This is a genomic window from Bacillus sp. z60-11, assembly GCF_046464135.1.
In the GTDB taxonomy this organism is placed as follows: Bacteria; Bacillota; Bacilli; order Bacillales; family Bacillaceae; genus Bacillus; species Bacillus sonorensis_A.
This window is the reverse complement of the sequence record NZ_JBIYSN010000001.1, coordinates 339,733-455,075: the sequence shown is the minus strand read 5'-3', so window position 1 is coordinate 455,075 and position 115,343 is coordinate 339,733. Positions and strand designations below refer to the sequence as shown.

General features: G+C 46.4%; 117 protein-coding genes, 1 tRNA gene, 1 pseudogene and 1 riboswitch (1 of these 120 running past the window's edge). Of the genes and pseudogenes, 28 read left to right on the top strand and 91 right to left on the bottom strand.

Features of this window, described 5'->3' with window-relative positions; all coding sequences use genetic code 11:
* From ACINLD_RS02415 to ggt, 20 genes are all read right to left on the bottom strand, one after another.
* Positions 1–1,021, bottom strand: the 5' portion of a protein-coding gene (locus tag ACINLD_RS02415) for an extracellular solute-binding protein (RefSeq protein ID WP_035428021.1). It extends 503 nt beyond the left edge of the window; only the first 1,021 of its 1,524 coding nucleotides appear in the window; it begins with the start codon at positions 1,019–1,021; its stop codon lies off the left edge, out of view.
* A 61-nt stretch (positions 1,022–1,082) separates the two neighbouring features.
* On the bottom strand, positions 1,083–3,686 hold the full coding sequence (locus ACINLD_RS02410) for a hypothetical protein (protein WP_077736973.1): 2,604 nt from the start codon (positions 3,684–3,686) through the stop codon (positions 1,083–1,085).
* A gap of 196 nt (positions 3,687–3,882) precedes the next feature.
* On the bottom strand, positions 3,883–5,871 hold the full coding sequence (locus ACINLD_RS02405; protein ID WP_179115741.1) for a beta-galactosidase: 1,989 nt from the start codon (positions 5,869–5,871) through the stop codon (positions 3,883–3,885).
* Positions 5,872–5,873: 2 nt separating this feature from the next.
* A complete protein-coding gene (locus tag ACINLD_RS02400; protein WP_026586636.1) occupies positions 5,874–6,518 on the bottom strand; it encodes a rhamnogalacturonan acetylesterase in 645 nt (214 codons plus the stop codon).
* Between the two features lie 179 nt (positions 6,519–6,697).
* Positions 6,698–7,432, bottom strand: coding sequence for an MBL fold metallo-hydrolase (locus tag ACINLD_RS02395; protein WP_026586635.1), 735 nt, complete (start codon positions 7,430–7,432; stop codon positions 6,698–6,700).
* 125 nt (positions 7,433–7,557) lie between these two features.
* Positions 7,558–9,387, bottom strand: a complete 1,830-nt coding sequence (locus tag ACINLD_RS02390) for a rhamnogalacturonan lyase (RefSeq protein ID WP_410206958.1) — start codon at positions 9,385–9,387, stop codon at positions 7,558–7,560.
* A gap of 72 nt (positions 9,388–9,459) precedes the next feature.
* Positions 9,460–11,094, bottom strand: coding sequence for a rhamnogalacturonan acetylesterase (locus tag ACINLD_RS02385; RefSeq protein WP_256860442.1), 1,635 nt, complete (start codon positions 11,092–11,094; stop codon positions 9,460–9,462).
* 19 nt (positions 11,095–11,113) lie between these two features.
* The gene (locus tag ACINLD_RS02380; protein WP_179115767.1) at positions 11,114–12,922 is read right to left on the bottom strand and encodes a rhamnogalacturonan lyase; all 1,809 of its coding nucleotides are present in this window, start codon (positions 12,920–12,922) and stop codon (positions 11,114–11,116) included.
* Positions 12,923–13,146: 224 nt separating this feature from the next.
* Positions 13,147–13,758 (bottom strand): YesL family protein, encoded by a 612-nt coding sequence (locus tag ACINLD_RS02375; RefSeq protein ID WP_077736976.1) that lies wholly within the window; start codon positions 13,756–13,758, stop codon positions 13,147–13,149.
* A 14-nt stretch (positions 13,759–13,772) separates the two neighbouring features.
* A complete protein-coding gene (locus tag ACINLD_RS02370) occupies positions 13,773–14,465 on the bottom strand; it encodes a YesU family protein (RefSeq protein WP_077736977.1) in 693 nt (230 codons plus the stop codon).
* Positions 14,452–15,159, bottom strand: a complete 708-nt coding sequence (locus ACINLD_RS02365) for a rhamnogalacturonan acetylesterase (protein WP_077736978.1) — start codon at positions 15,157–15,159, stop codon at positions 14,452–14,454. The genes ACINLD_RS02370 and ACINLD_RS02365 overlap by 14 nt, the downstream gene beginning before the upstream one ends.
* 15 nt (positions 15,160–15,174) lie before the next feature.
* A complete protein-coding gene (locus ACINLD_RS02360; protein WP_077736979.1) occupies positions 15,175–17,460 on the bottom strand; it encodes a helix-turn-helix transcriptional regulator in 2,286 nt (761 codons plus the stop codon).
* A 46-nt stretch (positions 17,461–17,506) separates the two neighbouring features.
* Positions 17,507–18,541 carry a glycoside hydrolase family 88 protein gene (locus ACINLD_RS02355; protein WP_026586627.1) on the bottom strand — a complete coding sequence of 345 codons (1,035 nt, stop codon included), beginning with the start codon at positions 18,539–18,541 and terminating at the stop codon, positions 17,507–17,509.
* A 17-nt stretch (positions 18,542–18,558) separates the two neighbouring features.
* A complete protein-coding gene (locus ACINLD_RS02350) occupies positions 18,559–19,440 on the bottom strand; it encodes a carbohydrate ABC transporter permease (RefSeq protein ID WP_026586626.1) in 882 nt (293 codons plus the stop codon).
* The gene (locus ACINLD_RS02345) at positions 19,440–20,342 is read right to left on the bottom strand and encodes a carbohydrate ABC transporter permease (protein ID WP_026586625.1); all 903 of its coding nucleotides are present in this window, start codon (positions 20,340–20,342) and stop codon (positions 19,440–19,442) included. The genes ACINLD_RS02350 and ACINLD_RS02345 overlap by 1 nt, the downstream gene beginning before the upstream one ends.
* A gap of 22 nt (positions 20,343–20,364) precedes the next feature.
* Entirely contained in the window at positions 20,365–21,663 is a 1,299-nt protein-coding gene (locus ACINLD_RS02340; RefSeq protein ID WP_026586624.1) for an ABC transporter substrate-binding protein, read from the bottom strand.
* A 141-nt stretch (positions 21,664–21,804) separates the two neighbouring features.
* Positions 21,805–22,977, bottom strand: coding sequence for a response regulator (locus ACINLD_RS02335; protein ID WP_179115742.1), 1,173 nt, complete (start codon positions 22,975–22,977; stop codon positions 21,805–21,807).
* Positions 22,978–22,979: 2 nt separating this feature from the next.
* Positions 22,980–24,716, bottom strand: coding sequence for a sensor histidine kinase (locus ACINLD_RS02330; RefSeq protein ID WP_077736982.1), 1,737 nt, complete (start codon positions 24,714–24,716; stop codon positions 22,980–22,982).
* Positions 24,717–24,730: 14 nt separating this feature from the next.
* Positions 24,731–25,375, bottom strand: coding sequence for a YesL family protein (locus tag ACINLD_RS02325; RefSeq protein WP_026586621.1), 645 nt, complete (start codon positions 25,373–25,375; stop codon positions 24,731–24,733).
* A 135-nt stretch (positions 25,376–25,510) separates the two neighbouring features.
* Positions 25,511–27,262: a gamma-glutamyltransferase gene (gene ggt, locus ACINLD_RS02320; protein WP_077736983.1), complete on the bottom strand. Its 1,752-nt coding sequence runs from the start codon at positions 27,260–27,262 to the stop codon at positions 25,511–25,513.
* A 332-nt stretch (positions 27,263–27,594) separates the two neighbouring features.
* Between ggt and ACINLD_RS02315 the strand changes: the two genes are divergently transcribed.
* From ACINLD_RS02315 to ACINLD_RS02295, 5 genes are all read left to right on the top strand, one after another.
* Positions 27,595–28,212: a DUF47 domain-containing protein gene (locus ACINLD_RS02315; RefSeq protein ID WP_026586619.1), complete on the top strand. Its 618-nt coding sequence runs from the start codon at positions 27,595–27,597 to the stop codon at positions 28,210–28,212.
* A 12-nt stretch (positions 28,213–28,224) separates the two neighbouring features.
* A complete protein-coding gene (locus ACINLD_RS02310) occupies positions 28,225–29,223 on the top strand; it encodes an inorganic phosphate transporter (protein ID WP_026586618.1) in 999 nt (332 codons plus the stop codon).
* 109 nt (positions 29,224–29,332) lie between these two features.
* Positions 29,333–30,079: a type II toxin-antitoxin system SpoIISA family toxin gene (locus ACINLD_RS02305; RefSeq protein WP_026586617.1), complete on the top strand. Its 747-nt coding sequence runs from the start codon at positions 29,333–29,335 to the stop codon at positions 30,077–30,079.
* A 1-nt stretch (position 30,080) separates the two neighbouring features.
* Entirely contained in the window at positions 30,081–30,245 is a 165-nt protein-coding gene (locus tag ACINLD_RS02300; RefSeq protein WP_026586616.1) for a type II toxin-antitoxin system SpoIISB family antitoxin, read from the top strand.
* A gap of 88 nt (positions 30,246–30,333) precedes the next feature.
* Entirely contained in the window at positions 30,334–30,462 is a 129-nt protein-coding gene (locus ACINLD_RS02295) for a hypothetical protein (RefSeq protein ID WP_256860446.1), read from the top strand.
* A gap of 60 nt (positions 30,463–30,522) precedes the next feature.
* On the opposite strand, the gene ACINLD_RS02290 is transcribed toward ACINLD_RS02295, so the two are convergent.
* The 44 genes from ACINLD_RS02290 to ACINLD_RS02075 all read right to left on the bottom strand — a co-directional run bounded on the left by ACINLD_RS02290 (position 30,523) and on the right by ACINLD_RS02075 (position 65,699).
* Positions 30,523–31,794 carry an MFS transporter gene (locus ACINLD_RS02290; RefSeq protein WP_077736984.1) on the bottom strand — a complete coding sequence of 424 codons (1,272 nt, stop codon included), beginning with the start codon at positions 31,792–31,794 and terminating at the stop codon, positions 30,523–30,525.
* A gap of 53 nt (positions 31,795–31,847) precedes the next feature.
* Positions 31,848–32,861, bottom strand: a complete 1,014-nt coding sequence (locus tag ACINLD_RS02285; RefSeq protein WP_026586614.1) for a zinc-binding alcohol dehydrogenase family protein — start codon at positions 32,859–32,861, stop codon at positions 31,848–31,850.
* Positions 32,862–32,882: 21 nt separating this feature from the next.
* Positions 32,883–33,731, bottom strand: a complete 849-nt coding sequence (locus ACINLD_RS02280) for an SDR family oxidoreductase (RefSeq protein WP_077736985.1) — start codon at positions 33,729–33,731, stop codon at positions 32,883–32,885.
* Positions 33,707–34,804 (bottom strand): mannonate dehydratase, encoded by a 1,098-nt coding sequence (uxuA, locus tag ACINLD_RS02275; protein ID WP_077736986.1) that lies wholly within the window; start codon positions 34,802–34,804, stop codon positions 33,707–33,709. The genes ACINLD_RS02280 and uxuA overlap by 25 nt, the downstream gene beginning before the upstream one ends.
* Positions 34,805–34,825: 21 nt before the next feature.
* The gene (locus ACINLD_RS02270; RefSeq protein WP_410206908.1) at positions 34,826–35,842 is read right to left on the bottom strand and encodes a zinc-binding alcohol dehydrogenase family protein; all 1,017 of its coding nucleotides are present in this window, start codon (positions 35,840–35,842) and stop codon (positions 34,826–34,828) included.
* 11 nt (positions 35,843–35,853) lie between these two features.
* The gene (locus ACINLD_RS02265) at positions 35,854–36,531 is read right to left on the bottom strand and encodes a GntR family transcriptional regulator (protein ID WP_077736988.1); all 678 of its coding nucleotides are present in this window, start codon (positions 36,529–36,531) and stop codon (positions 35,854–35,856) included.
* A gap of 499 nt (positions 36,532–37,030) precedes the next feature.
* Positions 37,031–38,110 (bottom strand): N-acetylmuramoyl-L-alanine amidase, encoded by a 1,080-nt coding sequence (locus ACINLD_RS02260; RefSeq protein ID WP_077736989.1) that lies wholly within the window; start codon positions 38,108–38,110, stop codon positions 37,031–37,033.
* 46 nt (positions 38,111–38,156) lie between these two features.
* Positions 38,157–38,420 carry a phage holin gene (locus ACINLD_RS02255; protein WP_077736990.1) on the bottom strand — a complete coding sequence of 88 codons (264 nt, stop codon included), beginning with the start codon at positions 38,418–38,420 and terminating at the stop codon, positions 38,157–38,159.
* Between the two features lie 14 nt (positions 38,421–38,434).
* Positions 38,435–38,704, bottom strand: coding sequence for a hemolysin XhlA family protein (locus tag ACINLD_RS02250; RefSeq protein WP_026586608.1), 270 nt, complete (start codon positions 38,702–38,704; stop codon positions 38,435–38,437).
* A gap of 34 nt (positions 38,705–38,738) precedes the next feature.
* The gene (locus ACINLD_RS02245) at positions 38,739–39,917 is read right to left on the bottom strand and encodes a hypothetical protein (protein ID WP_026586607.1); all 1,179 of its coding nucleotides are present in this window, start codon (positions 39,915–39,917) and stop codon (positions 38,739–38,741) included.
* A gap of 210 nt (positions 39,918–40,127) precedes the next feature.
* The gene (locus ACINLD_RS02240; protein ID WP_077737239.1) at positions 40,128–40,958 is read right to left on the bottom strand and encodes a glycerophosphodiester phosphodiesterase family protein; all 831 of its coding nucleotides are present in this window, start codon (positions 40,956–40,958) and stop codon (positions 40,128–40,130) included.
* A gap of 61 nt (positions 40,959–41,019) precedes the next feature.
* Positions 41,020–42,030 carry a hypothetical protein gene (locus tag ACINLD_RS02235; RefSeq protein ID WP_077736991.1) on the bottom strand — a complete coding sequence of 337 codons (1,011 nt, stop codon included), beginning with the start codon at positions 42,028–42,030 and terminating at the stop codon, positions 41,020–41,022.
* 25 nt (positions 42,031–42,055) lie between these two features.
* Complete coding sequence (locus tag ACINLD_RS02230) at positions 42,056–43,342, bottom strand: hypothetical protein (RefSeq protein WP_077736992.1); 1,287 nt, start codon at positions 43,340–43,342, stop codon at positions 42,056–42,058.
* Positions 43,343–43,356: 14 nt separating this feature from the next.
* Positions 43,357–43,743, bottom strand: a complete 387-nt coding sequence (locus ACINLD_RS02225; RefSeq protein WP_026586604.1) for a phage tail protein — start codon at positions 43,741–43,743, stop codon at positions 43,357–43,359.
* A gap of 13 nt (positions 43,744–43,756) precedes the next feature.
* Positions 43,757–44,659: a YmfQ family protein gene (locus ACINLD_RS02220; RefSeq protein WP_410206957.1), complete on the bottom strand. Its 903-nt coding sequence runs from the start codon at positions 44,657–44,659 to the stop codon at positions 43,757–43,759.
* 4 nt (positions 44,660–44,663) lie between these two features.
* The gene (locus tag ACINLD_RS02215; RefSeq protein WP_410206907.1) at positions 44,664–45,707 is read right to left on the bottom strand and encodes a baseplate J/gp47 family protein; all 1,044 of its coding nucleotides are present in this window, start codon (positions 45,705–45,707) and stop codon (positions 44,664–44,666) included.
* Positions 45,700–46,125 carry a DUF2634 domain-containing protein gene (locus ACINLD_RS02210; RefSeq protein ID WP_277692668.1) on the bottom strand — a complete coding sequence of 142 codons (426 nt, stop codon included), beginning with the start codon at positions 46,123–46,125 and terminating at the stop codon, positions 45,700–45,702. The genes ACINLD_RS02215 and ACINLD_RS02210 overlap by 8 nt, the downstream gene beginning before the upstream one ends.
* Before the next feature lie 13 nt (positions 46,126–46,138).
* Entirely contained in the window at positions 46,139–46,447 is a 309-nt protein-coding gene (locus ACINLD_RS02205; protein ID WP_026586600.1) for a DUF2577 domain-containing protein, read from the bottom strand.
* Positions 46,444–47,424, bottom strand: a complete 981-nt coding sequence (locus ACINLD_RS02200) for a phage portal protein (protein ID WP_077736993.1) — start codon at positions 47,422–47,424, stop codon at positions 46,444–46,446. The genes ACINLD_RS02205 and ACINLD_RS02200 overlap by 4 nt, the downstream gene beginning before the upstream one ends.
* Positions 47,425–47,479: 55 nt before the next feature.
* Positions 47,480–48,136: a LysM peptidoglycan-binding domain-containing protein gene (locus tag ACINLD_RS02195; RefSeq protein WP_077736994.1), complete on the bottom strand. Its 657-nt coding sequence runs from the start codon at positions 48,134–48,136 to the stop codon at positions 47,480–47,482.
* Entirely contained in the window at positions 48,129–52,052 is a 3,924-nt protein-coding gene (locus ACINLD_RS02190) for a transglycosylase SLT domain-containing protein (RefSeq protein ID WP_410206906.1), read from the bottom strand. Before ACINLD_RS02190 ends, ACINLD_RS02195 begins: the two co-directional genes overlap by 8 nt.
* Positions 52,053–52,055: 3 nt before the next feature.
* The gene (locus ACINLD_RS02185; protein ID WP_142246159.1) at positions 52,056–52,193 is read right to left on the bottom strand and encodes a hypothetical protein; all 138 of its coding nucleotides are present in this window, start codon (positions 52,191–52,193) and stop codon (positions 52,056–52,058) included.
* Positions 52,194–52,234: 41 nt separating this feature from the next.
* A complete protein-coding gene (locus tag ACINLD_RS02180) occupies positions 52,235–52,684 on the bottom strand; it encodes a phage tail assembly chaperone (protein WP_026586596.1) in 450 nt (149 codons plus the stop codon).
* Positions 52,685–52,842: 158 nt separating this feature from the next.
* Positions 52,843–53,286, bottom strand: a complete 444-nt coding sequence (locus ACINLD_RS02175; protein ID WP_026586595.1) for a phage tail tube protein — start codon at positions 53,284–53,286, stop codon at positions 52,843–52,845.
* 1 nt (position 53,287) lies between these two features.
* Entirely contained in the window at positions 53,288–54,634 is a 1,347-nt protein-coding gene (locus ACINLD_RS02170) for a phage tail sheath family protein (RefSeq protein WP_077736996.1), read from the bottom strand.
* Entirely contained in the window at positions 54,634–54,849 is a 216-nt protein-coding gene (locus ACINLD_RS02165; RefSeq protein ID WP_026586593.1) for a hypothetical protein, read from the bottom strand. The genes ACINLD_RS02170 and ACINLD_RS02165 overlap by 1 nt, the downstream gene beginning before the upstream one ends.
* Positions 54,850–55,290, bottom strand: coding sequence for a hypothetical protein (locus tag ACINLD_RS02160; RefSeq protein WP_026586592.1), 441 nt, complete (start codon positions 55,288–55,290; stop codon positions 54,850–54,852). It abuts the gene before it with no gap.
* A gap of 12 nt (positions 55,291–55,302) precedes the next feature.
* Positions 55,303–55,791 carry an HK97 gp10 family phage protein gene (locus ACINLD_RS02155; RefSeq protein ID WP_077736997.1) on the bottom strand — a complete coding sequence of 163 codons (489 nt, stop codon included), beginning with the start codon at positions 55,789–55,791 and terminating at the stop codon, positions 55,303–55,305.
* Complete coding sequence (locus tag ACINLD_RS02150; protein WP_026586590.1) at positions 55,788–56,144, bottom strand: DUF3599 family protein; 357 nt, start codon at positions 56,142–56,144, stop codon at positions 55,788–55,790. The genes ACINLD_RS02155 and ACINLD_RS02150 overlap by 4 nt, the downstream gene beginning before the upstream one ends.
* Positions 56,141–56,515 carry a DUF3199 family protein gene (locus ACINLD_RS02145; protein ID WP_077736998.1) on the bottom strand — a complete coding sequence of 125 codons (375 nt, stop codon included), beginning with the start codon at positions 56,513–56,515 and terminating at the stop codon, positions 56,141–56,143. The genes ACINLD_RS02150 and ACINLD_RS02145 overlap by 4 nt, the downstream gene beginning before the upstream one ends.
* Positions 56,509–56,685 carry a YqbF domain-containing protein gene (locus ACINLD_RS02140; RefSeq protein ID WP_142246132.1) on the bottom strand — a complete coding sequence of 59 codons (177 nt, stop codon included), beginning with the start codon at positions 56,683–56,685 and terminating at the stop codon, positions 56,509–56,511. The genes ACINLD_RS02145 and ACINLD_RS02140 overlap by 7 nt, the downstream gene beginning before the upstream one ends.
* 5 nt (positions 56,686–56,690) lie before the next feature.
* Positions 56,691–57,626, bottom strand: coding sequence for a phage major capsid protein (locus ACINLD_RS02135; protein ID WP_077736999.1), 936 nt, complete (start codon positions 57,624–57,626; stop codon positions 56,691–56,693).
* Positions 57,627–57,643: 17 nt separating this feature from the next.
* Positions 57,644–58,492 (bottom strand): XkdF-like putative serine protease domain-containing protein, encoded by an 849-nt coding sequence (locus tag ACINLD_RS02130; RefSeq protein WP_077737000.1) that lies wholly within the window; start codon positions 58,490–58,492, stop codon positions 57,644–57,646.
* A 7-nt stretch (positions 58,493–58,499) separates the two neighbouring features.
* Positions 58,500–60,011 carry a phage portal protein gene (locus tag ACINLD_RS02125; RefSeq protein WP_077737001.1) on the bottom strand — a complete coding sequence of 504 codons (1,512 nt, stop codon included), beginning with the start codon at positions 60,009–60,011 and terminating at the stop codon, positions 58,500–58,502.
* Between the two features lie 3 nt (positions 60,012–60,014).
* The gene (locus ACINLD_RS02120) at positions 60,015–61,310 is read right to left on the bottom strand and encodes a PBSX family phage terminase large subunit (RefSeq protein WP_077737002.1); all 1,296 of its coding nucleotides are present in this window, start codon (positions 61,308–61,310) and stop codon (positions 60,015–60,017) included.
* Entirely contained in the window at positions 61,307–62,113 is an 807-nt protein-coding gene (locus tag ACINLD_RS02115; protein ID WP_077737003.1) for a terminase small subunit, read from the bottom strand. The genes ACINLD_RS02120 and ACINLD_RS02115 overlap by 4 nt, the downstream gene beginning before the upstream one ends.
* Before the next feature lie 116 nt (positions 62,114–62,229).
* Positions 62,230–62,733 (bottom strand): sigma-70 family RNA polymerase sigma factor, encoded by a 504-nt coding sequence (locus ACINLD_RS02110; protein WP_077737240.1) that lies wholly within the window; start codon positions 62,731–62,733, stop codon positions 62,230–62,232.
* 114 nt (positions 62,734–62,847) lie between these two features.
* Complete coding sequence (locus ACINLD_RS02105; protein ID WP_026586582.1) at positions 62,848–63,051, bottom strand: XtrA/YqaO family protein; 204 nt, start codon at positions 63,049–63,051, stop codon at positions 62,848–62,850.
* Positions 63,048–63,392 (bottom strand): hypothetical protein, encoded by a 345-nt coding sequence (locus tag ACINLD_RS02100; RefSeq protein ID WP_026586581.1) that lies wholly within the window; start codon positions 63,390–63,392, stop codon positions 63,048–63,050. Before ACINLD_RS02100 ends, ACINLD_RS02105 begins: the two co-directional genes overlap by 4 nt.
* A 93-nt stretch (positions 63,393–63,485) precedes the next feature.
* A complete protein-coding gene (locus ACINLD_RS02095) occupies positions 63,486–63,656 on the bottom strand; it encodes a hypothetical protein (RefSeq protein ID WP_201278492.1) in 171 nt (56 codons plus the stop codon).
* Positions 63,656–64,456 (bottom strand): ATP-binding protein, encoded by an 801-nt coding sequence (locus tag ACINLD_RS02090; RefSeq protein ID WP_035428014.1) that lies wholly within the window; start codon positions 64,454–64,456, stop codon positions 63,656–63,658. The genes ACINLD_RS02095 and ACINLD_RS02090 overlap by 1 nt, the downstream gene beginning before the upstream one ends.
* The gene (locus ACINLD_RS02085) at positions 64,356–65,162 is read right to left on the bottom strand and encodes an ArsR family transcriptional regulator (protein ID WP_077737005.1); all 807 of its coding nucleotides are present in this window, start codon (positions 65,160–65,162) and stop codon (positions 64,356–64,358) included. The genes ACINLD_RS02090 and ACINLD_RS02085 overlap by 101 nt, the downstream gene beginning before the upstream one ends.
* Positions 65,159–65,464, bottom strand: coding sequence for a hypothetical protein (locus ACINLD_RS02080; protein ID WP_410206905.1), 306 nt, complete (start codon positions 65,462–65,464; stop codon positions 65,159–65,161). The genes ACINLD_RS02085 and ACINLD_RS02080 overlap by 4 nt, the downstream gene beginning before the upstream one ends.
* Positions 65,465–65,492: 28 nt before the next feature.
* Positions 65,493–65,699 carry a helix-turn-helix domain-containing protein gene (locus ACINLD_RS02075; RefSeq protein ID WP_410206956.1) on the bottom strand — a complete coding sequence of 69 codons (207 nt, stop codon included), beginning with the start codon at positions 65,697–65,699 and terminating at the stop codon, positions 65,493–65,495.
* Between the two features lie 190 nt (positions 65,700–65,889).
* Between ACINLD_RS02075 and xre the strand changes: the two genes are divergently transcribed.
* Positions 65,890–66,246: an HTH-type transcriptional regulator Xre gene (xre, locus tag ACINLD_RS02070; protein ID WP_026586577.1), complete on the top strand. Its 357-nt coding sequence runs from the start codon at positions 65,890–65,892 to the stop codon at positions 66,244–66,246.
* A 227-nt stretch (positions 66,247–66,473) separates the two neighbouring features.
* Positions 66,474–67,082 (top strand): ImmA/IrrE family metallo-endopeptidase, encoded by a 609-nt coding sequence (locus ACINLD_RS02065; protein WP_410206955.1) that lies wholly within the window; start codon positions 66,474–66,476, stop codon positions 67,080–67,082.
* A 33-nt stretch (positions 67,083–67,115) separates the two neighbouring features.
* Here the strand turns inward: ACINLD_RS02065 and ACINLD_RS02060 are convergent, their stop codons facing one another.
* Positions 67,116–67,745: a poly-gamma-glutamate hydrolase family protein gene (locus ACINLD_RS02060; protein WP_410206904.1), complete on the bottom strand. Its 630-nt coding sequence runs from the start codon at positions 67,743–67,745 to the stop codon at positions 67,116–67,118.
* A gap of 122 nt (positions 67,746–67,867) precedes the next feature.
* Here ACINLD_RS02060 and ACINLD_RS02055 point away from each other — a divergent pair, with 122 nt between their 5' ends.
* From ACINLD_RS02055 to ACINLD_RS02045, 3 genes are all read left to right on the top strand, one after another.
* Positions 67,868–68,275, top strand: coding sequence for a regulatory YrvL family protein (locus ACINLD_RS02055; RefSeq protein WP_410206903.1), 408 nt, complete (start codon positions 67,868–67,870; stop codon positions 68,273–68,275).
* 240 nt (positions 68,276–68,515) lie between these two features.
* The gene (locus ACINLD_RS02050; RefSeq protein ID WP_026586573.1) at positions 68,516–69,091 is read left to right on the top strand and encodes a TetR/AcrR family transcriptional regulator; all 576 of its coding nucleotides are present in this window, start codon (positions 68,516–68,518) and stop codon (positions 69,089–69,091) included.
* Between the two features lie 18 nt (positions 69,092–69,109).
* The gene (locus ACINLD_RS02045; RefSeq protein ID WP_077737011.1) at positions 69,110–70,537 is read left to right on the top strand and encodes an MDR family MFS transporter; all 1,428 of its coding nucleotides are present in this window, start codon (positions 69,110–69,112) and stop codon (positions 70,535–70,537) included.
* Positions 70,538–70,579: 42 nt separating this feature from the next.
* On the opposite strand, the gene ACINLD_RS02040 is transcribed toward ACINLD_RS02045, so the two are convergent.
* Positions 70,580–71,305 carry a LysM peptidoglycan-binding and 3D domain-containing protein gene (locus ACINLD_RS02040; RefSeq protein WP_026586571.1) on the bottom strand — a complete coding sequence of 242 codons (726 nt, stop codon included), beginning with the start codon at positions 71,303–71,305 and terminating at the stop codon, positions 70,580–70,582.
* Positions 71,306–71,683: 378 nt separating this feature from the next.
* On the opposite strand from ACINLD_RS02040, the gene ACINLD_RS02035 reads away from it, so the two are divergent.
* The gene (locus tag ACINLD_RS02035; protein ID WP_026586570.1) at positions 71,684–72,232 is read left to right on the top strand and encodes an IseA DL-endopeptidase inhibitor family protein; all 549 of its coding nucleotides are present in this window, start codon (positions 71,684–71,686) and stop codon (positions 72,230–72,232) included.
* Positions 72,233–72,279: 47 nt separating this feature from the next.
* Here ACINLD_RS02035 and ACINLD_RS02030 read toward each other — a convergent pair whose 3' ends face one another.
* Both ACINLD_RS02030 and ACINLD_RS02025 read right to left on the bottom strand, forming a co-directional pair.
* The gene (locus ACINLD_RS02030; protein ID WP_026586569.1) at positions 72,280–72,657 is read right to left on the bottom strand and encodes a VOC family protein; all 378 of its coding nucleotides are present in this window, start codon (positions 72,655–72,657) and stop codon (positions 72,280–72,282) included.
* Positions 72,658–72,700: 43 nt separating this feature from the next.
* Positions 72,701–73,573 (bottom strand): DMT family transporter, encoded by an 873-nt coding sequence (locus ACINLD_RS02025; protein ID WP_410206902.1) that lies wholly within the window; start codon positions 73,571–73,573, stop codon positions 72,701–72,703.
* Positions 73,574–73,675: 102 nt separating this feature from the next.
* Here ACINLD_RS02025 and ACINLD_RS02020 point away from each other — a divergent pair, with 102 nt between their 5' ends.
* Positions 73,676–74,569 carry a LysR family transcriptional regulator gene (locus ACINLD_RS02020; protein WP_077737015.1) on the top strand — a complete coding sequence of 298 codons (894 nt, stop codon included), beginning with the start codon at positions 73,676–73,678 and terminating at the stop codon, positions 74,567–74,569.
* A 25-nt stretch (positions 74,570–74,594) separates the two neighbouring features.
* Here ACINLD_RS02020 and cysI read toward each other — a convergent pair whose 3' ends face one another.
* Both cysI and ACINLD_RS02010 read right to left on the bottom strand, forming a co-directional pair.
* The gene (cysI, locus tag ACINLD_RS02015) at positions 74,595–76,310 is read right to left on the bottom strand and encodes an assimilatory sulfite reductase (NADPH) hemoprotein subunit (RefSeq protein ID WP_026586566.1); all 1,716 of its coding nucleotides are present in this window, start codon (positions 76,308–76,310) and stop codon (positions 74,595–74,597) included.
* 26 nt (positions 76,311–76,336) lie between these two features.
* A complete protein-coding gene (locus tag ACINLD_RS02010; protein ID WP_077737016.1) occupies positions 76,337–78,166 on the bottom strand; it encodes an assimilatory sulfite reductase (NADPH) flavoprotein subunit in 1,830 nt (609 codons plus the stop codon).
* A gap of 322 nt (positions 78,167–78,488) precedes the next feature.
* Between ACINLD_RS02010 and ACINLD_RS02005 the strand changes: the two genes are divergently transcribed.
* Complete coding sequence (locus ACINLD_RS02005) at positions 78,489–79,379, top strand: LysR family transcriptional regulator (RefSeq protein ID WP_026586564.1); 891 nt, start codon at positions 78,489–78,491, stop codon at positions 79,377–79,379.
* 165 nt (positions 79,380–79,544) lie between these two features.
* Positions 79,545–80,453 (top strand): heme o synthase, encoded by a 909-nt coding sequence (gene cyoE / locus ACINLD_RS02000; protein ID WP_077737017.1) that lies wholly within the window; start codon positions 79,545–79,547, stop codon positions 80,451–80,453.
* Positions 80,454–80,543: 90 nt separating this feature from the next.
* Here the strand turns inward: cyoE and ACINLD_RS01995 are convergent, their stop codons facing one another.
* The 6 genes from ACINLD_RS01995 to ACINLD_RS01970 form a co-directional block, all read right to left on the bottom strand.
* Positions 80,544–81,710 carry a Gfo/Idh/MocA family protein gene (locus ACINLD_RS01995; protein ID WP_410206901.1) on the bottom strand — a complete coding sequence of 389 codons (1,167 nt, stop codon included), beginning with the start codon at positions 81,708–81,710 and terminating at the stop codon, positions 80,544–80,546.
* Between the two features lie 29 nt (positions 81,711–81,739).
* Positions 81,740–82,663, bottom strand: coding sequence for a sugar phosphate isomerase/epimerase family protein (locus tag ACINLD_RS01990; RefSeq protein ID WP_410206900.1), 924 nt, complete (start codon positions 82,661–82,663; stop codon positions 81,740–81,742).
* A gap of 133 nt (positions 82,664–82,796) precedes the next feature.
* The gene (locus tag ACINLD_RS01985; RefSeq protein ID WP_410206899.1) at positions 82,797–83,120 is read right to left on the bottom strand and encodes a helix-turn-helix transcriptional regulator; all 324 of its coding nucleotides are present in this window, start codon (positions 83,118–83,120) and stop codon (positions 82,797–82,799) included.
* Positions 83,121–83,156: 36 nt separating this feature from the next.
* Positions 83,157–83,657: an AraC family ligand binding domain-containing protein gene (locus ACINLD_RS01980; protein ID WP_410206898.1), complete on the bottom strand. Its 501-nt coding sequence runs from the start codon at positions 83,655–83,657 to the stop codon at positions 83,157–83,159.
* A gap of 114 nt (positions 83,658–83,771) precedes the next feature.
* Positions 83,772–84,335: a maltose acetyltransferase domain-containing protein gene (locus ACINLD_RS01975; protein ID WP_410206897.1), complete on the bottom strand. Its 564-nt coding sequence runs from the start codon at positions 84,333–84,335 to the stop codon at positions 83,772–83,774.
* A gap of 56 nt (positions 84,336–84,391) precedes the next feature.
* Positions 84,392–84,673 (bottom strand): hypothetical protein, encoded by a 282-nt coding sequence (locus tag ACINLD_RS01970; protein ID WP_410206896.1) that lies wholly within the window; start codon positions 84,671–84,673, stop codon positions 84,392–84,394.
* Between the two features lie 601 nt (positions 84,674–85,274).
* Here ACINLD_RS01970 and ACINLD_RS01965 point away from each other — a divergent pair.
* Positions 85,275–85,347 (top strand) — tRNA-Val (locus ACINLD_RS01965).
* Positions 85,348–85,556: 209 nt separating this feature from the next.
* Entirely contained in the window at positions 85,557–85,640 is an 84-nt protein-coding gene (locus tag ACINLD_RS01960; protein WP_016886607.1) for a putative holin-like toxin, read from the top strand.
* 440 nt (positions 85,641–86,080) lie between these two features.
* On the opposite strand, the gene ACINLD_RS01955 is transcribed toward ACINLD_RS01960, so the two are convergent.
* From ACINLD_RS01955 to ACINLD_RS01915, 9 genes are all read right to left on the bottom strand, one after another.
* Positions 86,081–87,067, bottom strand: coding sequence for an ROK family glucokinase (locus tag ACINLD_RS01955; RefSeq protein WP_410206895.1), 987 nt, complete (start codon positions 87,065–87,067; stop codon positions 86,081–86,083).
* Positions 87,068–87,224: 157 nt separating this feature from the next.
* Positions 87,225–88,331 carry a UDP-galactopyranose mutase gene (gene glf / locus ACINLD_RS01950; RefSeq protein ID WP_077737022.1) on the bottom strand — a complete coding sequence of 369 codons (1,107 nt, stop codon included), beginning with the start codon at positions 88,329–88,331 and terminating at the stop codon, positions 87,225–87,227.
* A gap of 96 nt (positions 88,332–88,427) precedes the next feature.
* Positions 88,428–89,099 (bottom strand): glycosyl transferase, encoded by a 672-nt coding sequence (locus ACINLD_RS01945; protein WP_410206894.1) that lies wholly within the window; start codon positions 89,097–89,099, stop codon positions 88,428–88,430.
* An 83-nt stretch (positions 89,100–89,182) separates the two neighbouring features.
* On the bottom strand, positions 89,183–89,443 hold the full coding sequence (locus ACINLD_RS01940; protein WP_410206893.1) for a glycosyltransferase family 2 protein: 261 nt from the start codon (positions 89,441–89,443) through the stop codon (positions 89,183–89,185).
* 23 nt (positions 89,444–89,466) lie between these two features.
* Complete coding sequence (locus ACINLD_RS01935; RefSeq protein WP_026586470.1) at positions 89,467–90,087, bottom strand: hypothetical protein; 621 nt, start codon at positions 90,085–90,087, stop codon at positions 89,467–89,469.
* A gap of 42 nt (positions 90,088–90,129) precedes the next feature.
* A complete protein-coding gene (locus ACINLD_RS01930) occupies positions 90,130–92,541 on the bottom strand; it encodes a beta-glucosidase family protein (protein ID WP_077737024.1) in 2,412 nt (803 codons plus the stop codon).
* A 111-nt stretch (positions 92,542–92,652) separates the two neighbouring features.
* Positions 92,653–95,535 carry a glycoside hydrolase family 3 C-terminal domain-containing protein gene (locus ACINLD_RS01925; RefSeq protein ID WP_410206892.1) on the bottom strand — a complete coding sequence of 961 codons (2,883 nt, stop codon included), beginning with the start codon at positions 95,533–95,535 and terminating at the stop codon, positions 92,653–92,655.
* 234 nt (positions 95,536–95,769) lie between these two features.
* Positions 95,770–96,663 carry a LysR family transcriptional regulator gene (locus tag ACINLD_RS01920; protein WP_026586467.1) on the bottom strand — a complete coding sequence of 298 codons (894 nt, stop codon included), beginning with the start codon at positions 96,661–96,663 and terminating at the stop codon, positions 95,770–95,772.
* Positions 96,660–99,095: a beta-glucosidase gene (locus ACINLD_RS01915; RefSeq protein ID WP_077737026.1), complete on the bottom strand. Its 2,436-nt coding sequence runs from the start codon at positions 99,093–99,095 to the stop codon at positions 96,660–96,662. Before ACINLD_RS01915 ends, ACINLD_RS01920 begins: the two co-directional genes overlap by 4 nt.
* 685 nt (positions 99,096–99,780) lie before the next feature.
* Between ACINLD_RS01915 and ACINLD_RS01910 the strand changes: the two genes are divergently transcribed.
* Positions 99,781–100,734: a glycoside hydrolase family 43 protein gene (locus ACINLD_RS01910; protein ID WP_051290348.1), complete on the top strand. Its 954-nt coding sequence runs from the start codon at positions 99,781–99,783 to the stop codon at positions 100,732–100,734.
* 240 nt (positions 100,735–100,974) lie between these two features.
* On the opposite strand, the gene ACINLD_RS01905 is transcribed toward ACINLD_RS01910, so the two are convergent.
* From ACINLD_RS01905 to ACINLD_RS01895, 3 genes and pseudogenes are all read right to left on the bottom strand, one after another.
* Positions 100,975–101,409 (bottom strand): SMI1/KNR4 family protein, encoded by a 435-nt coding sequence (locus tag ACINLD_RS01905; protein WP_026586464.1) that lies wholly within the window; start codon positions 101,407–101,409, stop codon positions 100,975–100,977.
* Between the two features lie 156 nt (positions 101,410–101,565).
* Positions 101,566–102,925, bottom strand: a pseudogene (locus ACINLD_RS01900) (serine hydrolase).
* Positions 102,926–103,050: 125 nt separating this feature from the next.
* Entirely contained in the window at positions 103,051–103,776 is a 726-nt protein-coding gene (locus ACINLD_RS01895; RefSeq protein WP_077737027.1) for an NPP1 family protein, read from the bottom strand.
* 440 nt (positions 103,777–104,216) lie between these two features.
* On the opposite strand from ACINLD_RS01895, the gene ACINLD_RS01890 reads away from it, so the two are divergent.
* Positions 104,217–105,413 carry a DUF819 domain-containing protein gene (locus ACINLD_RS01890; RefSeq protein ID WP_026586462.1) on the top strand — a complete coding sequence of 399 codons (1,197 nt, stop codon included), beginning with the start codon at positions 104,217–104,219 and terminating at the stop codon, positions 105,411–105,413.
* Positions 105,414–105,450: 37 nt separating this feature from the next.
* Here the strand turns inward: ACINLD_RS01890 and metC are convergent, their stop codons facing one another.
* Both metC and ACINLD_RS01880 read right to left on the bottom strand, forming a co-directional pair.
* Positions 105,451–106,626 carry a cystathionine beta-lyase gene (metC, locus tag ACINLD_RS01885; protein ID WP_026586461.1) on the bottom strand — a complete coding sequence of 392 codons (1,176 nt, stop codon included), beginning with the start codon at positions 106,624–106,626 and terminating at the stop codon, positions 105,451–105,453.
* Positions 106,623–107,741 carry a methionine biosynthesis PLP-dependent protein gene (locus ACINLD_RS01880; RefSeq protein ID WP_410206891.1) on the bottom strand — a complete coding sequence of 373 codons (1,119 nt, stop codon included), beginning with the start codon at positions 107,739–107,741 and terminating at the stop codon, positions 106,623–106,625. Before ACINLD_RS01880 ends, metC begins: the two co-directional genes overlap by 4 nt.
* Before the next feature lie 64 nt (positions 107,742–107,805).
* Positions 107,806–107,924, bottom strand: a riboswitch (SAM riboswitch).
* A 126-nt stretch (positions 107,925–108,050) separates the two neighbouring features.
* On the opposite strand from ACINLD_RS01880, the gene ACINLD_RS01875 reads away from it, so the two are divergent.
* From ACINLD_RS01875 to ACINLD_RS01830, 10 genes are all read left to right on the top strand, one after another.
* A complete protein-coding gene (locus ACINLD_RS01875) occupies positions 108,051–108,995 on the top strand; it encodes a helix-turn-helix transcriptional regulator (protein WP_077737028.1) in 945 nt (314 codons plus the stop codon).
* A 77-nt stretch (positions 108,996–109,072) separates the two neighbouring features.
* Entirely contained in the window at positions 109,073–109,561 is a 489-nt protein-coding gene (locus ACINLD_RS01870) for a DinB family protein (protein ID WP_026586458.1), read from the top strand.
* Positions 109,562–109,578: 17 nt separating this feature from the next.
* On the top strand, positions 109,579–110,031 hold the full coding sequence (locus tag ACINLD_RS01865) for a helix-hairpin-helix domain-containing protein (protein ID WP_409444884.1): 453 nt from the start codon (positions 109,579–109,581) through the stop codon (positions 110,029–110,031).
* Positions 110,032–110,154: 123 nt separating this feature from the next.
* On the top strand, positions 110,155–110,877 hold the full coding sequence (locus ACINLD_RS01860) for an esterase family protein (protein ID WP_026586456.1): 723 nt from the start codon (positions 110,155–110,157) through the stop codon (positions 110,875–110,877).
* Positions 110,878–110,941: 64 nt separating this feature from the next.
* Positions 110,942–111,451: a YjcG family protein gene (locus tag ACINLD_RS01855; RefSeq protein ID WP_026586455.1), complete on the top strand. Its 510-nt coding sequence runs from the start codon at positions 110,942–110,944 to the stop codon at positions 111,449–111,451.
* Between the two features lie 9 nt (positions 111,452–111,460).
* Positions 111,461–111,880, top strand: coding sequence for a GNAT family N-acetyltransferase (locus ACINLD_RS01850; RefSeq protein WP_410206890.1), 420 nt, complete (start codon positions 111,461–111,463; stop codon positions 111,878–111,880).
* A gap of 162 nt (positions 111,881–112,042) precedes the next feature.
* Positions 112,043–112,438 (top strand): GtrA family protein, encoded by a 396-nt coding sequence (locus ACINLD_RS01845; protein ID WP_026586453.1) that lies wholly within the window; start codon positions 112,043–112,045, stop codon positions 112,436–112,438.
* Positions 112,439–112,464: 26 nt separating this feature from the next.
* The gene (gene galU, locus ACINLD_RS01840; protein ID WP_410206889.1) at positions 112,465–113,355 is read left to right on the top strand and encodes a UTP--glucose-1-phosphate uridylyltransferase GalU; all 891 of its coding nucleotides are present in this window, start codon (positions 112,465–112,467) and stop codon (positions 113,353–113,355) included.
* Complete coding sequence (gene galE / locus ACINLD_RS01835) at positions 113,352–114,338, top strand: UDP-glucose 4-epimerase GalE (protein WP_026586451.1); 987 nt, start codon at positions 113,352–113,354, stop codon at positions 114,336–114,338. Before galU ends, galE begins: the two co-directional genes overlap by 4 nt.
* A gap of 94 nt (positions 114,339–114,432) precedes the next feature.
* Positions 114,433–115,020 (top strand): DedA family protein, encoded by a 588-nt coding sequence (locus tag ACINLD_RS01830; protein WP_026586450.1) that lies wholly within the window; start codon positions 114,433–114,435, stop codon positions 115,018–115,020.
* A gap of 47 nt (positions 115,021–115,067) precedes the next feature.
* Here the strand turns inward: ACINLD_RS01830 and ACINLD_RS01825 are convergent, their stop codons facing one another.
* Positions 115,068–115,325, bottom strand: coding sequence for a hypothetical protein (locus ACINLD_RS01825; RefSeq protein WP_026586449.1), 258 nt, complete (start codon positions 115,323–115,325; stop codon positions 115,068–115,070).
* Positions 115,326–115,343 lie beyond the last annotated feature (18 nt).

Below are 115,343 nucleotides of genomic sequence, written 5' to 3'. Positions count from 1 at the left end.
GGATGGCAATCATTCCGGCATAGCCAGACGTGGGGAATGTATAGGTCCCCTTCGGCCCTTTTACCGTACCGACGACATCGATCACACCCTTGTTGGCGGGGTCGGCTTCCTCAAGAGCGCTTTGGATTTGTGAAGCCCTTGAACCTGTATCGACGATCACGCCCGCTTTCCCTTTGACGACGGGGTCATTCCATTTCGCCGAATCCATTACGGCAAAATCTTTATTGATCAGCCGTTCATCATAAAGTTTTTTAAAGAACCGCAATGCCTCCATATACTCCTCTGTCGTAAAATCGGGAACGAGCTCGCCGTTCTCATCTACGCCATAGCGATTCGGCGCGCCGAACCAAGTCTGCATAATATCCCACGGACTCCCGTTTCCAAGCCCCATCCATTTCGGCACAACCATGCCGTACGTATCGTCTTTCCCGTTCCCGTCGGGGTCTTTTTCTTTAAATGCTTTCAACACTTCATAAAAATCATCGATCGTTTTCGGCATATCGAGCCCGACGTTGTCCAGCCAGTCGGTTCTGATGATGATCGAAGCCCGAATCAGATCCCTCGCCCTGTATATGCCGTAAATCTCGCCGTTGATCGAGCTGTTTTTCATGATCTTTTCATCAGCCTTGCTGAGATTCGGGTAATCTTTTAAGTATGGAGACAGCTCCCAGAACGCGCCCGCTTTAACCGATTTGATAAATCCTGGTGATTTGTCGGTGATAACGATCGCGTGCGGCAAATCTCCGGACGCCATGACAATGTTGAATTTGTCATTGTAGGAAGAGTTCGGAACCCATGTCACGTTAATTTGTTTTTGCGTATACGTTTCAAGCGCTTTCAATGACGGGCTGTTTTGCCCCGGACTTTCCGGCGATAGAAGCGGTGCCATGATGTGGATCACATCCTTTTGCTTGTCCTTTTCGTTTTGGCTGGATGATTCGTTTGCGCTGCAGCCCATGAGAAGAAAAAAGGCGGCGGAGGCAGCCAGCCATTTTTTCCCCTTGCTTTTTACTACCGGCATTTTCATTCCCCCTTTATGATTTAACAATAAATTTAAAGCGCTTTCATTTTTCCGGCAATCTTCATTTTTTGCCTGTCGCTTGAATGTGTGACATCACCTTTTCCTGAAGCTCCCGACTGGGCGGCATATCGCCGAGAAGCTCCAATACTGCGATTAAGTTTAAACACCATTGCGATACACAGTTTGTCGTCACCCAAGGCATTTCCGTCAGTTCTCTCCATCTGTTCGTCCGCTTTGGTGTAATCGGCAGTGGTGTATGGCTTTGCGTTTCATCCAGCAAAAGGCGCCACACTTTTTCGGCAAGCTCCCGGTCCCGGCGCCGGTGTGCAGCATATGCGGCCATTGCAGCAGCAAACATCGGCCAATGGAACAAACCGTTATGAAGCTTTCCCCCGCTCCTTCGCCGCTTCTCTTCATCGCTCAGCAAATAAAATTCGCCGAATTCACTAAGCATCTCCTTCCATTCTTCATCTTCCAGGAGTCCGGCAAGTTCCATCCATACTTGCGGAGCGCCAAATGCGATCACCATATGGTAGCCGCCTTCGTTCCCGTCTCCCATGTGAAACAAAGCGGCATCCGCCGGATCATAGCCGAACGTCGGCCCTGACAAAAGACGAAGCGGCAATGCTTTCAGCTGGCTGATCCCTTTTTTGATTTTTGCAAGATATGCAGTGTCCCCCGTCCGTTCCCAATGTGTTAGCCAGTTCGAGCAAAACGCCGCCCAATCAGGGCCCACTCTTGCATGTGCAGGAAACCCGCCTTTCGGATAATAAGCTCTCATCGGGTCCAACGTCGCGACTGCTTTGTCGGCATCCTTTCTTTCAGCGAGAATCTCACCCGTGCGTTCATCGGCCGTCAAAAAATAGTACATTTTATGGAGCCCGGCCATGCTGATTCTCGCTTCTTTGCAGCCGCAGCCCCAATGGAGGACATTGTGCCTTGAACCGAGACCTTGATATTCTCCGAAGTGGTAGCAGTCAACCTCGCTTGTATGGCGCGTCATCGCTTCGGCCATTCGGAAGACATCCTCCCTGCCCGACCGGAGAAATGACTGCCAAAGCCACAGATTCGGTACAAGCTCTGTGTTTTGCCATGCGTAACCGCCAAGATCATACCGCCACATATGGCGGACGGGATCATACGTATGCATCACATCACCATAATGCCAATACCCGTACCAGCTTCGCTGTTCGACTTCGTTTTTGTAAAACCGGAAAGCTTCGTCAAGCTGTTCTTCAAGCATCGCTTCTAGCGGACGGCTTGTATCTTTCAAGCTCCAAATCCCAAGTGCGCGGGTGTTGTAATAATAGTCGGGCTCACAAAGCAAAAGCGGCGGATTTTGCCATTCATCCGCCAGTCTCATCAGTTCTTCATCGCTTGGCGGCTTTGTCAAACAGGCGAGATGGACTTCGCTCGTATTGGCAATCCCTGAAGCAGTAGAGCGCATTTCCGCAAAGCCTTCATATGCGCTTTCAACATGGGTGTCCTTTGAATAGTGGCGGAAATCCATCGCTTCCGCTTCCGGAGGCCAAAACCAGACCGTCAATGTCGTTTCATCAGAGGCGAGATTTGCCGCTGTAAGTGAGGACGGATATTTTTCAAAAAAATCCTTTAGCCCTAAAGCGATTCCACCCGTTTCTCCTCCTGCATACATCAGCCCTTTCGCTCTCTCTCCGCGGAAGGCGGGCACCCAGGCACAGCTTTTATCCGTCCGTTTTTGCAAACGGTAGTGATGCGGAGCGTCTTGAACGAGTTGAAAGTCATGCCAAATCGCATTCCGGCGGGCATCCTGAACCACGGCCGATGTTTCTGGTGTCTCACGGACCGGCTGTCCGGCAATTTGTTTTTCATAAATCCCGTTTGATTCGTTAAATCTTCTCGTCACAAGCAGCTGGGCCGCCTCCCCGTAAATGCCGCTGTCAGCCGCATAACGAATGTGCCGATTCCAAGGGGCACCTTTGAAAAACGCGGAAAACTCCAAGCCGAGCCCTTTGATCCATTCAGTTTGCGGATCTCCGTCGATGAAAATGGTATGCATGATCCGAATGGCCGATACCCCGGCGTAAAAAGACAGTCTGACGGCAAAAGGAAGCCAAGGGTTGCCCCGGTCTTCGCTCCGGTGGACACCTTCTGCTTTCAACACCGCTTTTACCGGCCCGTTTTGTTCAATAACCACCCTGTTGATCATGCTTTTAAATCGTGTGATTTGATAAGTCTCGTGAAAATCTGCGGCAGTCCGTTTTTCTTTTAAGGCGATGAGCCGTCCGTTTTTCGCCATCATTTCCCCGGAAATGGAAATCGAGCTGAACAAGGTCGAGCCTGTTTTCTCCAGCTTGCAGACCATCTCCCCGGTGTCCACTGTGATGCTGTCTTCCTGCTCTGAAATGTGTACGGTGTTTTCAGGTGGTTTTGGACACCCTTTTTGCAGCCAAAAACGGCCGCCGCTCTCTTCTGTGAAAACCGCCGCATGCCCTGTCCATTTCAGCGATCCGTCAGGCCAATAGGCAAGCGGCCATGTTTGTAAGCTAGGCGCCTGACCGTTCTGATCGGCGATGGTGACTGCCTCCCCTTTTTGCAGCACACCTTTTTCCCAGGGAACTCCCCATGTGACGCCACCCGCCCGGGGCGGCGCCTTCAGCCATTTCACTTCAGCCTGTGCTTTCACAAGCGCTCCTCCTCTTTCTGCATTTGTCTGATCAGTCTGTATTTTCCCTTTCCATTCTTTTGACCGTCAATGTTCTTTTTTTGCCTTGGGAACTGGCCGGGATTTCTCCTTATTTGCAGGGCTGCCCTTCTTTTGCAGCCGTATCAGGCAAAAGAAAAGCCGCCGGCATTGCCGGCGGCGGTTCTTCTTCAAAGTCCTATTTTCCAGAAAAACAAATAACGCGATGTTCATGCGGTTTGAGCATTAAACAGCCGGACATCGGCTCGCCGGATATCAAGTCGGTTCCGCGATCCAGCAGGGTCACTTGTCCGCCTTTGCCGTCCATATTGACGACCACCCAGACAAGGCCGTCCATTCCCCTCCGCGGGGCGACGATCGTGCCCGGTGTAACATCTGTTCCCAGTGTGACACCCGCTTCTTCGGCATAGTGGCTGATCAGCTTTTTCAACATGATATCACCGGCCTCACCCGCCGGCAAGGAACCGAGCATGACGATTTTTCCTTTCCCCCGTTTATGCTCAGTTATAAACGCCTTCCCAGGTGCCGCTCCTTCTTCGATGATGCCGACCGCTTCGGAATCGTCCGGTTCAAAAACAGCGCTCCATAAACTGAGCGGCGCCTTAACGCCAAAGGCTGCACCGACCGTGTTTCGTTCATCCATCGGATAAGTAAACAAGGTTTTGGCCCCGGCGCATTTTTCTAAATCACCCAACCCGCGGTCGGTGTGAATCGTATGATGCTCTGTCCTTCCTCCTGCCAGAGGCCCCGCGATCCAGATTCCGCCGCTTTCTGTGAAGGTAGCCGCTTTTTGGATATATTCAGGAGAAAGATAATGGATAAACGGTGTAAACAGCAATTTATAGCCGTCAAGCGGGCTTCCTTCCGGGATGACGTCCCTGTGGATGCCGAGCGAGAGAATCCTGTCGTAAAACTCGGTGATGAGCGACCTGTAATGAAGCTTTCGGTGGGGTTCCGTTTTGAAAAAGACCTTCGCCCTGTCCGAGTAGACAAGAGCCGTTTCAGCCTGGACGGGAGCCGTTGCGAGCATGATGTTTTCGATCTCTTTTCTGGCGCGCTCGACTTCAAGCACATTCCCATACCCTACATCCGGCGCTCCCCAAGCGCTGAGGACAGCGCCGTGCGGCTGTTCGGAACCGGCCCGCTGCTGCCGCCACAGCCAATAGCAGAACGCGCCTCCGCCCAAGGCGTAGGATGATACGGCTTCCGCTTTCAAATAGCCGTCCTGATGCGGCAATGCATAGCTTTCCAATGAAGCGCTGTAAGAAGGGCTCGTCTCCATCACCCAAAAAGCCCGGTCTTTTTTCATGTTTCTCCATAAATCGCAGTTCAACAAAAAGGCCGCTCTGTTCTCTTGCGTGGCGTACGTATCAAATGAGGCAAAATCAAGTCCGCCAAACAGCTCTTCATTGTTGACGCCGAACATGATGCTGCTGTTATGGGTAATCGGCGCATCGGAGTACGCCCTGATCACTTCAGCCTGCTCAAATGCAAATTCGGCGATTTTGTCCATGGAAAACAGCTGATACATCGTCCTTAACGACGAGTTATGCAAAAATGGCGTCGGACCGGGCTGCGGAATTTGCTCAAAGCGCTGATAGGTTTCGCTCCAAATATCGGTTCCCCAGGCTTCGTTGAGACTGGCAATCGACTCGTATCGCTCCTTCAGCCATTTGTGCCACAGCGTTTTGCATGTTTCACACATGCATTCCGCGACATGGCATTTGAATTCATTGTCAAGCTGCCAGCCGATGAGTCCCGGGAGCCTGCCGATTTTTTCCGCGATCTGCTCGGTGATCAGCCTGGCCCGCTTCCGGAAATACGGATGGTTTGTACAGACGTGCTGTCTTGAGCCATGCCCCATCGTCTCCCCTTTTTCATTGACATACATTCTTTCCGGATGCCCGTGGGTAAGCCAAATCGGCGGAGTCGCGGTCGGCGTGCACATCACCGTGTCAATCCCGTTGTCATCTAGCTTTTTGATGACATCGGCAAAAAAACCGACATCGATCTTTCCTTCCTCAGGCTCCATTGTCGACCAGGCAAATTCACCGATTCTCACGACATTGATCCCTGTTTCCTTCATCAGCTTGATATCTTCTTCAAGCGTTGCTTCATCCCATAACTCGGGATAAAAACAGGCGCCATGATACAGCTTTTTCTTCATGCTCACACCGTCTCTTCGACAAACGGCAAACCGAGTTCCCGGATCCCGGCCGAGACGAGCTTTGCGATTTCCCGGGCACCTTTTTTCGTGAAATGAGTGTAATCGTTTACATTTTCCGAAATCATAAAATATTGAAATATTTCGCTGTAGCCTTTTTCGGCAAAATGCTGAAGACTTTTTTCCATTAAGTCGATCAAGCGGACATGTTCTTCATGGGCCACCTGCTTCATGGCGATGCAATAGTCGGGGAAATCGTTCAAAAAGACGCCGTCCTTGTAATGAAGCCTTGCCACCGGTGTGATGAGAAGCGGTTCCGCTCCTTTTTGTCGCGCACCTTCGACATACATTTTCAAATATTCTTTATACGTCGTATACGGCTCTGTGTAACGCTCCGGTTTATCTTTTGAGGCATCATTATGCCCCATCTGCACAAACAGCCAATCCCCTGTTTGAATCACATCCAAAATCGAGGCGAGCCTCCCTTCTTCAACGAAGGTTTTTGAGCTCCTCCCCCCGATCGCCCGGTTGATCACCTGTACATCTCCAGTCAAATAGACTTGCAGAAATTCCCCCCAGCCTCCCTGCGGCGAGTCTGCCCTATAGTTTTGCACGGTCGAATCACCGGCCAAATAAATGCTGATTGTCAAACCGATCACTCCTTTTCATCTCTTCGTGTCACCCTGTTTTCCCTGCCTTCCGCGGTGAAACCGCTTACTATTTATTTTAGCGGAGCTGGCTTTTTGTCTACAATCATACTTTTTTGTTTTTCGAAAAGGCCGAGGGAGAGCTCCGTCGCCCCGGCCATTTTGTTTATTTTTGCAATAGATTACAAGCTTGCCTGATGAATGATTTCCCTGATCCGCTTCTTTGGATCGCCAATAGCAGCGCCCCCGTGATAGCAGATCACCGTCTTGATATCAAATGCCAAAAGCTTTTCCAGCGACTTGATCGCTTGCTTCATATCCGGGGTCACGCGGGGAATGGGCGGCTGTAAACGGCCTTCGGCACATACTAAAGCATCGCCCGTAATCAACGTTTTGCTTTTCTTCAAATAAAGGCTGACATGGCCTTCCGTATGCCCCGGTGTGGAGATCACCTGAATGCCTCCGCAAAACGGCAGTTCCATCCCGTCTTCCAGCAGACAGTCGACCCTTGCCTTCGGCGGATTTGCGAAAATGGCAAGCAGATCTTTTGGCAAGGCTTTCTTTTCCTCATCGCTCATCTGCTTCGGATCTGTCTTGAAAAGCGGGCGTTCGCCTTCTATATACGGCTTTTCCAGCTTGTGGGCATAGCTTTTCACACCTTCGGCTTCCTGTAAAATACCGGGAAGACTGCCGATATGATCGATATCCTGATGTGTCAAGACAACCGCCTTCAGCATCTTGAAGGGGACATCGCATTGTTCTAGCGCCAGGCGGAGTTGTCCCAATTGCCCCGGCATGCCGGTGTCGATTAAAACGGCGTCTTCCTCATCCCACACAAGCACCGGGTGAAGCGCGGCTTTTTGGCCAAAAGCTTCACTTTCCAATTCCAGCATTTCAACACCATCTGATATTCTCATCATTGATCCGCTCCTTACTCAAAGTTGATACAGCTTGCTCTACATCAACTAGATTAATAGCGAGATCATCATTTGTCAAATAAATATTTTATTATATCACACTTTTAAATTACAGTCAATGTTTTTTAATTCTTTTTCACTGAAACGGTATAAATATTGGGCCGGGGCGGTTTTTTCATCCCCGTTCCCAAATAAAAGCCGGGATGAGGCGGCTGATTGTAAGCGACGTTTTGCCAGGCCACCGCCAAGCGGTAGACGGGATCATGCATGAATGTGTAAAAACGGTGCTCCGTCAGCTCTGTCGTTGTATAAATGCGCAAGGCCTCGCTTGTTTCTATTCTGAACACGACATCTTCCCGCCAGTCGCCGAACATATTGGCCTGAAGAACAGGCGTCCCTTTCGTCCAGTTGTTTGATAGTGTTCCTTCAGCGGTAAGGAGATTGATCAGCCTTCCATTGTGATAATCCCACTTATCAATTTTCGGGATGCCGTTCGGCTCTTGCCAATCATGGTCAAGCAATTCCCGAAGGAGATCGCCGTCCCACCATATCGCAAAATTGGCCGAAGCCGGAGCAGTATCGCTGATTTTTTCCCCCTTGCACGTATAGAGCCCGTATGAATGTCCTTCTGTCCCCGGAGGATCGATCGCCCAAACCAGCGCACCTTTATAGCGCGGATCAATGTGGGCCGCCATTCCCCGTCCGACATCGGTATCGGCGGGTACCCCCCAAAGAATCTCGCCGGTTCCCGCATCGCGAAAGGACAGGCCGTATGGCAGGCGCGGATCTTCATGGACTTGAAACACTTCAAGCCCCGGCCTGTCGGGATCAAGGTCGCTTACATGCAGCGCATCCCCGTGTCCAAGCCCAGTCGTATAAAGCCCTGTTCCGTCATGATCAACGACCATCGCCCCGTAAATGATCTCATCCTTCCCGTCGCCGTCAACATCAGCAACGCTCAGGCTGTGATTCCCCTGCCCCGCATATGCGGCATATTCAAGCTTGTCGCTGTCAAATGTCCATAGCTTGGTCAGCATCCCATTGCGAAAATGGTAGGCGGCAAGCACTGTTCTTGTGTAATAGCCGCGCGCCATCACCAGGCTCGGCCGCTCCCCATCCAAGTAGGCGATGCCGGCGAGAAACCGGTCCATTCTGTTGCCGTAGCCGTCCCCCCAGTCCTCAAGCTTTCCGCGCGGCGGTTCATAATCGACCGTCACCAATTCCCCGCCAGTTTCACCGTCAAAAATGGACAAGTATTCCTGCCCCGATAAAATCCGGCCTTGCTCATTTCTGTAATCGGCCTCCTTGTCACCGATTACCCGGCCCGTTCCATCAATCGTTCCGTCAGCGGTCTTCATGGCGATTTCCGCTTTTCCGTCACCGTCAAGATCATAAACCATAAACTGGGTGTAGTGGGCTCCCGCACGAATGTTTTTCCCGAGGTTGATTCTCCACAAATGTGTTCCGTCAAGCTTATAAGCGTCAATGAATACTTCCCCTGTATAGCCGTGGTGAGCATTATCTTTCGAATTGGACGGATCCCATTTGAGCACGATTTCATATTCGCCGTCACCGTCAAGATCCCCGATCGACGCATCATTGGCGCTGTAGGTATACGGCTCGCCGTCAGGAGTGAACCCGCCTTCCGGTTTATTTAACGGCACATCCAGATAGGGCTTCTTCCAAACCGGCGCTTCTTTCGATTTTTCGCATTCTTTTCCGCGGAGGATGGTTTTGACGTCATAAATTGATTCAAGATCGCCGTTTTCATCTAGAAAATTAGTAGATGAGGTGATTGGACGTGAATTGATTTTGCGACCGTTGCGGTAAAGGTTAAAAGCTGTTTTCTCAGGGTCTGTCCCGAGCAGTCTCCAGCTGAGAAAAACGCCGTTTTCCGTTTTCACGGCAATAAGACCGCGGTTTAATGCTTCCATTTGCCTCGGCGCCGCCGTCATGTTTTGTTCATGAGCCGGCCCGCTCTCTTGTGTACGCTTCATCGTCTGCTCTCCTTTCAAGACAATGCTCCATCAGAACGATTTTTTCAACTCTCGTTTCAGCGGATAAAGGTTCAGATCTGCGATCTCTTCTGTGACGAGCCTTGCCAATTGATTGGCCCCGTACTCTTGGAAATGAACCCTGTCTTCGATTCCGTCCGGATAGTTCGGACTTTCTCCAGGCTCGAGAAACATAAACACATTTTTCGTCGCTTCAACACCGATTTCATTGTAAAAGGCGATGCTTTTTTTGTTCAGATCGATGACGGGCACATTCATCTGACGCCCAAGCTGCCTCATCGCTTCAGGGTAGTCTCCGATGCTGTTATAGAAAACGCCGTTTTCATTGAATGTCCGCTTGCTCTGCGAAGTGACGAGCACCGGATGGCCGCCTTTTTCTCTTGTGCATTCGATATAGATTCGCAAATAATCCTGAAATGTCGTATAAGGATCTGTATGGCGGGCCGGGTCCGGGCCGGCGTCATTAATGCCGAACATGATCAACAGATAATCCCCCCGCTTCATGCGGTTCATAATCGTATCAAGGGAACGTTCATCAACAAAGCTTTTCGCGCTTCTCGCCCGTTTGGCCTGATTATCGATGGCAATGTCGCCCGTAAAATAATCGTCCAAAAACTGCCCCCAGCCGGCCATTGGCGCGTATCCCCGCTCATAGTCGGATACGGTCGAGTCGCCCGCCAGAAAAACCGTCGTTTTGTCGTTTGTTACATGATAAGCCGTTTTCGTGATGATGACGGCATTGATGTGCGGCAGTGTTCTCGCCGTCAGACATTGGATGGAAAGGCGGCCGTCTGTAATCGTAATCGGAAACGTTTTTTCGTTGTAAGAACCGGCGCCGGCGCCAAACGAATAAAGCTGAAGCATGCCGTTCGCCCGTACATCCATATTTGTTTTTGCCAGGTCGTCTCCGGTTATGATCTTGACTTCGTATGTTCCGTTTGGCAGATCGAGAGAAAACGCGGTGCCGCCGGGAATGCAGAAGTCTGAGCGAAGCGGGTCGTTTGTGCCGCGGTCAGTGCAGGATACCTTGGATGAGTCGTCAAATCCGAAGCCTTTTTCAGGCGAATAAGCCGATTGAGCGGAAACCGGGATAAATCCGGGGGCTGCTTGTCCGTTGCCGAAATCGAATTGATACATATGCGAAATTTCGATGGCATACACCTTTGGCGATCCTTGCCAGCCGAGGTCAAGCCGTCCGTCCTCTACCGAAACCGTAAATACCGTTTCAGCCGCGCTTCGGTTTGCTCCGGCAGGAATCGCTCCGACCTTCTCACCTTCTGCATAAAGTGCCGTTTCCTCGGCAGCTGTGGCAAATACGGTTATCCGGTATTTTCCGTTTGCAAGGTCTGCTAAGAATGCAGCATCGTTTACAATACAATAGTCTTTGCGCAAGGTTTCATGACTTTTCGTCCGTTTGCATTTGATGCCTTTTCCATGCGAAAAGCCGTATCCTGTGTCTTTTTTGTAAATCGAGGTTTTCCCGATTTTTGTGTAATGCTCTTCTGCGGGCCCTATTCCAAAATCGAACAGAAACAGCTGCCGGTCGGTCTGCGCAGCGGCCTTCTGCGGATGCATCAGTCCGATAAAACCCGCCAGCAAAAGGATGAGCAGGGGAAGAGCCGCGGTGAAACGAAGATATTTCTTCATGTTTTCAGTCTCCTTTCACTCAGCGCGTATCAATATTTGGCTTCTCGGGGACCGCCATGCCTTCCCCTAAATAAAAGCCGGTGTGCGGCGGCTGATTGTAGCCGACATTTTGCCAGGCGATGCCGAGCCTGTAGACAGCGTCATGCATCAGCGTATATATGCGGTGATTGGTCATATCTGTCGTCGTATAGATGTGCAGTGCACTGCTGTCATCTGTGCGCCAAATCACTTCCTCGCGCCAGTCTCCGAGAATATCGGCCTGCAAAGTCGGCGTCGCTTTTGTCCCATTATTCGCAGAAGCTCCGGCCGCTGTCAGCAAATTGATTGTTTTCGCATGTTGATAATCCCACTTATCGATCCTGTTGCTGTCAAGCAGCTCTCGCTGAAGGTCTCCATCCCACCAGATGCCGAAATTGGTTGACGAAGGCAGTGTGCTGCCGATCTTTTCTCCTTTTGCCGTGTAAAGTCCCCCGTTTGCCCACGCTTCAGCCCCCTCATAGCGCGGATCAATATCAGCGGCCATCCCGCGTCCGACATCCTTGCCTGCATGGACGCCCCAAATCAGCTGTCCGGTGGCCGCGTCGCGAAAGGACAATCCGTATGGAGAACTGCTGTTTTCATGCACTTGAAACACTTCCAGCCCGGCTCTTGCCGGATCAAGGTCTCCGGCGTGCATCGCATCTCCATGGCCCCAGCCTGTTGAATAAAGACCTTTGCCGGCATGGTCGACAGCCATCGCACCGTATAAAATTTCATCTTTTCCATCCCCGTCTGCATCTGCGACACTTAAGCTGTGATTGCCCTGTCCGGCATATCTCTCATTGCCCGGCGCTTTTGAATCAAATGTCCACAGCTTAGTCAGCTTTCCATCCCTAAAGTTATAAGCGACAAGGACGGTTCTCGTGTAATAGCCGCGCGCCATGACAAGACTCGGCCGTTTTCCGTCAAGATATGCGACACCTGCGAGAAAACGATCAACCCTGTTTCCGTAGCTGTCACCCCAGTCCGCTACATTCCCCCGGGCCGGCTCGTAGTTTATCGTCTGCAGCTCGCTTCCTGTATCACCTTTAAAGATCGTCAAATACTCAGGCCCTTCCAAAATCCTGCCTTGGCTATTCCGATAGTCGGCGCTGCGGTTGCCGATCACTTTTCCTTTTCCATCCGTCGTTCCGTCAGCCGTTTTCATCGCGATTTCCGCTTTTCCGTCGCCGTCGAAGTCATAGACGAGGAACTGTGTATAGTGGGCGCCGGCGCGGATGTTTTTACCCAGCCCGATTCTCCATATTCTCGTACCGTCTAGTTTATAAGCATCGATCAACACTTCTCCTGTATACCCGTCCTGTGAATTATCCTTTGAGTTGGATGGGTCCCATTTGAGAATGATCTCGTACTCACCGTCACCATCAAGATCACCGACGCTCGCATCATTGGCACTGTAGGAATATGACTGGCCATCAGGCGTTTTCCCGCCGGCCGGCTTCTCGAGCGGAACAGCTTTGTGATTCTCACCCCAAACCCCAACCGTTTCAGAAGGCGCCTGTTCTTTGCCGTTTAAAACAGCCCGAACTGCATAAGAATCATTGGCATTTCCCCCCGCATCCTGATAATTCGTGCTTGATGTGATCGGAGAATTGTTCAGTTTCCGGCCGTTTCGATACACATTAAAAGAAACGGATGACGGCTCTGTACCGAGGAGCCGCCAGCTCAAAAACACACCGCTTCCAGTTTTGACAGCGACAAGCCCCCGTTTCAGCGACTCCATTTGTCGCGCTTCATCCGCATGGACTTTCCCGGCTTCCGCCTGTTCCGCAACGGGTGGAACTGCCATGATCAAAAACAAAGCTGAGGCCGCCAGCCGTTTTCCCCACCTTTTTTTCCTTTTCCTCATAATAGTCTCCCTTCACAAGATAATTTGTAAGCGCTTACTTAAAAGGAATTCTATTATGACTTCCATTTTTATTCAATTGCACTTTTTTGCGAGGGGCAAATAGCTGACTAATAGCCGCCGGCGGCAGCTTTTTTATTAAAATTGGTACTTTTTTGCCTTACTTCTCACGCTTCCAGCCTCATAAAACACCTGTGTGTGATAAACATAAAAACAAGAGCAAATAAACTGACACCATAAAACGGGATCAGCCCCGGCACCGTTATGAGCACACAGACGACCAGCCCGCCCGCCGCGGCCAGCCCGGCCGTTGTCAAAGGGCGAAGAAGACCGATCAGTACAGCCTGGGAAAAATAGCGGGAAAACGGCAGCTCAAAATGAACGTAGAGCGGGAAAATATAAATGAGGACCATCGCATACGCCAGCCCGGCAAGCAATGTCGCATAGCTGATCATGATCGAAAACAAGTCTTCGCGAATATGAAAAAATTGATAGTTAACAAATAAAATATAACCGGCCGCCGCAAGGATGAGACCGATCCCGTTTGCTTTGGCAAATTCCTTTTTGTATGTTTGGTAAAACGTTTTGAAAAGCGGCAGATCCGTATAACCAAAAAGCCATTTGCGTACGACTGTAAACATCGCGGCCGTGCTTGGAGCCCAGCCGAGAACGATGCCTCCGCATACTGTAAACAAAATCCACAAACCGTTCAGCATGGCGATCTTAACGGCTGCTTCACAGCCGTTGTAAATCATCGCCATTACGCCTTTTTCACGCATGATGCACCTCCCCTTTAGCCGCGCAAAAGCGTGCGAACCTCAAAATTGCTGTAGGCCGCTTTCAGCGGAGCCATTTGCCTGAAGCCGATTTTTCCTCCTCCGTATACAGGGCCGAAGCGGCGGCCGTCATCCGTCCACTCCAGAATGGAAAGCCCGTTGATCGAAAAGTGAATGTATGGACCGTCTTTAACGAGCCTCATCCGGTAAGGCGGAAGAGCGTCGGCTGCTGGCGGCAGCGGATCGGCTCCCTCCTCGACAAGGTGAAAACCGCGGCTTTTCCTGAGATTGCATGTTCTGAAGGCTCTTTCATCAGCATGCTTATGTCTGAAATAAGAGAGATGCAGCGTATTGATATCACCTGAATGATATTCCGGATATTTGCCTGTTCTTTCTGCGAGCTTCCGATCAAACAAATCCTCTCCATTCCGTCCGGAAGCCGCGAAAAAGATCATGCACAGCCCGGGTTCTCTGATAGGGTAGAAATCCCATTTGATGATGATCCCATCAGGAAACGTCTCCGGGCACCAGTACACAAAGTGTGCGTCATCTCCGTAAAGCTCCGGATCAAGCTCATTTTCCAGATGAAGCCTTCCCTCAGGAAAGCTGACCTTTCCTTTCCCTTCCATGACCCAGCCGCTGAGATCCTGAGGAGATGATAAACGATTTTGATAGATCATGAGGCCCTCCCTGTTGTCAAAACTTTGCATGGCGACCGCTCCTTTCTGTTTGAAGATAGGCGGAAAGAGGAAGCCCAAGCTCCTTGATGCCTTCTGTGACAAGCTTTGCAATCTGACGAGCGCCGTATGCGGAGAAATGGGTGTTATCTTCGATGCCGCCTGGATAATGAGGATGCTCATCAGGCTGAAAGTGAACGAACAGCTGCTTTGACCCTTCCACTCCGAAAGATTCATAGAGCGCTTTTGTCTTCGACCATAAATCGATGTGCGGCACTTCAAGCCTCCGCGCAAGCTCAAGCATCGCTTTTGGAAAATCGCCAAGCGTATTAACGATCGCTCCGCTTTCATCAAAATGCCGCCTCTGGACAGAAGTAACCAAAACCGGAAACGCCGCTTTTGCCCGCACGGTTTCGACATAGCGGAAAAGATTGTCCTGATACGATGTAAACGGATCTGTTCCATACGGCTTTTGATCATTGTGACCGAATTGAATCAACACATAATCCCCTGCTGTGAGACGGCCGGCGATGTCAGCGAGACGCCCCTCGGTGATAAAGCGGTTGGAGCTGGCGCCGCCTTTGGCCAGATTGACGATTCTTGCTTCATCTGTAAAAAACAATGGAAACGCTTGACCCCAGCCGGCCATCGGCGCTTCATGCGGCGGACACTCGGCAACGGTCGAATCCCCCGCCAAAAACACGGTGACTTTCGGTTTTTCGTTCATGTTTTCCTCTCCATTTCACGAGGTTTCCTGATGAAGCTGTCTATAGCGGCTCGGCGGAACCCCGACCTGTTTTTTAAAAATCCGGTTGAAATAGCTGTGTCTGTAGCCGACAGCCTCTGATACGTCATGTATTTTCTGATCCGTTTCGAGAAGCAGCTCTTTCGCTTTTTCAATTCGCAAATGCGTGACATAATCGATAAAATTGATGCCGGTGATCTGTTTAAACGCCTTGCTCAGCGTATATGAATTCGTTCCCGCTTCATCAGCGCAGCTTTCAAGTGAAATATCATTCATGTAATTTTCGTGAATCATCGCAAGCACCCGTTCGACAAGCCGTTTTTGCTGTCTGTTGTTTCTCCCCTCAAGTTCTTTGAGATAAGGACCGACAGCGCGTTCCATCATCCAGGCGACCGCGTGTGACGGCTCTCTGAGTTCTGACAGCTCCCGGATCAGATCGTTATTGGAAAATAATTCATAAGGGTGAAGACCCGAATGAAAAATCTCTTCCTGAATTTTGGCAAACAGCTGAATCATTCCCGGCTGGATACGGGCCTCTGTTTTCCCTCTTTCCGCAAGCTCATTCATAAAAAGCGCGATCAGGCGTTCGGCTTCATCTTTTTCTTCGAGGCGGATCGCTTGTACGATCCTTTTTTCCAGGGCAAACGGATAATAAGCATCAGCCTGTGTCTTCTCCTTCCGCCGGCTTAAATCGATCAGCTGGCTGGAATTTTCAAACTGTCTGTAAAGCTTCCCGGCTTTCACCTCTTCATATATGACAGGAATGTCCTTTACCATGCCGACCGGCTTTGAGATTGTAGCCGTAATGTGAAGCCCGCATAGTGTATGAATCGTATCTGTCAGCTCGCGGACAAATTGCGCGGCGGTTTTCTGCTGTGCGCGAGGACCGCTAAACATCAAAAGGGCATCGAGCGATAAAGCGCGGGCATCGCTGATATACGCCCGCCGGAATACTTTTTCGGCCAGTTCGCGGGCGATGTTGGCCAGCATAAAATTGGCGAGGCTTTCGTCTTTTTTGGAAAAAGAGCCGGCCCCGTCATAAAGGCCGGTCATCTGGATATCGATGATGATGAACACCTTGTCTTTCGCTTCCCAGCCCCAGCGCTTCAGACGGTTTTTCAAGCTTTTCTCCGCTTCTCCCGCAAAGCCTCCTTGGAGAAGCCGCTGAAAAAATCCGCTTGTCACTTGAGAAACTTGAGCCGTCATCTGCTGTTTCAGCTTCCCGCTTTCGTTCGACATGTCCTCCCAACGCTTTTGGAGCCACTGAAATTCATCGCGGCCGAAAGCGGCGGTTTTCTGTTCTGCTGAACAAAGCTGGATCAGCTTCTCGACAGGTGAATAGATTTTATTTGAGGCATACCAGGTGAGAATGAAAGCCAGCACAATCCCGGCCATGCTGACGGATGCGACGAGCTTTGATAAAAACAGGACAGGAGAGGTAATGGACGACATTGGCGATGCGGAAACATAAGTCCATTCCTGGCCGAGTCGATCCATCTGTCCGAAGGAGACGGAATAGTTTTCACCTCTCCACTTCATGAAAAAGGCCCCCTGTTTGCTCCGCTGTTTTTCAGCCCGCTTCTTTAATGCGCTTTCAAATTCTTCGCCTTCCTTTCCAAAAGGTGCGTCCCTGCTGAAAAGCAGCGCGGTTCCTTTTGAATATGGGGAAAGGCTTTCCAGCAAATGCTTCATTTCTTTACGATCTATCGTTACAATCAGGGCGCCGAACGGCTCTGAAATGCCCCCCGGAATTTTATGAACGAGGGCCATGCCTCCAGTGCTGCCGCGCCATTTTTTCCAATAGACGTTTTTATTGCCGGAAAGCAGTGAATCGTAGGATTTTAAACGATTTCGATCGGTCAGCGCGCTGTATTCCGGATTTAAAAGCTGGGGCTCACCTTCATGAATGAATAATTCAACCCGCTGAATGAGCGGATTTTGGTCCTGGAGAACAAACAGCGACTTTGACAAGCGGTATGTCGTTTGAAAGTCTTTTTTTAAATCCGTATGAGCCAGCCCGCTCATCAGCCGTGTGTCATACGCCAGCTGGGAGAGCATGATTTCGAGCCCTTCCAGCTTGTCATCCATTTGCATGATTTGGCGTCTGACTTGGCTTTCATGCAGATGCTGAAGCTCGTGTTCGATTTTTGCGGCTGAGAAAAAATAGATGCCCGCACCCGTCAACAGACCCGGGATGCACGCAATCAGCAAGATCAGCACAAAACTCTTTTTGAAATAGGTCCCCTTCCGCCGTGAAACATGTCTTTGATGCAGCTTTTTCATGCCTCTCCCCCCACTGCAAATGAAAAGAATGTTTCTTTTTCAATTTTTATTGAAATGCTCGCGATTTTGAGCGGATGACATCTGCCAAAAAGGTCAGCGCAAGCCCCTGCCCCCAGCCTTGAATCCGTTTATACGGGACATCCTTATACCCCCCGGCGTCCCGCATGACCGCCGTTCCCGCGGAAACGCGTTCGACCCTGCCGTCCGGCGCGACGGATTCTGTGATGGCCGCCAGCGCTCTCTGAACCGACTCGTGGTACAAAGAGCCTCTTGATAAAAGACCGGAGGCAATTCCGGCGGAACCCGAGACTTCAAGATATGAGCCGGGGTCTGTCACGATGGTGTGCCATAACCCGGAAGGATGCTGAAGCCTGACAAGCGCGCTCAACAGATCTCTCAATGAGCCGTCGATGATCATATAAGACGGATGGGTCACATCAATCAGCGGCAGCGCTTTGGCCATGGTCAGCGCGGCCCAGCCGTTTCCCCTCCCCCAAAATATGCCTGACATATGGTTTTTGGCCACATTGTCCCAGCCGTGATAATACAGATTGGTATCCATATCCTGCAAAAGTTCTTCATGACCATGATACTGGCGGAGGCCATCCTCAAAGTATTCTTCACTCTCGACAAGCTTTCCGATGCGGAGAAGAAACAAGCCGGCCATCATCATCGTATCGACCCACGCCTGCTCCGGGAAGACGTTTTTCTCTGAATTGACGGTATGCTGGAGGATGCCGTCTGCAAACCTCGGCGCTTCATGAAGGACATAGTCTGCCATTTCCCTGGCTGTTTCAAGATAACGGTCATCACCTGTTGCCTGATAGAGCGATAAAAGGGTATGGCCGATGGAGACGCCGTTGATCGAAAGCTTCGGCAGGCCGTCTTCAAGCTTTTCATCCGTCCAGTTTTTCAGAAGCTGAAGGTATTCTTCCTTTTCCGTCGCATCATACGCCTCGGCCACGCCGTAAAACGCCACACCGCCGGGCCAATCCCATTCAAAATCCATCGCAAATGTCCGCTTGACGATTCTGTCGATCATGTCATTCAGCTTTTCTTCATCAAAAACAAGTTTTGCCACCCGCATTCACTCCTTTTTTATTTTAATCCGCTCATGCTGATGCCTTGAACGATCGATTTTTGAAAGACAAAAAACACGATCACGACAGGCAGCAGCGAAACGACGGACATCGCAAACATCGCACCCCAGTTTGACGCCGTCTCCGTATCCAAAAACAGCTTCAACGCCAGGGAAACCGGATAAAGCTCGGGCTTGTTTAAATAAAGGAGCGGATTGATCAGCTCCTCCCATTTCCAGTAAAATGAAAAGATCGCCGATGTCGCAAGCGCCGGGGCGATCAGCGGCAGGATTACCTTGAAAAAAATGCCGAGACGGCTGCAACCATCAATCTTCGCCGCTTCATCGAGTTCAACCGGAATCGTTCTGATAAACTGGATCATCAAAAAGATAAAAAACGCGTGTCCAAAAAACTGAGGAACGACGATCGGCTTAAAGGAATTCAGCCAATCAAGCTTCGCAAAGATGATGTACTGCGGAATCATCAGCACTTCATGCGGCAGCATCATCGTCACCATCATAGCGGCAAACCAAAACGATTTGCCTTTAAACGAAATCCGCGCGAACCCGTAGGCGATAAAAGCTGACGACAGGACGGCGCCAGCGGTCGATAAACCGACGATGATCAGCGAGTTTTTGATGAATGTGATAAACGGCTGTCCGGCAATTCCCTTCCATCCATCCGCATAATTGGAGATGACAAACGGATCGGGAACGAGCGAATGAGAAGTGGCGAAAATGCTGGCGCTCTCTTTAAAAGAACTGACAACAAGCCATATGACAGGATAGAGAAGAAAAACCGCCAAACCGGCTGTTGCAATATGAAAAGCGATCTGACCCGTCCGGCTTTTCCCGCTCCTTACAGGAACGCGTGCAGGCGCCGTTTCCTTGACCGGCTCCATCATGATCCCTCCTTTGATTCGTAATGCACCCATAAGGATGATGTTTTAAATAAAATGAATGTCACAAGGCCGATCAATAGGAGCATCACCCAGGCCATGGCTGAGGCATAGCCCATTTGGAAAAAGTTGAAGGCCCGCTGGAATAAATACAGGGAATATAGGAGCGTTCCGTCAAGCGGTCCGCCCTCCCCCTTGGAAATAATATAAGCCGGTGTAAAGGTCATAAACGCGGATATCGTCTGCATCACCAAATTAAAGAAGATGATCGGGCTGAGCAGCGGAAGCGTAATCAGGAAAAACCGCTGCACCCTGTTTGCCCCGTCAATGCTGGCTGCTTCCTGATACATCGGCGGAATGTTTTTGAGTCCGGCCAAAAAAATCAGCATCGAAGAACCGAACTGCCAAACCGACAAAAGGATCAGCGTCCACAACGCACTCGTCGGATCCTGGTACCAGAAAATCTTCTTTTCAATCCCGATAAAAAACAGAAGCGCATTGATGACACCGTCATTCCCGAAGACATTGCGCCACATGATCGCCACCGCCACACTGCCGCCGATGATCGACGGCAGATAAAAAAGCGTCCGGTAAATACCTACTCCTTTTTGCGATCTGTTCAACATCACCGCGATGAAAAGCGCGAACGCCAGCCTGAGCGGTACGCCGCAGAGAACATAGTAAAATGTCACTTTCAATGATCCCCAGTACTTTTCATCATCCGTCAGCATCGTTTTGTAGTTGTCAAGGCCCACCCACTTAGGAGAAGTAAACAGATCATAATCGGTAAAAGACAAAAACAGTGAAGCGCCCATCGGTATCACGGTAAAGCAGAAAAAGCCGATTACAAATGGAGAAATAAAGGCATAACCCGCCAGGTTGTCATTCAGTCGTTTGCTCTTCACGGTCGCATCCCCCTTTCAGGCATTACCTTTTTTGATTTCGTTTCAAGATGTCGTTCGCTTCTTTTCTGAACTTGGCGGCTCCTTCTTCCGGTGTGATTTTTTTGAACAAAATTTGGTCTGACGTATCCTTCAGCAGCTTGATCACTTCAGCGCTGCCAATCGGTTCAGGCGGGTCCGCCTGACCTGCATGTTCTTTTGCCCGCTCGACATATTCAAAAATCTTTTTTTCCTCTTCATTCAGTTCCGACTTTACCGCTTCGGCCGTTTTCGCTGAAACGGGTACACCGCGCTCACCTTTGATCAGCGCATTGGCTTTTTCATTATTGATAAAGAAATCGATAAATGTTGCCGCTTCTTTTTTATGTTCGGAGCTTTTCGGAATCGAAAACAGCATGCTCGGTCTGAGAAACAGCGCTTTTTCTTTCGCCTGTTCCGGCGGCAGATGGAGTGAAAGCGGCGCATCCGTCAGCTGGGCAAACGCCGAGTATTGGTTGGAATAATTCCATGTGGCAGACGTTTCGCCTTTTACGATAAAATCGTCTTCCATCCCTTTGATTTGCGCGCTTTCATCAGGTGTCGGAGAAGCCTTCTGCTCGACAAGTCTGACCTGTCTTTTGAAGTAATCGACAAACAGCTTGTCATCCGTATAGGCAAGACCTGTTCCATCCTCTTTATAAAAGCGCTCGCCCTTCGTCCTGAGATAATACGGGAAAAAGACGTCAGGCGGATGCATTCCGTTTGAGCCGTATTTTCCCGTCTTCTCCTGCACCTTGAGCGCCAATGTTTCAAAATCGTCCCATGTCCAGTTCTCATCATCAATCTCGGCGCCGACTTCTTTTAAAAGGTCATCATTTGTAATGACGGACAGCACATTGATCCCGAGCGGAAAACCGTAAAGCTTGCCGCCGATTTTCCCGCCCTCGAGCGTCTTGTCATCAATTGCATCTGTGTTGATCGTCCCGTCTTTCACATACGCCGAGAGATCTTCCAGCTGGCCCTTTTCACCGTATTGTGATAAATATGCGGAATCCATCTGGATGACATCAGGCAGCTGGTTCGCCGCGGACATCGGTGCGAGCTTTTTCCAATAATCGTCCCAGTTGGCAAACTCCGCTTCGATTTTGACATGCGGATTTTCCTTTTCGTACATCTCAATCACTTTCGTTGTGTAATCATGTCGCGGCTGTCCGCCCCACCAGGCGATCCTCAGCGTGATCGTGTTTTCTCCGCCTGAGCCCCCCGCCTCTTCGCTGTTTGAACTGCATCCGTAAAGCCCGGACAGCAGCAATGCGCATAACGAGACAAGCATGAATCTCCTCATCGACATCCCCCTCTTTTTGTAAGTGCTTACATTTTATTTTAATGACGCATTTTCGTCCCAGAAACTCAAAAAACAGAGAAGAATGTTAAAAAAACAGAGATCGCGTCGCAAGAAAAAGCCGCCGGACTTTCTCCGGCGGCTTTACAGCAGGTGTTCTTCTTTTTTCCGGTACTCAGACGGTGTACAGCCTGTATACTTTTTAAAGACGAGGCTGAAGTATTTCGGATTATCGCCAAATCCCGTCTCCTCCGCGAGAGCGCCGATCGTGATATCGTTTGTCTTTTTCATTTTGGCGATCGCTTTTTCAATCCGGACCTTCGTCACATAGCTGGAAAACCGTTCACCTGTTTCCTGTTTGAAAACCTTGCCGAGATAATCGGGATTCATATACAGCATGGTTCGGGCCGCCCATTTTAATGACAGCTTCGGATTGGCGGCTTCCTTTTGGATCAGCTCAATCATTTGCCTGACCAAAACCGATGTCTGCCCCCCGCTGACCAGGCTTTCAAGCTCGGCCCGCACGCGGCCATATAAAACAGCGGCCTCCCCGATGTCACCGCTTCCGCTGAATGCTGCCGCCGGCTCTATCTGTAAGCGCTGGCGTGAAAGCCTTTTAATCCTTTCCAGATTTGCTTTTAGCTGTTCATCTTCCATTCGGGCTTTGACTGCGAGGACGAGCGCACCTTTATGGCGGATGGAGGTGATGATGCCGCTTTTGAAGACATCACAGGCGATCTGTTCGAGATCAGACAAACACCTTTTCCCTCCCTGCTCCTGGAATGAAAGGAGGACGAGCTTCATGTTTCCGCTTTCTGAAAAAAAGTGCAAATACCTTTCGGCGTCTGACTTTTCGCCTGTGATCAGCTCTTTGAACACGTGTTTTTCAAGGTGCGGCCTGATCATCTCCAAATCGGTTTTGACCTGTTTGGCAGACTCTTCTTTTTTCAGCTCGCTGACAACGCTTTTGAGCGATTCTGTAATATGGCTCTCATTGCAAGGTTTCAGCAAATAATGCCTGACACCGTATGTCATCGCTTTTTTCGCGTATTCAAACTGGCCGAATCCGGTAAGGAGAATAAACCGTGTCGATGGGTACTTGCGGGACACTTTTTCAATCAGCTCCAATCCTCCCAATCCCGGCATTTTAATGTCTGAGATCACGATATCCGGGCGCTCGCGCACAATCAGCCGATAGGCGTCAGCGCCGTTTTGCACCGCACCGATTAATGACGTGCCGACTGAATTCCACTCGATCATCTTTGAAATCCCTTCAAGAATGATCCGTTCATCGTCTGCCAAGAGCACTTTATACATCATCACACCCCGCTTTGAAATGGTATTTTAATATTCACCTTTGTTCCCTTGTTTTTTTCGCTTGAAATGGTGATTCCATACCTTTTGCCAAACATCAGCTTGATCCGCTCATCAATATTTGTAAGCCCGATGCCTCTGCCTTTTGTCCGTACAAGCCCCTTTCTCGCTTTCTCCAAAAAGTCTTCATCCATGCCGGGACCGTTGTCAGCGACTGTTAAATAAACGGATTCTCCCTTTCTGAACGCCTGAATCCGAATGTGACAAGGCTCAATGACAGGCTCAAGGCAATAGTGAATGGCGTTTTCCGCCAAAGGCTGAAGGATCAGCTTTGGAACCGGGCATGTTTTGACAAGCGGATCGATCTCCACATCAAACACGAGCCTTTCGTCAAAGCGAAACCGCTGAATCGTAAAATAATGAAGGACAATCTCTGCTTCCTCTTCAATCGTTAAACAATCGGTTTTCAGATTCATCGCACTCCGCAGCAAAAATCCGAGAGATTCGGTCATCTTTGAAATTTGCGGCTGACGGTTCATTTTGGCGAGCCAATTGATCGATTCGAGTGTGTTGTATAAAAAATGGGGGTTGATTTGCGCCTGCAGCGCTTTAAATTCCGTTTCTTTGATCATCAGCTGCTTCTCATAGTTCTCCGCGATTAATTCATTGATCCGTTCGATCATTGTCACAAAATTGCACTTCAGCACGCTGACTTCGTCCTGATGCTCAGGTGATGCAGAAAGCGGCGGCCGTATGTTGAAATCGCCGTTTTGCACATTTTTCATGGCAGCCACCAGCCCTTCAATCGGACTTGTTATGCCCCTGGCCATTTTTCTTCCGAAGAAGACGGCAATGAAAAAGAAGAGAATGAAAAGGGAAATGAGTATAGATTTCATCGCTGATATTTTGGAGAACATGGTGTCAAAAGGAATCAGACTCCAGTATGTCCAGTTCCCATACGATGACTTGACATATGAAATGAAAAAACGCCGGCCGTTTTCTTTCACAATGTCGTATCCGTTTTGATCCGGAGAAGATAAGCGGAGCACATCGATTCGGCTTAAAGGGATTTCTGAAAAGAACGCGTGTCGTCCGTCAGACATGGCGATTTTGCCTGCGCCTTCCCCCATATCTTTCGGAAGGTCGGCGATAATGTTTTGCAGATCACACACAATCAGCACCGTCCCCAGGTGATCGAGGTTTAAATGCTGATAGGAACGGATTTCCCTGACGGATAAAAGCTCACCACGGACATCCGGCATCGTCGTCCATAGATTGCCGCCTTTTTGACGCGACGCTTTTAAGGCAAGCTCGTCTTTCCGCTCTATTATAGCTTCGGCAGAGCTGGCCCCTGCTGAGTATTCCGTCCCGAAGGCATCGAACAAATGAATCGATTTAATGTACCGTTTAGAACCGGTGAATTCGGCAAGCTTGTCCCAAATTTCTTTTTTGATGCGATACCGGCCGTATGTGTTCTGATTGCGGCCGGCTTTTAAGAGGTTGGTTTGAATGTTTGTGTCGGTCGCGATTTGATAGGAAACATCTTCAATTTTTTTTAGTTCATCTTCAATCGCTTTGGAAGACATCATCAGCACCTGGGACGATTTTCTGTAAAGCTGCTGATCATACACGCGAAACGCGTATTGAACACCGCTCAAAATCAATATCAGTGAAACCGCCATAATGAGCGTGATCAAAATAAACAACTGATCTTTAATTTTCAAATGATGATACCGGTTCACTAAAAAAACACCCTTCATTTCACGCGCGGGACGGCAGTCTGTTTGTCATTGCCGCGGCCGTCAATGGCGAAAAATGCGCTGGACGCCAATTTTGTCAGGAGCAAGCTTAACCCGCTGCCGCTGAAGAACAAGAGAAATGTGACGTGAAATAAAGCGGCCAGCACCATTCCAAATGCGCTCAATATCATCAGCAAAGTGATGAGCGGACGGGAAAATCCGATCATGAAGCTGTATTTCAGAACATCGATTCGTTTCATTTGATAGTGGACATAGATTGGAAAAGTGTATAAGAAGATGATGGCGTAAATGATAAACAAACTGATAAACAAGCTCAATACGGCAGGCTGACCTTGAAAATATATGGAAACAATTTGAAAATCAACATATAACACGAGGGCGATTGCCGCTAAAATGAAGCCGAGAATGCTTGAACCGGCCCATTCCTTTTTGAACGCCTGAAAAAAAGTCTGGAAAACAGGAATATCTGTTTCACCCTTCACCCACTGTCTCGTCACACTAAACATGGCGGCAGTCGCCGGCGCTAATCCGAAGATGACCGCTCCCGCCAAAGAAAAGCCGATCCACAGCAGATTAAGATATGCCAGCCTCATCACCCACTCGCAAAAACGGTTAAATCCGTTTGTCAATGTGTGAATCATGGTAAACCTCCTTCATTTCGACCAGTAAACGCTTACAAAAAATATATTTCTCCTCTTTTTAAAAAAATCCTCTTTTATGGCGGGTCCAGACGAAGAAGGGCTTGATCTACATTGCAAGACCAAGCCCATCCTCCTTTATTTTGCTGAATGTTTGATATTGACGCCGACCGCCGTGCCGTTCCGGCTTGAATCGGCGACCCCCATAAAGGATTTGTGCTCCCGGTCAATGAAAATGCTTTGGACATTGCCGATATCCTGCGGACTCGATCCGAAATCATGGCCGAATTCATTGAGCTTCAGCCTGACGTCTTCCGGCATGCCCGATTCATAACGGTAAGAAGACAGACTGTTCGTATAAATCCTCGGTTCTTCAATCGCATCCTGGAGACTCATGTCGTACTCAAAGTAATTCAGGATCGTTTGGAAAACGGAGGCAATAATCGTTTTCCCGCCAGGCGATCCGACGGTCAATACCGGTTTGTCGTCTTTAAAGACGATCGTCGGGGTCATGCTGGACAGCGGCCTTTTATTCGGCTGCACTTCATTGGCGCCCCCTGGAACCGCGTCAAAATCGGTCAGTTCATTATTTAAAAAGAAACCGTATCCCGGTACTAAAATGCCCGTACCGAAAAGCTGTTCGATCGTCGTTGTATAGGAAACGACATTTCCCCATTGATCAGCGACAGTAAAATGAGTGGTTTCGCCTGTTTCGTTATCATCGGCCTGCGGCACGATGTCATAGTTCGGCTCCCCTTCTTCATATTTCCACGGGTCCCCCTCTTTCACATCGCGGTTGACCTCGTCAAGGCTGATCAATTTTTGCCGTTCTTGAATATATTCCGGATCAAGCAATCCTTCCAGCGGAACATCGACAAATTCGGGATCGCCGGCGTACGCCGCTCTGTCCGCATATGAAAGGTGCATCGTTTCCGCTAATAAATGATATTTTTCAAATGACTTCGGATCGTACTGTGACAAATGAAAGTCATCGATTAACTTCAGCATTTGCAGCATGAAGACCCCTCCCGAACTTGGGGGCGGCATGCTTGCAATATCATAGCCGTGGTAATCTCCCCAGATCGGCTTGTCTGTTGTTACATCATAACGCGCCAGATCATCAGGTGTCATCGATCCGCCGAAATCCTGGACGACGTCTGCGACAGCACTGCCGATTTCACCCTTGTAAAAGGCTTGTGACCCTTCTTTCCGGATCAGTTTAAAGGTTTTCGCCAAATCCTCTTGTACGAGCTTATCGCCTTCTTTCAGCGGCTCGCCGTCCGGCAGGAAAATATCTTTCGCAGCCGTTTTGCTCAGTTTGTCCTCATTGTCCTGAATCGCCTCCGCCAGCACTGAATCGATTTCAAATCCGTCTTCCGCAAGCTTGATGGCAGGTGTGATCAGTTCTTTCATGCTCTTCGTTCCCCATTTTTCGTGCGCCGCTTCCAGCCCCTTTAACGTCCCCGGGACACCGACTGCGTTTCCGTGCCTCGATCTTTTGGAGAAAGGAATCACCTTCCCGTCCTCATCCAAAAACATATCGGGTTCAGCGCCTTGTGGAGCCCGCTCACGGCTGTTGATAATCGAGGTTTCCTTCGTGCTGCCGTCATAGACCATCATAAATCCGCCGCCGCCGATACCAGACATCATCGGCTCTGTCACATTGAGGGCAAACTGGATGGCGATGGACGCATCAATCGCATTTCCGCCTTTTTTCAAAACCTCTGCACCGATTTTTGATGCCAATGGATGAGCCGTCGCCACCATCCCGTCCTTACCGACTGCGACTTTTTCTCCGCTGCCACTTACACCTTCAGCTTTCGACACTGGACTGAAAAAACAACCAACCGCGAAACAAAAAGCAACAACCAAGAAAGCTAACCGTCTCATCAGCTCACTCCCTTTCCAGTTTATTACTACTATATCAGGAAAGGGAACTGAAAATAAGAAAAAATCTCAATTTTCGATATTTTTAAACCGAAAATCCCATGCATAGAAAAATTCCCGGATAATTCATTCTTTAGACACAAATACATATAAGGAGAAAACGACTATGGCTTGTCAAAAAAACACGATGAACATGTCAGCCTCACATCCGTTAACTTGTGGCAACTGCCTGAAAATTAAATTGTTTTTTTCGACTGCACCTGTTTTTTTTCGACAAAAAGTTATATAATATTTTGATGTGTGCATTGTCTCATTTAAACAATGGAGGGTTACAAATGTTGAAAAGAAAAAAAGACAAGTTTTCCGTGCTTTTGATGGAAATTGCAAAAAACCTGGATGAAACAGCCGAATATTTTGTTCATTATAAAGTGACAAATCAAACAACCCTAAAGGAATTTGCAGATACCTTAAAAGAGTATGAGACAAAAGGAGATAATTATGTACATACGATGATTAAGGAGCTGAATAAGGCTTTTATCACGCCGATCGAGCGGGAGGATATCCTGCAGCTGACGAACAGTCTTGACGATGTACTCGACGGCATCGAGCATTTCTCGGCGATGATGGAAATTTTCTCGATCACCTCTTCAGACGAGCATATTGATAAATTCAGCGGCTACATCAGAGAATGTGCAAAAGAAATTTTAATAACCATTGAATTGATGGCGGACAATCGCTTGAAAGAAATTCAGCCGCATGCCATCAAAATTAAAGAATACGAACACAACTGCGATAACCTGCACCGCAAATCGCTGAAAAATCTTTTCGGTAAAGAGACAGATCCGATTAAAGTGATCCAGTACAGAGAAATCTATGAGACGCTTGAAGAAATCGCAGATTCATGCCAAAGTGTAGCAAACAATTTAGAAACCATCATAATGAAAAATGCGTAACGAGGGATTATAATGGATCTTTTATTTGTATTAACCATATTGATTGTCATCTTTGCTTTGGCATTTGACTTTATCAACGGCTTTCATGATACGGCAAATGCGATCGCCACCTCGGTATCGACAAAAGCGTTAAAACCACGGCACGCCATTATTATGGCCGCTGTCATGAACTTCGCCGGCGCCATGACGTTCACAGGCGTCGCCAAAACAATTACGAGCGACATCGCCGATCCTTTCAAGCTTGAAAACGGATCGATCGTGATCCTTGCAGCTCTTATCGCCGGCATTACATGGAACCTAGTGACCTGGTATTTCGGAATTCCCAGCAGCTCATCCCACGCGATCATCGGAGCGATTGCCGGAGCTGTCATCGCATCGGAAGGATTCGCCGCGATTAAATACCACGGATTTATTAAAATTATTGAAGCACTTATATTATCGCCCATTTTGGCGTTTGTTTTAGGATATTTGATCTACAGCATCGTCAAAGTCATTTTTAAGAACAGCAATCTGGCAAAAACGAATAAGCGGTTCCGGCGCGTTCAAATCGCGACAGCTGCCATTCAGTCCTATACGCACGGCACGAACGATGCACAGAAAGCGATGGGTATCATTACGATGGCTTTAATTGCGGGTAACTTGCACAGTACAACTGACATCCCGTTCTGGGTGCAGTTTGCATGCGCCACGGCTATGGGTCTCGGAACATCTGTCGGCGGCTGGAAAATCATCAAAACCGTCGGCGGAAAAATCATGAAGATCCGTCCCGTCAATGGTGTCTCTGCAGATTTGACGGGAGCCCTCATCATCTTTGGTGCGACGATCGTCCATTTGCCTGTCAGCACGACACACGTCATTTCTTCATCCATTTTAGGTGTGGGTGCTTCCCACCGGGTGAAAGGCGTAAACTGGGGCACCGCAAAGCGGATGTTGATCACATGGGTCATTACCCTTCCTATTTCGGCAACCATCGGTGCATTTGCCTATTTCATACTTGATTTATTCTTTTAATCAGCACACTCCCGTCCGAATCTAGGACGGGAGTTTTCATGTTTAAAAGAAAGCCGGCATAACAATAGAATAGGAACTGCACTATTTCTCGGGAAGAGGGAAACAAGTTATGCTGCTATTTTATCAATTCCTTGTTTGGCTCATTGTTTTGGCGCTGGCTCTGTACGTGGCTGCCGTGTGGCGTTTTGAAAAAAAGCTCACCGAAAAAACGGTCGCGATCAGAAAAACGTGGTACCTGCTTTATGTTATCGGCGCCGTGATTTATTGGACGCACGATCCGCAGTCGATTTTCACGAATCCGCTTCATTACCTGATCGTCGCCGTTTTCTTCACGCTCACCGATGCTTTTATTTTTTTAAACGCCTATTTTAAAAAACTCGGAAGTTCTGAACTCGCCACAGACACAAGGATGCTTCTCGAAGAAAACAACGACCTGCTTCACACTTATCAAAACAGGCTGAAAACGTACCAATACCTATTGAAAAACGAACCGATCCACATCTATTATGGAAGTATAGAAGCTTATGCTGAAGGCATTGAAAAACTCATCAGCCGCTTTGGCGAAAAAATGAATATTTCTGCCGCCTTATGTGAATATAATTCAAACGAGAGCAAGGATCATTTGCTTGAACACATGGAAAACCGGTTCGCCGTTCAAGAAAAGCTGGATCGGAAAGACGTCTATTACGAAGAAAACGGAAAAATGGTCCTGATTCCATTTTCGATCCATGATTATGACTATGTGATGAAATTAACCTCAGAGGATCTGGTCACAGAATTCGACTACCTCCTGTTTACTTCTTTAACAAGCGTCTATGATCTCCTGCTACCAAACGAAGAGGAAGGTGACGATTGAGATGGAGCCTGCTTTTCAGGAAAACGCAAAGAAGCGCCTTTCATTTAAAATGTTTAAAAAGCAATCGAAAACCAGTATCGCAAAATACGAAGTCAGCCCCCACACCGAACGGATTTTCAAACAAAACGAACGGCTGATAGGCGAGTATAAACGGAAAAAAGCCTGAAATGGGACGGGGAAAAATTTTCCCGTCCTTATCCCATTTTCCCAGTTGATACATACAATAAACCAATCAACACAGATTAGGTGATACCGTGAAAAAACAAAAAAAACAAGTCAAACATACAGACTTCGCAAAATTCGGCCTGTCAGACTATACCGCCCTCCTCAGAAAAAGAAGCGAGAACCTGATTAAAGCGCTCAACAAGAAAAAAAAGAAATAGCAGCACCCCTTCCTTGACGAGGAAGGGGTTTTGTTTGCCCGCACCGATTCCGTCTCTCGCCTAAGATAAAAACGGTTTCTGTTCATCACCTGAAACAGCTGGCGGCAGCTTATCCGAACCGATCGGTTTGACAAAGAAAGCAACGGAAAGCGAGCCTGCCACTGCGAGCCCCCCAGCCAGCAGAAACGCGCTTGTAAAGGCGCCGCTGTACTCGACGATGAAGCCGGTGACAGTCGGACCGATGATCCCGGACGTATTGGCGAGAAAATGCATGAAGCCGCTGACACCGCCGACCCTCTCAGGATGAACGATATCCTGAATAATCGCCCAGTACGTGATACCTGTCAAATACAAAAAGAAAACGGACAAAGCGACTAATGCGACCGCTCCGACGGCGGTGGAGACCACCCCGGCAAACCCGATGCATACAGCAGCAGCCAAAAGGCATATGACAAGAACCGCTTTTCGTGAAAACATCTGCCTGCCGGTGATCCTGAAAATGTAATCGGAAATAAATCCCCCAAGCGCAAGGCCGATAAACCCGACAATCCATGGAATAACCGTGGCAATGCTCATATCGTGGATACTCAGCCCGCGGGCCGTCGTTAAATAGCTGGGAAACCAGGTTAAGAAAAAAAACAAAATATAATTGTATGAGAAAAAAGCGAAAGCGGTGAAAAGGACAGTCGGCTGTTTTAAATAAAAAGACAGCGGGATGGGAGCGGATTTTTTCGAGTGTTCATGTTCACGGGCGTCTTTTTGGAATTCTTCAGGTCTTTCTTTCATGTATTTGATCCAAAACCAAACCCAAATCAGCCCGATCAGCATAATCAGCACAAAAGAAGCTTTCCAGCCCCAATGGATGGCAATCAGCCCGACGATCGGCCCTGAAATCGCGCCGCCGAGCGGAGTTCCGCACATCGTCATGCCGAGCGCCCTTGCCCTTTCTTTTTGCGGGAACCAGTTGTTGACCGCCTTGCTTGTCGAAGCTGACAGCGGACCTTCCCCCATCCCAAAGATGACGCGGATGATAAAAAGCGACACAAAATTGTAGGTCAGTGCGATCGCTCCGCTGAACACAGACCAGACAATCATCGCCAGCGATAATGTGTTTTTTGCTCCAAATCTGTCTGAAGCCCAGCCGCCAATGAAATTAAATACCGCATACCCGATGAAAAAACTGCTGAAGAGCATCCCCATCTGAGAAGGACGGATGTTCAGATCCTCCTGAATGAACGGAGCGGCGACTGACAGCGCCGAGCGATCCAAATAATTAATAACCCCTGCCAAAAAGAGCATGACAATCACAAACCCCCGGCCGTTTGCAAACATTGACAACCCCTCTTTCCGTCATAATTCGTAAGCGCTTTCTCATTGCATCAGCCTTACAATCTGATTAACACTTTCACCGGATTTTTCTCAGGTGCAAGCGCCTCTTCAAACCCGTCAACCACACCGCTGAACGGAAGATATCCGGTCACAAACCGTTTGGCATCAACAACGCCTTTTCCAATGGCTTCAATAACCGACTCAAAATCGCTTTTTAAAGCATTTCGGCTAAATAAAACGTCCAGCTCCCGCTTATGGCATTCAGGATCGAAAAGTGACAGGTGATCGTTGACAAGTCCGACATATATGATCCGCCCCCCATGAGCGGCATATTGGTAAGCCTGATTCATGGAAACGGAATGGCCGGTCGCGTCAAAAACGGCGCTGGGGAAATCCCCTTCTGTCATTCGCTTGATCGCATCAGCTGCACTTTCCCCGGCAAGAACGGTCTCATCAGCGTCCGCCCACATCTTACTGAAGGCAAGACGCTCCTTTCTGACATCCATTGCGATCACTTTCGCACCCTTCAGTTTGGCAAACTTCATCACGCTGAGCCCGATAGGCCCTGCCCCAATCACCAGAACCGACTCGCCGTTTTGAACATCGGCCCTGGCGACAGCGTGGGCGCCGATGCTCAAACACTCTATAACGGCTGCTTCGCTGTATGTCAGATCCTCTGTCTTCATCAAGTGGTCTGCCGGGATTTTCATATACTCCTGCATCCCGCCGTCTGTATGAACACCCAGCACCTTCAGATTCACACAACAATTGGGCCGCCCCATCCGACAGGCGGCACACGCTCCGCATTCCAAATAGGGAATGACTGCAGCCCGGTCGCCTGGCTGCAACACTCCGCACGGATCATCAACACTGACAATCTCCCCCGAGAGTTCATGCCCGAGCACCCTCGGGTATGAAAAAAACGGCTGTCTGCCGCAATAGGCATGAAAGTCGGTGCCGCAAATCCCAATCCGCTTGATTTTCAGGAGCGCTTCTCCTTTTTCCGGTTCCGGCGCTTTGGCTTCCGCCATTTTTAAACGGTAAGGTTTTTCACACACAATCTGTTTCATTCCTCCGCCCCTCTCTCGTGTTTAGACTCCCGAGTACGCCATAAAGCCGCCATCTACAGGGATTGTAATGCCTGTGACAAATCCGGACATGCCTGCGTCCGCCAGCCAAAGCATTGTCCCCAGTAAATCGTCCGGGCTGCCAAACCGCTTCATCGGCGTATGGGAAATGATCTTCCCCGCCCTTTCCGTCCATTCCCCGTTTTCATCAAGAAGAAGCCGTTTATTTTGTCTCGTCAAGAAAAAGCCGGGGGCAATCGCATTGACTCTGATCCCTGTTTCGGCCAAATAGACGGCAAGCCATTTTGTGAAATTTTCGATGCCGGCTTTTGCGGCGCTGTAAGCGGGCACTTTTGTCATGGGGATGTGTGCGCTCATTGAAGAGATGTTGATCACTGAAGCCCCTTTTTTGTTCAGCATCGTTTTCGTGAATACTTGGGAAGTTATGAAAGATCCGAGAAAGTTCACATTGAACACAGAGCCGACGTCGCTGCTTTTCAGATCAAAGAATGTGGTTTCGTTATCATTGATGAGGTCGTCGGGGTGCAGGGTTTCATTCGATGTCGTACCTCCGGGATGATTGCCGCCGGCTCCGTTAATCAATAGATCGCACCCGCCGTAAAGCTGTGTAACCAAACGTTCTGCTCGCTCAACACTTTGTTGGCTGAGGACGTCGCACTCCACCGCTACGGCCTCTCCCCCCATCTTTCGGATACCTTCAGCCACAAGCTCGCCGTTTTCGACACTCCGGTTTAAGACGGCCACTTTCATGCCCTGCCGTCCGAGTTCCCTTGCCATCGCACTGCAGAGGACACCGCTTCCGCCTGTGATGACCGCCGTTTTTCCTCTTAAATGTTCATGGATTTCAAGCATTGTGAAGCCCCCCGTTTTTCTCTTTCAAGTGCGTCCCAAATGCCCCATAAATACATGATTCCCAGCGCCCTGTCATAGAGGCCGTATCCAGGCCTGCAGTTTTCACCCCAGATATGGCGGCCGTGATCTGGACGGACATACCCTGAATAGCCCGCCTCGTGATAGGCTTTGACGATGCCGCAAATGTCCACAGAACCATCTTTCGTCCGATGCGATGTTTCGATAAAATCCCCGTTTTCATAGACTTTAACATTTCGAATATGTGCGAATGGAATCCGGTCAGAATACGTTTTGATGATGCTTGCGATATCGTTATCGGGATTGGCGCCCAATGAACCGCTGCAAAGGGTGACACCATTGGATGGGTGGTCGATCAGACGAAGCAGGCGCCCGATGTTTTTGGCAGAAATGATGATGCGGGGCAGCCCAAAGACCGGCCATGGCGGATCATCAGGATGGATCGCCATCTTAATCCCGCAGCGCGCAGCGGTTGGAATAATCTGCTCCAAAAAATATTGCAGATTGCTCCATAAATCTTCTTCTGTCACGTTTTGATAGGCTTCAAAAAGCGCTGTCAGATGCTCCAGCCGTTCAGGCTCCCAACCCGGCATCGTATAATCGAGATTGTTGGCGATTTTTTCGACAAGCTCAAAAGGATCGATCTGATCAACTTTTGCGTTCTCATAAAACAAAGCGGTCGAGCCGTCTTCGGCTTCTTTGTATAATTCGGTCCGCAGCCAGTCAAAAACAGGCATAAAATTATAGCAGATCACCTTTACATCGGCTTTAGCCAAATTTTCAATCGTCTGCTTGTACCTTTCGATATACAGGTCTCTCGTCGGCAGACCGAGCTTGATATCCTCATGGATGTTAACGCTTTCAACAACGTCGATGTGAAAACCGTGCCGCCCGCAAACCTGCTTGACCTCCATGATGTCTTCCAGCGGCCATTCTTCACCGGCCGGAAAATGGTGAAGCGCCCACACGATTCCTTCAACACCGGGTATTTGCTTGATTTGCTCAAGGGTGACAGTGTCATTTCCTTCTCCGTACCATCTAAAAACCATTCTCATCACGGGATCCTCCAGTCCGATTTAATAAGTCAATACCACTTTTGTGATCTGCTCTGGATGATGCTTGGCTTTTTTCAGCGCCCTTTCGATTTCCGTAAACGGCATGATGTCAGTCACAAAGAAACGGACAAGCTCCGGATGTTCATTTAAAAATCGAATCACTCCGGGAAATTGATTGACGCTGTGCTTTGTGCCATGGATTTCAATGTCTTTTTTTGTGAGCTGAAGTCCGGGGAGTGTCACATCGTCTCCCGTTAATCCGACGATGACGATCCGACCTCCGGCAGCTGCCAGCCGAAGCGACTGCTCGATTGTTGCGGGGACCCCGGCCGCTTCAAATACAATGCCGGCGCCTTCCCCATTGGTCAGGTTAAAAACTTCCCGTTCTGCATCTTCTTGATCAGGATGGATGACATGATCAGCTCCGAACGTTTTGGCAAGCTCCAATCGCTCCCGGACGGGGTCGATCGCGATAACCTCAACATCAAACCGCTTTTTCACCTGGGCTAAAATCGTTAGCCCGATCGGCCCCATTCCCAATATGACAACCGCTTCGCCGTTTTGAAGATCGGCGCGCCTGATCGCCTGAGCGCCGTTGGCAAACGGCTCGCATAATGCACCTGTTACATCGTCCATTTCATCAGGAATAGGATGGACATGTGATTCGGGAACGGTGAGAAATTCCGCGAATCCTCCTCTCCGCACCGATCCGATCATCTCAATGTTGACACAGGCGTTCGTCCTTCCTTTTCGGCAAGGATAGCAGCGCCCGCAAGAAATGGCCGGTTCAATGACGACGCGTTTCCCTTCCAGTCTTTTGTCTGCCTTTGCCCCTGTTTTTTCTATCACCCCTGAGAGCTCATGTCCGAAAATTTGCGGATAGCGCCCGTAAGGATTTGTGCCGTCATAAAAATGAACATCGCTCCCGCAAATCCCGGCGGCCTTTACCCTGACGAGGACTTCATGGGCGTCTGGTTCAGGACAGGGAAGCTCTTGAAAATCAATGGAAAAAGGTTTTGTCATCACCGCAGCTTTCACATCACCACTCCTTATGCTTTGAAATAGCCCGGAAACTCCTCGATAAGCATTTCCCTGTCAACGATCACAAGCTGCAAATGCTCCTCGGCAATCCTGCGGGCTTCAGACGGCTGTTTTGACTTGATTGCTTCCAGAATAGCCGCGTGCTGGCTGTAAATCGTATCCCAGTTGAAATCGGCAGCAAGCCTTAAAAACCGTATCCTTCGAAATGGAACATTCATCTGCTGAATCACAGACCAAATGTTGGATTTCTGACAGCCGTCAAAAATCGTTTTGTGAAACGCTTCGTCTAAATCAAACAGGCTTTCGTAATTTTTCTGTTTCATTGATAATTGCTGCATGTTCAAATTATGCTCCAGCTCAATCACCGCCTGCTCCGGAAAATCTTCGCACGCCAGTTCGGCAACGGCTTTTTCAAGATTTTCCCGCATAAAGCGTGCTTCCTCCACCAGATGAAGATCGATTAAAGATACCCGGGTTCCCTTTTGCGGATAGATCTCCAAAAGACCTTCGCGCGACAGCTGCAAAAAAGCCTCTCTGACCGGCGTTCGGCTGACTTCATACCTTTCTGAAATTTCTTTTTCCGAGATGTGCGTCCCTGGTGTGAGGCGAAACTTCATAATATCTTCCTTCAGCCAATCATAAACCTGATCTCGTGCAGATCGGATGCTCGATTGTTTAATAGTCACAGATGCCACCTCCCTTCCCTGATTATGGTACCATACTTGTATGGTAGTGTGGTAGATGTTTTTCGAAAATTCTAAACAATAATGGTTTCGTCCCTTCATCATGGATAGACAGGATTAATCCGATTATTATTATCCTTACAGTGTTCAATTCATAGCTGATCATGATTTGAGAAAGGATTTGCTGTATGAAAATCTTCGAATCTAAAACTTTAGTAAGAATGGTTATTGGTTTATTGTCGATGAGGAAGTTGGCATATCGCTGCCGGGGATATACGAAGTTCATGAAATACATTGGAGATGGAGATAAAGAAAGTGCAATAGAGGGAACCTCGGCTTGTAGATAAACCCCTGTTTTCCACAGGCTTTGTTATAAAATGAACAACAGGTTGTATACACTGTAACTGACTTAGATTCACCAATAAGCCTGCTTTCATTTAACGGCAGGCTATCGAAAAAATTTCGATAGCCTGAAAGGCCTCTGCTACAAGGGCTGTTTTGATTACTGCAGTAACGCTTCAAGTTTCGTCTTAGTCTTCGGTCCGTAAATTCCGTCGGCACCCAGCCCGTGCATTAATTGAAACCGTTTGACCGCATCCGCTGTTTTCGGCCCGTAGCAGCCATCAATACCGTTATGTTTCGCGCCTTTGTCCGGGTAGAAATACAGGGCCGCTAAAGCCTCCTGAATTTGTCGGACGGCCGTTCCTTTCATCATTGGACTTTTGACTTTGTAAATCCCGGAGGGCAGCTTGTATGATGTTTTTTTACCGCTTGATGCTGACTCTTTCTTTTTCACTTCAATGGCCGCGAGTGCTTTTTCTGTCGCCGGTCCATATATGCCATCAATTGCAATTCCCGCTTTCTTTTGCAGGGATTGAACGGCTTGTACCGTTTCATTTCCGTAAGAGCCGTCGGCCCCATACTTTGGCAGCGGGAAGCCCGCGGCGATCAAACGCTTTTGCAGCGCTTTTACTTTAGAACCTGACGATCCTTTTTTCAAGATCGTGCCTGTTGCATGGCTTGCCTGGCTCGTGGACGCCGCTGTTTTAGAGACGGTTTTATTTCCGAGCAGACGATCGACTGTTGTCCGGAATGCCGCGAGCCGGCTTGAATCGCTCACCCAGGGGGCCGGACAGTTCTTTTGTGTCACATCGTAATGACGGACGATGTTGTCAGTCGATAATCCGTAACGCTTGCAGAGATCGGCCGCTAATTCAGCTGCGTTTTGAACGGTTTCGCTATGGATTTCGCCATCTTTTTCGACGCACATTTCAACACCGATGGCTGTCGTGTTGGCATTCGGCTTTAAGAAACTCACATAACAGCGGTTTTTATCATGTGCATGGTATGCGACCTCATGTTCAGGGATAATCTGCTGCACCTCATGTCGATCAACAAAGTAATGTGCGGATGCATAACGCTGATCGGCTATGCAGGTGCCGTTGAAATAATTCCGCTCATTTAATGCCGATGCGCCGGGCGTCGCCGTCCAGTGCATGACAATTCCTTTCACCTTCGGCAATTTCAGGCCGGGTCGGGTGTATTGATTGACTTTCACAAAGTTTTCCACAACTTTAACCATTTACCTCAACTCCAATTCTGATTAAAATAACTGCCGGCCGGCTTCCTTATTTCACCAATCCTTTTTGTTTCAATGCTTCTTTTTGCAGCTTTCCTTTTTCGGTGACATAGTTGTTTTTATACCAGGCCATAAGCGCGGTCATGATTGTAAAAGCCGCAGAGCCTGCCGTATACAGAGCATCCGCCAATGTATTGATCTGATCCTCGCTGACCGGCAAGACAGGTTTGCCGAACATCATCAGCGTCTGGTTTACCAATGCCATAAAAAGAAGCACCGTCCGGACGACCGTGCCTTTGTCAACATTTTTCATCATATGTTCCTCCCTTATTTTTGCAGTAAATTATAAAAAACAGCGATCGCCCCGCCGATGATGCCGGTGCTGACCGCTGTGATGATCGCGCCTGTGATGCTGCGTTTGATCCAAGTTGTGTTTTCTTCGATTTTGTTTAGCTTTTCGTTAATCGAGATGATTTGCTGATCGTGGCGGTCAGATGTTCTTTCCAGTGTGCTGACTCGCTTCTCAAGCGTTTTTTGATCTGCTTTGATTTCCGTGATTTCTTTTTGAAAAATACCGATTTCATTTGTTTGCGGCATCTGCATGCTCCCTCCTTCCCGCAAGCTCACATGTTTAGCGCGGAATCACTTCATCTAAACCATAAGATGTGATGTTATCAACGCTGTCCGCAATTTGTCCTTCAAGTCTCATATTTCCGTCTGTTTCTATATAAAGTTTGGTCATACCCGTTGTACCAAAAATCGGAACGATCCTGCTGCGAAATTTAGACGGTCTATATGCCGGAGGGAGAGTTCCAAAGACAACACCCCTTTTTGTCACGATTTCCCCCTCTAATAAAAGAAGTCCGCCCATCAATGCACAACGCACTTTTCGGTCGCCGTGTGCCGCTCCGTTTTTAAGCGGAACATCCGTCCATGAAGGCTCAAGATCATTTGCTGTTACGACTCGCTTCCATCCCTTGAAGATCCCATTCGTATGAACGGTACTATGCCATAATGTATTGTCATAGCTTCTCCAGGCGTAAATGGTTTTTCTGCCTGCATCTGTCTCAATGACATCATAATTAAACCAAGAACTGTCATCAGGTACTGGATTATTTTGTACAACATGCCCTGCTGCAAAATAACATCCTGTGGGCAATGTTAAAAGATCTGTTCCATTCGCCAGCTTCGCCCTTGATCCATTATCAGTCGTCACCTTGTATAATTGGGCGCTGTTCCATTTTTCACGTTCTTCTCTAGTGATGTGGAGAGCCGCATCAGTCGCGTGAGCATCGATTTTTGATTGAGCCCCTAAGACTGATTCCAGCTCCACCCACTCAGACCAGTTCCCTTCGGAAATGGTTTTTCGGTATGTTCTATTCGCATGGTCAAATGCGATAGCCTGGCCGTAGCTGCCTTTATCATCACATGTCCAAATGCCCCTTACATCTGTGCCGGGACCATTTAGCGCGCCCGCTGCAGCTGTAAAATGGATAAACCCCGTATATTGGGGAAGAACGGCATGAAAATCATCGGTTGCACCAATGTAGACTTTTTCTTGTCCGTCCTCTCCCGTAATATTAAAAATTTGACTGCTATTCCATGTTGTTCGTTCATTTTCTGTAATGTGCCTTGTATGATCTTTGAGGTGGGAATTGAATTCCATTTTTGTTGTTGCCTTTTGTTCTACTTCGTCAGTACGCTTTGCAATCCGTTCATCATTATCATTCAGTTGGTCGACAACTTTGTTAAAAAGATCGGCATGGGCACGGTCTGTTGTTTCAAAGCGTCTTGCTTTTTCAATATCCACCCAGTCTTCGCCTCCAAATTAAGTGTGATGTCTCTTGCTGTAAATGATCAGTTTCGCTCTGGCCATTTCACCTTTTTCTTTCTGAGCTACACTGCTCAGAAAGAAAAAGGTGATGGCTGACGGCGGTGCTTGATCCACATTGGGGGTTTTTAGGCAAATGTACTAAAAACGTCTCCCGCCCTTATACTAAAGGCAAAATAAAAAACCCGCCTAATTAGACGAGTTTTTTTGTTTTCTTGTGTAAGCTGGATCATTGGTGAACAATCCATCGACTTTTAATTGAAGCATTTTTTTCGTCAGTTTCTTCTCTTGATTTGCGTCAAAAAACACATGGATCTGCAGGTTTTCCCTGTGAATCTTATGAACCATATCTTCATTGACCAGCTTGCCGTTCACCCCGACAGCAGTAGCATAAGTTTTGATTTTGTTTAACACCTCGGCGTTTAAATGGCTCGCCTCATCATCCCGCAGAAGGCGGATAAGCGGAATATTCTTGTCGAGTGAGCGGACTTTCTCCAGGCTCCTCCCGCTAAAAGATTGGACAACGACCTTGTTTCCGGCAATTAAGCCGTGCTTGTCAAGGATCTCAACAAGCTGTTCCTCCATGATCAAACGGTTGTGGTCATCTTCCCTTGTTTCAATATAATACTTTGTTGATCGGCCGAATTTTTGGATGATCTCTTCAAGGGTCAGTATTTTTTGCCCTTTGCCCGCATCAAGCTTTTTTAATTGGGACAACGTTAAATCCTGCACATTTCCTTTTCCATTCGTTGTTCTTTCAACACTTTTGTCATGAATGGCGACCAGCTTGCCGTCTTTCGTTTGCCTTAAGTCGATTTCAATGAAATCAGCCTGATCTGTGATGGCGCGCTCATAGGATAAAAGCGTATGCTCCGGCTCTATAGCTGAAGCCCCCCGATGGGCAATCAATAAAGGGTTGTAAATGCTTTTAGAAGCTGCTTTTGTCGATGTTTCAGCATCCGAACAGCCGCTTATCAAAATCACTAGACCTATGATGAGAAAGTAACTAATGTTTTTCATAAGGACAAAAATATCATAATTTCCCACCAACTGCAAATACCATACAAAGAGAATCCATGTTTTAAACAGCTTTAAAGCTAAAGCCCAAACTGATAAATTCATTTGGATTTGCCGTATTTGAACAGTTTTCAATGATGACTTTGCCATTAGTGTCAACAAGCAGCCGGTGATGCTGAGGCACACCTGACATCCCTATTTGAGAAGCTACACCGACAAACTGGAAAGGCCGTAAAGGCCGATAACCGGCTGGAAGCTCGAATGCAGGTATTTCAAAGCCGATCTTTCCTTTGGCGATGGCTCCTTCGACAAAAACCGTTCCAGTTACATCCTTTGTATACCGCACTTTATATGCGTCAGAATAATGGACCCAGCCATTTTGCAGTGCGGGATAATGCCAGATTAATTTTGTTAAATCAGCCCCGAGATTATCGGTATATTTTTTAGCCTCGCTTAAAGCTTTATCCGCCTTCGCTTGGCTTGCGGCCGCAGATTCAATCGGAAACCAATTCATTGCGGTATGAACTGTATTGTAGTAAAACCACCAGGCATTTCCTGCTGTATCAACAGCATAACCCATGCCAATTCCTTTTTGGCCGACTAGTTGCATCCCGCGGAGGCTTCCTTTTGACGGGGTATCTTCTACGGCATTCGTTCCATAAAAAGTGACGGTCCCGAGATCTTTTAAAGCCTCGTAGAAAGAGCCTGAAGTCAAATTGATTTTGTGTATTCCTGAATCAGAAGTAATTTTAAATAATTGAGCGCCATTCCATTTATTACGTTCAAGATCGGTAATATGTCGAACAGCATCCTGATCGTGTAAATCAAACTCCGTTTTTGACGCTTGCTTGATATTGTCTACATGTTCAAGTCCAATCTGAGTCTTCGTCACAGCATGCGGATTGTTTTGATTGCTTGTATGCTCTTCAATATATGTTTTCGCATTTTGCTCCGCTTCATCGGCCCGTTTGGCAATTTGTTCATCATTTTCATTTAGCTGATCAATCACATTATTAAAAAGATCGGCATGAGCACGGTCCGTTGTATGAAAAGGCTTTGGTTTTATTAAATCCATACCTTACCCCCTGATTTACTAAGCATCAAGTCAAGAAATTCAATCCGCTGACTTCCTTGATGTCCAGATAATTATAGTGAGGATGTTGATCAGAAACAGCTCGCGGCTTTGTCCCGTCATAACCGACATACATAAAAATTTCAATGTAATCACCTTTTTTCAGCGGAACGACGGCCGAGCCGTTTACATTAATAAAAAATTCATTTCCTTCTCTTGCGGTTCCGCCGCCGGTGCTCTCTCTGTAATGATCTATTGGTTTATACAGCGAGCCGTTTTTATAGATAAACAGATGGAAATTAAAATATGTTTCCCAGTTTTCCAAAAACAAGCCTGAACTTACATAGTAGACTCCGTCATTCGGTGCGGTAAACCGATTTAAAGTCGTATCAAAGGCATTATGGCTATCGATCACCTTTTTATTGAATTTTATTTTCGGAGTCGTTTGCTTTTCAAGCACCTGTCTGCCTGACATGGTTAAGCTGGCATGAGCAAACCCTGATATCTTTTCCCAATTCGTCCAGCCTGAAGTAGAGTACCAATGGCGAATCCAAGTTCCAGTTAGATTTGAACCGGTTGATTGATTACCAGTTCCATAAAAATATTGAGTAAAGCGAACGGCAGAAAATTTTTCATTTTTTATGAGGCCGTAACCTAATGGATATCCTGTTTGATTGTTATCAAATATACCAATTAAAGTGACGCCCATTGGATAGTCTTCTCCGCTTACTGCGGCATCCTGAATCGCCTCAGTCCCGGTCAATAAAGTCAATTTCTGATTAGTGAAATTTGTATCGACGTAATGTTTAGCATCTAGCAACGCTTTTTCTGCTTTTACCTGAGAGTTTGACTCGGTTTCTAATGTCCGCCAACCTTTCCATTCGCTACTATTAATGGTGTTTGTAAAAATCGTTCCGGTTGTGTCCGTCGCAATCACAACCCCATACCCATCAGGACCGCAATTTAAGAATGTCCCCCTCACATATCCAGCAGAGCCCGGCGGCCGGTTGGAGGCGGCTGTATTGATGGCAAACGTATGAAAACCCGCCCCTAAATCGAAAAGCTGCGCCAATGCATCTCCGTCTTGAATATGCAGCTTTTCAACCCCGGTGTCATCGGTAATTTTTACGAGCTGGGCAAGTGCTTTCAATTGCTTGATCCCATGATCCGTATAATCCTTCGCATTCTTTTCCGCCTCTTCAGCGCGCTGTCCAACCAGTTCATCATTTTCATTCAATTGATCAAGCATTTCATTGAAGATATCGGCATGGGCGCGGTCTGAAGTTTCAAAGCGTCTCGGTTTTTGGATGTCCACCTGTGAAAACCTCCTTAATAAATGTCGTCGATTTCAAAGACAAACTCAATGTCGCCGTCTTTATGCTTGTCAGTCATCGTTCTGACTGCGGTGAATTTTCCGTCTTCATCGACAAGAGCGAGCTCGTTAATGACTTCCCCGGCCAGTTCGCTTTCTTCCAATGTGCATGTATAGCGGACTTTGGCCGGTTCCATGAAGACAAAGCCGTCGATCTCTTTTTGCAAAAGTTCGTTCTTCAGCGCCTGTTCCGTGCCCTGCAATGAAATCGGTTGTCCCTGGTCATTCGTTCCGCCGTTTCCGAAAGCCATTTTTGTGATTTTCGTAAGCGTTCCGCCTTCCGCTCTGGCTTTCGCCATTTGCTGCCTCGCATAAAGCGTTGTCACCGTTAATTGTTCCGCCATGTTTCATTCTCCTTTATATTGCAATTTTTTCCGTTGTCGCTGCCAGCTGCTTTGTACCGTCTAGCAAAAATGCGCCGTTGAGCGTCCACCATTTTTCCTTCATTTCAAGCGTGCCTGTTTGCTTCACTTCATGCTCGCATTTAAAGGTCAGTGTAAGGGCATGGCGCTTTTCATCTCGTTTGCTTAGACCGGTTTTCATCCGCACGGTCGGTTTTTGCTCTGTTTGCATTTCCGCCTTTTTCCTTATCACAAGATGTGAAGCAGCCAAAATGTTTTGCTGTTTTTTGTGCCGCAATAAGAGCTGCTGTCTGAATCTTCGCGGCAAACCGTCGATCTCGCGGAAGCCGTTCAAATAAAATGAATCATCAAGCTGATACTGGCCGTCTAAATAGACCGGAATCGTCCCGAAAAAACCGTTTTTGCTTCTTAATACAAGTCTGTTGTGATCGTTTTTCGGAGGCCGGAATGTATAATAAAACCCGCCCCGAAACGTGTAGGCCAAATGGGCGGGCTTCATGTGGTCAACGGTTTGAATGATGGAAGGAATATATTGCAAATCTTCCCCGTTTACAGTCAGCAAGAAATGGTACCTTCCCGCGGTCAGTCTGACTTCTGCGGAAGGGTGTTTTAAAAAAGCATTGACCGCACGCTCGATTGAGCGGGAGGTAATAGGCGGGATATTGGACATTTTCGTCAATAACCTCGCCCTGCGAATGTCGATGCCGTCCGAAGCTTCCCGCCTGACATTCAAAATCGTTTCCCACCGATCAAGCCCCCAGGTTGCCGTCGTGACAAAAAGCTGGTCTGTCACATCAAATATCTGTTCATTTTGTTTTTCAAACTCCGGGGCTTCTGCAGCTAAAATCTCACTCATCTCCCGGATTTCCGTTAAATAGGGAGGCAGGTAAAATGTCATGTCTTCAAGTTTGCTCAATGATTGTCACCTGCCCCAGCTTCGGAATTTCGGTCTCTGCCAGCTGGAGATTTTTCGCCTCGCCGTTTATGGCAACGTCAGAATAGTCGCTGACAGAGGATGATTCATAGATGATGTTGTTGATTTGCGACAGACGGATGACGGTTTCTTTAAACGCATTCTCTTTAAACAATTGAATGATTTTTTCCTCAATCTCCTGTTTGGCATCATCAATCGTCCGCCCCGTTGCCGGAATGATTGTCGCCGAGATCTGAATGTCTTTCCATACTGCGCTTTCAACAGTTGCATAAGCGCCGATCGGCGCCATCCCCTCCCCTTGTCCGGGTTCAGGATCGATATACTGCTTAACTCTTTCGATTAATGCTTGTGAGGCAGGCTCCATTTTGGCGCTTGTAATCACAATCTTCACGGTTCCTTCACCGTTCCAGAGCGGAAAAACCTTTGCTTTACCGACACCTTCGACTTTCTCCGCCCACTGTTTGTAATGGAGCTGATTCGCGCTGACCGCTTCCCGGCGGACCCGGACCAAATATCTTTCGTAAAGGGATTCGTCCGTCTCTTCCTCCCGGCCGGGAATCTCAAGAGTCCCCATGACCGCTTTCTCAAGGCCGGGGATGGTATCGAGCGGGAGCAGCGGTTGGCCTGAGAGGTTTGCATTGCCGCTTGTCCCCGCGGTTTCGCATTCAAGTTTTCCGTCCTCCCGTATCGTAAAGTACAAGTCTTCCAGAAAGAAACGGGTTCCGGGGGGAATTGAAACACCCTCTGTAAACTCGCCTGACCAGATTGCTTTCGATGCCTGATAGCGCGCTATGCCGGCTTCGGCGGCCCTTCTGTCCAAATACTCCCCTTCAGCTGTATCCGCATATACCAAATTCAGCACCTGATCCAGCCAAATATATGAAACGGCCAGCTCAGCCGCCGCCGGGGCAAGCGCATTCCAGATCACGCTGTTTTCACGCTTGTCAATATCAGCGGAAACCCGGTCAAGCATACGTTCCATGATCTCTTCAAATGTCTGGTTTTCAAACATCTTCCCCTATCACCTCCTCTATATCCAGTGTTCCTTCGTCGGTTTCCACTGTAAATGACACGTGAAAAGCATCGCCTTGACGTTCAATCTCAAAGTCTGTGACAGCGTCGATCCGTTCATCATAGATAAGGGCTTCTTCTATCAGCCTCGGAATCTCCATTTCTTTATAAGCGTCTGTTGTTTCATTGTCTGAGAGAACTTCCTGAAGCTCATTGCCAATGTTATGACTGTAGACGGCATAAGCATAGCGCTCCGTTCTCAACGCCATGTAGGCCATCTGTTCAATGGCTTCAAGTCCGGAAATAATGTCGCCTGTCATCCGTCCGGTCTGAAAATCAATTTTGTACGTCTTTGATGTTTCAACAGCTTCGCTGCTATCCTCAATATCTTCGAATGCTATTTCAGGTGAAAGAGCCAAACCAAACCACCTCCTATATCCGGTCGATCACAAAAAAAGATTGCCCGCCCGGCATGGCGGCAATCATGACGCGGTCGCCTTCGTGTAATTGATTGTAAAAGCGAATGGTTTTCTCTTCTCCGTCAACCCGTATCTGCATCGTATGATCGGTTAAATGCCTGGCTACCACCAATAAGTCGGACGGAATCACCAACTTTTCATGATCGCGGAGTTTAAGCTTGAGCGGAGAGGCAGAAATGACTTCCGCGGGCATGATATCAACAGGTGATTCATAATGTACGGCTCCAAGAGCCAGCTCTTTGATCGCATCGCTTAATCTCATGAGGATGCTCCTTCAGGTAGATGATTGTTGGCTACGACATCAATCGTCATGATATGCTTCGTTCCGGAAAAATGATGTTTATCTTTATCAACCCAGTAAGTCTGTTTGACACCGGCTTCCGGAATCGAAATATAAACCGGCAGACCGCTTTGGATTTCGGGAATACCGATGGCCTGTATGCTTTTCAGTTCTTTTTTGACACCTTTCTTTTCTGCCTGCAGCCTCTTTGCCCGATCGCGCAATTGAGCTTGGTTAATATCGTCGGAAACCGTTTCTGTATACTGAAGAACACCGAACTTTTTCATGGCAGCTTCATCGCTTGCGGCGGCAGTGTAGGTTTTGTTATCCTTCTGTTTCCTCAATTTCACCCTGGTTGCCGTTTCTTCGATTGATGTGCTGTAGCTGTAATCCGTAATGTTGACGCCGGTTTCCAATACCCAAACCTCCTCAGGATCCGGCCATGCTCTTAAACAGAGCCTGCCTTTTTCTGAATAAAGCTGGTATTGTCTGCCCGTTTGTTTTTTCGTTTCCTTCAACGCTTTTAAAATGATGTCATACAGGCTGGTATTATCTTTGAATACAAGCGTTTTGATCGTATGCCCCGTTTCGGCGATCTGACCTTTAGGAATTTGAAAGTCGCTTGCAATCCGTTTGACAATGTCATCGGCCGACTTATTGGAAAAAACATATACGTCTTGGTTTTTGACTAAGTACTGCAGCATATCATACGCTTTAAACGTCATCGTATATTCTTTCGGCACCCTGCTGAAAACGATCCCGCGAAACAATTCCTTTCCCTTCCACTTGAACAGCACGGTATCACCTTCCTGTACGCTGTAGTACTGCTGCGTCCCTTGCTTGATCACGATCTGCGCCTCAATCGAACGCGGCGCCTGAAATCTTTGCCCTTCTAATGAGACGCTTTCTGTGACAAGCTCATACCATTCGCTTTCTTTTATGACAAATAATTCGATCATCATTATCCCCTGCTTTTGATTTACGAAAAAGCACCGGAGACACCGGTGCTTTATTTTACGGTATTTTCAGCTTCTGCCCCGGGAAAATCCAATGGCCCGGCTGCTTGATGTTGCGCTTGCTGCGTTTAATCATTGCCTGTTTATTGGCATTCCAAATTTTCCGCCACTCTTGGCTGTTTCCATAGAAGCGCCCTGCAATATGCCAGAGCGTATCTCCTTTTTTGACGGTGTAAACTTTCGGAGCCGCCTTTGACGGCCGTTTCTTTTTTGTTTTCTTTTTTTGTTTGATTTTTCGGGGCGAAGCTGTTTTGTATTCCTTTAAGGTGATATCAAAATCGCGGTCACCGATGTCCTTTTCCCCTTCATGATGGGAAAAGCTTTCAATGCTGCATGTGAGATTGATCTTCGTCCCGGTCACGAGAAATTGAACCGGCTTTTTTGCTTTCAGCCATTTGTCAATCTTAAGAATCGCATTCTCCGGTGATGGAAACCCTTTGTATTCTGCAAGTGAAGAATATTGTTTCGGAAAATGCGACGAAAACGAAATCGTTTTCGCACCCGGTTCATTAATAAAGGTGATTTCGCCGAATTTCGCCACCTTTACCGACTCGTTTCCAAGATTATCGCTGATTTCAAGCTGCTCCGGCAGAACGGGAAGGCGCAGCTTTTCCTTGCCTTGCGTCAGCCAAAATTCGTACACGGATTTAGTCATACGCTACGCTTCCTTTCGTTCCGATATGGATGTCTCGTTCAAGCTCGTCGACAAGGGCACGCTTGATTTTGGCAATCAATGTCTCATGATCCTGCTCATTGTGGTAGTGATGATCACCGGTAATATAAATATTGAGCTCTTTGGCGCCTTTTGCAGGCGGCTGCTCTATACGGCTTTGGCCTGTTGTCGCAGCTGCCGCTTGGCCGCTTGATATAGAGCCGGACGGTTCAGAAGCCGGATCATGGACTTCCATTCCGAGCGCATCTGCAGCCTTTTGCAGCAGATAGCGGCCGCGAATGCCGCGTTCTTCGGGAATGATCCATTCCCGTTTTCCGCCTTCGCCGACGCGGGCAATTTGTTCGTTTGTGATGAGGCCGCCATTGGCATAACCCCTGTAGCCGCCGCCATTTCGCTTACTTCTCATTCCCGGCGTATTAAAAACTGAACCGTAACGAGCTTTAATGTAATTAATGGCCGCCACAGCATTATGAATCGGTTTCCAGATATCATTTAACCCTTTCATCTTATAGGCGTTAAAGGTTGGATCAATCGTTTGCATTAACCCTTTGGATGGCGTGCCACGTTGGGCGTTGCTGTCCCACAGGTTAATAGCCCGCGGGTTTCCGCCTGATTCATGCATAGCCATTTGAGATAATGGACCAAGCCAACTCATCGGCGTGCCTGTAATCATAAGGGCTTTGAGTAGCCAATCTTTTACGTTTCCGCCGACTGCTCCCATCCCTGCGAATGCTGCAGCTAGAGAGCCGGCTTGTTTTTCGGCGAAGCTCTTCACATCGACAGAGCTTAGCCCTTTCACAATACCGACAGACGCAAAACGCCCGAGACTCATCATAACTCGGGATGGAGAATGAATATCCAATTCATCGCGGAAGGCTTGTTCCACTTTCTTGGCCAGCTCTTTGGCAGCTTCTTTCACTTCACTGCCCTTTGAATTCATACCCGTTATAAAGTTGCCAATCATGCCAGTTCCCCAGCCGCTTGATGACTGCTTCGCATCAAGGAATGGCTTATTGATATGAGTGCTGACAAATTGGTTTGTACCTGTAGGCGTGGAATTCTGGCCAGCCGCGAATCCTTTGACAGTATTCACACCCCAAGAAGATGCTGAATTAACCGTATTTTGAAATGGCGCTTTGACTTTGGACTGCAGGAGGCCATCCGTACCGGTCGCCGTCGTATTTTGCCCTGCCGCATATCCAGTTACCACGTTTTTGCCAAAGGTTGGTGACAGGGTACTCAAACTATTAAATGGCTTCTGAATATTTTTCTGCTTCCAATCCTCCATTGAGACAACGTTTGAATTTAATCCTTCATCAAAACCATCTGTGAATTGCTGACCAAAAGACGATGCTTGATTCGTAACATCGCCGCCCGCATTCATCGATGGTGAGACAGAGGCAGAATAAGAAGCCGCACTTGAAATAGGTGTTACAGTTCCTGCATCAGCGGATGCCGAACCAATATCATCGACAACCTGCATGCCAAGCTGAGTTGCTGCCTGTGCCAACAACATTTTTCCGCGCCCGCGGTTGTTTTGAGTTGGAATGACAAATTCGTTTCCGGCTTCCCCGATCCAGGAGATGGTTGGTTTGGTGATATAGCCGCCCGTAGCCTTTGTATCTGGTTTCTTCTTCCGCTCGAAACCAGTCTTTTCTTTACCGATTTTTTCAAAGGCTGTTTCATTGTCACCATATATAAGATTGTTCCAGCCATCTTTTACAGACCCTCCAAAATCTTGTGCTTTTTTCCAGAGGTCTCCGGCCCAACCAAATGCATTTTTAAATGCCGTACCGATTTCTTTGGCGAGGTCTAAAACGGGATCTAAAAGCTTATGAAACCACTTATCTATTCCCTTCCACGTTTCTTTAATATTTTCTATAGCCTCTTCAAACTTGTTCCAGATATCCATTGCAAGTTTGATGACAGGTTTTAAAATGGGATCCCAAACATATTCAATAAACCATGTTGATACGGTGTTCCATGTTTCCTGAATCCAATTCCATGCTTTAACAAGCCAGTCCCAAATGGCGGTTGCCGTGTGTATGGCCGGAACAAGAATTGGGTCCCAGACGTTTTCGACGAACCATGTTGATACGGTGGACCACGTTTCAGAAATCCAGTTCCATGCTTTAACGAGCCAATTCCAGATGCTGATTGCCGTTTGAACCGCCGGTCCAAGAATCGGGTTCCACACATACTCCATGAACCAAGATGAGGCTACCCCCCATACCAACTGGATGACGGACCAGGCAACTGCAAAGAAACCGACGACATTGTTTATCACTCTTACTGCAATATTGTAGAAGGGAATCCAAACGTTATCATTAAACCATGTTGATACGGTATTCCAAGTATTTTGAATCCAATTCCACGCTTGAACAAACCATTCCCAGACCTTAATAGCAAAATCAACGACGGGTTCGATCAAAGGAGTCCAAACGTTGTCCTGAAACCAAGTTGTTATGCTTGACCATGTGTCCTGGATCCAAGTGAGGGCATCATCAAAAGCTTTAGAGATTGGATCTGACACATTATCTGTGAACCAGTCAGACACCTTCTCCCATGTTTTTTGAATTTTACCCCATGTTTTTTCTGATTTTTTTACAATGGAATCCCATGTCTTCATGACGCCGCCGTTGTCGTCTAACATCTTCCCAAAATATTCACCGAGACTTGAGCCGCCCATGCTGCCGACGATGCCGCCGATAGCGCCTCCAATTGCCGTCCCGCCTACTGGAAGAATGGCTGTTCCGAGTGCCGCTCCCGCAGCTGCACCGGCTAGCCCGCCTCCAATTCCACCGCCTGCAGAACCGATTTTTTGACCTGCATTTTCGCTGTTCATGTCCATTAATTCAGTAGCAGATAATGCAACCCCTGCATAAGGGAGAAGTTTTCCTGCCCCTTTCCCCAATGCTTTAAGGCCTCTCTTCCATCTGCCTCCGGAACCATTTCCAGAAGGATTTCTCCCGGAACCTCTCCCTCCTGCAGGAGAGCTTTCTTCACTTCCAGGCCTGCTGCTTGTCGCCGGTTCATTGATCAGAGAACCGCCGCCTTCACAGCAGCAGCCACCGCCACCATCTTCTCCCTTGAAGAACTTTCCGAGCACTGCATCAAACGACTTATCCATAATCTTTTCGGGAAGACCCTCTACCCATTTTACAAACTTATCTTTACCTGCATTTAGGATTGCCGTCCATATCGCTTCTTCTTTTCCCTCTGAGGATTCACCGCCCGGCTTTTCCACTTTTGCATTGACTTCAATCGTTTTCTTCGCCTCTATGTCATTCAGTTTTTTCCGAAGAGCTTGGAGTTTGCCTGTTGCCTGGTCATTAAGTGTGAGGGTCGCTTGATGTTCCTTTGCAAAATGGCTGCTGATAAATGATGAGATCCGGCTGACTGTTTTTGTTACTTTATCGATCACATACAGGGTTGCGGTAAATCCTTTTTGCAATGTCGCCTTCATGTAACCGGTGATTTTTTGCACGGCTCCGGTCACTCGGTCATTGACGGCTGTGGTGATCGTATATTCATGAGATGCGAGAGCGGAAAGCATGTTTTTAATTTTACGAATGCCCGCTGTCGCCTGGTCATGAACAGAGATCGTGAATTGAAACCTCTCGGGAAGGTTCTTTTGGAGCTGATCCGAGATGTTTTGAATGGTGCTGCTTGCCAGGTCAACAGCCGATATCTTCAGCTGCCATGAGCTCAGATTTGCTTTTAATGTAAGATGAAGTTTGTTCAATGTTTTCGCGGCCTTGTCAGCCCTGACCTTAACAGTCAGTGGACGGCTGAGCATTTTTCGTCTTTTCTCTAAATTCTTAAAACCCTTTTGAATCCGCCGCAGCTTCTTCGACACCCGGTCTTCCAGCTCAAAACGTGCAGTCAGTTTAGCCATGGATTATGTACCTCCTTTCCGTGCTTCTTTTTCCAAGATGTCAAGCTTGTAGCTGATCAAGCCGTACAATAAAGCTTTAAAAGGTTTTGGCGCCTCATAAAGCTCGAGAAGCTCGGATGGAGAATAATGAAGGTCATGCATCGCAAAATAGAGATACACCGCTTCTTTATTCCCATCCTTGATCAGTTTTTTGCTTCTTCTTCCAGGTCTTCGAGATCGTCTTCAAAGCCGTTGATTTCAATCGCCTTATTGAGCCAGTTTGCGTATTCTCCGCCGACGGAGAGAACGCGTTTGGCGACTTCGACAGGATCGGCTGTTTGATATGCGTCTCTTAATTCTTTTGAACGGAAATCAGGATAGATGGTGGATTCGATCGCAATTCTCGCATAAAAACGCTGGGTGTCGAGGTCTTTGACACGGCCTCTGCCTTTGATGTTTTTATATGTTGTATTTTCTTTTTCCAGCTCATCGATTCGCTCTGTTGTAATCGGCTTGAACACAAACGGAATGACATTGCCCTTTTTATCAGCGAACCGCTTGGAAATCGGCACTTTTATTTCCTCGGCTTCAACGGTTTGGCCAGGCATAAAAAAGGAAAGATCGTATACTTTTTCTTCTTGTTTTTCGCTCATGGTTGATTGCTCCTCCTGAATTTTCATTTCTGCACAATAAAAAGCGCCCTCGGATGAGCGAGAGCACTTGGTTAAATATTCCTGCCGATCTGTTTCTATGGCAGGACCGGCGAACGTGCTTCATTAGGTGCGACCAGCACCTTTAAGCCTGTTTTTATTTAAAAGGTGTCTTTCAGCTTTTCCGGCACATCAAAATCTTCAAATGTGAACGGAACTTCTTCTTCAAGCGCCTCTGAATCGACATCAAGGCTGGCGATTTTGGCGGAGTCGAAGTTCACGTCATACAAGGTGACGCGTTCTGTTCCGCGGCCTGACGACTGGTCGTCAAGGACGGCTTGAAGAGTAAAATACGGATCATCGCCTTTTTTCACATAGTTCATCATTAAAGTGACGAATTGAGACGTTACTTTATAGAAGGTCGCCGTTCCTGTACCATTTGCGCCTGTTGTTTTATGGCCGGTCATCCGGCGTCCCATGATGTTGACTTCCGCTTTATTTTTTTCAACATTCGCCTCAAATGTTTTAATGTGCGCCATTTCCTCACCGTCAAGAAAAAGGCGTCCTTCTTTTCCTGAAATCGTGTTTTGCGCTTTTAATGCCATATTATTTTACCTCCACATTAAAGTAGAATTTTTCCGCTGCATCAACCGGCTGAATGGCTGCATCGATTAAAAATCCGTCGCGGTCTTCGTTCAGTGCAATGGCAATGTCGTTTTCCGAATCAAAACCGGAAATGCCGCCCGCTTCCTGAAGCGCCGTCATGTATTGGATGATCAATGTTTTGACATACTGCAATCCGTCCTCGGAAGCGGGAATGTCGCTGCCGCTTGCTTTACGGGCTTTGATTAAAGTCTTCAATTCACGGGTCAAGTCGTTGTTCACCCCGTCGAGGACGCGGATGATTTTGTTTTTCGAAAATTTCTTGTTCTTTTCCGCCGTAAAGCTTGTTAAAGAGTTGATGTCTTTTTCGACGCTGACCGATTGATCGCGGGCGTCAAAGGTAAATAAGAACTCGCCTTTTTTGAGGCGCTCAATCACCTGGTCTTCGTCCAGGCGGTCAAGAACGTCAACAGCACCTTCGTATTCGACAAAGGTTAATGACTGATTAAAAGTCGCGCCCGCGCTGGCTCCGGCCACCCATGCCGTTGCTTTGTCAGGAGTGATTTCCGTGCCGTCTTCAAGGACGACGCCTCCTGTCACATTTATGATGCCTTCATGATCAGCGGCATAATTGGCGACAACACCTTGAACTTTTTGGCCTTGTTTGTCGCGCAGACGCTTAATGAAAGCTGCAAATGTCGCTTTCAGCTGCTCGTTGTCAGCGACAGGCAAAGCGATCGTATGAAAATATTCTTTTTCGGCAGCATCCAAAAAAGCCGTGTAATCCGCGACGCTTGCTGTACCGTTTTCACCGCCGGACAGCGCCGTGCCGGCTGTCAGCTCAAGTGCGCCTTCACCTTGAAAAATGACATAAGCATTTGCCGTGAGCTCTGCACCTGTCGTAACGGTCTGGCGGTCTGCTTCATCTGTACCGACAAACGTCGTCACATCATATTTTTTTGGATCGAGAACATTCTCGGAAATGCGGATGGATATGTTATTCCCTTTTTCACCGCCGTATTTTGCAGTGACCGTCAGTGTTTCGCCAATTTGAGCTTTGGCTGGAACACCTGTATTTAATCGGTATAAAAGGACCGTCTCCGCGTTTTTCTTCGCTTCGCGGAATAACAGAAGAGACGGATCATCAATGTTCAATCCCACTTTTTTGTTTAAATCCTCGATGCTTGAAATGGCTGCGAATGTTTTCGGCTCTCCCCAGCTGGTGACAAGAGGAAGCGCCACAGTGCCGCGGTTTCCGAGAGAGACCCGTTCCTCTGCTGTCGTTTTGAAATTAAAGTAAATGCCGGCACGCTCTTTTTCTTTGCCTGGTGTGAATGTTCCGCCGTTCATTAATTGATGACCTCCTTGGCTAAAAATGTTTGGATAAGCTGACTTGCTTCGGTTTTTGCAATCTGTCTTTCTTTCACATGAAAAAGAGCACCGTCAAGCACTTCCGGCTTTACACCGAAAAGCTCTTTCGCGTGCTCCCGCAGATCCTCAATGTAAAAAAGCGCTTCCTGTGGCGCCTTTTTTGCTGCTGATTTCGTCTTTTTGCTGACTGTCAATTATTTCACCCCGTTTGTCACATCAATTGTTTCAAGTGAAGGCTGAGCCTCTCTTTTATACCAGTAGCGGCTGTTCCATTGCACAATAATGGAGGCCGTCCCGCGATCCCCGATCCTTGTCTCGATTCTGTTGATTCTCAAGCTTTCCCCGGTGCCGGCGCCCGACTGATCAATCAGCGGGATCATATGACGTGCCTCTCTTACGGCGTCTGCGATCCGTTCCGCTTGATCGAGGGCCGCTTGTGAGTCATGATGAAACAGTCTGACATTCAAGGTGAACACCTTCTTGAACGTTGAGACTGTATCATTTTCATCAAAGACACGAGGAGGCGGAAAATAAAGCGACGGGATTTGAAAATGATCGGGAACTTCTTTTTCATAGCATACCGCAGGAAATGTTTGATAAAAGAAATTCATGACAGATCCCGTTTCATCGTTCACATCATCACCTCCTTACAAGGAATCGAGCCAAGTTTCCAGCCTTTCAGACAGGCGTTCTTCAAATAAACGCGCAAATATCGAAAACGCGTGCTCCCAATAGCCTGTCCCTTCCACCCATTTGCGTTTCAAGGCCATACCGGCCGTTGATCCGGGATCATAGAAAAAGCGGCCGCCCTGCCACCTTCCGGGAATCCACCTGATTCCGTCCTTTGCTCCTGTCCAATGGCCGTCATTTACAAATGAGGCATACTCCAATTCAGTGCCTAGTTCAAGCGACAGCCCGCCGCTTTCTACTATCCAAATATTTTCCTCGGCTCCCCGCCGGAATGAGCGCAGCAGCCGGCCGGTATCAACAGATTCCGCCTGAATGATTTCCCGGCTGATGAGCTCTAAAAAATCGAGTCCGGCCTGTTCCAGCCAGGCGGTCGCCTGTTTCTGAAAGCCTCCGCTTGCCGCTTCGTCAAGCGCTTCTGACAGCTGTTTCAAGCCTGTGATTTTCATAGTTTTTCATCCCTTACTGCGAGCACTTCCCAATGATGATCTTTGATGTTTCGCGGTTTTTGCAGTGTGTAGCCGATACCGTTCCAGACGACTTGATCATGCAGACGGACATCCGCATCCCGCGGAAAATGCACCAAATAAGAATGATAAATGACCTGTTCCGGATCCTTTTGCACAAGCGACTGATTTTTTTCTGCAAAATAGCAGGGAACATCGACGTGATCAGGGGTTTCTCCGTATGTGCGAAGCGGCTGAAGGTCCGCCGCCGGAACGCCGTATTTCGTTTCCGGCGCCTGTTCTTTTTTGACGTGATAGATATCACAGCGGTCGCTCAATAAATGCCGGTAGCTCATATCGCACGCACCTTGAAGCGGGCGGATTCGTAATCGGAAATATATTCTTCAAGAAGTTTGTAAACATCCGGCTTCACCATGCCCCCGCCGCCGGAGAGGGTATAAGAATAGTCTCCTAACTTCTCGGATTGATAGCCCTTCATGAATGACTCATCACCGTTTTTTAACGCATGATACTGCGCCAGCTTCAGCAACGCGAGCCTTGCTTTTTCCGGCAGCGGCTGATATGTCTCATCAGTGAAAAGGTGGCCCGTGATCTGTCTGACATCTGCTTCGGCTTCGAGAATATCCTGGCGCAGCAACTCGGGAGAACGTTTTTTCACAGCCTCAAACACGGAATACTGGATGATATCATCAGGTGTGATCAGCATTTTCGTTCATCCTTTCCCGCCATCCTCCGGCGCGTTTCCTTCACTTCAAAGCATGGGTTTCCTTTTAAATACCTGTAAAGATCTCTGGAAATGGGCTGTTCTTCTTGAAAGCTGAACCTTATGCCTTTCACATCATATGTTTTGCCTTTTACGAGTCTTGCGCTATACATTGCAGCTACTCTTTCACATTCATGATTTTTGCCACGGCATCTTCTTCTTCGAATTTGCTGTCCAGTTTTGCAGTCAGGACGATGATAAATTTGCGGGCGCGAATGTCTTTATCAACTTCGATTCTGATATTCCGCGAGAAACCGAGAATAATATTTTTCGGATGCGTCAAAATGATGTCCGAAGCTTCTCCTGCTGCATCCCCTTCCCCATAGGTATACGGCTGAATGTTTGATACCCCTTTTACAGGCACGCCGAATGCGGTTGACAGCCCGCCTTGAACGGCCGCATCCCCGAGATTGGTCTGCCGGTCTGCGACGCGGTCCTTCCATTCCACTTCCTGACCGATCGATGTATAGAACCTGAATTCTTGGGGAACGCGCATGTATTTCGCAGGTACTGCTTTGAGCCCCTGTTTAAAAAGCTGGCGGCTGATTTGTTCGCCTCCGGCATCGACGATGTGGGAAACGGACTGCTTCCTGATGCCGTCAAGCTGGGCGAGATACGGATCGGACGATGTGACATCACCGTTGACAATCAGTTCTTCGATATCGACGGCGGCCCGTTCGGCCAGCATTTGCATCAGCGTATTTGTAAGACCGTCTTTTTCGATGTTGTTTTCAAGCGTGTCATACGTAATATTGACTTCTGCGATGACTTCTTTCGTGTTCAGCTGCACGGTGCTTGTCACAGGAACGGTTAATTGATCATCAGTCAGTGTTTTTCCTTCATCGGCTGCCCTTAAAATTCGCTGGCCGAATCCGATTTTTTCAAATTTCTGTGAATCGCTCTCCATTTGGATGACGCGTGATTCATTGAAAATCGTCGGCGTATTTTGCACCATGCGAATAAATGCGGAAGCCTGCGCCGGATTCATCAATCCTCCGCTTTTCAGCGATGCAAGCGACATTTCAGCTTTCTGAATAATATCTTGGTTTCTCATTGTTTTCCTCCTCTTAATTAAAGCAGTCCGCTCCAAATCGATTTTTTCACTTCTTCTGCTTCGCCTTTTTCATCTGCCGTCTGCTTTGAAGCGCCTCTCGTCTTCTCCAGTGCTTCAATGCGTGCAATAAGGGGTTCGAGCATTTTTTGGACGATGTCTTTCACATGTTTGTCAATGTCTGATTGCTCTTGATTTTCGTTTGCTTCCGTCTGTTCTTCCAATGCGTCAAGGCGCTTAAGAAGCGGGGCCAAGACAGATTCGATCGTTCCCTGGACTTCTGCTCGTTTCATTTCTTTTTCTCCCTCTCCCGTTTTTTGTTTATTTCCTGCGAAAATATGCTTAAACATCTGAATGAAGCTGCCCGCCTCATCGTTTTTTTCGCCGGGTGCTGATTGATGGTCAAGCGTTTCAGCGGTGCCGGCCATGCTGTAGCCTGTTATTTCTCCTTTTTTGATCTGCTCCCAGACTTCATCACACGCTTTTGTGACCAGAACCCAAGAGCCTTTGGCAATCGTTTCGCCGTTCACTTCAAAATCGGCCGGAGCGATATAGGATTCGACAACTTCGCCGACACCGCCCTGAAAATTGTGGTCTTTGTCAATCTTGCGGGCGTCTTTCAGAAAACCGTGAGCCGCTTTTTGGATTTCCTCAGCCGTCATGAAATCTTGGTGGGCATCGATGACATTCGGTTCATAGACCACACCGTAGACGAGCTTTTTTTCATCCTCCGCTTTTGCGATCAGCTTGACTTCCTTTTGAAAGGTCGGCGTTTGCTTTGATTTGGTTAAAAAGAATCTCTTTTGGTTGGCTGCCTTGTCGACATAACTGACGAAATTGATTTTTGCATTTTTCAGCTCTCTCGGCACGCAGTGTTCACCTCCTTTCAGGGCTGTTGTTGAACGACTCGATCATCGCTTTTAATTCGGGCAGGAGGCTTGCGATTTCAGAAGCTCCCTGAGTCTGGGCCTGTCCGGCTGCCGGACGGTTGTAAGCTTCTTCAGGCCATTCGTCAAGCGTTTTGCCGAGCACCCTTCCCGCCAGATCCCGCAGATCGTTCGCGGAAACCGCTCCCGCCTGAATAAAAGGACCAAGCACTTTTGCGATCTCCAGCGGGTCGCGAAAGTCTGGTCCTTTTAACTGCAGCCGGGCATGATGAATCCGCAAGTCGCGCAGAAACATCGTATTCAGCTTGCCGATCAGGATTTTCCGCTCCGGCTCAAAAACCTGTTCCTCGGTTATTTTGCGCGCTGTATCAGCCGTTGCCCTGTTATATTCATGGGCGTCTCCAGTGTAAAGCGGCGGAAGCCTGAAGGATGAACGGATTTTATTGCGGCTTTTTTCGTCATATTCAAGAAACAGCGCATCTTCCTGCAAGATTTCAGCCAGCGATTTGATCTCCACTTTCACCGGGGTAATATCTTGCGTCCCGTGGATATCTTTTTCTTGAGAAATGCCTTCCGCTTCGATCAAAAGAAACTTATGCGAATTTTCGACACCTTCCAAATCATTCATATATTCCTGCAGCTCTCTGTAGGAAGTCTCTGAAAGCATGCCGTTTTCGACCGTGATCACAGCCGGCACATGCCGCCCCTGTCTGAAATACATGTAGTTCAGTTCTTCCGCCTTCCTCGCGCCGTAGAGATTGACGATATTTCCGATCCATCGGGGAACACCGTAAACACCGCTGCCGATTTTAAAATGAACCGCTTCATTCGCCCTTTCTTCAACAGGCGTCTTCCGGTTAAATTCGCCTGTTGTCATATCCATGATGCGCGGGTCGCCGTACTCTTTGAAGTACACCTTTCTTCCGTCGATCATCTGAACATATTTGCGGAATTTTTTCTGCCTTTTCATTTTTTTCACGGTTCCGTTTTCTAAATAGGCAAACTCGATCTCGACCGGCTCTGTCAATCCGCAGACGCGCATGTTTTTCACATCAAGATACTCAATTCCCGCCGGCTGCCCCGCGCCGTTCCTTAACACTTCCAAAAAGCCGTTCCCCGTTTTTTCCCGGTCTTCTATCATATAGCCCAACACCGTTTCAGCCGATTCATCGAAATGAAGATGGCGGCAAAATTCCTCAAGCTTGCTCCAATCAGCTTCAGCCGCTGCTTTTTGCTCAGGTGTTACATCCGCTCCGTTAAAATCAAATGCGTATTCGGCTGAAAGCCCGAATCCGGCAATATTTGTCTTATAGGCATCAATACATTGCTGGAGAATGGAAGAATATTCGGCGATCATTTTCAGCTCCTTGAGATTGTATGGAGGCGCGAGAATGTCATCGCCGTAAATCTCCGAAAATTGATCTTCATAAATTTGTTTTGTCACAGGTCCCCGATACTGGGATTTCATGACCTTTGCTCTTACCATTTGCTGAGAAGTCATGTGTTACCTCCTTTTCCTGTTCGGACGTTGTTTCACATCCGGTTCCGCTTTTAAATCTGTGACTTCATAGTCATCGAGCGCGTACCATAAAGCGGAAAGAGTGTGCGGGTCAATCGTGAACCGGTCCTCTTTCAGGTGTCCGTCTTTATCCGCGGCATAGGTCAGGGGCTGTAATTCATAGATCGTATGGATGCAGCGGTCGGAGCAAAAGATTTTTTTAAACCGTTTGATTTTTTTCGTATATTGGAGGCGGGACCCCTGGAATTTGCGGGCGCCTATCATATTAAAACCGTTTTGCCTGAAATACTGGATGCTTTTCGGCTCGGCCGGATCGGCTTTAATGAGCTCCTGTGTGCCGCGGAGCTCATCAAGGTCCTTCGCCGTCATATCGTCTGTCAGCTTGTTTTTGTAATACTCCCAGTAAATATAAAGGTATTTTTGCTCGGGATCGATCACCGCACGAATGACGGCATTGTAGGATTCTTCAAACCCAAAGTCCATTCCGGTTCGCTTTAAAGGATTTGAAATGCGGTCGATTTGTTTCATGACCGTTTCATGCTTCATCACTTCAAACTGCGGCAAAACCCTTGTGCCGTTCACTCCAAAGCGGCCTTTCCGGGCAATCCGGTAAAGATCCGGATCATATTCCTTCATATCGTCAAGCTGCCTGATGTAGCTTTTCGGCAGAAACAAATTGTCCTCTGCCGTGGAATGGTGGTAATACGTATCACCCACGGTGACAATCCGCTTTTTATATAAGGCTTCGTCGTCCAAAATAAACCGTTTCTTCAGCTCATCTTTAAAAAAGTGTCTGTACGTCCAGCTGCCTTTGCTGACAGGGTTTGTCGTCAAGATCATATGGAGCTTCAAAAAAGGGTGGCGCAGCCGGCCGATCAGTTCTTTAAAGCCTTCATACTTCACTTCCGAACATTCCTCAATCCAGATCAGCGATATATTATTGATCGATTTCAATTTAGACGGATTGTCCATGCCTTTAAAAATGATCCGGCTCCCATTGGCAAACCTGATGTGCATCGGTGAAGAAACCGCTTGTACCGCTTTTTGCGCCCCCAGCTCCTCAATAATCGTTGAACATAATGAAAAGGTGGAATCGCGGTGTGTTTCAAACACCTCTCGCACAACCAACGCGGTTCGCTTTTCCTGCAAGAGCTTTAACATGATTTTTAATGCGGTGTGATAGCTTTTTGATGAACCGTAGCCGCCGACAAGGAACTGAAAGGTCTGCTCCCAGTTGAATACATAATCTTCAAAATGGGGATTGATTTCCTTCCTGATCAAACCGAATCACCTTTTCGGGTGATCAGCACTTCAACCGTACCGTCTTCAGCGTCTTTTTCCGCTTTTTGTTTGGCAAGCTTCAGCTTTTCTTTTTCGATTTTCCGTTTAAACGAATCCGGGAACAGGTCAAAGTATTGAGACAGCTTGTCCAGCGCCTTCATCTTGTCGGCCAGCTTGATCTTGATTCCCTCTTTTCCGAGCTTCGCTTCTGTGACCACTGTACCGTCGATGAAATCGGAGTGTTTGACATCGACAAAGCTGACCTCTTTCATGACGGGATTGTTTTCTTCATCAAAGATCGGCCCTGCTTTTCCGACAGCCTGCACTTCTTTCTTGCCGAATGTTACATAATCCGTTATATCTGCAAACGCGATTTTTACATAGACGTGAAGGACATCCATCGCCTCGACGAAAATCTCGCCCACCATGTCTTTTTTGATGCGCCTGATTTCTTCGGCAACCTTTTCGTTTTTAAGAAGACGGCAGCCTGTCACATGAGCGCTCGCAGGCGAGTATCCCGCTTTAACGGCGGCTTGAGTGGCGTTGAAGCTTTTGACATAGTAAATGCAAAACAGCCGCTGGCGCTCATTCAGCCCTTCACTGTGAATCAGGCCGGCATCTTTTCCCTTGCGTTTCTGTCCGCTGTTTAACGCTTCCTTCCAGCGGTCGCGGCTTTTCCAGGTGCTGATCTTTTGGTTTGAAACCCCAAGCTCATCAGCGATCGCCCGATTTGCAATGTTTCCTTCATATTTTTTAAAAAGCTCGAATGCCTCGTCTCTTTTCGGGTCTCTTGGCCTTGGCATCGCAGGTCTTCACCGCCTTTCTTTTGTAGCCTGTTATATTTGATCTTTCATTCGTGCGAACGTTTGTTTCCTTCTTTCACTTATAGGTGGCAAACGTATGACAAGTGTGAATGTTTTTATGCCAAATCATCCAGCGGTTGTTCAATTCGCTTTGCCATTTTTGTTTGCGCCCGTTTCACATTGGTTTGCACGGTTGACTTTTTGATGCCGAGCATCGCGGCAATCCGCTCATAGGAAAATCGCTCTACTTTATGTAAGATGAAGATTTCCTTTTCCCTTGCCGTCAGAACGGAAAGAGCCGCTTCAATCCGGGCTTTGTCAAACGGTGAAAGCTCCTGAGCCGGCTGGAATGTCATCCGTTCTGAAAAAGTATCGATCATTTGCGGGTCCTTGATCAGCATTCGTTTATAAGAATCCCGCCTGTCAATGGCCCGTCTGATCCCAGGCTCTCTGCCGTTCTCAAGCCAGGCGATCACATACTCCAAATCCGTGATCATGTTTCTGATCAGCTTCTTATCTTTCAGCTGTTCAGCCGTCAATTCATGTTCATCTTGTAATGGCTGATACAATTTTTTTGTCGCCTTCAATGTTCTTTTATATTGAAAAAGTAAATCTTCCATGTTCGGTTCCCTCCGTTTTTCGAAATAAAAAAGGACACCAATCAGCTGCAACCAGTGCATTCTGATCAGTGTCCGCAGGCTTTCCGTCTTGGACATCTTCCATTTTCGAATCTGCTAAAGTTTATATCCGATTTCAAAATCGACCCTGGCCAGGTCTCCTTTTCGCGTTTCCACAACCGTTTTTCCGTGCTCCGGGGCTTCAGTCTGCCATGCCGTTCCTTTGACTCCGTCAAGGACGATCACCGTCACCTTCCCCTTTGTGATGCGGCTTGCGAGAGATGTCTCCTCTAAGGAACGGATTTGTGTCGGGTGTTTCATTCTGATTCCTCCTCATGTTGTGTTTCCGCTTTTGAAATGACTTTATTTAAAACATGGATCAGCTTACCCTCGATCGACTCGGGGGCGGCCGGACCTTTGCTCCGCAAATAGGCAAGAGCCAGTTTTGATGCAGTCAACAGCTCTGGTGCCGCGGCGATTAAATGAGCATTTTTTTGTTGAGAAAATGCGGTGTAATCTGCGATTTGGGCGATGAGCCTCCCGTTTGAATACGGGAAGCGCTGTTTCTCCTGCTGACTGTATGCTGAATAAATGTATAAATCCGAGCTCGTTCTGACGATGCGCCATGGCGGCGGACTGTAAACTTGAGCTTCTTGTTTCACTTTTTTCACCTTCCGTCTTCCTGAAGCCATTTTTCAATTTGCGCCTCTTTTTTCGCTGCTGTCAGAAAAATGACAATCAGCGCATATAAACATTTAAGCACTCTGTTTCACCCTTGCTTTCATTTTGAGCATCAATGCTTCAAGCTTGTTGATTGTCTCCGTCAGATCGCCGCGTTTGTCCCGGCAGTTCGGACAGGCGGCGAACATTGTAGCGGAGCCGATCTGCCTGTGCACTGTTTTTCTTCCTTCACATAGTCGGCACATTAAAGCATTCCCTCCAGTCTATGATTGATGTCGAAAGCGTTCCCTTTCAGGATGACGAGAAAGTCCCGGCACATTTCTACAAGCCTTGTACCGAGCGCTTCATCAATCGCGATGATTTCTTCTATATCAAGCTCGCTTGAAAGCAAAATCGGCTTATGGTTCAAATATCTGTAATTGACGACCGCATAGGTTTGTTCAATCTGCCATTCCGTTGCCCTGGGCTTACCGCCGGCAGGCTTGAACAAATCATCGAGAAACAGAACTTCAACTCGCTTCATCCTGTTTAGCTTATCCTCAAGCAATGCAAAGTCCCGTTTTAAATCGTTGAATCCTTCGACAAAAGGGAAATAAAGGACCGGCACATAAAGCTTCTGCATCAGATGATTGGCTGCCGCCGTAAGCAAATGGGTTTTTCCCGATCCCGGACGTCCTAAAAGCGCGATGCTGTTTCTCCGGCTTGTTCGAATCTCCGGATAAGCTTGTCCATATTCAAGGGCACAATCATAAGCGTCTTGAACAGACGGATGCTTGCCTTCGGTCTTAAAATGTTCAAAACTGAGGGTTTTAAATGCTTCGGTAATCTCACTGGACTTTAAAAGCCTTTGCGCCCTGCGCCGTTCTCTGCAGGGGCATGCCACCCATACTTCCGTATCTCCGCGCCGCTCGATAAACCCGAGTTCGTCTTTGCACATGGGGCAGTCAAACCGTTTGCCGGCGAATTCGTCCGGTTTGGCCGCCTGTAATGAACGGCTTTTTTTTCTCAGTTCTTTCATGACATCGTCGATCGTGCGTCTGCCCATTATTTTCCCTCCTTGACCTTGTCCCGGCGCCTGACTCTTGCAGTCGATCCAGGATATATTTTTCACAGTAGCTGAAGACTTTGATCGTTTCCTGTTTGCTTTTTCTCCGTTCTTCATACTCGAGAAAGCATTGTTCAAGCCATTTGATTGTTTGCGGCAATGAGACACCGCGGGCGACAATCCGGGCGATGGCTTCATAATCCCTCTGTGCAGGCCGGACATCCCTTCCTTCCTGCAAAGACCTGAGAGCTGCGAAACGTTCAGCAACCGCCTGAATTTGCTTTTGTTTTGTTTTCATCTGTATAACATCTTGATTAGATCGGACAGGTTTGCCGGTATCACTAGACTCATTTGTCCGTTCCGCAGACTGTGAACGGACATTTCGGGCCAGCCATTTTTTCGAATGTCTGACAGACAGAATCAAACCGTAAGGAGCCCGCGTCACAGCAATGTAACCGCTCTGTTCGAGCTGGGAAAGCCACCTTCTGATCGTTTTTTCATTCACACCGAATACGGCGGCGAGCTCCGACGCTTTCAGCGGCTTATTTCCGAGCACAATTCCCCATGTGATGCCTTCTTTTTCAATTTCTTTCGTCGTTGAACTGATGCACCATAAAAACAGCCAGATGGCGCTGCCGATTTTGTCGTAATGCTTCCGGTTTAAAATGCCTGAATAAATCGGGAACGGGTAACTTTTTTCAGTCATCGGCCGCCTCTTTCCGCTGTAGAGGCACTCTCTCGCTTGAGCATCACATATCGCTCATATTGGTCTTTCGTTTCAAATTGAAACACCGGCGTTCCGTCCTTTGTAAATGAGATCGATCCGCCGGCTTCTCCAAGTCTCCATTGGTCAAACCGGTTATTGCTGTATGGAATGGCAATCGCCTCCATGCTGTATCCCCCTTCTACGGCCCCTGCTTTCGCCTTCCATATCGGCTGCCGAACGACAGCCTCCCGCGGATAACCATAGGCCCGGATTTGTGTAATCATAGGATGTTCGAGATTCATCACATCGCCTTCTTTCCTCATGTGTTCATTAGATACATTTTGTATCAAGAATAACCTGAAAAAGATCGGGAAAAAGCTCACGATCCGAAACAGCATAGAGTTTTTCAAACTTCAGCATCGTTTCTCTGCCCGGATTTCGTGCCCCATTTTCGATTTTGCGAACATAGACCTCAGATATTCCCAATCGTTCGGCCACTTGCTTCCGAGTCCATCTCCGCCTTAAGCGTTCTTCCATTAAACGTTTTCGCAAATGTTTTCACCCCGCTGTTTTGATACAATTCGTATCTGTATGTCTATGATTATAATTGATACATTTATTATCATCAATACTTTTTTGATACTTTTTTTATCATTTATTTCATTCGATACATTTTGTATCTATAATGGGTATTATAATGACGAAGTGAAGGAAGCGAGGTCATTCTATGCTGGGCGGCAGACTGAAAACCTTAAGAGGAAAACGGACACAGGAAGAAGTTGCGAAACAGATTGGCGTATCACGAGCGCGCTATTCCCATTATGAAAACGGAAGAAGCGAGCCAGACTACGAAACATTGAAAAAACTGGCCGATTACTATAAAGTGACAATCGATTATTTGCTGACAGGTGCGGAAAAAAAGGAGCCGCTTCAAGACAGCCTTGATGACCCCGATCTTCAAATTGCCTATCGGGACATGCGGGAATTTTCCCCTGAAAGCAGACAGCAGGCGATTGAGTTCATTCAATATTTGAAGGAAAAAGAAAAAAAACGGCAGCCTGAAGACAAACAAACGGATAAATAAGGTATTTTTATTAAACATTCCCTGATGAGCGCCGATTTAATGAATAAGACCTGCATCAAAAGGGAAAGATTTGCTCAGGCGGTTTCTCATGATATATAGTATAATCTGCATGTGTATTAAAGCCCCTTAGCCGGGCTTTTCTTTCCCGCTCAAAACAGAACATTCGTTCGAAGGGGTGTCTCGCATTGGAATTTTATTTAACCCATCTTGAAGAATACGTCAAAAATATGTATCTAAAGTTTGGTTTTTTCGAACCGCAGCACATCGATATGAACAGAGTCGCAGCGGGGCTTAATATTTGGATTCACTATGAAAATATGGACAGCATGATGATCAAGCATGACGGAATGTACAGCATCATTCTTAACAGCAAGCTCTCAAGACAAAAGCAGTGGGAGGACTTCGCACACGAGCTGTGCCACGTTTTAAAGCATGCGGGAAATCAATTAAACATGAACAAAATGTTCAGGGAGCTTCAAGAATTTCAAGCCAATCAATTTATGTATCATTTTTGCGTGCCTACTTTCATGCTCTTGAAATTGGATTTTCCCGAACTGCGCTGCAATGCCGTGAAAATGGTTGCCGACCTGTTCAATGTAACAGACGAATTTGCCGCCAAACGAATCGAACTATTTGAAAAACGCCAGACCGGAATCGAGTTCCACAAAGCGTGGACGGACAGCCTGAAAATCGCAGGAGAGCATGCTGAAGGACGGGATCAAGAAGATGAATTGACACGCTATAAACGGGAAACCAGGCGCCCATACGCCGCCCGAAAAAGCGCTGAAAAGCTGCTTGCGGCTGAAAGGCAGCCAGCATATATGCTGAAAAAGTGACGGAGAAAGCCGGCAGAAATGCCGGCTTGCGGATCATCGATACACTTTTTCAATCCCCTCTTTTATCGCTGCTATATAACGGAAAAACACCTCGTTCTTAGACGCTTCCCTTCCCTTTAAACTGAAACGCCCGAACATCGCCTTTCGCTGGGCTGTGCTGATTTCTAATTGCACGCTTAAACCTGTTTTGCACCGATTGTTGATGCTCGCAGGATTCGTCCCCGACAGATAGGCGTCTGCCGCCAGGAGTTCAGCGGAAAACCCGTGGTTGTGTAATGCTTCGGCAAAAATACGGGCCCGTTTGTGATCAGTCCCGCCGACCAGCGTCCGGCAAAGAGAGGGTTCTTCATAGCCGTGCAAAGCCAAAATATAATGGTGTCTCTCGGCCATTTGCACGGCAAGCGGGTCATCAAAATGGGCGCTTGTAACGTGAAGCTCTTTGTTGCCGGATCTTTTCAGCCCCTCAAGCAGATAAACGGAAAAATCCGCGGCCAAACAGCGGACGATTTCACTGATCCCCGGCTCAATCCCCCCTCCGTGCGGAGCCATCACAAGCAGACCGCTTTCTGATACCCTTGAAAAGACCGTATAATCGATCCCCTTCTGTTTATTTTTCGACAGCTCTGTAAAACTGGCGTATTGGTCTGTCAATCTGTGTTTCATCGTTCTCCCCGGAATGTCTGTTTTTCAAGTAGTTTACCCGCAGTCACTAAGTTTGTAAATTACAATTGGATATTTTTTTGATATGATCAGATGTATACCGCATGATTAGGAATGAATGCTTAATGAAAAAAACACTAGGAAACATGGTCGCAGTCACCTTAATCTTTCTTTTGATCCTCTTTGTCTTCGCACTCTTATTCGGATCTTATTTTTTCGGGACCGCCGGTTTTTTCGCCATTTTCGGTGTAACCTATGAATCACCGGCCTCACTGCTTTGGTTTATTCTCCTGAGCTTTGTCCTCGGCGTCGTCTTTGAAATTCCCGAAAGATTTTTAAGCCTTTTGATCAGACGTAAAGCCGTCACTTTTACAATTGATTGCTTCTTCACTTGGCTGGCGATCCATTTAGCCGATGACATGATGGACGGGATCAATATCCCGATCGATGTTGAAATCATCGCCTGCTTGTTTTTATTTGTGATCCAGCTGGCCTTTGATGAAAATAAAGAAAGGAGCAGATCTGATGACTGAGCAGGAAAAAGATTTGCAGCGCTTTCGAAAAATGAGAACATGGGAGCGGAGATCGGATTCATTTTATGGTTTATCCATGATTTCCGATTCTATGATGGTGTGTGTCAAATGGATCGGTGGTATCATCGTTAAAATAGTCCTTTGACACCATTTCGAAAAAAAGGCCTTTATGAAGGGCCTTTTTTTTCGTTACAATACATGATGTTGACCGATCGGTATAAATACAAAGGAAATGATAAAATGACGGAGCAAACAAAAAGCCGCGACAAAATCCTGCGCACGGCTTCCAGGCTGTTCCGCAAACAGGGCTACCATGCGACTGGATTGGCGCAGATAACGGCAGAAAGCGGAGCCCCAAGAGGATCGATTTATTACTACTTCCCCGGAGGCAAAGAAGAGCTTGCCGCCGAAGCCATCAAATTAACGGGTGAACGGATCAAAACCTATATATCATCAACTCTCAGCCGGGAAGCGGACCCTGTAAAAGCGTTTCAAACATACATGCAATCGATGGCTGACGGCGTAAAAGCGCACATGATGGAAGAAAACGATGATATCCCGATTGTCTCAGTCGCTTCAGAAACGTGGTCTTTCAGCGAGACGCTGCGGAAAACGTGTGATCAAGTTTATCAAGATTGGCAGCTTGTCTATCTGGAAAAACTGACACAATCAGGCTTTTCCAAAGAAAAAGCGGCTTGTTTGAGCATTGCAATTCAGGCGATGATAGAAGGCGCTTATGTACTCTCCGTGACGAAAAAAAACGGCCGGCCGCTGAGCGCGGCTGCTCAACAAATTCCATATATGCTTCAACAATAATCAAAGGTGGGAAATCAAATGGAACATACAAAAAAAGGATCCATCATGATCATCGCAATCTTAATCGTCGGCAACTTCCTTGCTTTGATTAATGAAACGGTCATGAATGTGGCATTGCCGAAGATCATCGACGACTTCCGCATATCTGCAAATACGGCTCAATGGCTGTCTACCGGATATATGCTCATGATCGGAATCGCCGTACCTGTGACTGCGTTTTTAATGCAGCGGTTTACGACAAGGCAGCTGTTCATTTCCGCCATGGTCTTATTTACAGCAGGGACTTTTTTGGCGGGGGCGGCTCCCGTTTTTCCCCTCGTCCTCGCAGGGCGAATCATCCAGGGCTCCGGAACCGGACTGATTCTGCCCTTGGTGATGACTGTCATTTTGACATTGGTTCCCCCAAAAAAACGCGGAACGGTCACGGGGATGCTGACCCTTGTCATTTTATTTGCCCCGGCGATCGGTCCGGTGATTTCCGGCTATATTGTTGAGCATTATTCATGGCGCATCGTCTTTTTTATGATGCTCCCTGTCGCGCTTTTTATGATCGTCTTTGCCGTTTTCAAATTAAAAAACGTCACCGAACTCACCTATCCGAATATCGACATATTGTCGATCATCTTATCGACCGTCGGATTTGGAGGGATCGTTTTTGGCTTCAGCAACGCCGGAGAAGAAGCGGGCTGGAGCAGCCCGAAGGTGATTATCGGACTTGCGGCCGGCATCATCGGTTTACTGCTGTTTGTCCGCCGCCAGCTGAACATGAAAGTGCCGATGCTTGACATGAGGCCTTTCCGCTCCAAAATCTTTTCCGCGGCAGTCGTCCTGATGTGGATCGTCATGATGCTGCAATTTTCCATGATGCTGATTTTGCCGCTGTACTTTCAAATGGCGCTCCAGCTCTCCCCGATGGATACAGGGCTTTTGATGCTGCCGGGAGGCTTGGTACTGGCCATGACCTCTCTTGTGGCAGGACGCCTGTTCGATCAGCTCGGATTTAAGCCGCTTTTATTCACAGGCTTAATCATTGTGATGGCCGTGCTTTGGCTGTTTACGAACATTTCAAGCGATACCTCGATGGCAGCGGGAATGATGCTTTACGCAGGGTTTACACTCGGCGTCGGCCTGACGATGGCACCGATCATGACGCTTGGCTTAAACCAGGTCCCGAAACCTTTATATCCGCACGGTTCGGCGATCATGAACACGGTCAACCAAGTATCAGGCGCAATTGGACCGGCTTTGTATACAACGATCCTGACAACTGTTTCAAACCGTTACATGGAGCAGTCCTCCATCACAAACAAACAGGAACTGCAAATGCAGGGAATGACGTCAGGCGTTCATACGGTTTATTTCGTCGCCATCGGTTTTGCGGTTGTGGCGCTTCTTATTTCTCTACTTGTGAAAAGCGAAAGCCATAAAGAAAGCCGTGCGATGTAAAAAAAACGCAGAAGGCGTGTCTGCCTCTCTGCGTCTTTTTTATTAATCTAAAATTTGAACCTTAACGGTTTTGACGCCCCATTTCATTGCGTCTTGTTTATTTGGAATAAATACATCTATCTTATTTCCGTTAATGGCGCCTCCGGTATCTTCAGCCGTCGCTTCGCCATATCCTTCTACATATACTTTGGTACCAAGCGGAATGACGTCCGGATCGACCGCAATCACTTTCGCATCCTGGTTGGCATTCAAGTCGACTCCCGTTTTGGTGATGCCCGAGATCCCGCCGTCGTTTGCCGTATAGGCTGTCGCCGTAACAGTCAGTTCTTTATTCGTCTGCTCAGGCTGCTGTTCTGCAGCTTCTTGCTTCACCGGTGTTTGAAGAGCGGTGCTTTTTCCGTTTATGGCAATCGTATCACCGGCAAAAATCAAATCTGATTTGATATTGTTCCACTCACGCAGATCATTTACAGCAACACCAAAAGCTTGAGCAATGCGTGAGAGTGTATCACCGGATTTGACAGTGTACTGTTTCTGATCAGATTTTACTTCTTGAGAAGTAATGTTCAGCTTTTGACCTGGAACAATGAGGTCTGTTGAAAGCTGATTCCATTTTTTTAAGTCCTTGAGGTTCATCCCGTTCTCTTGAGATATCCCCCAGAGCGTGTCCCCTTTTTCAACTTCGATTTCTTTTGCCGAGGCATTTGCTCCGAATGCAGTCACAGACACCGCTGCGGCTGCAGCCAAGGACATGATTGTCTTCTTCATAAGTTTAAATCCTCCCTTGTTAGCTCTTTTGAAACTAACAGGGAAAATCGTAACATAGCAAAATGTCATCCCCATGACAGATTGATATGAATTTGATTACAGTTTGTTTACTGAAATAGTTTTATTTTTTGTAAAATTCGGTTTATTACACCCTCTACATCTCTTCTGCTCCCCGCCCAGTTTCAGCCTAAAGGATGATGTTTTTTTATCGTCAAAAAAGGGAAAGATACTAAAGAAGCTTCTATTTCGTAAGATTTCTCCCTCTGAATGGCGTGTTCTTTAAGGCGAAGGAAAAATTTTCTCGCAAACTACTTGTAATCTATCTGTAATTATTGTAACATTTGTAACATAAGAGAAACGTTGAAGGAGAGAAGAACAATGAAAAAGTTTTTGCTTTGTTTATTGGCTGCTTTATTAATCTTGCCCGTCGGTACAACGATTGCAGCGAAAAAACAAACATCAGGAGAGTTAACAAATCAAGAGGTATTGACGATGGCGCTCGAGGCCCGGGAGCATTTTTGGAATGCGATGAGCGGTCATAACCCTGAGGCTCAAAACTCAACCTGTGAGACAAAAATATTTGAATACCGCGGCATTCCTTATACGTACATGTGCAGCGAATTCAGCACAAAGGCAAAATTAACGGACTACTTGACACAGATCTTTACAAAAGACGCGATTGCCAAAGGCTTTGAAAAATACAACATCATCTCTTATAAAGGAAAAATGGCCGTCCCTGTCGGCGATGGAAGCAACCTTTTAGGATGGGAGAAATCTAAAATCAAGCTCGTTTCCAAAAAAGCCAATGTCCGCACATATGAGTTTGCCGTGCCCGCGCTTGACGGTTCAGTGACGGCAAAAAGAAAGATTACATTCGTCAAAGAACATAACAAGTGGAAAGTCGATCAGTTTGATGCTGCCATTTAGAAAAAAAGCCAATGTCTAAAATCCAGACATTGGCTTTTTCTGGTCTGTTACACTGTCAATTCAACAAGATTTCCATCCGGGTCTTTAATGACGCTTTCATAATATCCGTCACCGGTGACGCGCGGCTTCCCGACAACCTGAAACCCGCTTTCTGCAAAACGTTCCGTCATCTCGTCAACCTTTTCGCGCGATCCCAAAGAGAATGCCATATGGGCATAGCCAGAAGCCGTCTCTTCCCCCTCGGCCAAGTCCGGACGCCTCATCAGTTCCAGACGCGTGCCCGATTGAAAGCGGATGAAATACGATTCAAACTGCTTTTTTGGATTGATGTATTTGTCGCTTGCCGTTCCGTGAAAAAATTCCGTGTAGAATGCTTTCATTTCTTCTAAATTCCTCGTCCAGATTGCGATATGTTCAATGTTCATTTTCCCTTCCCTCCCACTTGATATTACCATATATGAACACCCTCTATGATCTTTTAAATCTGTAAGTATTCATGAAAATCCCGATACAGATCAAAAAAGCGCCGGCCATGATGTTGTATGTGATCGGTTCGCGCAATTGCAGCCAGCCGAAGAAAAGGCCTAAAACAGGAACAAACATGAGCGCCATCGATGCTTTTGACGCTTCGATTTGGTTGAGAACCCAAAACCAGATAACAAATGTAAAGGCCGTGGAAAACAACCCGTTAAATAATAAAGATAAGACGGCTGCATTTGACCAGTGAAGCGAGTGAGTCGGCTCCAGAATGAAAGAGAAAATCAACAGGAAGACCGTCCCGATGAGCAGCTGCCAGGCATTCATATGAATCATATCCGTATTGTGAAATCTCAGTTTGCTGAAAACATTGGCAACAGCCCAGCTGAGTGCAGCTATGAGAACGCACAGCTCCCCGAATATGACGTTTTTTTCGAAATGAAGAATCTCTGTGCCAAAAATAAATAAAAGTCCGATAAAACCGGATATTAAACCAATCATTTTATAAACGTTGATTTTCTCGTTTAATCTAAAATGACTGATAACCGTTACAAAGATCGGCATCGTATACACGAGAACTGACGTTTTGCCGGAATCGACAAACTGCATGCCATATGTCAGCACCCCCATATACCCTAAACCCATCAAGAGGCCCATGACAAAATAGTTTTTGAGATTCTCTTTTCCGATCGCTCGCTTTTTCCCTTTGATAACGAGAATGATAAACAACGGAACCGCACCGATGAGTAAACGCAGCGCCGAAAACAAAACGGGGGGAATATCATGGATTGCGATTTTCATCGTTACCCACGTATAGCCCCAAATCAATGTTACTGAGATGATTCCCAAGATGACCTTGAACAAATCATTCAGCCTCCTTCCTTACGATGTACTGGTGCTCGCTTTCATCATATGCTATCTTTTTATATAACTGAAATACATTTTAATTATCGGAGGTATAACCTATTGGTTATGAACATGAATCATCTTCACATATTTGTGAAGGTCGCAGAGAAGATGAATTTTACCGAAGCTTCGAGAGAATTGTTTATTTCTCAGCCTGCCGTAAGCAAAGCGGTTAAAAACCTGGAAGATTCACTTCATTTGAAATTATTTATGAGAGATAAACAGAATGGCTTAATGCTGACTGAAACGGGAAAGGACATTTTGGTGCTGGCAAGACAAATGATCGGGATTGAAAGTAAAATCTATCAAACCGCCGATCAGAAACAAAAGCTGTTAAGCGGCAAAGTCAAAATCGGTTCGTTCCCTGCCGTGTCAACCAATATTTTGCCTGAGGCCATCGCTTTGTTCAGATCAAAATATCCGCTGATTGATATTGAATTAGTTGAAGGAACATCTGCGCAAATAAAAGAATGGGTGGGGGATCGATCGGTGGATTTCGGAATTGCGGCATCTCCGTTTGAACCGTTTGAACATCAATTGCTGTTGAGCGATTATATGGTAGCCGTCATTCCTGAAGCATATGCGAAATTAACAAAAGAACAATATATTGACTTAAAAAAATACGAGCATGACATCATTTTTTGTAAAGGCGGCCATGAGATCGCCCTGTCGAAAACATTTCAACAGCACGGGCTTGACGTAAAAGAGAATTTAACGGTACAACACGCCGACACATTAATGAAAATGGTCAAAAACAATCTGGGAATAGGGATTATATCAAACTTTACGCTTTCTTCTGTATCCCATGACCTGGCCGTAAAAGACATTACCCCTCGAATCAGCCGCGATATCGGCATCATTGCCCATGCATTTGCCGAGCTGACACCGGCGGCGCAGCAGTTCACTCAAGTCCTGAGCGAAGTCGGCTGCTTTGCAAAAACAAAATCGCCTTAGCATGCTAAGGCGATTTTGAATGGATTCAATCATGAAAATTCGTGCCGTCGGTCGTTTCTTTAATAATGCCGGCGCGGATGACGAAATCTCCGAAATGCTCCCCTTCCTCGCGCTCTTTTGCATAGCGCGGAAGAATCGTGCGCAGTTCTTTTAAAATGTCTTCTTCTCCGATGTTTTCGCGGTACATCTTGCTCAGACGGCTGCCGTCAAAAGCGGCGCCGAGATACATGTTGTACTTGCCCGGAGCTTTTCCGATAAACCCGATCTCACCGAGGGCATGGCGGGCACAGCCGTTCGGGCAGCCTGTCATGCGGATCGTGATCTCTTCATTTTGCAGTCCGTTTTCTTCGATGATCTCATCGATCTTATCGATCAATGTCGGCAAGTAGCGTTCCGCTTCAGCCATCGCCAGTCCGCACGTCGGCAGTGCGACACACGCGATGGAACTGCGTCTCAGTGCTGTATAATGCTTGCCGTCGGTCAAACCGTATTGTTCGATCAATTCGTTGATCTTTTTCTTCTTTTGGCTTGATACGTTGGCAATGATCAAGTTTTGATTGGCGGTCAGACGGATATCGCCTGTATGGATTTTGGCGATCTCCCGCAAGCCGGTCATCAGCTTGTAATCTTCATAATCGGTGACACGGCCGCCTTCGATAAACATGGTAAAGTGCCACTTTCCTTTGACACCTTTCACCCAGCCGTAGCGGTCGCCGTTATGATCGAATTGATACGGCTTTGCTTCTCCAAGGCTCCAGCCGAGGCGGTTTTCCAGCTCGTTTTTGACCGTATCCAACCCGAGGCGGTCAACGGTGTACTTGAAGCGGGCGTTTTTGCGGACGGAGCGGTTTCCGTAGTCGCGCTGGATCGTTATCGTTTTTTCGGCGACATCATACAATTGTTCAGGCTTGCAGAAACCGATCACTTTAGCAAGCTGCGGATATGTCGCCTTGTCTCCATGGGTCATGCCCATGCCGCCGCCGATCGCCACGTTGAAGCCGATCAATTTGCCGTCTTCAACAATCGCGATAAAGCCGAGATCCTGTGAAAAGACATCGATATCATTTGACGGCGGAACGGCGATTCCGATTTTGAATTTCCGCGGCAGATATAGCGGTCCGTACATTGGCTCGACTTCTGTCTCAGGCGTTCCGGCGACTTTTTCTTCATCAAGCCAAATTTCATGGTACGCCCGTGTGCGCGGCAGCAAATCATCGCTCAATTTTTTCGACCATTCATACACTTCGGCATGGATCTCGGATTGATACGGATTTGAAGCGCACATCACATTACGGTTGACGTCCCCGCATGCTGCAATCGTATCCAGCAGAACCGAATTAATCTTCTGGATCGTTTTTTTCATATTCCATTTTAAAATGCCGTGCATTTGGAAGGTTTCCCTTGTCGTCAGCTTCAATGTTCCGTTGCCGTACTGATTGGCAAGCTCATCCATGACCAGCCATTGCTCAGGTGTCGCTACACCGCCCGGCATCCGCACGCGCAGCATGAACTGATAGGCAGGCTCAAGCTTTTGCTTTTGCCTCTCATTGCGGAGGTCACGGTCATCCTGCAAATAGCTGCCGTGGTGTTTCATCAGACGGTTGTCGTCATCGGAAATTCCGGAGCTGATCGGCTCAAGCATTGATTCCTTCAGGGTGCCGCGCAAATAGTTGCTTTCTTCCTTAATGCGCTCTACATCGCTTGGAGGGCCTTCCGGTGCCTTTAATATTTCGTTCCCCATGTTGAAAAAACCCCTTTCAATCAAAATCAGTATACATCGCGCTGATAACGTTTTTGCTTTTTCATCTCGGCAAGGTAAGCTTCCGCCTCTTCGCGGCTCATACCGCCTTCTTTTTCGATAATGTCGAGAAGTGCGCTGTGCACGTCTTTTGCCATGTTGTTTTTATCGCCGCAAATGTAGAATGCCGCTCCTTCTTGAAGCCATTCAAACAATTCCTTGCTGTGCTCAAGCATCCGGTGCTGTACATATACTTTTTCGTCGGTATCGCGCGAGAATGCGACATCCATTTTCGTCAGCACTCCGTCTTTCAGCCACTTTTGCCATTCTGTCTGATAGAGGAAATCGGTGACGAAATGCTGGTCGCCGAAGAACATCCACGATTTTCCTGCTGTTCCGGTCTCTTCGCGCTCCTGCATAAACGAGCGGAACGGTGCGACACCTGTACCAGGGCCAACCATGATGATCGGTGTCTCCGGATTCTCAGGCAGCTTAAAGTTTTTGTTTGGCTGAATAAAAATCGGCAGTGTATCGCCAGGCTGCAGGCGCTCTGCACATAAAATCGAGCAGACCCCTTTTCGGTCTCTGCCGTGCGTACTGTAGCGGACCGCGCCGATTGTCAGATGCACTTCATCCGGATTCGCCGCTAAGCTAGATGCGATCGAATAAAGGCGCGGCGGCATTTTCCGCAAAATCGAAACAAATTCCTGCGGAGGCGCGCCGATCGGACCGAAATCGCGGACAAAATCAAGCAGATCGCGGCCATCGATATACGCTTTTAATTTGTCTGCATGTTCCGCTGCGGCCAGCTCGCGCAGTTTTTCATGTCCTAAAAGTTCAGCCGCCTGCTGAATAAATTTCTTCGTTAATACTGTAATCTCAAAGGATGAAGTCAACGCTTCTTTGAGCGGCAGGCTTTCCCCCTGTTTGTCAACCGTGACCGTTTCATTCGGATCCCAATTCAGTTCGCTGAGCAGCATGTCAACAAGCTCAGGGTCATTTTCAGGAAAGATGCCGAGCGCATCGCCAGGTTCATATGTGAGGCCTGAGCCTTCAAGCGATAATTCGAGATGGCGCGTCTCTTTATTCGAGCCGCGGCCGTTTAAATTCAGATTTTCCAGAACCTCAGCTCGAAACGGATGTTTTCTTGAATAAACCGTTTCTCCCGCCTGCGGTGCAGGCGCTGTCTGGACCGGTGCGGCGCTTTCGGCCCGGCCCTGCGCTTCGCTTAAGCCGTTAAAAACGCCTTCGAGCCATTGAGCTGCAGCTTCATCAAAATCAACATCACAATCGACGCGCGGAGAAATTCTCGTTCCGCCGAGCTCAGCCAGCCGCTGATCAAATTCCTTGCCGGTCTGGCAGAAAAACTCATATGAGCTGTCTCCAAGCGCCAATACGGAAAAGCGGAGATCATCAAGCTTCGGAGCCCGTCTCCCATAAAGAAATTCATGGAATGACAGCGCGTTGTCAGGCGGCTCGCCTTCCCCGTGTGTACTGACGACAATCAACAGATTTTTCAGTTTTTTCAATTGATTTGGCTTAAAGTCGCTCATGGAGGAGACAGTGACTTGAAAACCTCGTCCTTCAAGCGATTTGCCCGCATTTTCCGCAACCCCCTGGGCATTGCCTGTCTGTGATCCGTACAGAATGGTCACTTCTTTTGAAACGGGCTGCGCCGTACTTAGGGCCGGGGCTTCAGCCGGAAGTGTTTCCAGCGCCGCCGCTGCATCGTTTGTCTGAGTAGCCGCCAAATATCCGCTCAGCCAAGCTTTTTGCGATGCTGTCAAAGTTGGCAGAAGGCGGTTAAGGAGCTCTGCCTGCTCCTGGTTAAAAGGACTGTTTAATACCTGAAGTTGCAACGATATCCACCTCACTAAGGATTAAAATGATGACTGATTTCTAAAGCGGAAAAAGGATTATCCTTATCATATATCGACTATTCCGATAAATCAAATCGGTTTTCGTGACGCAATTCAACTGCATTTGCCGTTTTTTGATTTCAAAAGAATTGTAAGCGCTCACTCCCCGCTCCCTCTTTGCCGCGTGTCATGATCCAGCTGGAAAACTGTACATTCGCTAAAAAAGATTCTAATTTAAAGTTTACTGGAATACTCAACATTAGTAAAATATATATTAATTATTACAGCTATTAATATTTTTAATAATAAGGCGGGGATGATTTTGTATTATGACGCGCTCAAAACATTTGTCACTCTGGCAGAAGTGAAAAACTTTACGAAAACGGCCGAGATTCTCCTCATGTCACAACCGAGCGTCAGCATGCACATCAAAAACCTGGAGAAAGAATTCCAGACAAAATTATTTGAACGGTCGCCGAAATATTTGAAGATCACCCCGACAGGTGAAATTTTATACGACCGCGCCAAACAAATGATTACGATTTATGAACAAACGAGACAGGATATCCTTGACCACCACAATTCCGTTAAAGGCGAGCTGAAGATCGGCGCAAGCTTCACAATCGGAGAGTATATTCTGCCGTCGCTTCTTTTTGATCTGCAAAAAGAATATCCCGAGCTCGAGCTTAAGGCGGTCATCGGCAACACGGAAGAAGTCGTGCAATCCGTCCGTATGTACAAAGTGGACATCGGTTTAATCGAGGGACAGACAAACGACAAAGAGCTGTCTGTAAACGCCTTTATGCAGGATGAACTGTTCATCGCTGCGTCAAGCAGCCACCCCCTTGCCGGTAAAGAAGAAGTGACAATGGCCGATCTCCAAAACCAGACATGGGTGACGCGGGAAGTCGGTTCTGGCACGCGCGAATACCTGAACCATGTGATCCGTTCAAACGGCTTAAAAGTGAAGTCGTTTCTGACGATCAGCAGCAATCAAGGAATCAAAGAAACGCTGATGACGGGCATCGGGCTTTCCCTCTTGTCGCAAAGCGTCATTGAAAGAGACGTGCAGCACGGAAATCTTTCGGTGATCAAGCTGAAAAACCAAACCTTTAACAGAACGCTTTCATATATATACTCTCCCATCATGCAGGATAAGAAAAATGTGAAGATTTTTATCAATGCGCTCAATAAAAGAACACATATGGAATAGGAGGATGTATTGAAGCAGTTTGCCCCAATGGCTGGCTGCTTCTTCATTGCTCTCAGATCACTAAAGATTCAGCAGGGAAATGATGATTGATGTCGAACTGTTGGGTATAGAAAGACTTGATTGGCAACGTTTTCTCAAGCACGATTTGAAAAACAGGAGGACGGCATGATTTCACTGAAAAACTATATCAGCCTGGTCAAACCCGGAATCATCATTTCCAATTCCATCGCCGCATTCGGCGGATTTTGGATCGCATGTATCAGTTCAGAAAAAGCGTTAGCCGGAGGCGCGTTTTTTATGGCCATGCTTTCGGCGATGGCGGGAACGGCGCTTGTCATGGCGGCCGGGACCGTGTACAACAATTACTTTGACAGGCATATCGATGCCAAAATGGAGCGCACGAAAAGTCGTGCATCTGCAGCCGGCAGATTGTCCCCGCGCTCGATCCTGGCATACGGCACCCTGCTGGGAGTCGCAGGACTCACATTGTTATGTACGCTCAATGTATTGACCGCTCTTCTCGGATTCACCGCCTTTATTTTGTACGCGGTGATCTATACGGTCTGGTTTAAAAGGTCATCGGTATGGAGCACATTTGTCGGCAGTTTTCCCGGAGCGGCACCGCCTTTAATGGGATATTGCGCCGCTGTGGGACATGTTGACATGACAGCGCTTATTTTATATGCCATTATGTTTTTATGGCAGCCTCCGCACTTTTGGGCGATCGGCATTACCCGCAAGGAAGAATACCGAGCAGCGGGAGTGCCGCTTCTTCCGGTCGTCAAAGGCAACCATATGACAAAAGTGAGCATGATCAGATACATCATTCTGCTTGTGCCTGTCACGCTTTTATTGTATTTCTACGTCGGCCTTGACCGCCTGAGCCCGCTTTATTTTATATCCGCTCTAATCCTCGGCTTTATCTGGATTTATAAAAGCTGCCAGGGGTTCAAAGCGGAGAACGATATCAAGTGGTCCAAAAGCATGTTTCAATATTCGCTCGTTTATTTTTGTCTCTTGTTTTCGATCATGATTGTCGACACCTTCATGATGGCGTTTATCTTTAGAGGATAATCCATTAAAAGTTAAAGATTAACGAAAATTGAACCCGATGGCTTCATCGGGTTCAATAGGGATCCTGCTCTCCAGGTTCGGAAAAAGCATTTATTGATAGTCAACCCAGGCTGCCCCCTGGTCTGCTGACCGCACACAGTTCTCCACCCAGCGAACGCCTTCAACTCCCGCCTCAATTCCCGGGTACCAAACATCGTTGAAAGCTTCTCCGCGGTCCGCTTTCTCCATGGCCTTTGCAAAGCGGGCATACAGATTGGACCACGATTCAAACAATCCCTCTGAATGACCTGCTGCTATCCGGTCGTCTCGAAGCGCCTCTGAGTACAGGTAATCCATCCCCCGGTCTAAAGTCATCGCCGGTCTCCCCTGCACTTCATACCTCAGCTGGTTAGGATGTTCATCCCACCATTCGATGCTTGCTTTAGAACCGATGACGCGAATTTTTTGTCCGTGCATGCTTCCGGCATTCACACAAGAACACCAGATCATCGCCATGGCGCCGTTTTCATATTCCATGATTGTAAAAGCATTGTCCTCCAGCGGTGCGCGGCTCTTCACAAAGCTTTGGCGGGAACACATCAGTTTTTTAATTTTAAAGTTTGGAAGCATCACCTCAGACAAAAACAACGGATGCGTTCCTAAATCTCCCAGCACATAGCTGGGGCCGGCCACTTTCGGATCCACCCGCCATTTCGTACTGGCGTTATCGTTTTCTACAGGAGCGGAATGGAATCCGTGGGCAAATTGCATGTTGACAATGCGAATATCGCCTAAATCGCCATTTTCAATCATTCGGCGCGCCTGTTCAATCATCTGGTGTCCTGAATAGCCATATGTAATGCCGACGACTCGTTCTTTTTCCTTCGCCAGTTTTTCCAGTTCCATAGCTTCTTGCGTCGTAAAGCAAAGAGGCTTTTCACAGATGACATGTAATCCGGCATTTAAAGCCGCTTTTGTGATTTCATAATGGGTGCTGTTGGGTGTTGCAATGGACACAGCTTGAATGCCGTCTTCACGCTTCCCTTCTTCATGAAACATGGTTTGATCATTTGGATAGCACCGCTTCGGATCAACGTGCAAATTCACACCGAAGTCTCTCCCCCGGTCCGGATCAATGTCAAATGATCCGGCAACCAATTGAAAATGATGATCGCGCAGGGCGGCCGAGCGGTGAATGTAGCCGATTTGGCTTCCGCGTCCGCCGCCGACCATCGCCCAGCGTATCGGTTTTTCAAGATTTTTTTCCCCATTTATCATCGTTTGATTTCCCCTTTTTTAAAACAAATTTAGAATCCGGCGCGTTTTAAATAGTCAACGCTTTGTTTGACATCGCACAGACTCGCATCCGCGTTTCTCGGGTCGCGCTCCTGTTCAATGGTGATATACCCGTGGTAATCGAACTCTTTTAATAATCGATAAATCGATTTATAGTCAATGACCCCCTGTCCGATCGGGCACATGACACCTTTGGCACAGGCATCAAAAAACCGAATGCGCTCCCTCATCACTTCTTGATAAACATCGATGTCAATGTCTTTAAAATGGATGTAATCCAATCGGTCTAAGAACTTCCCGAGCCAGTTTACGGGGTCCATTTTTGAATAATATAAGTGTCCCGTATCAAGGCAAAGTCCTGCTGTTTCATAAGGAATGTCGTCCATCATCTTCTTGATCTCATCGGCAAATTCGATATAGCCGCCGGCGTGCGGATGGATGACCGGTCTTACACCATACTTGTTCCACGCTCGTTCTAAAAGGGCCCGAATATGTTTCATCATATTGTCCCAATCCTGTGCGGACAGCCTTTTCCCCCGATCCGGGTGCCCGGCTTGGTAATCCCTTTCACGATGCCCCCAGTCAATCAATACCAAAAAAGGCGGCGAATATCGTTTCCCTTTCAAGCGGGGTTTGGGCAGTTGGGTGATAAAGGAACAGATCTCATCAGCCTGATCCAATAACTTTTCCAGATTAGACTCTGACACGAGATCGTCAAAGATCGTACCCGCGATGATCGTCAAATGATGTTTGGCAAGCACTCTCTGCACTCTCCCGATATCCATCGGTATATATCCGTACGGCCCTAATTCGATTCCATCGTATCCCGCTTGTGATGCTTCCTGCAGCACTTTTTCCCATGGAGGGTTATAGGGGTTCGTTGGATCATCAACACCCCAGCAGCAAGGAGCTCCTGCTAAGTAAAACAGCTTCATCACCTCCAACACCTATATGCTTTATTATAGTTTCAGAGGTGATAAAGCGCTTTCATAATCTTGTTGAATTTCAGCCGTTTTTTCTTTTTCATTCCATAAAACTTTCACTATCTTGTTTTGAAGAAAAAATAGACTAGCTTTCTTTTTTTCTCCATAGCTGACGGTATTTTTTTGGAGAAACCCCGACGATTTTAGAAAAAAGGGTCGAAAAATAACTGGCATTATCATAACCGACCATCCCGGCAATTTTTGTGATATGATCACTTGTGTTGATCAGCAGTGACTGCGCCTCTCCGATTCGGCGCCGGATCATATATTGAATAGGAGAAAAACCGGTCGAATTTTTGAATACATGAACCAGATAATAAGAACTGACATGAAATTGTTCAGAAAGGAGACGCAGTGTAATGTCTTCGAGGTAATGCTCATCAATGTAAGTTTTGATGGCGTTTGCCAATTGCGAATCTTCTGTTTTTAATAAACCTTCATTTTCCTAGGGAATTTGCATAATGAGTGTGATCAGCGTACGAAGCAGGTAGCTGCAAATTTCCTCGGCCCCGGACTTTTCCTCGGAAATTTGCCAGTACATCATCTCCAGCAATGACTCTATATGTGCAGCATATTCCCTGCTATGCAACACATATGAATGGTCTTTTGGGATCAGATGATTTCTCGGCAGCCCGGGAAGCTTCACATTTGTGATTCCGCAGCAAAAAGTGCTCATATTCGTATCCGGAACGGCAAACTCATCGTGAAGGACACCTTTGTTATATATTAAAATATCACCTTTTTTTGTATGATAATGCCGGTCGCCAATGATGTGGCTGCCGCTTCCCTCTTTTATATAAATGATTTCCATCAAATCATGATGCATATGCATCGTTCGGGGCATTTTTGTGTGGGTGCCGTCAACTTTGCTGATATAAAGCAATTCAGGAATTGAATCGCTTTCAAAACTTGATTGTATGCCTTTTTTAACGAAATATTGAGTCATGATGGATCCTCCTGATCATTTCGTTTGATCTGCTGCCTCTGTAACAAGTGAAGCCGATCACTTGCACAGCATAAAACACCAATGAAGAGTTCATCGGTGTTTTGACCGTAAACCTTATGAAACGTCAATCTTCTTGATGATTCTTGCCGGATTCCCGCCAACAACAGCATCATTCGGCACATCCTTTGTCACGACCGCACCGGAAGCAATAACGGCATTGTCACCGATTGTAACACCCGGATTGATCACGGCCCTGCCGCCGATCCATACGCGATGGCCGATGACTACCGGACTTCCCGACTCCGCACCGCTCATTCTTTCAGTCGGGTCAAGCGGATGCATGGCTGTATAGATGTGAACACCAGGCCCCATTAAACAGTGATCACCGATTCTGATTTCACAAACATCGAGAAATACACAGTCAAAGTTGGTAAAGAAATGTTCACCGACATGGATGTTATAGCCGTAATCACAGCGGAATGACGGTTCGATGTGAATCGTGCTTCCTGTTGACCCGAACAGCTCTTTGATCAGCTCCGCCTTTCTATGTTCATCCAGTTCTGCATGCTGATTGAACTGGTTCGTAATTCTGCGGGCGTTCTGCCTATCTTTGACCAGAATTGGATCAGCTGCATGATAAAGCTCTCCTTGCAGCATTTTTTCTTTTTCAGATTTCATCTCTATGCCCTCTTTTCAAAAATAAAACCATCTTTAGAGCTTGGCTTCGACTCTTTTTACTCATCTAACAACCCTTTTACATTCTTGTCATACAGCTTTTTTAAAAGCGCGTTTATTTTTATGGCTTGATCTTCCGGAATCAATTCTTTCCCCTCAAGCGAATAATTTGTATCTGCAAACAGATGCATCATGTCGGTGCAATCTTCATGAAGTCTCACCAATTCCCGGCGCTCTTCTTTTGAAATTGTTCCATCCAGCATTTTTGCCATTAATTCCTTTAACCTGTAGATATGCGTTTGAAAAATTAACCCTTTGACCGTAGACGGGCTGTCTGCCATGTTTAATCCATCCTTTTCCGCATTGTTTTTCATCCAATCATCAAAGCTGACACCTTCTTGTCAACTTCCAAAACTCGCAATTGATCCCCTCGGAAATTGTATGTTTTCCAGACTCTATGTATAAAGATATCATACGAACGATAAAAAGGAAAAAAATTCTTTTTAGACCTGTTGCTTCGACCCGATTTAGGAAACGTCTGCTTTCGCGAATGGATGCCCTGTTTTCTTAGAAAGCAAAACCGCAAAACATATTTATAGACTTGGCAACGTCACAAGGAACATGAAAATGAATGAAAACCGCTTTTGATCATTGATTTCGCAAACCAGTTTGATAACAAAAAAATAGCCAAACAGAGCATGCTAAGCGTGTCAATCATTTGGAAAGATGAACATCGTCTCCCCCTCTGGTGCTTGCTGTATCTTGTTATTTTCATTATCATTTACGGAAATCCGGCTGGCTGAAAAAGTTCCAGCCGTTTGCTTACGATTTTAAGCTTTTTAAAAGGATGAACAAAAAAATCAAAAAAACAGTTGACGAATTGATTAAACCCACATATAATAGAACTTGTCAGTAAGACAAATACCCAGTGTTACATACCATGATTCCGTAGCTCAGCTGGGAGAGCGCTACCTTGACAGGGTAGAGGTCGCTGGTTCGAGCCCAGTCGGAATCATACCGAATCGAAACGGCAGGAAAACGTTGATATTCAACGGATTTTCTGCCGTTTTTGCGTTTAATTTTTTTCTTCAATACTCCTCTATCCCACCTCATCATTCTAACAAAAAACAGCCTCAGTGTTTGAAAGAGTTATGGTAAAATATTCTTTGTACAAAGTTTGGGCTCACTCAAGGGAAGCTGGCTCATCCCCTATGAAAGGGGGTGATGCTTATGACAACATACGAAACAATCTCGCTAATGATTGCTTTTGGCATGTTAATTGCCGTGTTGTCGAAGAAAGAAAAATAGACTTCCCTTGAGCCCTGGTAAAGTTCATAGGGAAAGTCTATTTTAAAATGACTGAGCCAAGCCCTTGTTGGGCCGCTTTGTACACGCGACTCGACTGTTGGCGCAGTCGGGTCTTTTTTATTTTATGCATTTCTTAAAGGAGAAATACATCTGGCGCGCTTTTCATTTTGAAATGCATCACGCCGCGGAAGATTATAAATCGTCTATATTCAAATTCATATTAGCAATTTTAACCCACTAAATCAACTATAAACTAGTTTCATGAATAAAACCTTTAAAACCAATTCGAATTCTCCCGCAAGGTGCTCCTTCTTTCAACATTTCCAAAAATCTCGTCAAAGTTTTTTTCGCGAAACTGACGTTTTATTTTGGGAATTTTTAAACAACAGCAATTGCAGCTCTGAATCATAAAATAAATAACAATGAGGGTAACCGCATTGTTATTTAGCTTTGCCTGCTATTGTTTTCTTAGTCTTCCGAGTTTTGACTAACGAGGCTGCCCCTATGACTCCTGCATCATTTCCTAACTGCGCTAGTTTAATTTTTGTACTGGTTCGGACATGTGGATAGGAAAATTCATGGAAGTATTCCTCTATTCCCTTTAGAAGGGTTTCTCCTACAGCGGATACGCCGCCTCCAATCACAATTGCATCAGGATTCCATAAGTTCCCGATGTTCCCGCAAGCAAATCCTAAGTAAAAATAAAATTTATTTACTGCCATGAGTGCTAATTTGTCATCTTGTTTTGCTTGGTCAAAAACAATCTTAGCCGTTACTTCCTGACCGTCATCAATTAACCATTTCAGCTTTGATTCACCAGCAAATTCTTCTGATAAATCCCGCGCTAATCGAACCACACCTGTTCCACTAGCTACGGTTTCCAAACAACCGCGATTGCCGCATGTACATGGATAACCATCATGATCCACAATCATATGGCCTATTTCTCCTGCAGCCCCTTTTCCATGAATTAAGTGGCCTTCAACAATCACACCTCCGCCAACACCTGTGCCAAGCGTAATAAAGACTAAATTGGCACAACCTTCACCCGCCCCCTTCCAACGCTCTCCTAATGCGGCGACATTCGCATCATTATCGATGCAGAAAGGAATTCCGGTTCCAGCTTCAACCTTTTCTTTAACTGGCTGCAGCGTTTTCCAGCCTAAATTAAATGCCCCACTAACAGTTCCTTTTTCGATATCGACGGCTCCAGGTGAACCCATACCGATACCTAAAAAATCATCAGCCGACAGACCGTATAAATTTAACCGGTGATTAATGGAATGAATAATCTCGGGAATAATATTCTCCCCTTTATTTTGAACATCTGTTTCCATGCTCCACTTTTGTTGAATCTCCCCTTCTGCCGTGAGAATAGCAAATTTTACGGTAGTGCCGCCTAAATCAATTCCGATTAATTTTTTCATCTTTTTTCCTTCCTTATTCACAAAGCCAATCGTTTCCTTGATTAAGTTTAAGATGTTATGATTTATCTGTTGCAGGCTTTGTTTTTTTCACCATTCGACAATAGCGGAACTGAATACATATTCCTTCTTCTTTAACAAAAAGAGCTGTCTGGAAACATTAGCCTAAGACTTCTCTTACTTTTCTCAAAGCAACCCCGACAACTTTGTCCATATCGTAATATTTGTATTCACCTAAACGGCCGCCGAAGATGACATTGTTTTCTGATTCGGTTAACGCTTTATATTTTTGATACAATCCACTGTTCTTACGGTCATTGATCGGATAATAAGGTTCATCTCCTATTTGCCATTTCATACCATATTCCTTGCTTATGATGGTTTTAGGCTGTGTTCCAAATTCAAAGTGCTTATGTTCAATAATACGTGTGAAAGGAGTTTCTCGGTCTGTATAATTAACGACCGCATTTCCTTGGTAGTCAGGCATTTCCAACACCTCAGTTTCAAACCGCAAGCTTCTGTATCCCAAAACACCGTATTTATAATCAAAATAAGCATCAATAGGTCCGCTATAAACTACTTTTTCTGTAACACTGTTCCAATAGTTTTTATCCTCCAAATAATCTGTATGGAGCTTTACCTCAATTCCTTCTATCATTCGCTCAACCATAGCCGTATACCCGTCAGTTGGTATTCCCTGATAGGTATCGTAAAAGTAATTATTGTCATATGTAAACCTTACCGGTATCCTGCGAATGATAAAGGCAGGAAGTTCTGTGCATGGACGCCCCCACTGCTTTTCGGTGTATCCGCGAATGAGTTTTTCATAAATATCCGGTCCAACGAGATTAATAGCTTGTTCTTCCAAGTTTTGCGGATCTTCCACAAAGTGGTCTTTGCATTGCTGTCGGATTTTTTCCTTTGCTTCATCTGGTGTTACAACGCCCCACATCTTGTTAAACGTGTTCATGTTAAACGGCAGATTATAAATTTCACCATGATAATTAGCGATTGGACTATTGATATATCTGTTGAATTCGGTAAACCGGTTAACATAATCCCAGATTTTTTTATTGCTTGTATGGAAAATATGGGCCCCATATTTATGCACCTGTATATCTTCCACTTTCTCCGTATAAATATTGCCAGCAATATGGCCGCGTTTATCAATTATGAGACATGATTTTCCGGCTTTTTTTACTTCGTGGGCAAATACGGCTCCATATAGACCCGCGCCTACAATCAAAAAATCATATTTCGGTTTCATAAAAGTCGATCTCCTAAGAGTTTTTTCATTGATTTTTTTATTACAAAAATGACTTTCTATGATTTTTATTTCTTATAAGCTGTTTTCATTCTTCAATTAATTAAATCCGACCAATCTTTGCGAGATTTTGTATACCGACACGGAAATCCCTCGTCCAACCCGGCCGGGTAAGTTAATGGTCCGACCCAAAATCCCGTATTTGAGATGGTAATAAAAATTTATATCCTTCTCTTTAATATACTCCCATAATTCTTTTTTCTTTTTCAGATTCTCTGCTGTTCCTGAACGTATTAATAAAATGGCAGAAACGATCGTAACGATTTCCAGATGGTGAAGCATATACTCTCGGAGCTTTTGACTTGTCACGTTTTCCAGATTCACTTGTTCTATCATAAGCTTGTTAACTTTAATCTGTTGGTCAACCCTTTGAATCATGACACGCTCATTCACCGACTGGTCTTCCCTGCCGATCAAATACCGATAAAAATCAACGTTGATATAGTAGATTTTCTGTACATGTTCAAGTGGTCTGTATACAAATAAATTATCCACATAAAACGTATGCTTAGGCAGTTCAAGACCGCATTCTTTCAGCAGCTGCGTTCTGTAAATAACAGAATGCATTAAAAGATACTGTCCTTTTCGGAATTGCCCTATATCATTCCAAGTGAAAATGGTTCCTTCCGGCAGGACATTTTCATATTTCATAACCTTCTTGTATTTTGTGCCTTCTTTTTCATAAACAAAATTGCTAATCATCATATCCACTGATTTTTCTCTTGTTATAAAGTCGTGTATCTTTTCAAGTATTTTTAGATATGCCCGAGTATCTACCCAGTCATCACTGTCCACTACCTTAAGTAGTATCCGGAAGCATTTCGGATACCCGTATTTACGGCTTCTCCATGTCCTCCGTTTTCCTGATGAATTGCTTTGATGATGGTTGGATATTTTTTTGCATATTTATTGGCAATGTCTGCTGTTTGATCTGAGGAGCCGTCATTAACTATCAGTAGCTCTACGTCATCGCCCCCGGGCAATAGAGACTCGATGCAATACCTCATATATTCTTGTGAATTATAGCAAGGAATAACTACTGATAATAATTTCATTACATTCACTACCTTTTCTTTGCCTATTTTTCAGGTTCTTGTTTAAAAATAATTTTAAAAATCGGGAAGAATACCAAAAAAGATATTCCGCTGTTAATTATCATTGTAATAATATCAGCTGCTGTTTCACCGGTTGAGCCCCATGTATTCATAAACATATGATATATCGGCGCTTTATAGAAGCCTTGGGCCGCCGCCGCACCTATCGTGATGACAATGTATGCGACAAGATACCAAAACGCCGCTCTCCAAATGTTGCTGTTTGATTTAAATGTAATATTTCTTTGGACAAAAAAGTTGATAATCTGCGCTATCGCAATTGTGATTTGGACTGCAAGGAAATAGGCAAGCCCGCCCCCGCCGCCTGCGGTAAGCGAGCCGGCTGCATAGTCAAATACATAATAAGGCGTTCCATCAAAGTTATGACCAAACTGCAACACTTTAAAACTAATTGAAACCAATGACGTATGTTCGAATAAACTTTTAAAAATAGGCATCAAAACAAGCTGCAGTAAAGTCACACCATTACTTATCATAAAAAACAAAAGGAATTGGGCAATATTTGGATGCCTTTCTTTATAAGAATTCCAAAAACCTGCGGTTCCTGCAACTAATTTTTTATTTTTTGTATCGGTGTTACCCATTCAATTTTACATCTCCTTTGCCGCTGTTTCTGCTGGGGTTATTTATTTAGCGGACTTTACCACCTTTTTTCTTTCCTTTAACACATGACTGGCCCCCTTAAAAAATCGGCCATTCACCATCATCAAGATACCATCGACCATTGGCATATTGACGATTCCTCCTGACATTCTGGCAATTCCCCTGAACGGCAAATGATATATAGACATCATCATGAGATTTGCAGTGCTTCTTTTTCCTATTTTTCGTAGAAACCAGTGGGTAAAGATAATCGAGTAAAACGCCAATTTCCCAAATGCCCCCCTGGCATACTGGCACTGTGCAATGGTATCGTTGTACCCCAGTCGTTTTGTTCGATCCCATTTGGATTCAGGAACTTTATATCCAAGCAAGTTTTCAAATTCTTCTTCACTGACATTGTTTGCATGACCTGAATAATAGGAAGGAAGTTTCTCATTGTCATATGGAATGGGGGCACCTGTACCTTCCACAAAAATAGTGTCTCTTAAACGGATATCTGCACTTGATGCACCGATCAAAATTTCATAATCAGCTTGTTCAATTTCCCATTTATTTGTCTTCACATTAAAATAGCGGAAGGTTTTATCATCAAAAGGAATGGTTACGGTTTTGGTTTCTCCGGGTTGTAACAATATTTTTGCAAATCCCTTTAATTCCTTTTTCGGTCTGAATATCGCCTTGGATTTACATGCTACATACAGTTGTGCGATCTCCATTCCGGCGATATGACCGGTATTTGTTATTTTAAACATCACGCCTTCGATATCAACCTGAATATCCGTGTATTCAAATGTTGTATAGCTCAACCCATATCCAAATGGAAAGAGAACCTTCACACCCGCCGTATCATAATAGCGATAGCCAATATAGGGACCTTCCCGATATTCAACGCTAATCTCTTTACCAGGGAAATGATAAAAGGAAGGCGTATCCTCATAGCGAATCGGATAGGTTTCCGCCAATTTACCGGACGGGTTGACCTCACCAGTCAATACCCGCAATATGGCACTAGCACCAGCCTGCCCACTTAAATACCCATGGACCAACCCTTTTACTTTATCAATCCATGGCATTTCCACCACGGAACCGCAAGACAGAACGGCAACAATATTTGCGTTTACTTTATATAATGCATGTAATAGCTCAATCTGGTTCTCTGGAATCTTCATGTTTTGTCTATCAAGTCCTTCGGCTTCTGTTACTTCATCAAGACCTATATATAAAAGAACCATATCCGCCTCTTTTGCAAGGTCACACGCTTTATTTATTTTTTTCTTATTCTTCTTTCCATAGCGCTCAAAGCCAGGTTCGAATCCGATACTGTCAATTCCTGATTGATCTAGAAAATCTAGTGTTCTGTCTAGTTTAGTAGGATTAATAATAGAGGAGCCGGCGCCTTGGTATCGCGCTTCCTCCGCGAAATCTCCGATCACAGCCACTCTTTTTCCTTTTTTCAGCGGTAATATGTGATCCTCGTTCTTCAATAGAACTATCGACTCTTCTGCAACCTTTTGCGCCATTCTGTGATGCTTTTCCACATCAATCTCTTTATGTTCCGCCTCGAAAACCGCCTCCGTTGTAAAAATAAGCTCCAGTAATCTGTCTACACATTCGTCCAAAACTTCTTCCTTAATTTCTCCCCCTTTAACAGCCTCGACAATTTCCCCATTGGTCTCCCCTGCAGTCGATGGCATTTCCAGCTCATTACCGGCAAGTAATCCGGCAACCCGGTCATTGCTTCCGCCCCAATCGGTCACAACAACCCCTTGAAAATGCCATTCATCCCGGAGGATATCCCGCATCAAATGGATGTTCTCATTCGTATAAGCACCATTTAACAGATTATAGGAAGACATCATGGTCTTTGCTTTACCTTCTTTAATAGCGATTTCAAATGCGGTCAAATAGATTTCCCTTAGCGTCCTTTCATCGACGATAGTATCGATCGCCATACGTCTTTCTTCCTGATTGTTTGCCGCAAAGTGCTTCACACAAGCTGCTACCCCTTTTGATTGAATACCTTTAATCATTCCCGCGGCCAGTTTTCCGGCCAGATACGGATCTTCACTGAAATACTCAAAGTTTCTTCCTGCCAATGGGCTTCTCTTCATGTTGACCCCAGGCCCAAGAAGGACATTCACTTTCTGGGCTGCAGCTTCTTCCCCCAGATATTCACCCATCTTCTCTCCCAGCTCCACATTCCAGCTATTTGCAATCGTTGCAGCCGTTGGAAAGCAAGTCGCCGGAATACTGGGATTCAGTCCCAAATGGTCGGCAGCTGCTGCCTGTTTGCGAATTCCATGGGGGCCATCGGCAAGAAACATACTATTAATGCCTAGGCGATTGATGTTCTGGGTTTGCCAAAAATTTTTGCCTGACATTAAAGATGCTTTTTCTTCTAATGTCATCTTTCTAATTAAATCTTTATGTTTCATCTCGATTCCTCTTTTGCAGTTTCGGCAGTACCCAGAAGTACTGCCGAAACATTGTTTTTGATCGTACAATTCATCAGTCTATTTTTTAATGAAACTTATATTCAAACGTTTTCAGGCTGAAATATTGACTTTATTCTGCTTTTTCAGTTTTCTAGTGACGAATACAATGATCGCAAGAGCTGCAAGTAGAATGACAACATTTGCAGCAATCAGCCAGTACTGCCATAAAGGCGTAATTTCAACAATTCTGGAACTTGTAGATATTCCATTCATAGCGTTGCTGTTGACAATGGAATAGAGAATATTGTGAACAGATTCTCTTAAATGATTGACCACTGTAGGAGTTAACTGATCATTACTCAGCTTCCACAGTTTGGAATCTGTGTTCAACCAGAGGTTGGTTCCAGCTTCAATTCCTTCTCTCAGATCCTGGTAGGCGAAGTGAGAGAGGGATGCCTGATCGGTTACGACAGTACCTTTAAAGCCCCACTCATTTCGAAGAGTTTCCGTCATAAGGCCTTTATGGCCGCCTGCCCAACGAGCCCCAATTCTATTCATGGCTGCCATAGCACCGCGAGCATCTCCTTCACGGACAGTGGTTTCAAAGGGTTTTAAATAGATTTCGCGCATCGCCTGTTCATTTGCAAACATGGCGCCGCCTAGACGATTCGTTTCCTGATCATTCAGTGCAAAATGTTTCATATATACAAAAGTGCCTTTTGATTGAACACCTTTAACTTCACTTGCACTTAACTTACCTGATAGAAAGCCGTCTTCAGAGAAGTATTCAAAATTTCTTCCACCAAATGGGGTGCGGTGAGTGTTAACACCTGGAGCATACCAACCTGCAACCTCATTTCTAATGCCATCTTCCCCGACTGATTCTCCCATTTTTTTAATGAGTTTCACATTCCATGTCGAAGCCATTACGACTTCCGCCGGATAAGCCATCCCCTGTTTATTTCCGCCCACAAGCGTATTGGAGATTCCTGCAGGGCCATCCAAATTTGACGTTCCGGGTAGGTTGATTGATTTAATCGGTACAGTGGCATACCCGCCCATTCTGACAAGTTTAGTCATTTCATCAACAGTCAGTTGATTCAGCAAGACATCCCAAAGTTTATCGTCATAATCACGTCCTATAAACATGGCAGCATTTAATTCTCCAAATTCTTTACTAATGACACCTGTTTCAGGCATGACAGCATCCTTGTCTTCGGTGTATGAGATGGCAAGATCGTCAAGCAATTCCTTTGATGCGGTTAAGGAACCATCCTCATAGGTGGAAGGCCATGTACCTTTCCAATCCTTTCTGGAAAGATATTTAAAAGAAGAATCATAATGTTTGATGTCAACATCATCAAACTGATTGGATATTTTATTACCCGTTACTGCAGACTCCGCATAAGTTGTAGAATCAAGAGTATCAACAGTAAAATTCTGTACTAATGCCGGATTACCATCATAATCCATACCGTCTTTAGTAGTTTTACCCTTTGCTGCGAGTATGTTATTCAAGGCATCATGTGCGTTTTCACCTGCTGTGAAATAATAATCTCCAGCATCCACAATGTATGTCCCTTTGCCGTTGGCATCGTATGTTTTCATTTCTTCTTTATCCACTTCAATCGTAACGGTTTCTGACTTGCCTGCTTTCATTTCCGAAGTTTTTGCAAATCCTACCAACTCAACAGACGCCTTTTCAATGCCGTTATCTTTGTCATATTTTGTATAAGGGGATTGCATATAAATCTGAACAACGTCTTTTCCCGGAACAGAACCCGTGTTCATCACTTTTAAAGAAACTTCATATTTATCATCTTTTTCCTTTACTCGATAATCGGACCACTTAAATTGCGAATATGAAAGACCATATCCGAATGGGAACTGAACCTGCTCGGAATAATTGTAATCGATTTCCTTTTCGTTACCTAGGACTACATCCTCATATCGAGTCTCATAATACTTATATCCGACATAAATGCCTTCACCGTAAACCATGTATGAATTGCCCTTATCAACTTGACTGTTAGCTATTTTGTAATTCCCGAAATTAGCCATTGCAGGAGAGCTAAATGCATCATACGCATAGGTATCAACTAAATTTCCCGATGGATTGACGCTTCCATTCAATACCTCACCGATTGCATATGCACCGGTCTGTCCCAGAGCACCGACCGAAATAGCAGCATCAATGTTATATTCATCTAAAAAGCCTAATTGTATAGGGTTAGATGAATTGATTAGAACCACAACAGTTTCAAAGTTTTCTTTTGCAAGCTTAAGCATGTCTTTTTCATTGTTGTCAATTTCAAGATAATGATATCCTGTAGAAAGCTTGTCGGTTGCAAGATCAGAGTGCTCTCCACCGGATCGGCCGATCACAACCAGTGCAGCGTCATTGTAATCTTTGAAGCTATTGATTTCCTTATCGGTATACACACTCCGCGGAACTTCATTTACCTCAAAAGATCCCTTCCCTTCTATGTCCGGTGTTTTCTTTCGATAAGAAGAACCTGCGCCGGTCTGATAGAAATCCCAAAGCGTTTTATTGACTTCGAATCCGGATTGTGCAAGCACAGCCTTCAAATCCGGTACTTTTGCAGTTTCAACAGAACCGGAACCGCCGCCTCCATAAACGAGGTCAACTGAGTTCTGACCAAGAACAGTAATTTTTCCCTTAGACTTAAGCGGCAATGCATTGTTTTCATTCTTCAACAGCACAATGCCCTCTTCTACAAGTTTCTGCACTACCTCTTCTGCGCGAGCTTTCTGTTTGTCTGCAGAAGCAAACGAACTCTTATAATATTCATTGTCTTCCTTATCTTTATCATCAGTGACAATTTTGCTGGTCGGATGACTTAAATAGATTGAGATAATCTGCGAATAATTTTTGGCATAAATATCCCCTACAATAACCCCTATAATCAGCACCGCACTTACTATATATAAAATAATGGCTGCGGGCTTTGATATTTTTTTCGTTTTTTTCATGTTTTTCCTCCACCATTTAATTAAACTTAGTAAGCGGACTATATGGACTATGTCAATTTAGCTACTCGAACTGAATACGCTTACATACTTAGCATTTAATTGTGGGCGCGCTTAAATTAATTGCTTTACTTGAATTTACCATATAGATCAAACGGTGCATATCAACGAAAAGTTCCGGGGCATAAACTTTTCGTTGATTATAAAAAAAAGCCGTTTTAACTGGCTGTTCGCCCATCAAAACCGCTCAACTTTATCTTTGCAATAATCCTTTATATAATTTTTGAATAAAGATACGGACTTTGATTCTATGTCTCTTTTCCTGCTGACCAGGTAAATATTCTGAGGGATTTTTTCCTTCAATCGAACGAGTTTAAGCCTATCGTCATGATGCGCCTCTTCAACAAAGTCCACGGATACTGCAACATATCCGTTTGCCTCACAAAGGGAGTGAGCCGTTTTAATATTTCCAAACTCATGAACAATATGCGGAGTGAAGCCATGTTCCAAACATTTATCGATCAAGCTGTGCTCCTTCCCCTTTTCAACAGATTTAATCACTAACGTTTCATTTTGTAAATCAGTTATGGAGATCACGTCTTTAGCTGCCAGGGGATGCCTTTTAGAAACAAGGATTACAACTTCTCCGGTTCCTATCAAATCGCAGTCGCAATTTTCAATTTCTTCACTGCCCATGATTAAGCCTACTTCTGCTTCTTCTTGAAACAAGTCACCTAAAGGATATTCATCCGGCAGCTCTCTTAATTTCATCTGGATATCGGGATACTGATTCGAAAAGGCAAACAGAATTTCTGCAGGAACCATTATCGTTGTTGAGAAGGTAACCACGACATTTAATATGCCATCTTTACCGCTCATTATACTAATCTCTTTCACCAAGTCATCCATTAAATAACAGATATGTTTAGCTCGGGCAAACAATAATTCACCGCATTCTGTCGCTTCCATTCCATGCGACCCTCTAATAAACAATTTTGCCTCCAAATCCATTTCAAGTTGTTTAATCGTCTTACTGAGCCCTTGTGGGGTAATAAATAAGTCTTTAGCGGCAGCAGTAATACTTTTCTTTTCATAGACTTTGATGAAATATTCTAATACCTCTTTATTCATAATTTTCTCTTCCCTATATTTCCTGTCTTACGGCTCTTTTTCATCTTGCTTCTTTCTTTCAATATATGAACAAGCCCTTTAAGAAAACGACCATTTACAATCATTAAGATCCCATCCAGCATCGGCATATTTACGATCCCGCCTGTCATTCTGGCAATTCCCCTGAATGGCATGTGATAGAATGACATCATAATCAAATTGGCAATACTTCTTTTTCCTATTTTTCGCAAAAACCAATGAACAAAAATGATCGCAAAATAAATAAGTCTTCCTGAAACCCCTTTTGCATATTGGCACTGTTCTATAGTATCGTTGTAGCCCAACGGTTTTGTCCGGTCCCATTTCGGGTTGGGAGCCTTCCCTCCCAACAGGGTTTCAAATTCTTCCAGACTGATATTATGTACATTTGCGGAGTAATAGGTTGGCAGTTCCTCCTTGTCGTATGGAAGAGGCGCGCCTGTACCTTCTACAAAAAGGGTATCCGCTAATCGGATATCGGTACACGATGCGCCAACCATAATGTCGTATTCGGCTTCTTCGATTTCCCAGTTATTCGTCTTAATATTAAAATACCGGAATGTTTTATCATCAAAAGGGATCGTTACTGTTTTTGTTTCACCTGCATTGATGAAAATCTTGGAAAACCCCTTTAATTCCTTTTTCGGTCTGAAAATATCCTTGGATTTGCACCCCACATAGAGTTGTGCAATCTCCATCCCGGCAATTTTCCCGGTATTTGTTATTTTAAAACTGACACCCTCATGATTAACCTGAATATCGGAATACTCAAAAGTTGTATAACTAAGCCCAAATCCAAAAGGGAATAGAACATTAAGCTCAGCTGTATCATAATAACGGTAGCCAATAAATGGACCTTCTCGATATTCAACGCTCACTTCCTTTCCTGGAAAATGGTAGGAAGGTGTATCCTCATAGCGAATTGGATAGGTTTCAGCCAATTTCCCGGAAGGATTCACATCACCTGACAACACTCTAAGGATGGATCTTGCTCCCGCCTGTCCGCCTAAATAGCCATGTACAAGGCCTTTTACTTTATTAATCCATGGCATTTCCACCACAGAACCGCAAGAAAGAACGGCCACAATGTTCGGATTTACTTCATTTAACGCGTTCAATAAATCGATCTGGTTTTTTGGGATCTTCATACAATGCCTATCCAAACCTTCAGCCTCTGTCACTTCATCCAGACCAATATACAGAAGAACAACATCCGCTTTTTTGGCGAGTTCACATGCTTTTTCGATTTTCTTCTGATCTCTCTTCCCGTATCGTTCAAAGCCGGTTTCAAAGCCGATACTGACAATTCCAGACTCCTCGAAACAGTTGAGAGTGTGATCCAGTATTGTTGGATTAACGATAGATGACCCTGCTCCCTGGTAACGGGCATCTTTGGCAAAATCCCCAATTACGGCAACTTTTCTGCCAAACCGGATGGGTAAGATATGGTCTTCATTTTTAAGAAGGACTATTGATTCTTCGGCAGCCTTCTGCGAAACCCTGTGATGCTTTTCCACATTAAATTCGGAGTGAGGTTTATTAAATACCTCATTTGTAGTAAAAATAAGCTCTAGTAATCGATCAACACATTCGTCTAACACTTCTTCTTTCATCTTACCGCTTCTGACTGCTTGGAGAATTTCCCGGTCGGTCTCTCCTGCAGTAGTCGGCATTTCCAACTCATTTCCAGCAATCAATCCTGCAATTCGGTCATTGCTTCCTCCCCAATCGGTGACAACAACCCCCTTAAAATCCCATTCGCTACGCAAGATACCCTGCATTAAATGTAAATGTTCATTCGTGTAAGTTCCGTTTAACCGATTATACGACGTCATGATTGACTTAGTCTTACCTTCTTTGACCGCAATTTCGAAGGCGGTAAGATAGATTTCCCTAAGGGTTCTTTCATCGACAATTGCATCAATCGTCATACGTCTTTCTTCTTGGTTGTTTACCGCAAAATGTTTCACACAAGCGGAGATTCCTTGTGATTGAATACCTTTAATCATACCTGCGGCAAGTTTTCCGGCTAGATACGGATCTTCACTGAAATATTCAAAGTTTCTGCCGCATAAAGGATTTCTCTTTATATTAATACCAGGTCCCAATAAGACATTCACATTTTGCGTAACCGCTTCCTTTCCGAGATACTCCCCCATCTTTTCGGCCAGATCTTCATTCCAACTATTTGCTATCGTTGCAGCTGTTGGAAAACAAGTTGCAGGATCCCCGGCATTGAGCCCAGGTTGTTCTGATCCGACTGCCTGCTTCCGAATCCCATGGGGGCCGTCTGCCAGAAGCATGCTTCTGATACCTAGACGATCTATGTTCTGAGTTTGCCAGAAATCTTTTCCCGACATTAATGATGCTTTTTCTTCTAACGTCATGTCTTGGATTAATTCTCTATATTTCATTCGCGATTCCTCTTCTTATCTTTTCAGTATTTCCCCATAAGATGTGCCAGCACATTATTTTGATTTATTATAATTGTACAAAAAATATTTTTTTATAGCTATTGATAATATATTGATAATATTATAGTGGTTCTGTCTGTCAACGGACTTTTGGAAAACCTCAATTTATGTTCTTATAACCTTTTTTCGTATTGGTGCTGAAATAGTTAGTTCAACATGATGTCAGTGGAACTATTTCCAAAAGCCCCACATCATTTAATCTTTATCTACATTAGGATATAAAATCCTGCGAATAAGTCTGAATTTGCAGAAGGTCACTGTTCCAGTGCCGTTTCTTCAACCGGCATCTGGAGGGCTATGAATTGATCTCTAATTGTTTTCCCCTGCATTTTCCTCAAAGAAATTGAAAAGTTCCAGTTCCTCCCCATCCGTAACATTCTAAACTTAGGCCAAAACGATTATGTTAATCCTGTAACGTTTATGTAATTAAATAACATTTGACTGATTGATTTTTAACAACAGTTGTTTTTTTGTTTTTAAGTTTTATTTCAGGACTAAAAAACAAGTCCTTTGTCTGATTGAGGGAGGGCGAACCCCTGCTAAAATAAAATGCGTGTTGTTGGGAAATATTTCTCTAAAAGGGAGGGCCGATTGTTAAAGGACATCGAAATTTGAAAGGAGAACAATTGTGGCTAAGTCTATCATTTCTGGTTTTATTTTATTTTTTCTGCTTATTTTTTCGGCAGCTGAACCAACATCAGCGGCTTTTTGGAATACAAAAGGAGACAACATTATTCATGATCCTTCCATGATTAAAGAAGGAAATACATGGTATACATTCGGTACTGGTATCGGCAATGGAATCCGCGTCATTAAATCGACAGATGGAAAAACGTGGAGCGCAGCACCAAGTATTTTTACAACTCCATTATCATGGTGGAAACAGTACGTGCCAAACCATGAAAAAAACCAATGGGCGCCTGATATCAGCTATTATAATGGTCGCTATTGGCTTTATTATGCGGTATCCGCGTTCGGCTCGAATACTTCGGCGATCGGACTGGCTTCAACAGACCGAATCTCTTCCGGGAATTGGCGCGATGACGGACTTGTCACCCGGACGACGACCGCTAACAATTATAATGCGATCGACCCTGAGTTAGTCATTGATAAAGAAGGAAATCCGTGGCTGTCCTTCGGCTCGTTTTGGAGCGGCATCAAGCTGACAAAGCTTGATAAAAAAACGATGAAACCTACAGGGAAGGTTTATTCCATCGCATCAAGGCCGAGCCATGGCGGAGCGGTTGAAGCGCCGTCTATCACATATAAAAACGGCTACTATTATTTATTCGTTTCGTTCGATAAATGCTGTCAAGGTGTGAACAGCACGTATAAGATCGCTTACGGCCGCTCAACAAAAATTACGGGACCTTACTATGACAAAAGCGGCAAGAAAATGACGGAAGGCGGAGGCACAATCCTCGACTCCGGAAACGACCAATGGAAGGGCCCAGGCGGCGCGGATATCGTGAACGGCAACATCATCGTCAGACATGGTTATGATGCGCTTGACAATGGAGCGCCTAAGCTGCTGATCAATGATTTATACTGGGATTCCAAAGGCTGGCCGAAGTATTAGTTTTTAAACCGAGCAGATGTTTTCTGCTTGGTTTTTACTGTTATTTTAGCAGTAGCTATATAAACGATTCATTCAAAATGATCATGCCACTACATTCATCATCCAGGGCTCGTTATGAATAAAAAAGAGCCGCCATTCAGGTACCAAACAACAGCTCCTACATATACGTATAACAAAACCGAGCATAAAAGTGCCCCCATTTTCCTTTTTGGAAGAAAGTCTTGAAAGGCAAAAAAATATTTAATCCGCCATATCTTCAAAATATCGATCATTTTGATCAACTTTTTTAATAAATTCCTCTAGAGAGTCAGCTGTTTTTTTATCAAAAAAGAATACTGGAGACTTATCGGGATCATTTAAATCAAGCGTTAAATATACACCTTCATTTACCTCATAAAAAACAAGCTTGTCTTCATCTTCATATATACCATCTAAATCAGGGTCAAATTCGTAAATATCTTCCCTTAAAGTGATATCTGCGATAGTAGCGGGGTCTAAAAATCTGTTTATTGCATTATTATTCCCATTTATAAACCCGTACCCAATCTCTAAATAAAATTCTCTGAGCTCTTTAGGAAATAGAAAACCAAGTCTATCTTCCGCTTTTATTAGATCGTTTTCTTTTAGCTCATAAAACTCATGATGACTATTTTTTATAAAATTAAATTTGTTCAGCCTCATGAACCTCCTTAGAGTGGTGCACCTTTACCATGAATATCCGAAAGATGCTCATCACGGACAGATATCTCCATATTGCATAATCAACCTCCAACGATAAATTTCCTCCTGACAGACAACAGAGCCAGGCCGCCAAACGCTCAAGCAAAACGGTCATATCTTGCTGTTTGATTCCACTATCCGCACCGCTTCTTCCTCTGCACCATTTTGATAAATAATCAAGCGAGTTACCACACCATCCTCCAGAATAAATTCCACTTCAACAGACAATGACCTGAGGAAAAAGCGCGTTTCCGAGGCTGGAAATCATTCAAAACGGATCTGTCCGGTGATTTGCATATAAAGCCGGTCCTTATCAACTGTCACATGAGCGGCGGCGCCATCCTGAAGTGAATAACTTCCGACATATCTTTTGTAAATGGCCGGATCGATCTCTTTTTTCTTTTGATCGGCAGGGCGATCAGGGATTTTGCAGGCCTTGTCAAACAGGATATTTTCAACGGCTTCAAAGATGGCCTGTTCATATTCATCATCCTGTTCCACATTGCTCAAATAAATGAAGGTTTTTCGTTGATCGATATATCGGATCATTACGGTTGAATAGCCTGGCCAGCCTCCGCTGTGACCGACAATTCGCCCTGTTTCAGGACTGTCCCGAAGCACCCAGCCGCACCCGTAATCTACAGACTCTCCGTTTTTCAGAAAAGCGGGGGAAAAAGCAAGCTCTTTTGAGGCTTGATTGATTAAATGGTCTGTATATAAAGCCTGGTCGAACAAATATAAATCATGAATAGTTGAGTTTACGGTTCCGTCCCCCTGAATCCCGTCAAGATAGCAGACATATTTTGTTTCTTCAAGGTCATCAGGCAGAACGTACTGTTCTGTATGCACGTCATACACATATCCATACGCATAGTTCTCAATGGTTTCAGGCTGAAGCCTTCTGTTATACACCCTTGAGTTCCGCATTTCCACCGGTTCAAAGATACTTTTTTTCATATATTCGGCAAAACTCAGACCTGATGCCTTTTCAATGATAACCGCAAGCAGCACATATCCCGTATTGCTGTACAGCCAACCTTCACCCGGGGCAAAATAGCGTTGCGGCTGATGATTCACCAGCATATCAACGATATCTTGGTTAACAGCAATCTTGTTGCAGAAACCATTCCATATAATCGGGCAGCCCTGACGTATGTGTCAATAAATGGTGAATCGTTACGCCCTGATAGGGGAATCCCGTCATCCACCGTTCTATGGGATCCTCGATATTCAATGCCCCTTGCTGTGCTAATTGAAGGATCCCCAAGGCGGTGAACTGCTTGGATAGCGATGCTAATTCAAATAAGGAATGTTCCTGTAACAAACGCTTATCTGCCAGGTTTGCATAGCCGAAGGCGTTTTGATAGAGAATGTCACCGTCTTCAGCAACTAACACTGCCGCATTGATAGGACTTCTTTTATTCAACACACGAAACAGATGGACAAGCTGTTCTCTTTTTTTCTGTTTCACTTCTTCACCTCCTTTCTTTTTATACACATATGGAAATTAAAGGTTTCAACTAAAAAAAGACAAGAATACATCTTGTCTTTGAAGGATGGATATGAGCTGTTTGTCCAACCGGCTAATAAATTTCTTTATCTAAACCAAGCCTTCCCTAAATGATTCATAAAGTTTGGATCATTAAAAGGAACGTTTGCACTTCCAAAATCCGCTGTATTCAATGCGTTTCTTGCAGCAGGTGTTAAGTCTTCCCAGCCGATTAAAGGCTGCATTCCGCCTTTTGCGCTGTCAACGTATAAGCTGTGATTGATCGGTGATTGAGGAGCGTCATATCTGATCTTAGGACGATCGCCATCCATGATATGACTGTTTGGAGCTGTTTTTGCAAATTTGCCGTGTTGTGAATAGGCGATTGACAGTACCTTCGGATTTTGATTGGCCGGGTTGTCAATCCATACGACGATGCCTTCCCAGTCATGTCGATGGCCAAATGGCTTTAAGGCGATCGGTGAATCTTTCGGAAAATACCAAGCATACATGATGGCCCATACCCCGTTGTACCACGCAGATCGCGAATATACTTGTCCGACGCTTTTGCTGCAGTGGCCTTCCGGCGCTCCGGTAGGCTCTAATCCCCCGCTCGTATTGCCCTGCGCGTCTACTGCGGGAAAGGGCACACATCCGCTGGCCACCTTTAAATATGGCTGAAAGCGTTTCGCCGCTTTTTGCGTAACGGTAACAGGTGTTACTTCTTTGAAGCCTATCACTTTGTCATGATCGATGACCGCTGCGTTTGCTGATGGTGTTAAGCCGACAAAAGCCAAAACAGACAAAAAAAGCACATATGCGATTTTCTTCATTCTCAACTTCCTTTCCATTCATTTTACAGAAGGATATTGATAATTGCATTGAAGATTGCCTGGACACCAACATCATCTAAAACGTCATCGTTAACTTATGTATTTCTGCAATTCATCTCTATTTGCATTAAGACAAAACAACTGTAACCGTTTTTCTCACCCTCCTTTCATGAACTTAGTATACAAATTTTTCTGCAAATAAAAATGATCCAAAACGATTAACTTCTTGTCCATTCCAAATCTCTAAACGACAGGAATGATCATATCGATTCACAATTCGAGAAATTCAAAAAGATACTTTAGACCTAAAATGAGGTTGAACACAAACTTTCAATTCTTAATGGGATCGTTCTCTCAGTGTTCTTCTGTTCCCTATTGATCAAATCTGCCTTCCAACTTATAATTATCAGATAATTCAAAATAAAGACAGGAGGGGTTTTATGAATTCAGTCATTTCAGCGGATGATGTGTGGATGCTTTGGGGATTTATTGCGGTTTGGGCGGCGGTGAGCATTTATTTGGAGCAGCGGTTTCGCTGGGCGGCGGCGGTGTCAGGCGCGGTGCTGGCGCTTGCCGGGGCGATGCTGTTTACGAATGTGGGGATCCTGCCGACCGAATCGCCTGTTTATGACGCGGTTTGGACATATGTCGTTCCGCTGGCGATTCCATTGCTGCTTTTTCAAATCAACCTCCGGAAAATTCTCCGGGAAAGCGGCCGGCTTCTGTTTATGTTTTGCATCAGTGCGATCGGTACAATGATCGGAAGCATTTTCGCATTTTTTCTTTTTAAAGAGCAGATTCCACACCTTGACAAAATCGGCGGAATGATCAGTGCTTCCTATATTGGAGGAGGGGTGAATTTCGCGGCGATGGCGGCGAAATTTTCCCCTCCTGGAGAATTTGTTTCATCGACAGTTGTCGCTGATAACTTCATGATGGCGCTGCTCTTTTTCATTTTAATGGGCATACCGGCGGTGAAATGGTTTCAAAATCGCTTTGCCGGAGGGAAAGCGGCGGCGCCGAGACAAAACGAGGCGGAAGCCTATTGGAAACGAAAAGAAATCTCATTGCAGGATATCGCCTTAGGACTGGGAGCTGCTTTTGCGATCGTTGTCGTTTCCGTGAAAGCGGCGGCTTATTTTAAAGAACGGCTCGCTTCCGACGGCGGGTCGTTTTTCGCCCAGTTCATCTCCGGCATTCTCGGCGATCAGTATCTGCTTTTGACAACGCTGACGCTTTTCTTAACCTTCGCCTTTCCGCGCTGGTTTGAAAAGCTAAAGGGTACTCAGGAAATCGGCACTTATTTGATTTATTTATTTTTTGTGGTGATCGGCATCCCCGCAGACTTGCGGATCATCCTCATGAATGCTCCGCTCCTTTTAGCGTTTGTCTTTATCATTGCCATGTCCAATCTGCTCGTCTCGCTGGCAGCGGGAAAAATCCTCCGTTTTCGGCTTGAAGAAGTTTTGCTTGCGACGAACGCCTCTGTCGGCGGTCCGACGACGGCGGCTGCAATGGCAATTGCAAAAGGCTGGCGGGAGCTCATCGCCCCGATCATGCTCGTCGGCACGTTCGGCTATCTGATCGGCAATTATGTCGGAACAATGCTTGGAACATGGTTTTCATCACTTCTGTGATGCAAAAAAGCCGGGGAATCCCCGGCTTTTTCGTCTCCTACGTGCGGAAGAGCGTCTCCGTTACGGTTTCTAAGGCTTGTGCGAAGTCCGCCTGTAAATCATCGGCATGTTCGACACCGACGCTCAGTCGCAAAAGTCCGTCGGTAATGCCCCGTTTTGCGCGCTCCTCTTTCGGCATGGCGGCATGCGACATTTTCGCCGGATAGGAGAGAATCGATTCTACCGCTCCAAGACTGACGGCAAAGACGGGGAGAGAGACATGTTCCACAACCTGTTTGACGGCTTCCGCATCCTCCAGCTCAAAGGAAAGCACCGCGCCGGCGCCGTTCGCCTGCTGTTTGTGAACCGAAGCGCCCGGATGTGAAGACAGTCCCGGATAATACACTTGTTTGACGGCAGGATGGTTCACGAAAAACTCGGCGAGCTGCTGAGCCGTCCTGCTCGCTTTTTCAAGCCGCACCTGGAGCGTTTTCAGCCCTCTCAGCACAAGCCAGCAGTCCTGAACACCGAGGACCGCGCCAAACGAATTTTGCAGTTTATAAAGGTCTTCCCCGAGCTTTTCGTCTTTGACGACGGCAAGCCCTGATAAAACGTCGCTGTGGCCGCTTAAAAATTTCGTTGCGCTGTGGAGCACGACATCAACGCCGAGCTCAAGCGGACGCTGAAGCGCCGGGGTCATGAACGTGTTATCGAGAAACGTCAGGCAGCCGTGCGCTTTCGCCAGCTTGACGACGCCGGTGATATCGGTAATGCCGAGCGTCGGATTTGACGGTGTTTCTAAGTAGATGACTTTTGTGTTTTCCTTGATGTTTAAAGCAATTTCATTTAAATCCGTCATATCGACGAATGTGTGCTCAATCCCGAAGCGGCTCAGCACGTCTGTAATCATCCGGTACGTTCCGCCGTAGACATCCTTTGTGACCAGGACATGATCCCCTTTGGACAAAAGCAGAAAAGCGGTGGAAATGGCGGCCATTCCCGAAGAAAACGCAAAGCCGCGCGTCCCCCCTTCCAGCTCGGCGATCGCGTCTTCAAGCGCCTTCCTTGTCGGCGTTCCTGAACGGCTGTAGTCATATTCGCCAAACTGGTCAAATGAGCTTTGATGAAAGGTGGAGGCATGCTGGATCGGTACGCTGACGGCTCCTGTTGTTCCATCGGTTTTATGCTGATTGTGGACAAGCTTTGTCTCGAGTGTCCAATTTCCCTTACTCATCGGCCAACCGCCTCCTCTTTCACTTTCTGCAATGCCTGCTTGAGGTCATCCTTCAAATCCGCTGCATGCTCAATTCCGACCGAAAAACGAAGGAGCCTGTTGCAGACGCCGCCGGCGATGCGGATTTCTTCCGGTATATCCATATGGGTCTGTGTCGCCGGATAGGTGATGAAGCTTTCAACACCTCCAAGGCTTTCGGCGAAGCAGATTGTTTTTAGGTTTTGAAGAAACGGGTTGACCCATTCCTCCTTTTGGACACGGAATGACAGCATGCCGCCTTTTCCCGGATAAAGAACATCGGCAATTTCCTCCTGCTCTTTTAAAAAGGCCGCGAGCTCACGCGCGTTTTCCTCGTGCTGCTTCATTCTGAGGGCCAGCGTCTTCATGCCTCTCATCAAAAGCCAGGAGTCAAACGGTGACAATACTGCGCCGATGGCGTTTTGATGCTGAAACATCTCTTCTGCCAGCTCTTCGTCTTTGGCGACGACAAGCCCTGCCAAAAGGTCGTTATGGCCGCCCAAATACTTTGTCGCACTATGGATAACAAGGTCAGCTCCCAGTTCAATCGGCTTTTGCAGCACCGGGGTGTAAAACGTATTGTCGACAATCAGAAGTAAATCATGGGCTTTGGCGATTCCAGCGACTTTTTGAATATTGGTTTCCTGCATCAGCGGGTTAGTCGGGGTTTCCACAAAAAGCGCTTTTGTGTTCGCCGTGATCTTTGATTTGATACAGTCTTCATCTGCAAAATCATCATACAAAAAGCGCAGACCGTATTTCTTCCATTCATTTTCAAACAGACGGTATGTTCCTCCGTATAAATCCGAGGAAACAATCAGCTCATCTCCGCTTTGAAACAGAGCCATGATCGTCTGAATGGCGGCCATACCCGAACTGAACGCAAAGCCGCGCGTCCCCCCTTCGAGTTTCGCGATCGCATCTTCCACAAGCTGTCTTGTTGGATTTTTTGTGCGGATATAGTCAAATCCGGTTGATTCCCCGATTCCTTTATGCCTGTAGGCGGACGAGAAATAAACGGGGGGGTTGACGGTTCCCGTTATTTCATCACTGCGGTTTCCGATTTGCGCCAATGTTGTTTGTACATGTTCAGTCATATGACACCATCCTTTAAAAAGTAAAAACCCCTTCTTCATAAGAAGAAGGGGGATTATGCGCTTCTTCTTATCTCCCAAGCATTCGCTTGCTGGATTTAGCACCTTGGTACACTGGACAAAGTTCAGTGCAGACCGGTTGCTGAGGTTTCAAAGGGCCAGTCCCTCCACCTCTCGTGATAAGAAATCTGTTTAATTTTCTGATTGTTCTTTACTTTAAACTAATTCAGGACATTTTTCAAGAGTCTTTTTTTTACCTTTCGACCGCCTACATAGTGGTATGATGAAAAAAACGGCCAGTGGGAGGAAGCGATGCCTAAAACACAGCGATTAATCGAATTGATGATGACCATTCAAACAAAGCGAAAATTCACCGCCGGGGAGCTTGCAGCCGAATTCGGGGTTTCCTACCGCACCATTCTCCGGGACTTGGACGAGCTGAGCGCGCTCGGTGTCCCCATCTATTCCGAAACAGGCGCCAATGGAGGCTATTATTTGCTGAATGAGCCGATGCTGCCCCCGCTTTTTTTCACAGAATCTGAGGCAGCCGCCATGTTTTTCGCCTATCAATCTTTGCAGTTTTTTGGCTCGCTGCCCTTCGAAACGGAAACGAGGACGGTTTTAAAAAAATTTTATCATCACCTCCCGGAAAACACGCAAAAGCGGATCGATGCGATGAAGGACAGGATCGTCTTCTGGAATCCGCATCGTCCAAAGGCGGCAGAGCATTTAATCACATTGCTGGATGCCGCTGTAGAGCAATCCGTTTTAACCATCCATTATGAGGGAGCGGCAGAAACGAAAAGATCAATACAGCCGATCGGCTTATACAGCTGGAATGGTTTCTGGTATTTGCCGGCATACTGTTTTAAAAGGCGGGCTTTCCGGCTGTTTCGCGCAGACCGCATTGTCAAAGCGGAAAAAACAACAGACGAACAAGCCCTCTCTCTTCCATATCAATCCGTTCTCAGCTGGATTCAGACTTCTGAAAGCAAGTGTCCGGACCCCGTTCGTTTATGTGCACAATTGACACCGGCCGGCGTAAGACAGGCGATGTCTGACCTTGATTTGGCGAAAATCGTTGCCATGAATGAAGACGGAAGCGGCTCGATCAATACAGATATTCCAACAGCGGAAATGGACTATATTGCTGACCTATTATGGAATTTAGGCGCTGAAGCTGTTGTGATCGAACCGGCGGAAATCAAAGAGCGCCTAAAACAAAAAGCGGCTGAGCTTTTGGTGCGCTACAGCTGATTTTTTCGAACCATGACAAAAGCTGTCAGGATTGCGTGGTAAGATCAAGGTATATTCACGTAGAAAGGGTGACGCTGATGAATGCTGTTCACACAATGCGAGATGTTCTCTTGCACGAAATGGAAACGGGGGTGCGATCGACATGCCTTCTTTTCGAAAAGGTGAAGGAATCTGACTGGTCCTACCGCCCCGCCGACAACATGCGCAGTCTGAAAGAGCTCGCTTGCCACCTTGCCGCCATACCGGAATCAGACCTGGCGATTATGCAGGAAAAAAAGCAAAGCGATATCGCTGTCATTGAAAACCGCTATGGGGACTTCCAATCTGCGGATGACATGACGCAAGCCATGAAAACAGGCTTTGAACAATTGAAAACCTATTTCGTCTCCATGTCAGATCAAGCATTGTTAACAAAGAAAACAACACCGTTTTATCTTGAAGAAGGCATGACCCAAAGCCGCTGGCTGGCGGAAACACTCACCCATATCTTCCACCACCGCGCCCAGCTGTTCAACTATTTAAAACAGCTTGGTTATCAAGTCAGCATGTTCGATCTCTATATTTGAATGAAGGTGATTTTGATATGAAGCTTCCTCTTACAGACAAAGAACGCTCCGGGTTAAGAGCCGCCAAGGTCAAAGTAAAAGACACAGCGGAAATGGAAGTGAAAAGCCTTGCTCAAGCGCTCGGTTCAACTATGGCGCGGGCCAAATACATCAAAGCGCTCGCCCAATTCCAAACGGTTCCTTCCATCGGCCCGAAAATCGCTCAGGAGGTCATCGATTTAGGCTTTTATTCGCTCGCTGACATCAAAGATGAGACAGGTGCGGATTTGATCATCCGCCTCGAAAAGCGAAAAGGCTATTGGGAAGACCCTTGTGCAGAAGATGCGCTGCGCTGTATCGTCTATTACGCCAACAATCCCGGAAGCGGGAAAAGCTGGTGGGATTTCACAGAAGAAAGAAAAAGATACCGCGAGCAATACGGATATCCTGCGGATCGACCGTCCACCCCCTGGTATGAGAAAAAACGCTGAAAGGCTGCCGATTTCCGGCGGCCTTTTTGATAAGCGAAAATTGCGTTTCGCAAGAGAATTTTTGTGAAATTCGTGTTACAATGTATGGAAACGTTCACAACATCATTTCTGGAGGAATTCACCTTGGCTATGAAAACAGGAGTCATTCAGGAAAAAAAGCTTTTTTCAAAAGAGCTCGGCGAAGAAATGGAGCTTTTGGTCTATCTGCCCGCCTCCTATTCCCCGCTCTACAAATACCATGTCATCATCGCCCAGGACGGGCACGACTATTTCCGGCTCGGCCGCATCAGCCGCCAGCTTGAGGAACTGCTTAACAACGGTGAAATCGAACGGTCCATCATCATCGGCGTTCCTTACAAAAACGTGCAGGAAAGACGGCTTACATACCATCCGGAGGGCTCGAAGTTTGAAGCTTACAAACGCTTTCTCGCACATGAACTTGTTCCTTTCGCAGACCGTGAATATCCGACATACCAGGTCGGATCAGGGCGGACCCTGATTGGTGATTCGCTCGGCGGGACGGTCTCCTTGATGACAGCGCTTGATTACCCGAATATGTTCGGCAATGTCATCATGCAGTCCCCTTATGTCGATGACCATGTATTGGACAAGGTGCTGCACTCCGATTCCCTGCAGCTGATCTCCATCTGCCACCAAATCGGCACAAAAGAAACCGAAGTTCACACAACAGATGAGCAAATACTCGATTTTACGAAGCCCAACCAAAAACTGAAAGACTTGCTTCAACAAAAGAAGGCGGACTATGACTTTGAAACATTTGATGGTGATCATAAGTGGACGTACTGGCAGCCTCTGATCACCCCTGCTTTAAAAAAAATGCTCTAGCTCTCCGTATATCGGCCTATCTTTGATATACTAAACCATATAAATTGTTTAAGGAGGGAACAAAATGAAATACGGTATTGTGTTATTTCCATCAAAAAAACTTCAGGATATTGCAAATTCCTATCGAAAACGCTATGATCCGAATTACGCTTTAATCCCGCCTCATCTTACACTAAGAACATCTTTTGAAGCGTCTGAAGAAAAAATCGGCCAAGTCGTGCAGCAGTTGCGAGAACTGGCAAAAGAACTCAAGCCGATCCCGCTCAAAATCACGAAATTCAGCTCTTTCGCTCCCGTGAACAATGTCATCTACATGAAAGCCGAACCGAACGAGGAGCTGACAGAGCTTCACGAAAAAATGTACAGCGGCGTTTTGGAAGACAAACCGGAATATGCGTTTGTTCCCCATGTCACGATCGCCCAAAACCTGTCAAATGACGAGCATTCCGATGTCCTCGGCTCGCTGAAAATGAGAGATGCGTCACACGAAGAAACCGTTGACCGCTTTCACCTGCTTTACCAATTGGACAACGGCTCGTGGACAGTGTATGAAACTTTTATTTTAGGAGAGTGATGAGTCCCAGTGGAAGCCGTCATCGCGAAGAATAAACAACAGCTGGAAGACGCATTTTTTGTAAGAGAAAAAGTATTTATCAAAGAACAAAACGTATCTCCGGAAGAAGAAATGGATCATCTCGATCAAGAGTCTTCACATCTTGTTATCTATGACGGAAAAGAGCCGATCGGAGCCGGGCGTCTCCGCCTTGTCGACGATTTCGGCAAGCTTGAACGGATCTGCGTCCTCAAAAGCCACCGCTCGCTTGGCATAGGCAACCTGATCATTGAAGCGCTCGAACAGGAAGCCCGGAAACAGGGGGCTCATCAATTTATGCTGAACGCCCAGACGCAGGCCGTCCCATTTTATGAAAAACACGGCTACAAAGTCGTTTCAGAGGAATTTTTAGACGCGAATATTCCCCATGTGAAAATGGTGAAAAAGTAATCGTTCCAAGTCAAATTGGAACGGTTTTTCTTTTCCCGGAAAAACATTTCATAGTTTGTTCATCTTTTGTTTATCGTTTATTCAACATTATCCATTAAAGTTGTTTTTAAGCTTTGAAGGAAGCGCTAAAAATCCGATGGGAGGTCAAAATCGAATGCCGCTATGATCAAACAGAAGCTCGTCACATTATTTCGTTTTGGAACCGTCGGAGTCGGAAACACACTCATTGATTTCGGCGTATTTTTCCTCCTGACGTCACTCCATGTCCCCTACCTTATCGCTCAGATTTTCTCCTATTCGGCAGGGGTGGCTAACAGCTATATCTGGAATCGGACATGGACGTTTCAAGTCAAAGAAAAAGCCCACGGAAAGGAAGTTTTCCGATTTATCATCATCAATTTAGCAGCGTCAGCCATGACTTTTCTGCTTCTATACGCTCTTCAACAAAGGGGGCTGTCCCTTGTGATCAGCAAAATAGCAGCAACTGTTCTCGGCATGGCGGTCAATTTTGCCGGTAACCGGCTTTGGGTGTTTCAGGACCCGGAAACAAATCGATAAACAAAAATGAACAGGAGTGAAGGAATATGAAAGTAAAAAAAGCCGTCATCCCAGCAGCGGGGTTGGGAACAAGATTTCTCCCGGCGACAAAAGCGCAGCCGAAGGAAATGCTGCCGATTGTCGATAAACCGGCCATACAATATATTGTCGAAGAAGCCGTCCAATCAGGAATAGAAGATATTTTGATCATTACAGGAAGAAATAAGCGCTCGATTGAAGATCATTTTGACCGGTCGGTTGAGCTGGAGCAAAGTCTATTAAACAAAGGAAAAACTGAAACATTAAAGGAAATACGGGACATTGCCGACATGGCAAACATCCATTACATCAGACAAAAAGAGCCCCTCGGACTCGGGGCTGCGGTGTTGTCAGCACGTCACTTCATCGGTGATGAACCGTTCGCCGTCCTGCTCGGCGATGACATTATGGTTTCGGAAAAGCCGGCTCTCCAGCAGCTCATCGATGTCTATGAACAATACCAGACAGAAGTCATCGGCGTTCAGACGGTTGAACCGGCAGATGTCAGCAAATACGGGATCATCCAGACGACCGTGCAAAAAAATAAAGTCTATGATATTCAGGATCTCGTCGAAAAACCTTCGGTCAAAGAAGCGCCTTCCAATATTGCGGTGATGGGCCGCTATATTTTGGACCCTGCGATCTTCCCGGTGCTCGAACATACGAAAAGGGGCGCGGGAAACGAAATCCAATTGACCGACGCACTCAGGGAAATCTGCAGAACACGAAACATTTGTGCCCGGCAATTGGAAGGAAGCCGTTTCGATATCGGTGACAAACTCGGCTGTTTTAAAGCGAGCACGGAGATCGGCCTGATGCGCGAGGAAATGCGGCCAAACCTGTTAGCCTACTTGGAAAGCGTCTTAAAAAGGGAGATGCAGAAAGGAGCTTTGCGATGAAAACAGTGCTGGTCACCGGTGGTGCCGGATATATCGGCAGCCACACCGTTCTCGAACTCAAAAAACAAAACATAGCCGCTGTCGTTCTTGACAATCTGTCTACAGGGCACAGGGAAGCTGTTCATGCCCCCCACTTTTACGAAGGCGATATCAGCGACAGCGAATTGGTCAAAGCGATGATCAGGCGGCATGAGGTCGATGCTGTCATCCATTTCGCCGCAAAGAGCCTTGTATCAGAATCAATCGAAAAGCCGGAGCACTACTTTAGGGAAAATACGATGAAATCATGTGCATTTTTTGAAACGATTATCGGTGCAGGTATCAAAAACATCGTGTTTTCTTCAACCGCTGCCGTCTACGGTATAACCGGAAACAAACCGATTAAAGAAACCGATCCGCTCGCACCGGTCAATCCTTATGGCGAATCAAAGCTGATGATTGAAAAGTATCTCCATTGGGTCGGCAAAAAGCACGGTGTGAAGTGGGCCGCCCTCCGCTATTTCAATGCGGCAGGCGCCGCCTTAAACGGAGCCATCGGCGAAGACCACAATCCGGAAAGCCACCTCATCCCGCTCGTTCTGCAAACAGCCCTGGGCCGGCGGGCGGCCATCTCCATCTTCGGTGATGATTATCCGACACCGGACGGGACGTGCATCAGGGACTATATTCATGTTTTGGACTTAGCTTCGGCCCATCTTTCAGCTCTTTCCGGGATATATGAAGACAGACTGAAACAAAATGTTTATAATGTAGGGACAGGAGCCGGACATTCCGTAAAAGAAATCATTGAAACTGCGGAAACGATAACAGAACGAATCATTGCGAAAAAAACGGACGGGCGGAGAGCGGGAGATCCGCCTGTGCTTGTGGCAGACAGCGGGAAATTGCAGGAACAGCTCGGGTGGAAGCCGAAATACAGCGATTTAGAAACCATTATTCAAAGCGCTTGGGAATGGCATAAAGCCCATCCGAGCGGGTTTTAACATTCGCTTGTTTCCGTCAATAGCGGCAGGCATTTCTGCAGCTGGCCTGAAAGTTCGGCTGATGAAAGTGTAAAGGCAGGGTGAAAAAAAGAAAATGGGAAGCATAGTGAATGATATTTTAATGTGGCTGACCGATCTCGGATACCTCGGGATTGCAATCGGTTTAATGATCGAGATCATCCCCAGTGAAATCGTGCTCGCTTACGGAGGATACATGGTCTCAAACGGAACGATCACCATCACCGGAGCCGTGATCGCCGGCGTCATCGGGGGAACGATTGCCCAATTGTTTCTTTATTGGCTCGGCTACTACGGAGGACGTCCGTTTTTATATAGATACGGAAAATACTTATTCATCCAAAAGCATCATATCGAAACAGCGGAAAAATGGTTTGAAAAATACGGCGGCGGCGTTGTCTTTTCAGCCCGGTTCATCCCCGTGGTGCGCCACGCCATCTCCATTCCGGCCGGCATCGCCAAAATGCCGATTTGGAAATTCACCGGCTTGACTGTGCTCGCCATCATCCCGTGGTCGATTTTATTCGTCTACCTTGGCATACAGCTGGGCAGCAAGTGGGATCATGTCGAAAATGTCGCCCGGACATACACAACACCGATCATGTTCGCGGCTGCCGCCTTGATTATTCTCTATTTCGGGCTCAAAAAGTTTCGCAAAAAATAACGAAAACCCCGGCCTTCAACGGCCGGGGTTTTTCATGGGCATGACAGTTAAACAGACTCATTGATATGGTTTCCCCTCGTTTTCCGGCCTCCGCCCCGGCGGTTCAGCGCTTTTTTCCGCTTCTTTTCCTGCAGCCGCTTTCCGAAAGCGGACAGATTTTCCTCTCTTTTCTCCACTTCCCGGTAAGCCCGTTCGCTTGGAATATCGGCAGTTTTTTGTATATATGCATAATTTGATTTCCGGTTGATGCTGCGATTGGCGTATTGTCTATACTGATCATTGTGAACCGGCGGCAAATATCCCATCGTTCCTCCCCCTCACAC

Bases quoted from the DNA above. Each gene is read 5' to 3' on its own strand.
- ACINLD_RS01825 (WP_026586449.1), bottom strand. From the start codon at position 115,325: ATGGGATATTTGCCGCCGGTTCACAATGATCAGTATAGACAATACGCC.
- ACINLD_RS01895 (WP_077737027.1), bottom strand. From the start codon at position 103,776: ATGAAGAAAATCGCATATGTGCTTTTTTTGTCTGTTTTGGCTTTTGTC.
- ACINLD_RS01955 (WP_410206895.1), bottom strand. From the start codon at position 87,067: ATGAAAAAATTAATCGGAATTGATTTAGGCGGCACTACCGTAAAATTT.
- ACINLD_RS02050 (WP_026586573.1), top strand. From the start codon at position 68,516: ATGACGGAGCAAACAAAAAGCCGCGACAAAATCCTGCGCACGGCTTCC.
- ACINLD_RS02310 (WP_026586618.1), top strand. From the start codon at position 28,225: ATGGATCTTTTATTTGTATTAACCATATTGATTGTCATCTTTGCTTTG.
- ACINLD_RS02365 (WP_077736978.1), bottom strand. From the start codon at position 15,159: ATGAACGAAAAACCGAAAGTCACCGTGTTTTTGGCGGGGGATTCGACC.
- ACINLD_RS02115 (WP_077737003.1), bottom strand. From the start codon at position 62,113: ATGCCAAGGCCAAGAGACCCGAAAAGAGACGAGGCATTCGAGCTTTTT.
- ACINLD_RS01845 (WP_026586453.1), top strand. From the start codon at position 112,043: ATGATCAAACAGAAGCTCGTCACATTATTTCGTTTTGGAACCGTCGGA.
- ACINLD_RS02180 (WP_026586596.1), bottom strand. From the start codon at position 52,684: ATGAGCGAAAAACAAGAAGAAAAAGTATACGATCTTTCCTTTTTTATG.
- ACINLD_RS02375 (WP_077736976.1), bottom strand. From the start codon at position 13,758: ATGCGTGAAAAAGGCGTAATGGCGATGATTTACAACGGCTGTGAAGCA.
- ACINLD_RS02145 (WP_077736998.1), bottom strand. From the start codon at position 56,515: ATGCTGATCACACCTGATGATATCATCCAGTATTCCGTGTTTGAGGCT.
- ACINLD_RS02035 (WP_026586570.1), top strand. From the start codon at position 71,684: ATGAAAAAGTTTTTGCTTTGTTTATTGGCTGCTTTATTAATCTTGCCC.
- ACINLD_RS01940 (WP_410206893.1), bottom strand. From the start codon at position 89,443: ATGAAATTATTATCAGTAGTTATTCCTTGCTATAATTCACAAGAATAT.
- ACINLD_RS02235 (WP_077736991.1), bottom strand. From the start codon at position 42,030: ATGGATTTAATAAAACCAAAGCCTTTTCATACAACGGACCGTGCTCAT.
- ACINLD_RS02255 (WP_077736990.1), bottom strand. From the start codon at position 38,420: ATGAAAAATGTTGACAAAGGCACGGTCGTCCGGACGGTGCTTCTTTTT.
- ACINLD_RS02105 (WP_026586582.1), bottom strand. From the start codon at position 63,051: ATGAAACACCCGACACAAATCCGTTCCTTAGAGGAGACATCTCTCGCA.
- ACINLD_RS01890 (WP_026586462.1), top strand. From the start codon at position 104,217: ATGAATTCAGTCATTTCAGCGGATGATGTGTGGATGCTTTGGGGATTT.
- ACINLD_RS01970 (WP_410206896.1), bottom strand. From the start codon at position 84,673: ATGGCAGACAGCCCGTCTACGGTCAAAGGGTTAATTTTTCAAACGCAT.
- ACINLD_RS01875 (WP_077737028.1), top strand. From the start codon at position 108,051: ATGCCTAAAACACAGCGATTAATCGAATTGATGATGACCATTCAAACA.
- ACINLD_RS02190 (WP_410206906.1), bottom strand. From the start codon at position 52,052: ATGGCTAAACTGACTGCACGTTTTGAGCTGGAAGACCGGGTGTCGAAG.
- ACINLD_RS02040 (WP_026586571.1), bottom strand. From the start codon at position 71,305: ATGAAGAAGACAATCATGTCCTTGGCTGCAGCCGCAGCGGTGTCTGTG.
- cysI (WP_026586566.1), bottom strand. From the start codon at position 76,310: ATGGGGAACGAAATATTAAAGGCACCGGAAGGCCCTCCAAGCGATGTA.
- ACINLD_RS02360 (WP_077736979.1), bottom strand. From the start codon at position 17,460: ATGAAAAAGCTGCATCAAAGACATGTTTCACGGCGGAAGGGGACCTAT.
- ACINLD_RS02200 (WP_077736993.1), bottom strand. From the start codon at position 47,424: ATGATCGAATTATTTGTCATAAAAGAAAGCGAATGGTATGAGCTTGTC.
- ACINLD_RS02095 (WP_201278492.1), bottom strand. From the start codon at position 63,656: ATGTGCCGACTATGTGAAGGAAGAAAAACAGTGCACAGGCAGATCGGC.
- ACINLD_RS02170 (WP_077736996.1), bottom strand. From the start codon at position 54,634: ATGAACGGCGGAACATTCACACCAGGCAAAGAAAAAGAGCGTGCCGGC.
- ACINLD_RS02350 (WP_026586626.1), bottom strand. From the start codon at position 19,440: ATGGAGCCGGTCAAGGAAACGGCGCCTGCACGCGTTCCTGTAAGGAGC.
- ACINLD_RS01975 (WP_410206897.1), bottom strand. From the start codon at position 84,335: ATGAAATCTGAAAAAGAAAAAATGCTGCAAGGAGAGCTTTATCATGCA.
- ggt (WP_077736983.1), bottom strand. From the start codon at position 27,262: ATGAGACGGTTAGCTTTCTTGGTTGTTGCTTTTTGTTTCGCGGTTGGT.
- ACINLD_RS02185 (WP_142246159.1), bottom strand. From the start codon at position 52,193: ATGCATGACCTTCATTATTCTCCATCCGAGCTTCTCGAGCTTTATGAG.
- ACINLD_RS02325 (WP_026586621.1), bottom strand. From the start codon at position 25,375: ATGATTCACACATTGACAAACGGATTTAACCGTTTTTGCGAGTGGGTG.
- ACINLD_RS02055 (WP_410206903.1), top strand. From the start codon at position 67,868: ATGAAAAAAACACTAGGAAACATGGTCGCAGTCACCTTAATCTTTCTT.
- ACINLD_RS02125 (WP_077737001.1), bottom strand. From the start codon at position 60,011: ATGACTTCTCAGCAAATGGTAAGAGCAAAGGTCATGAAATCCCAGTAT.
- ACINLD_RS02205 (WP_026586600.1), bottom strand. From the start codon at position 46,447: ATGAGATTAAGCGATGCGATCAAAGAGCTGGCTCTTGGAGCCGTACAT.
- ACINLD_RS02280 (WP_077736985.1), bottom strand. From the start codon at position 33,731: ATGCTTGAAATCCATGAACATTTAAGAGGAAAAACGGCGGTCATCACA.
- ACINLD_RS02215 (WP_410206907.1), bottom strand. From the start codon at position 45,707: ATGTTTGAAAACCAGACATTTGAAGAGATCATGGAACGTATGCTTGAC.
- ACINLD_RS01880 (WP_410206891.1), bottom strand. From the start codon at position 107,741: ATGACTGAACATGTACAAACAACATTGGCGCAAATCGGAAACCGCAGT.
- ACINLD_RS01915 (WP_077737026.1), bottom strand. From the start codon at position 99,095: ATGAAATATAGAGAATTAATCCAAGACATGACGTTAGAAGAAAAAGCA.
- ACINLD_RS01925 (WP_410206892.1), bottom strand. From the start codon at position 95,535: ATGAAAAAAACGAAAAAAATATCAAAGCCCGCAGCCATTATTTTATAT.
- ACINLD_RS02315 (WP_026586619.1), top strand. From the start codon at position 27,595: ATGTTGAAAAGAAAAAAAGACAAGTTTTCCGTGCTTTTGATGGAAATT.
- ACINLD_RS02150 (WP_026586590.1), bottom strand. From the start codon at position 56,144: ATGAGCTACCGGCATTTATTGAGCGACCGCTGTGATATCTATCACGTC.
- ACINLD_RS02405 (WP_179115741.1), bottom strand. From the start codon at position 5,871: ATGAAGAAAAAGCTGTATCATGGCGCCTGTTTTTATCCCGAGTTATGG.
- ACINLD_RS02385 (WP_256860442.1), bottom strand. From the start codon at position 11,094: ATGAAGAAATATCTTCGTTTCACCGCGGCTCTTCCCCTGCTCATCCTT.
- ACINLD_RS02085 (WP_077737005.1), bottom strand. From the start codon at position 65,162: ATGACTGAAAAAAGTTACCCGTTCCCGATTTATTCAGGCATTTTAAAC.
- ACINLD_RS02240 (WP_077737239.1), bottom strand. From the start codon at position 40,958: ATGAAAAACATTAGTTACTTTCTCATCATAGGTCTAGTGATTTTGATA.
- ACINLD_RS02395 (WP_026586635.1), bottom strand. From the start codon at position 7,432: ATGAGAATATCAGATGGTGTTGAAATGCTGGAATTGGAAAGTGAAGCT.
- ACINLD_RS02225 (WP_026586604.1), bottom strand. From the start codon at position 43,743: ATGGCGGAACAATTAACGGTGACAACGCTTTATGCGAGGCAGCAAATG.
- ACINLD_RS02080 (WP_410206905.1), bottom strand. From the start codon at position 65,464: ATGAATCTCGAACATCCTATGATTACACAAATCCGGGCCTATGGTTAT.
- ACINLD_RS02300 (WP_026586616.1), top strand. From the start codon at position 30,081: ATGGAGCCTGCTTTTCAGGAAAACGCAAAGAAGCGCCTTTCATTTAAA.
- ACINLD_RS02030 (WP_026586569.1), bottom strand. From the start codon at position 72,657: ATGAACATTGAACATATCGCAATCTGGACGAGGAATTTAGAAGAAATG.
- ACINLD_RS01980 (WP_410206898.1), bottom strand. From the start codon at position 83,657: ATGACTCAATATTTCGTTAAAAAAGGCATACAATCAAGTTTTGAAAGC.
- ACINLD_RS02140 (WP_142246132.1), bottom strand. From the start codon at position 56,685: ATGTATAGCGCAAGACTCGTAAAAGGCAAAACATATGATGTGAAAGGC.
- ACINLD_RS02155 (WP_077736997.1), bottom strand. From the start codon at position 55,791: ATGAAAATCACAGGCTTGAAACAGCTGTCAGAAGCGCTTGACGAAGCG.
- xre (WP_026586577.1), top strand. From the start codon at position 65,890: ATGCTGGGCGGCAGACTGAAAACCTTAAGAGGAAAACGGACACAGGAA.
- ACINLD_RS02175 (WP_026586595.1), bottom strand. From the start codon at position 53,286: ATGGCATTAAAAGCGCAAAACACGATTTCAGGAAAAGAAGGACGCCTT.
- cyoE (WP_077737017.1), top strand. From the start codon at position 79,545: ATGATTTCACTGAAAAACTATATCAGCCTGGTCAAACCCGGAATCATC.
- ACINLD_RS02380 (WP_179115767.1), bottom strand. From the start codon at position 12,922: ATGGCAGTTCCACCCGTTGCGGAACAGGCGGAAGCCGGGAAAGTCCAT.
- metC (WP_026586461.1), bottom strand. From the start codon at position 106,626: ATGAGTAAGGGAAATTGGACACTCGAGACAAAGCTTGTCCACAATCAG.
- ACINLD_RS02335 (WP_179115742.1), bottom strand. From the start codon at position 22,977: ATGTATAAAGTGCTCTTGGCAGACGATGAACGGATCATTCTTGAAGGG.
- ACINLD_RS02290 (WP_077736984.1), bottom strand. From the start codon at position 31,794: ATGTTTGCAAACGGCCGGGGGTTTGTGATTGTCATGCTCTTTTTGGCA.
- ACINLD_RS02045 (WP_077737011.1), top strand. From the start codon at position 69,110: ATGGAACATACAAAAAAAGGATCCATCATGATCATCGCAATCTTAATC.
- galU (WP_410206889.1), top strand. From the start codon at position 112,465: ATGAAAGTAAAAAAAGCCGTCATCCCAGCAGCGGGGTTGGGAACAAGA.
- glf (WP_077737022.1), bottom strand. From the start codon at position 88,331: ATGAAACCGAAATATGATTTTTTGATTGTAGGCGCGGGTCTATATGGA.
- ACINLD_RS02195 (WP_077736994.1), bottom strand. From the start codon at position 48,136: ATGACTAAATCCGTGTACGAATTTTGGCTGACGCAAGGCAAGGAAAAG.
- ACINLD_RS02340 (WP_026586624.1), bottom strand. From the start codon at position 21,663: ATGAGGAGATTCATGCTTGTCTCGTTATGCGCATTGCTGCTGTCCGGG.
- ACINLD_RS02260 (WP_077736989.1), bottom strand. From the start codon at position 38,110: ATGGTTAAAGTTGTGGAAAACTTTGTGAAAGTCAATCAATACACCCGA.
- ACINLD_RS01865 (WP_409444884.1), top strand. From the start codon at position 109,579: ATGAAGCTTCCTCTTACAGACAAAGAACGCTCCGGGTTAAGAGCCGCC.
- ACINLD_RS02135 (WP_077736999.1), bottom strand. From the start codon at position 57,626: ATGAGAAACCAAGATATTATTCAGAAAGCTGAAATGTCGCTTGCATCG.
- ACINLD_RS01870 (WP_026586458.1), top strand. From the start codon at position 109,073: ATGAATGCTGTTCACACAATGCGAGATGTTCTCTTGCACGAAATGGAA.
- ACINLD_RS01990 (WP_410206900.1), bottom strand. From the start codon at position 82,663: ATGAAGCTGTTTTACTTAGCAGGAGCTCCTTGCTGCTGGGGTGTTGAT.
- ACINLD_RS02060 (WP_410206904.1), bottom strand. From the start codon at position 67,745: ATGAAACACAGATTGACAGACCAATACGCCAGTTTTACAGAGCTGTCG.
- ACINLD_RS02220 (WP_410206957.1), bottom strand. From the start codon at position 44,659: ATGACATTTTACCTGCCTCCCTATTTAACGGAAATCCGGGAGATGAGT.
- ACINLD_RS02305 (WP_026586617.1), top strand. From the start codon at position 29,333: ATGCTGCTATTTTATCAATTCCTTGTTTGGCTCATTGTTTTGGCGCTG.
- ACINLD_RS01995 (WP_410206901.1), bottom strand. From the start codon at position 81,710: ATGATAAATGGGGAAAAAAATCTTGAAAAACCGATACGCTGGGCGATG.
- ACINLD_RS02090 (WP_035428014.1), bottom strand. From the start codon at position 64,456: ATGGGCAGACGCACGATCGACGATGTCATGAAAGAACTGAGAAAAAAA.
- ACINLD_RS02065 (WP_410206955.1), top strand. From the start codon at position 66,474: ATGTATCTAAAGTTTGGTTTTTTCGAACCGCAGCACATCGATATGAAC.
- ACINLD_RS01855 (WP_026586455.1), top strand. From the start codon at position 110,942: ATGAAATACGGTATTGTGTTATTTCCATCAAAAAAACTTCAGGATATT.
- ACINLD_RS02110 (WP_077737240.1), bottom strand. From the start codon at position 62,733: ATGGAAGATTTACTTTTTCAATATAAAAGAACATTGAAGGCGACAAAA.
- galE (WP_026586451.1), top strand. From the start codon at position 113,352: ATGAAAACAGTGCTGGTCACCGGTGGTGCCGGATATATCGGCAGCCAC.
- ACINLD_RS01935 (WP_026586470.1), bottom strand. From the start codon at position 90,087: ATGGGTAACACCGATACAAAAAATAAAAAATTAGTTGCAGGAACCGCA.
- ACINLD_RS02285 (WP_026586614.1), bottom strand. From the start codon at position 32,861: ATGAAACAGATTGTGTGTGAAAAACCTTACCGTTTAAAAATGGCGGAA.
- ACINLD_RS02370 (WP_077736977.1), bottom strand. From the start codon at position 14,465: ATGCAAAGTTTTGACAACAGGGAGGGCCTCATGATCTATCAAAATCGT.
- ACINLD_RS01960 (WP_016886607.1), top strand. From the start codon at position 85,557: ATGCTTATGACAACATACGAAACAATCTCGCTAATGATTGCTTTTGGC.
- uxuA (WP_077736986.1), bottom strand. From the start codon at position 34,804: ATGAGAATGGTTTTTAGATGGTACGGAGAAGGAAATGACACTGTCACC.
- ACINLD_RS01920 (WP_026586467.1), bottom strand. From the start codon at position 96,663: ATGAATAAAGAGGTATTAGAATATTTCATCAAAGTCTATGAAAAGAAA.
- ACINLD_RS01930 (WP_077737024.1), bottom strand. From the start codon at position 92,541: ATGAAACATAAAGATTTAATTAGAAAGATGACATTAGAAGAAAAAGCA.
- ACINLD_RS02390 (WP_410206958.1), bottom strand. From the start codon at position 9,387: ATGACGGCGGCGCCGAGGCAAATGGAAGCATTAAACCGCGGTCTTATT.
- ACINLD_RS02075 (WP_410206956.1), bottom strand. From the start codon at position 65,699: ATGGAAGAACGCTTAAGGCGGAGATGGACTCGGAAGCAAGTGGCCGAA.
- ACINLD_RS02250 (WP_026586608.1), bottom strand. From the start codon at position 38,704: ATGCCGCAAACAAATGAAATCGGTATTTTTCAAAAAGAAATCACGGAA.
- ACINLD_RS01830 (WP_026586450.1), top strand. From the start codon at position 114,433: ATGGGAAGCATAGTGAATGATATTTTAATGTGGCTGACCGATCTCGGA.